General features: G+C 67.7%; 117 protein-coding genes, 1 pseudogene and 1 riboswitch (1 of these 119 cut by a window edge). Of the genes and pseudogenes, 49 read left to right on the forward strand and 69 right to left on the reverse strand.

The window, feature by feature from the left end:
* Positions 1-207 precede the first annotated feature (207 nt).
* The 6 genes and pseudogenes from hisIE (at position 208) to GGR11_RS08930 (ending at position 6,326) form a co-directional block, all read left to right on the forward strand.
* Positions 208-837: a bifunctional phosphoribosyl-AMP cyclohydrolase/phosphoribosyl-ATP diphosphatase HisIE gene (hisIE, locus tag GGR11_RS08905; protein ID WP_183196432.1), complete on the forward strand. Its 630-nt coding sequence runs from the start codon at positions 208-210 to the stop codon at positions 835-837.
* A 42-nt stretch (positions 838-879) separates the two neighbouring features.
* Entirely contained in the window at positions 880-2,337 is a 1,458-nt protein-coding gene (gene zwf / locus GGR11_RS08910; protein WP_183196433.1) for a glucose-6-phosphate dehydrogenase, read from the forward strand.
* A complete protein-coding gene (gene pgl, locus GGR11_RS08915) occupies positions 2,330-3,046 on the forward strand; it encodes a 6-phosphogluconolactonase (RefSeq protein ID WP_221205234.1) in 717 nt (238 codons plus the stop codon). Before zwf ends, pgl begins: the two co-directional genes overlap by 8 nt.
* A gap of 1 nt (position 3,047) precedes the next feature.
* Complete coding sequence (edd, locus tag GGR11_RS08920; protein WP_183196434.1) at positions 3,048-4,937, forward strand: phosphogluconate dehydratase; 1,890 nt, start codon at positions 3,048-3,050, stop codon at positions 4,935-4,937.
* A gap of 21 nt (positions 4,938-4,958) precedes the next feature.
* A pseudogene (gene glk / locus GGR11_RS08925) lies at positions 4,959-5,939 on the forward strand (glucokinase); the annotation flags it as partial.
* A gap of 81 nt (positions 5,940-6,020) precedes the next feature.
* Positions 6,021-6,326 carry a hypothetical protein gene (locus GGR11_RS08930; RefSeq protein ID WP_183196436.1) on the forward strand — a complete coding sequence of 102 codons (306 nt, stop codon included), beginning with the start codon at positions 6,021-6,023 and terminating at the stop codon, positions 6,324-6,326.
* A 49-nt stretch (positions 6,327-6,375) separates the two neighbouring features.
* Here the strand turns inward: GGR11_RS08930 and GGR11_RS08935 are convergent, their stop codons facing one another.
* The 6 genes from GGR11_RS08935 to folP all read right to left on the reverse strand — a co-directional run bounded on the left by GGR11_RS08935 (position 6,376) and on the right by folP (position 10,211).
* Positions 6,376-7,179 (reverse strand): DUF1295 domain-containing protein, encoded by an 804-nt coding sequence (locus tag GGR11_RS08935; RefSeq protein WP_183196437.1) that lies wholly within the window; start codon positions 7,177-7,179, stop codon positions 6,376-6,378.
* 37 nt (positions 7,180-7,216) lie between these two features.
* Complete coding sequence (locus GGR11_RS08940) at positions 7,217-7,798, reverse strand: nucleotidyltransferase family protein (protein WP_183196438.1); 582 nt, start codon at positions 7,796-7,798, stop codon at positions 7,217-7,219.
* A complete protein-coding gene (thiD, locus tag GGR11_RS08945) occupies positions 7,795-8,595 on the reverse strand; it encodes a bifunctional hydroxymethylpyrimidine kinase/phosphomethylpyrimidine kinase (protein ID WP_183196439.1) in 801 nt (266 codons plus the stop codon). Before thiD ends, GGR11_RS08940 begins: the two co-directional genes overlap by 4 nt.
* A complete protein-coding gene (locus tag GGR11_RS08950; protein WP_183196440.1) occupies positions 8,592-8,936 on the reverse strand; it encodes a DMT family transporter in 345 nt (114 codons plus the stop codon). Before GGR11_RS08950 ends, thiD begins: the two co-directional genes overlap by 4 nt.
* 43 nt (positions 8,937-8,979) lie before the next feature.
* Positions 8,980-9,336 (reverse strand): DMT family protein, encoded by a 357-nt coding sequence (locus tag GGR11_RS08955; RefSeq protein ID WP_183196441.1) that lies wholly within the window; start codon positions 9,334-9,336, stop codon positions 8,980-8,982.
* Positions 9,337-9,401: 65 nt separating this feature from the next.
* Positions 9,402-10,211, reverse strand: coding sequence for a dihydropteroate synthase (gene folP, locus GGR11_RS08960; RefSeq protein ID WP_246331746.1), 810 nt, complete (start codon positions 10,209-10,211; stop codon positions 9,402-9,404).
* A gap of 234 nt (positions 10,212-10,445) precedes the next feature.
* Here folP and GGR11_RS08965 point away from each other — a divergent pair, with 234 nt between their 5' ends.
* Complete coding sequence (locus GGR11_RS08965) at positions 10,446-10,871, forward strand: GreA/GreB family elongation factor (RefSeq protein WP_183196443.1); 426 nt, start codon at positions 10,446-10,448, stop codon at positions 10,869-10,871.
* Here GGR11_RS08965 and GGR11_RS08970 read toward each other — a convergent pair.
* The 10 genes from GGR11_RS08970 to tolB form a co-directional block, all read right to left on the reverse strand.
* A complete protein-coding gene (locus GGR11_RS08970) occupies positions 10,868-11,164 on the reverse strand; it encodes a winged helix-turn-helix domain-containing protein (protein ID WP_008259231.1) in 297 nt (98 codons plus the stop codon). The two genes, GGR11_RS08965 and GGR11_RS08970, sit on opposite strands and share 4 nt — an antisense overlap.
* A gap of 3 nt (positions 11,165-11,167) precedes the next feature.
* Positions 11,168-11,821: a hypothetical protein gene (locus GGR11_RS08975; RefSeq protein ID WP_183196444.1), complete on the reverse strand. Its 654-nt coding sequence runs from the start codon at positions 11,819-11,821 to the stop codon at positions 11,168-11,170.
* A 60-nt stretch (positions 11,822-11,881) separates the two neighbouring features.
* Positions 11,882-13,096: an acyltransferase family protein gene (locus GGR11_RS08980; RefSeq protein ID WP_183196445.1), complete on the reverse strand. Its 1,215-nt coding sequence runs from the start codon at positions 13,094-13,096 to the stop codon at positions 11,882-11,884.
* Positions 13,097-13,243: 147 nt separating this feature from the next.
* Positions 13,244-13,774 carry a hypothetical protein gene (locus tag GGR11_RS08985; RefSeq protein ID WP_183196446.1) on the reverse strand — a complete coding sequence of 177 codons (531 nt, stop codon included), beginning with the start codon at positions 13,772-13,774 and terminating at the stop codon, positions 13,244-13,246.
* Positions 13,775-13,973: 199 nt separating this feature from the next.
* Positions 13,974-15,938, reverse strand: coding sequence for an ATP-dependent zinc metalloprotease FtsH (gene ftsH, locus GGR11_RS08990; protein WP_183196447.1), 1,965 nt, complete (start codon positions 15,936-15,938; stop codon positions 13,974-13,976).
* Complete coding sequence (gene tilS / locus GGR11_RS08995) at positions 15,935-17,284, reverse strand: tRNA lysidine(34) synthetase TilS (RefSeq protein WP_183196448.1); 1,350 nt, start codon at positions 17,282-17,284, stop codon at positions 15,935-15,937. Before tilS ends, ftsH begins: the two co-directional genes overlap by 4 nt.
* Positions 17,275-18,123 (reverse strand): tetratricopeptide repeat protein, encoded by an 849-nt coding sequence (locus tag GGR11_RS09000; protein WP_183196449.1) that lies wholly within the window; start codon positions 18,121-18,123, stop codon positions 17,275-17,277. The genes tilS and GGR11_RS09000 overlap by 10 nt, the downstream gene beginning before the upstream one ends.
* 43 nt (positions 18,124-18,166) lie before the next feature.
* Positions 18,167-19,303, reverse strand: coding sequence for a DUF3667 domain-containing protein (locus GGR11_RS09005; RefSeq protein ID WP_183196450.1), 1,137 nt, complete (start codon positions 19,301-19,303; stop codon positions 18,167-18,169).
* Positions 19,304-19,412: 109 nt separating this feature from the next.
* Positions 19,413-19,967 (reverse strand): peptidoglycan-associated lipoprotein Pal, encoded by a 555-nt coding sequence (gene pal, locus GGR11_RS09010; protein ID WP_183196451.1) that lies wholly within the window; start codon positions 19,965-19,967, stop codon positions 19,413-19,415.
* 116 nt (positions 19,968-20,083) lie between these two features.
* The gene (gene tolB / locus GGR11_RS09015; RefSeq protein WP_183196452.1) at positions 20,084-21,457 is read right to left on the reverse strand and encodes a Tol-Pal system beta propeller repeat protein TolB; all 1,374 of its coding nucleotides are present in this window, start codon (positions 21,455-21,457) and stop codon (positions 20,084-20,086) included.
* Positions 21,458-21,599: 142 nt separating this feature from the next.
* On the opposite strand from tolB, the gene GGR11_RS09020 reads away from it, so the two are divergent.
* A complete protein-coding gene (locus GGR11_RS09020; protein WP_183196453.1) occupies positions 21,600-21,827 on the forward strand; it encodes a CopG family transcriptional regulator in 228 nt (75 codons plus the stop codon).
* A complete protein-coding gene (locus GGR11_RS09025) occupies positions 21,824-22,261 on the forward strand; it encodes a TA system VapC family ribonuclease toxin (RefSeq protein ID WP_183196454.1) in 438 nt (145 codons plus the stop codon). Before GGR11_RS09020 ends, GGR11_RS09025 begins: the two co-directional genes overlap by 4 nt.
* Positions 22,262-22,264: 3 nt before the next feature.
* On the opposite strand, the gene GGR11_RS09030 is transcribed toward GGR11_RS09025, so the two are convergent.
* The 16 genes from GGR11_RS09030 to GGR11_RS09105 all read right to left on the reverse strand — a co-directional run bounded on the left by GGR11_RS09030 (position 22,265) and on the right by GGR11_RS09105 (position 35,862).
* The gene (locus GGR11_RS09030) at positions 22,265-23,095 is read right to left on the reverse strand and encodes a cell envelope integrity TolA family protein (RefSeq protein WP_183196455.1); all 831 of its coding nucleotides are present in this window, start codon (positions 23,093-23,095) and stop codon (positions 22,265-22,267) included.
* A gap of 4 nt (positions 23,096-23,099) precedes the next feature.
* Positions 23,100-23,552, reverse strand: coding sequence for a protein TolR (gene tolR / locus GGR11_RS09035; protein ID WP_183196456.1), 453 nt, complete (start codon positions 23,550-23,552; stop codon positions 23,100-23,102).
* Positions 23,553-23,555: 3 nt separating this feature from the next.
* Positions 23,556-24,308, reverse strand: a complete 753-nt coding sequence (tolQ, locus tag GGR11_RS09040) for a protein TolQ (RefSeq protein ID WP_183196457.1) — start codon at positions 24,306-24,308, stop codon at positions 23,556-23,558.
* Between the two features lie 141 nt (positions 24,309-24,449).
* Positions 24,450-24,875, reverse strand: a complete 426-nt coding sequence (locus GGR11_RS09045) for a hypothetical protein (protein WP_183196458.1) — start codon at positions 24,873-24,875, stop codon at positions 24,450-24,452.
* Between the two features lie 27 nt (positions 24,876-24,902).
* Positions 24,903-25,361: a tol-pal system-associated acyl-CoA thioesterase gene (ybgC, locus tag GGR11_RS09050; RefSeq protein ID WP_183196459.1), complete on the reverse strand. Its 459-nt coding sequence runs from the start codon at positions 25,359-25,361 to the stop codon at positions 24,903-24,905.
* Positions 25,362-25,370: 9 nt separating this feature from the next.
* Entirely contained in the window at positions 25,371-25,742 is a 372-nt protein-coding gene (locus GGR11_RS09055; protein ID WP_183196460.1) for a hypothetical protein, read from the reverse strand.
* Complete coding sequence (locus GGR11_RS09060; protein WP_183196461.1) at positions 25,739-27,205, reverse strand: alpha/beta hydrolase; 1,467 nt, start codon at positions 27,203-27,205, stop codon at positions 25,739-25,741. Before GGR11_RS09060 ends, GGR11_RS09055 begins: the two co-directional genes overlap by 4 nt.
* A gap of 203 nt (positions 27,206-27,408) precedes the next feature.
* Entirely contained in the window at positions 27,409-28,446 is a 1,038-nt protein-coding gene (ruvB, locus tag GGR11_RS09065) for a Holliday junction branch migration DNA helicase RuvB (RefSeq protein ID WP_183196462.1), read from the reverse strand.
* A 202-nt stretch (positions 28,447-28,648) separates the two neighbouring features.
* Positions 28,649-29,266 carry a Holliday junction branch migration protein RuvA gene (gene ruvA, locus GGR11_RS09070; protein ID WP_183196463.1) on the reverse strand — a complete coding sequence of 206 codons (618 nt, stop codon included), beginning with the start codon at positions 29,264-29,266 and terminating at the stop codon, positions 28,649-28,651.
* Positions 29,263-29,781 carry a crossover junction endodeoxyribonuclease RuvC gene (ruvC, locus tag GGR11_RS09075; RefSeq protein ID WP_183196464.1) on the reverse strand — a complete coding sequence of 173 codons (519 nt, stop codon included), beginning with the start codon at positions 29,779-29,781 and terminating at the stop codon, positions 29,263-29,265. The genes ruvA and ruvC overlap by 4 nt, the downstream gene beginning before the upstream one ends.
* A 79-nt stretch (positions 29,782-29,860) precedes the next feature.
* Positions 29,861-30,379 carry a hemerythrin domain-containing protein gene (locus GGR11_RS09080; protein ID WP_183196465.1) on the reverse strand — a complete coding sequence of 173 codons (519 nt, stop codon included), beginning with the start codon at positions 30,377-30,379 and terminating at the stop codon, positions 29,861-29,863.
* 140 nt (positions 30,380-30,519) lie between these two features.
* On the reverse strand, positions 30,520-31,863 hold the full coding sequence (locus tag GGR11_RS09085) for a hypothetical protein (protein ID WP_183196466.1): 1,344 nt from the start codon (positions 31,861-31,863) through the stop codon (positions 30,520-30,522).
* Positions 31,864-32,018: 155 nt separating this feature from the next.
* Positions 32,019-32,792: a YebC/PmpR family DNA-binding transcriptional regulator gene (locus GGR11_RS09090; protein WP_183196467.1), complete on the reverse strand. Its 774-nt coding sequence runs from the start codon at positions 32,790-32,792 to the stop codon at positions 32,019-32,021.
* 164 nt (positions 32,793-32,956) lie between these two features.
* Entirely contained in the window at positions 32,957-34,906 is a 1,950-nt protein-coding gene (locus GGR11_RS09095; protein ID WP_246331748.1) for a cellulase family glycosylhydrolase, read from the reverse strand.
* Positions 34,907-35,013: 107 nt separating this feature from the next.
* On the reverse strand, positions 35,014-35,325 hold the full coding sequence (locus GGR11_RS09100; RefSeq protein ID WP_183196468.1) for a hypothetical protein: 312 nt from the start codon (positions 35,323-35,325) through the stop codon (positions 35,014-35,016).
* Positions 35,326-35,427: 102 nt separating this feature from the next.
* Complete coding sequence (locus GGR11_RS09105; RefSeq protein ID WP_183196469.1) at positions 35,428-35,862, reverse strand: acyl-CoA thioesterase; 435 nt, start codon at positions 35,860-35,862, stop codon at positions 35,428-35,430.
* A 112-nt stretch (positions 35,863-35,974) separates the two neighbouring features.
* Between GGR11_RS09105 and GGR11_RS09110 the strand changes: the two genes are divergently transcribed.
* Positions 35,975-37,105, forward strand: a complete 1,131-nt coding sequence (locus GGR11_RS09110) for a zinc-dependent alcohol dehydrogenase family protein (RefSeq protein ID WP_183196470.1) — start codon at positions 35,975-35,977, stop codon at positions 37,103-37,105.
* 79 nt (positions 37,106-37,184) lie between these two features.
* Positions 37,185-37,781, forward strand: coding sequence for a hypothetical protein (locus GGR11_RS09115; RefSeq protein WP_183196471.1), 597 nt, complete (start codon positions 37,185-37,187; stop codon positions 37,779-37,781).
* A gap of 4 nt (positions 37,782-37,785) precedes the next feature.
* Here the strand turns inward: GGR11_RS09115 and GGR11_RS09120 are convergent, their stop codons facing one another.
* The gene (locus GGR11_RS09120) at positions 37,786-40,257 is read right to left on the reverse strand and encodes an alpha/beta hydrolase family protein (RefSeq protein WP_246331750.1); all 2,472 of its coding nucleotides are present in this window, start codon (positions 40,255-40,257) and stop codon (positions 37,786-37,788) included.
* Between the two features lie 180 nt (positions 40,258-40,437).
* Here GGR11_RS09120 and GGR11_RS09125 point away from each other — a divergent pair, with 180 nt between their 5' ends.
* Both GGR11_RS09125 and GGR11_RS09130 read left to right on the forward strand, forming a co-directional pair.
* The gene (locus tag GGR11_RS09125; RefSeq protein WP_183196472.1) at positions 40,438-41,478 is read left to right on the forward strand and encodes a cupin domain-containing protein; all 1,041 of its coding nucleotides are present in this window, start codon (positions 40,438-40,440) and stop codon (positions 41,476-41,478) included.
* Positions 41,475-42,116 carry a YoaK family protein gene (locus GGR11_RS09130; protein WP_183196473.1) on the forward strand — a complete coding sequence of 214 codons (642 nt, stop codon included), beginning with the start codon at positions 41,475-41,477 and terminating at the stop codon, positions 42,114-42,116. The genes GGR11_RS09125 and GGR11_RS09130 overlap by 4 nt, the downstream gene beginning before the upstream one ends.
* A 73-nt stretch (positions 42,117-42,189) precedes the next feature.
* Here the strand turns inward: GGR11_RS09130 and GGR11_RS09135 are convergent, their stop codons facing one another.
* The 3 genes from GGR11_RS09135 to GGR11_RS09145 all read right to left on the reverse strand — a co-directional run bounded on the left by GGR11_RS09135 (position 42,190) and on the right by GGR11_RS09145 (position 47,463).
* Positions 42,190-45,543 carry an autotransporter domain-containing protein gene (locus GGR11_RS09135; RefSeq protein ID WP_183196474.1) on the reverse strand — a complete coding sequence of 1,118 codons (3,354 nt, stop codon included), beginning with the start codon at positions 45,541-45,543 and terminating at the stop codon, positions 42,190-42,192.
* A 136-nt stretch (positions 45,544-45,679) separates the two neighbouring features.
* Positions 45,680-46,531, reverse strand: coding sequence for a ribokinase (locus GGR11_RS09140; RefSeq protein WP_246331752.1), 852 nt, complete (start codon positions 46,529-46,531; stop codon positions 45,680-45,682).
* Positions 46,528-47,463 (reverse strand): nucleoside hydrolase, encoded by a 936-nt coding sequence (locus GGR11_RS09145; protein WP_183196475.1) that lies wholly within the window; start codon positions 47,461-47,463, stop codon positions 46,528-46,530. Before GGR11_RS09145 ends, GGR11_RS09140 begins: the two co-directional genes overlap by 4 nt.
* 128 nt (positions 47,464-47,591) lie before the next feature.
* Positions 47,592-47,700, forward strand: a riboswitch (TPP riboswitch).
* A gap of 56 nt (positions 47,701-47,756) precedes the next feature.
* Here GGR11_RS09145 and thiC point away from each other — a divergent pair.
* From thiC to GGR11_RS09165, 4 genes are all read left to right on the forward strand, one after another.
* Positions 47,757-49,667, forward strand: a complete 1,911-nt coding sequence (gene thiC / locus GGR11_RS09150; protein WP_425485671.1) for a phosphomethylpyrimidine synthase ThiC — start codon at positions 47,757-47,759, stop codon at positions 49,665-49,667.
* Positions 49,668-49,737: 70 nt separating this feature from the next.
* A complete protein-coding gene (locus tag GGR11_RS09155; RefSeq protein WP_183196476.1) occupies positions 49,738-51,165 on the forward strand; it encodes a hypothetical protein in 1,428 nt (475 codons plus the stop codon).
* A 1-nt stretch (position 51,166) separates the two neighbouring features.
* Positions 51,167-52,030 (forward strand): DNA adenine methylase, encoded by an 864-nt coding sequence (locus GGR11_RS09160; RefSeq protein ID WP_281380166.1) that lies wholly within the window; start codon positions 51,167-51,169, stop codon positions 52,028-52,030.
* Between the two features lie 260 nt (positions 52,031-52,290).
* Positions 52,291-53,181, forward strand: a complete 891-nt coding sequence (locus GGR11_RS09165; RefSeq protein ID WP_183196478.1) for a hypothetical protein — start codon at positions 52,291-52,293, stop codon at positions 53,179-53,181.
* 120 nt (positions 53,182-53,301) lie between these two features.
* On the opposite strand, the gene GGR11_RS09170 is transcribed toward GGR11_RS09165, so the two are convergent.
* The 5 genes from GGR11_RS09170 to GGR11_RS09190 form a co-directional block, all read right to left on the reverse strand.
* Positions 53,302-53,973, reverse strand: coding sequence for a DsbA family oxidoreductase (locus GGR11_RS09170; RefSeq protein WP_221205235.1), 672 nt, complete (start codon positions 53,971-53,973; stop codon positions 53,302-53,304).
* 219 nt (positions 53,974-54,192) lie between these two features.
* Positions 54,193-55,104: a DUF1206 domain-containing protein gene (locus GGR11_RS09175; protein ID WP_221205236.1), complete on the reverse strand. Its 912-nt coding sequence runs from the start codon at positions 55,102-55,104 to the stop codon at positions 54,193-54,195.
* Between the two features lie 54 nt (positions 55,105-55,158).
* The gene (locus tag GGR11_RS09180; RefSeq protein WP_183196479.1) at positions 55,159-56,598 is read right to left on the reverse strand and encodes a sensor histidine kinase; all 1,440 of its coding nucleotides are present in this window, start codon (positions 56,596-56,598) and stop codon (positions 55,159-55,161) included.
* 10 nt (positions 56,599-56,608) lie between these two features.
* Positions 56,609-57,289, reverse strand: a complete 681-nt coding sequence (locus GGR11_RS09185; protein ID WP_008263586.1) for a response regulator transcription factor — start codon at positions 57,287-57,289, stop codon at positions 56,609-56,611.
* Between the two features lie 2 nt (positions 57,290-57,291).
* Positions 57,292-57,618, reverse strand: a complete 327-nt coding sequence (locus GGR11_RS09190; RefSeq protein WP_008259736.1) for a hypothetical protein — start codon at positions 57,616-57,618, stop codon at positions 57,292-57,294.
* A gap of 241 nt (positions 57,619-57,859) precedes the next feature.
* On the opposite strand from GGR11_RS09190, the gene GGR11_RS09195 reads away from it, so the two are divergent.
* Positions 57,860-58,243, forward strand: a complete 384-nt coding sequence (locus GGR11_RS09195) for a hypothetical protein (protein WP_183196480.1) — start codon at positions 57,860-57,862, stop codon at positions 58,241-58,243.
* A 61-nt stretch (positions 58,244-58,304) separates the two neighbouring features.
* Here GGR11_RS09195 and GGR11_RS09200 read toward each other — a convergent pair whose 3' ends face one another.
* The 3 genes from GGR11_RS09200 to ftsY form a co-directional block, all read right to left on the reverse strand.
* Positions 58,305-58,919, reverse strand: a complete 615-nt coding sequence (locus GGR11_RS09200) for a MarR family winged helix-turn-helix transcriptional regulator (RefSeq protein ID WP_183196481.1) — start codon at positions 58,917-58,919, stop codon at positions 58,305-58,307.
* A 125-nt stretch (positions 58,920-59,044) separates the two neighbouring features.
* Entirely contained in the window at positions 59,045-59,701 is a 657-nt protein-coding gene (locus GGR11_RS09205) for an inner membrane-spanning protein YciB (protein WP_008264172.1), read from the reverse strand.
* Position 59,702: 1 nt separating this feature from the next.
* Positions 59,703-60,638 carry a signal recognition particle-docking protein FtsY gene (gene ftsY, locus GGR11_RS09210; RefSeq protein ID WP_183196482.1) on the reverse strand — a complete coding sequence of 312 codons (936 nt, stop codon included), beginning with the start codon at positions 60,636-60,638 and terminating at the stop codon, positions 59,703-59,705.
* A gap of 374 nt (positions 60,639-61,012) precedes the next feature.
* Here ftsY and GGR11_RS09215 point away from each other — a divergent pair, with 374 nt between their 5' ends.
* From GGR11_RS09215 to GGR11_RS09240, 6 genes are all read left to right on the forward strand, one after another.
* Positions 61,013-61,243 (forward strand): ParD-like family protein, encoded by a 231-nt coding sequence (locus tag GGR11_RS09215; protein WP_183196483.1) that lies wholly within the window; start codon positions 61,013-61,015, stop codon positions 61,241-61,243.
* On the forward strand, positions 61,240-62,007 hold the full coding sequence (map, locus tag GGR11_RS09220; RefSeq protein WP_183196484.1) for a type I methionyl aminopeptidase: 768 nt from the start codon (positions 61,240-61,242) through the stop codon (positions 62,005-62,007). The genes GGR11_RS09215 and map overlap by 4 nt, the downstream gene beginning before the upstream one ends.
* Before the next feature lie 132 nt (positions 62,008-62,139).
* Entirely contained in the window at positions 62,140-63,192 is a 1,053-nt protein-coding gene (locus GGR11_RS09225; RefSeq protein WP_183196485.1) for a sensor histidine kinase, read from the forward strand.
* 103 nt (positions 63,193-63,295) lie between these two features.
* Positions 63,296-65,338, forward strand: coding sequence for an NAD(+) synthase (locus GGR11_RS09230; protein WP_183196486.1), 2,043 nt, complete (start codon positions 63,296-63,298; stop codon positions 65,336-65,338).
* A 93-nt stretch (positions 65,339-65,431) separates the two neighbouring features.
* A complete protein-coding gene (locus GGR11_RS09235; RefSeq protein ID WP_008263608.1) occupies positions 65,432-65,656 on the forward strand; it encodes an alkylphosphonate utilization protein in 225 nt (74 codons plus the stop codon).
* A gap of 60 nt (positions 65,657-65,716) precedes the next feature.
* Positions 65,717-66,850 (forward strand): CobW family GTP-binding protein, encoded by a 1,134-nt coding sequence (locus GGR11_RS09240; RefSeq protein WP_183196487.1) that lies wholly within the window; start codon positions 65,717-65,719, stop codon positions 66,848-66,850.
* A 310-nt stretch (positions 66,851-67,160) separates the two neighbouring features.
* Here GGR11_RS09240 and GGR11_RS09245 read toward each other — a convergent pair whose 3' ends face one another.
* The 3 genes from GGR11_RS09245 to GGR11_RS09255 all read right to left on the reverse strand — a co-directional run bounded on the left by GGR11_RS09245 (position 67,161) and on the right by GGR11_RS09255 (position 69,857).
* Positions 67,161-68,216, reverse strand: a complete 1,056-nt coding sequence (locus GGR11_RS09245; protein WP_183196488.1) for a 1,9-bis(guanidino)-5-aza-nonane synthase — start codon at positions 68,214-68,216, stop codon at positions 67,161-67,163.
* Between the two features lie 79 nt (positions 68,217-68,295).
* Positions 68,296-68,592: a hypothetical protein gene (locus GGR11_RS09250; RefSeq protein WP_183196489.1), complete on the reverse strand. Its 297-nt coding sequence runs from the start codon at positions 68,590-68,592 to the stop codon at positions 68,296-68,298.
* Complete coding sequence (locus tag GGR11_RS09255; protein WP_035307304.1) at positions 68,592-69,857, reverse strand: type III PLP-dependent enzyme; 1,266 nt, start codon at positions 69,855-69,857, stop codon at positions 68,592-68,594. Before GGR11_RS09255 ends, GGR11_RS09250 begins: the two co-directional genes overlap by 1 nt.
* A gap of 233 nt (positions 69,858-70,090) precedes the next feature.
* Between GGR11_RS09255 and GGR11_RS09260 the strand changes: the two genes are divergently transcribed.
* The 8 genes from GGR11_RS09260 to GGR11_RS09295 all read left to right on the forward strand — a co-directional run bounded on the left by GGR11_RS09260 (position 70,091) and on the right by GGR11_RS09295 (position 78,389).
* On the forward strand, positions 70,091-71,320 hold the full coding sequence (locus GGR11_RS09260) for a DUF2254 domain-containing protein (RefSeq protein ID WP_183196490.1): 1,230 nt from the start codon (positions 70,091-70,093) through the stop codon (positions 71,318-71,320).
* Between the two features lie 106 nt (positions 71,321-71,426).
* Positions 71,427-72,236, forward strand: a complete 810-nt coding sequence (gene phnC, locus GGR11_RS09265; RefSeq protein ID WP_183196491.1) for a phosphonate ABC transporter ATP-binding protein — start codon at positions 71,427-71,429, stop codon at positions 72,234-72,236.
* Positions 72,233-73,261 carry a phosphate/phosphite/phosphonate ABC transporter substrate-binding protein gene (phnD, locus tag GGR11_RS09270; protein WP_183196492.1) on the forward strand — a complete coding sequence of 343 codons (1,029 nt, stop codon included), beginning with the start codon at positions 72,233-72,235 and terminating at the stop codon, positions 73,259-73,261. The genes phnC and phnD overlap by 4 nt, the downstream gene beginning before the upstream one ends.
* Positions 73,258-74,148, forward strand: coding sequence for a phosphonate ABC transporter, permease protein PhnE (gene phnE / locus GGR11_RS09275; RefSeq protein WP_008258633.1), 891 nt, complete (start codon positions 73,258-73,260; stop codon positions 74,146-74,148). The genes phnD and phnE overlap by 4 nt, the downstream gene beginning before the upstream one ends.
* Positions 74,149-74,245: 97 nt before the next feature.
* A complete protein-coding gene (locus tag GGR11_RS09280) occupies positions 74,246-75,313 on the forward strand; it encodes a substrate-binding domain-containing protein (RefSeq protein WP_183196493.1) in 1,068 nt (355 codons plus the stop codon).
* 82 nt (positions 75,314-75,395) lie between these two features.
* Positions 75,396-76,274 (forward strand): UTP--glucose-1-phosphate uridylyltransferase GalU, encoded by an 879-nt coding sequence (gene galU, locus GGR11_RS09285; protein WP_183196494.1) that lies wholly within the window; start codon positions 75,396-75,398, stop codon positions 76,272-76,274.
* 125 nt (positions 76,275-76,399) lie between these two features.
* Positions 76,400-77,194, forward strand: a complete 795-nt coding sequence (locus GGR11_RS09290; RefSeq protein ID WP_183197797.1) for an enoyl-ACP reductase FabI — start codon at positions 76,400-76,402, stop codon at positions 77,192-77,194.
* A 40-nt stretch (positions 77,195-77,234) separates the two neighbouring features.
* On the forward strand, positions 77,235-78,389 hold the full coding sequence (locus GGR11_RS09295; protein ID WP_183197798.1) for a benzoate/H(+) symporter BenE family transporter: 1,155 nt from the start codon (positions 77,235-77,237) through the stop codon (positions 78,387-78,389).
* 27 nt (positions 78,390-78,416) lie between these two features.
* Here GGR11_RS09295 and GGR11_RS09300 read toward each other — a convergent pair whose 3' ends face one another.
* Both GGR11_RS09300 and GGR11_RS09305 read right to left on the reverse strand, forming a co-directional pair.
* Positions 78,417-78,812 carry a DUF3597 domain-containing protein gene (locus tag GGR11_RS09300; protein ID WP_183196495.1) on the reverse strand — a complete coding sequence of 132 codons (396 nt, stop codon included), beginning with the start codon at positions 78,810-78,812 and terminating at the stop codon, positions 78,417-78,419.
* 51 nt (positions 78,813-78,863) lie between these two features.
* Complete coding sequence (locus tag GGR11_RS09305) at positions 78,864-79,565, reverse strand: glutathione binding-like protein (RefSeq protein ID WP_183197800.1); 702 nt, start codon at positions 79,563-79,565, stop codon at positions 78,864-78,866.
* A 163-nt stretch (positions 79,566-79,728) separates the two neighbouring features.
* On the opposite strand from GGR11_RS09305, the gene GGR11_RS09310 reads away from it, so the two are divergent.
* Positions 79,729-79,905: a YegP family protein gene (locus GGR11_RS09310; protein ID WP_183196496.1), complete on the forward strand. Its 177-nt coding sequence runs from the start codon at positions 79,729-79,731 to the stop codon at positions 79,903-79,905.
* On the opposite strand, the gene rimM is transcribed toward GGR11_RS09310, so the two are convergent.
* From rimM to GGR11_RS09365, 11 genes are all read right to left on the reverse strand, one after another.
* Positions 79,902-80,429 carry a ribosome maturation factor RimM gene (rimM, locus tag GGR11_RS09315; RefSeq protein ID WP_183196497.1) on the reverse strand — a complete coding sequence of 176 codons (528 nt, stop codon included), beginning with the start codon at positions 80,427-80,429 and terminating at the stop codon, positions 79,902-79,904. The two genes, GGR11_RS09310 and rimM, sit on opposite strands and share 4 nt — an antisense overlap.
* Positions 80,430-80,498: 69 nt before the next feature.
* Complete coding sequence (rpsP, locus tag GGR11_RS09320) at positions 80,499-81,053, reverse strand: 30S ribosomal protein S16 (protein WP_183196498.1); 555 nt, start codon at positions 81,051-81,053, stop codon at positions 80,499-80,501.
* Positions 81,054-81,077: 24 nt separating this feature from the next.
* On the reverse strand, positions 81,078-82,625 hold the full coding sequence (ffh, locus tag GGR11_RS09325) for a signal recognition particle protein (RefSeq protein ID WP_183196499.1): 1,548 nt from the start codon (positions 82,623-82,625) through the stop codon (positions 81,078-81,080).
* Positions 82,626-82,936: 311 nt separating this feature from the next.
* Entirely contained in the window at positions 82,937-83,155 is a 219-nt protein-coding gene (locus GGR11_RS09330) for a hypothetical protein (RefSeq protein WP_008262658.1), read from the reverse strand.
* A 221-nt stretch (positions 83,156-83,376) separates the two neighbouring features.
* Positions 83,377-84,750, reverse strand: a complete 1,374-nt coding sequence (locus tag GGR11_RS09335; RefSeq protein WP_183196500.1) for a S41 family peptidase — start codon at positions 84,748-84,750, stop codon at positions 83,377-83,379.
* A 205-nt stretch (positions 84,751-84,955) separates the two neighbouring features.
* Positions 84,956-86,035 (reverse strand): murein hydrolase activator EnvC family protein, encoded by a 1,080-nt coding sequence (locus GGR11_RS09340; protein ID WP_183196501.1) that lies wholly within the window; start codon positions 86,033-86,035, stop codon positions 84,956-84,958.
* A 1-nt stretch (position 86,036) separates the two neighbouring features.
* The gene (rlmH, locus tag GGR11_RS09345) at positions 86,037-86,501 is read right to left on the reverse strand and encodes a 23S rRNA (pseudouridine(1915)-N(3))-methyltransferase RlmH (protein WP_183196502.1); all 465 of its coding nucleotides are present in this window, start codon (positions 86,499-86,501) and stop codon (positions 86,037-86,039) included.
* Positions 86,502-86,505: 4 nt separating this feature from the next.
* Positions 86,506-86,940, reverse strand: a complete 435-nt coding sequence (gene rsfS, locus GGR11_RS09350; protein WP_008264216.1) for a ribosome silencing factor — start codon at positions 86,938-86,940, stop codon at positions 86,506-86,508.
* A gap of 133 nt (positions 86,941-87,073) precedes the next feature.
* Positions 87,074-87,670 (reverse strand): nicotinate-nucleotide adenylyltransferase, encoded by a 597-nt coding sequence (locus GGR11_RS09355; RefSeq protein ID WP_008264147.1) that lies wholly within the window; start codon positions 87,668-87,670, stop codon positions 87,074-87,076.
* A 149-nt stretch (positions 87,671-87,819) separates the two neighbouring features.
* The gene (locus GGR11_RS09360) at positions 87,820-88,695 is read right to left on the reverse strand and encodes an alpha/beta fold hydrolase (RefSeq protein ID WP_246331753.1); all 876 of its coding nucleotides are present in this window, start codon (positions 88,693-88,695) and stop codon (positions 87,820-87,822) included.
* A 17-nt stretch (positions 88,696-88,712) separates the two neighbouring features.
* Positions 88,713-89,207 carry a Fur family transcriptional regulator gene (locus GGR11_RS09365; RefSeq protein ID WP_008262920.1) on the reverse strand — a complete coding sequence of 165 codons (495 nt, stop codon included), beginning with the start codon at positions 89,205-89,207 and terminating at the stop codon, positions 88,713-88,715.
* A 129-nt stretch (positions 89,208-89,336) separates the two neighbouring features.
* On the opposite strand from GGR11_RS09365, the gene GGR11_RS09370 reads away from it, so the two are divergent.
* Positions 89,337-90,113, forward strand: a complete 777-nt coding sequence (locus GGR11_RS09370) for a SapC family protein (RefSeq protein ID WP_183196504.1) — start codon at positions 89,337-89,339, stop codon at positions 90,111-90,113.
* A 59-nt stretch (positions 90,114-90,172) separates the two neighbouring features.
* Here GGR11_RS09370 and GGR11_RS09375 read toward each other — a convergent pair whose 3' ends face one another.
* On the reverse strand, positions 90,173-90,580 hold the full coding sequence (locus GGR11_RS09375; protein WP_183196505.1) for a hotdog family protein: 408 nt from the start codon (positions 90,578-90,580) through the stop codon (positions 90,173-90,175).
* Between the two features lie 8 nt (positions 90,581-90,588).
* Entirely contained in the window at positions 90,589-91,617 is a 1,029-nt protein-coding gene (locus tag GGR11_RS09380; RefSeq protein ID WP_183196506.1) for an NADP-dependent oxidoreductase, read from the reverse strand.
* 339 nt (positions 91,618-91,956) lie between these two features.
* Here GGR11_RS09380 and GGR11_RS09385 point away from each other — a divergent pair, with 339 nt between their 5' ends.
* Positions 91,957-92,307, forward strand: coding sequence for a hypothetical protein (locus tag GGR11_RS09385; RefSeq protein ID WP_183196507.1), 351 nt, complete (start codon positions 91,957-91,959; stop codon positions 92,305-92,307).
* 66 nt (positions 92,308-92,373) lie between these two features.
* On the opposite strand, the gene phyR is transcribed toward GGR11_RS09385, so the two are convergent.
* The gene (gene phyR, locus GGR11_RS09390) at positions 92,374-93,168 is read right to left on the reverse strand and encodes an anti-anti sigma factor/receiver protein PhyR (RefSeq protein WP_183196508.1); all 795 of its coding nucleotides are present in this window, start codon (positions 93,166-93,168) and stop codon (positions 92,374-92,376) included.
* A gap of 204 nt (positions 93,169-93,372) precedes the next feature.
* Between phyR and nepR the strand changes: the two genes are divergently transcribed.
* From nepR to GGR11_RS09415, 5 genes are all read left to right on the forward strand, one after another.
* The gene (gene nepR, locus GGR11_RS09395; RefSeq protein WP_183197802.1) at positions 93,373-93,576 is read left to right on the forward strand and encodes an anti-sigma T factor NepR; all 204 of its coding nucleotides are present in this window, start codon (positions 93,373-93,375) and stop codon (positions 93,574-93,576) included.
* Positions 93,573-94,184 (forward strand): sigma-70 family RNA polymerase sigma factor, encoded by a 612-nt coding sequence (locus GGR11_RS09400; protein WP_008259301.1) that lies wholly within the window; start codon positions 93,573-93,575, stop codon positions 94,182-94,184. The genes nepR and GGR11_RS09400 overlap by 4 nt, the downstream gene beginning before the upstream one ends.
* 105 nt (positions 94,185-94,289) lie before the next feature.
* Positions 94,290-95,999: a sensor histidine kinase PhyK gene (gene phyK / locus GGR11_RS09405; RefSeq protein ID WP_183197804.1), complete on the forward strand. Its 1,710-nt coding sequence runs from the start codon at positions 94,290-94,292 to the stop codon at positions 95,997-95,999.
* Between the two features lie 48 nt (positions 96,000-96,047).
* A complete protein-coding gene (locus GGR11_RS09410; protein WP_008264300.1) occupies positions 96,048-96,185 on the forward strand; it encodes an entericidin A/B family lipoprotein in 138 nt (45 codons plus the stop codon).
* A 93-nt stretch (positions 96,186-96,278) separates the two neighbouring features.
* Positions 96,279-97,733: an aldehyde dehydrogenase family protein gene (locus GGR11_RS09415; protein ID WP_183196509.1), complete on the forward strand. Its 1,455-nt coding sequence runs from the start codon at positions 96,279-96,281 to the stop codon at positions 97,731-97,733.
* A gap of 4 nt (positions 97,734-97,737) precedes the next feature.
* On the opposite strand, the gene GGR11_RS09420 is transcribed toward GGR11_RS09415, so the two are convergent.
* On the reverse strand, positions 97,738-98,232 hold the full coding sequence (locus GGR11_RS09420; RefSeq protein ID WP_183196510.1) for a hypothetical protein: 495 nt from the start codon (positions 98,230-98,232) through the stop codon (positions 97,738-97,740).
* A gap of 45 nt (positions 98,233-98,277) precedes the next feature.
* Positions 98,278-98,754 (reverse strand): Lrp/AsnC family transcriptional regulator, encoded by a 477-nt coding sequence (locus tag GGR11_RS09425; protein ID WP_183196511.1) that lies wholly within the window; start codon positions 98,752-98,754, stop codon positions 98,278-98,280.
* Positions 98,755-98,901: 147 nt separating this feature from the next.
* Here GGR11_RS09425 and ald point away from each other — a divergent pair, with 147 nt between their 5' ends.
* Complete coding sequence (gene ald, locus GGR11_RS09430; protein ID WP_008262361.1) at positions 98,902-100,020, forward strand: alanine dehydrogenase; 1,119 nt, start codon at positions 98,902-98,904, stop codon at positions 100,018-100,020.
* Position 100,021: 1 nt separating this feature from the next.
* Here ald and GGR11_RS09435 read toward each other — a convergent pair whose 3' ends face one another.
* Entirely contained in the window at positions 100,022-100,855 is an 834-nt protein-coding gene (locus tag GGR11_RS09435; protein WP_183196512.1) for a hypothetical protein, read from the reverse strand.
* A 93-nt stretch (positions 100,856-100,948) separates the two neighbouring features.
* Between GGR11_RS09435 and GGR11_RS09440 the strand changes: the two genes are divergently transcribed.
* The 4 genes from GGR11_RS09440 (at position 100,949) to bioB (ending at position 104,478) form a co-directional block, all read left to right on the forward strand.
* Positions 100,949-101,260, forward strand: coding sequence for a hypothetical protein (locus GGR11_RS09440; protein ID WP_183196513.1), 312 nt, complete (start codon positions 100,949-100,951; stop codon positions 101,258-101,260).
* 50 nt (positions 101,261-101,310) lie between these two features.
* Positions 101,311-102,357 carry a GTPase ObgE gene (gene obgE, locus GGR11_RS09445; RefSeq protein WP_183196514.1) on the forward strand — a complete coding sequence of 349 codons (1,047 nt, stop codon included), beginning with the start codon at positions 101,311-101,313 and terminating at the stop codon, positions 102,355-102,357.
* A gap of 142 nt (positions 102,358-102,499) precedes the next feature.
* Positions 102,500-103,405 (forward strand): hypothetical protein, encoded by a 906-nt coding sequence (locus GGR11_RS09450; protein WP_183196515.1) that lies wholly within the window; start codon positions 102,500-102,502, stop codon positions 103,403-103,405.
* A 71-nt stretch (positions 103,406-103,476) separates the two neighbouring features.
* Positions 103,477-104,478, forward strand: a complete 1,002-nt coding sequence (gene bioB / locus GGR11_RS09455) for a biotin synthase BioB (protein ID WP_183196516.1) — start codon at positions 103,477-103,479, stop codon at positions 104,476-104,478.
* Positions 104,479-104,490: 12 nt separating this feature from the next.
* Here the strand turns inward: bioB and GGR11_RS09460 are convergent, their stop codons facing one another.
* Entirely contained in the window at positions 104,491-105,651 is a 1,161-nt protein-coding gene (locus GGR11_RS09460) for a kynureninase/PvdN C-terminal domain-containing protein (RefSeq protein ID WP_183196517.1), read from the reverse strand.
* A gap of 37 nt (positions 105,652-105,688) precedes the next feature.
* Positions 105,689-107,347: a GNAT family N-acetyltransferase gene (locus GGR11_RS09465; RefSeq protein ID WP_183196518.1), complete on the reverse strand. Its 1,659-nt coding sequence runs from the start codon at positions 107,345-107,347 to the stop codon at positions 105,689-105,691.
* A gap of 155 nt (positions 107,348-107,502) precedes the next feature.
* Between GGR11_RS09465 and GGR11_RS09470 the strand changes: the two genes are divergently transcribed.
* Both GGR11_RS09470 and GGR11_RS09475 read left to right on the forward strand, forming a co-directional pair.
* Positions 107,503-108,048, forward strand: a complete 546-nt coding sequence (locus tag GGR11_RS09470) for a hypothetical protein (RefSeq protein WP_183196519.1) — start codon at positions 107,503-107,505, stop codon at positions 108,046-108,048.
* Positions 108,049-108,150: 102 nt separating this feature from the next.
* Positions 108,151-108,579, forward strand: coding sequence for a hypothetical protein (locus GGR11_RS09475; RefSeq protein WP_183196520.1), 429 nt, complete (start codon positions 108,151-108,153; stop codon positions 108,577-108,579).
* Positions 108,580-108,651: 72 nt separating this feature from the next.
* Here the strand turns inward: GGR11_RS09475 and GGR11_RS09480 are convergent, their stop codons facing one another.
* On the reverse strand, positions 108,652-108,894 hold the full coding sequence (locus GGR11_RS09480) for a GlsB/YeaQ/YmgE family stress response membrane protein (RefSeq protein WP_008258823.1): 243 nt from the start codon (positions 108,892-108,894) through the stop codon (positions 108,652-108,654).
* 191 nt (positions 108,895-109,085) lie between these two features.
* Between GGR11_RS09480 and GGR11_RS09485 the strand changes: the two genes are divergently transcribed.
* On the forward strand, positions 109,086-109,478 hold the full coding sequence (locus GGR11_RS09485) for a helix-turn-helix transcriptional regulator (RefSeq protein ID WP_035309925.1): 393 nt from the start codon (positions 109,086-109,088) through the stop codon (positions 109,476-109,478).
* Between the two features lie 65 nt (positions 109,479-109,543).
* Positions 109,544-109,714, forward strand: partial view of a histidinol-phosphatase gene (hisN, locus tag GGR11_RS09490; RefSeq protein ID WP_183196521.1) — the start only. 615 nt of this gene lie beyond the right edge of the window; only the first 171 of its 786 coding nucleotides appear in the window; the start codon lies at positions 109,544-109,546; the stop codon falls past the right edge of the window.

Raw genomic sequence — 109,714 nt, forward strand, 5'->3', positions numbered from 1 at the left:
CCCCCCCCCCCCCCCCCCCCCCCCCCCCCCCCCCCCCCCCCCCCCCCCCCCCCCCCCCCCCCCCCCCCCCCCCCCCCCCCCCCCCCCCCCCCCCCGGCCCGCGCACCGCCGCCCGACCTCCAACACCCCGCACGCCCTTACCCCCTCCACCACCCTTCGGGCGGTCCCCCTCCCCCAGAGGGGGAGGATTTTTGAGGAGACGATCCCATGATCGACCCCAACACCATCGACTTCGCCAAGGGCGACGGCCTGGTCCCCGTGGTGGTGCAGGACGCCGCCACGCTCCAGGTCCTGACCCTGGCCTATATGGACCGCGCCGCCCTGGACGAGACGATCCAGTCCGGCGAGGCCACGTTCTTTTCCCGCTCGCGCGGCGGACGCTGGCGCAAGGGCGAGACCTCGGGCGACCGGCTGCACGTCGTCGGCATCACGGCCGACTGCGACAGCGACGCCCTGGTGCTGTCGGTCAACCCGGTCGGCGACGCCTGCCACCTGCACCGCACCAGCTGTTTCGGCGCGGCCGACGCGCCGGGCCTGGGCCGCATCGCCCGGCTGGAACGCACCATCGCCGAACGCGCCGCCGCCGATCCGTCCGAAAGCTGGACCGCCAAACTGATCGCCGAGGGGCCCAAACGCATCGCCCAGAAGGTCGGAGAAGAAGGCGTGGAAACCGCCTTGGCCGGCGTCGCGGGCCCAGATGAGGAACTCGCCAGCGAGGCGGCGGATTTGATCTATCACCTCTTGGTGCTTCTCCACGCCCGTAACATGGTGTTTCAGGACGTGCTGGACGTGTTGGCCTCCAGAGCGGAAGCGGGCAAAGCGACGCCCAGACCTTAAAGGCGACTGATCCCGGATAATGGGATCGATCAGGGGACAAGTATGGCGGCTCTCATTCTGTTCGGCGGCGGCGGCGATCTGGCGATGCGCATGCTGCTGCCTTCGCTCTATTTCCTGGAGCATGACGGGCTTCTGCCGGACGATCTCAAGATCATCGGCGCCGCCCGTTCCGAAGAAACGCCCGACGAATATGTGGCCAAGGTCCATGACTCCGTGAAGGCCAAGGCCGAGGCGGACAAGGCCTGGGACGACCATTCCTGGGCCAAGATGAAGGCCCGGCTCGACTATCTGGCCGTGGACGCCACGGATTCCGCCAGTCTGAAGGGCCTGAAGGACCGCGTCGGCGACGGCGAGGTCACGTCTTTCCTCGCCGTCTCGCCCTCGCTGTACGGCCGCATCGTCACGGCGATGAAGGCGGCGGGTCTGGCCGAGCGCAACTGCCGCATCGTGCTGGAGAAGCCGGTCGGCCGCGACCTGAAATCCTTCCGCGAGATCGACGACGCCGTGTCCCACGCCTTCAGTGAGGACCAGGTGTTCCGCATCGACCACTATCTGGGCAAGGAGACGGTCCAGAACCTGACGGCGCTGCGCTTCGGCAACACCATCTTCGAGCCGCTGTGGAACAATCTGACGATCGACCACGTCCAGATCACCATCGGCGAGACGGTGGGCGTGGGCGACCGCTGGCCCTATTACGACGAGTACGGAGCATTGCGCGACATGCTCCAGAACCACATGCTCCAGCTGCTGTGCCTGGTGGCCATGGAGCCGCCGTCGGACCTGGATCCGGAATCGCTGCGCAACGAAAAGGTCAAGGTGCTGCGGTCCCTGCGCCCCATCACCCCCGAAGAAGCCGAACGCGTCACCGTGCGCGGCCAGTATGTGGCGGGCGTGTCCGAGGGCAAGCCGGTCAAGGGCTATGACGAGGAGCGCGGCGCGGATTCCGACACCGAGACCTTCGTCGCCATCCGCGCCGACATCGACAACTGGCGCTGGGCCGGCGTGCCCTTCTTCATGCGGACCGGCAAGCGCCTGCCCGAGAAGCGCACCGAGATCGTCATCCAGTTCAAGCCCGTCCCCCACTCCATCTTCGACAATGAAGAGGGCGAGGCGCCGGCCAACCGCATGATCATCGAGCTTCAGCCCGAGGAAGACATCTCCCTGACGGTGATGAACAAGCGTCCCGGCCTGGACAAGCGGATGCAGCTCCAGCCCATCACCATGAGCCTGTCCTGGGGCGTCGACGGCAAGTCGGCCGCCCCGCCGCGCCGCCGCATCGCCTATGAGCGGCTGCTGCTCGACGCCATGCACGGCGACTCGACCCTGTTCGTCCGTCGCGACGAGGCGGAACAGGCCTGGAAATGGGTGGACGAGGTCGCCGAGGCCTGGGCCGAGTCCGGCCAGAAGCCAGACGAATATGTCGCAGGCACCTGGGGCCCCGACAGCGCCGACATGCTGATGATGCGCACCGGCCGCGACTGGAACACCACCGATGTCTGAGGCGCCCGTGATCGAAACCTTCCCCACTGTCGACGCCTGGGCCGAGGCAATCGCCGCCCGCCTGTCCGAGACCCTGGGCGCCGCCGTCCGCGACAAGGGCTCCGCCGTCTTCGCCGGCCCCGGCGGCACGACCCCCGCCCCCGTCTATCGCCGCCTCGCCGCGACCGATCTGGACTGGGCCAGGATCGCCGTCACCCTGGTGGACGAACGCTACGTCCCCGACACCTCGCCTGAGTCCAACGCCCGGCTGATCCGCGACGTCCTGCTGCAGGACAAGGCCGCCACCGGCCGCTTCATACCCCTCTATACGCCCGAGGTCACGGTCGATCGCGCCGCCATTGTCGCGGCCCATGCCCTGGCCGACGCGGGCGGGCGTTTCGACGCGGTCCTTCTCGGCATGGGGGAGGATGGCCATATCTGCTCCATGTTCCCCAACAGCCCCACCCTGAAGACCCTGCTGACCCCGACGCTGAAGCCGACGGTCCTGGGCGTGCCCCACGGCCGCGACGGCGCGGCGCCGACGCTCGAGCGCCTGTCGATCAACCTGGCCTATCTGATGTCCGCCGGCCGGGTGATCCTGGGCCTGAAGGGCGACGCCAAGCGCCGCGTCTTCGAGCAGGAGGCCCAGGGCGATCCCAGGATCCAGCCCATCGCCGCCCTGATCGCCGCCGGCGTCCCCCTTGAAGTTCTGTATACGGAAGCCAGCTGACATGACCCTGCACCCCACGGTGGCCGCGGTCACCGCCCGGATCGTCGAGAAGAGCCGCGCCACCCGCGCCGACTATCTGCGCCGCATGGACGCCGCCCGCGACAGCGGGACGGGCCGCGCCAAACTGTCCTGCGCCAACTGGGCCCACGCCTTCGCCGGCCAGACCATCGCCGACAAACTGACCGCCATGGACGGGTCCAAGCCCAATCTGGGCATCGTCACCGCCTATAATGACATGCTCTCGGCCCACCAGCCGTTCGAGCGCTTCCCCGGCGTGGTCCGCGAGGCCGTGCGTCAGGTCGGCGCCACGGCCCAGGTCGCCGGCGGCACCCCCGCCATGTGCGACGGCGTCACCCAGGGTCGTCCGGGCATGGAGCTGTCGCTGTTCAGCCGCGACGTCATCGCCATGTCCACCGGCGTGGCCTTGACCCACGACGCCTTCGACGCCGCCCTGATGCTGGGCGTCTGCGACAAGATCGTGCCCGGCCTGTTCATGGGGGCCCTGGCCTTCGGCCATCTGCCGGTCGTCTTCGCCCCCGCCGGCCCCATGCCCTCGGGCATTCCGAACGCCGAAAAGGCCCGCGTCCGCGCCGAGTACGCCCAGAACAAGGTCGATCGCCAGACCCTGCTGGAAAGTGAGATCGGCTCCTATCACTCGCCCGGCACCTGCACCTTCTACGGTACGGCCAACTCCAACCAGATGATGATGGAGCTGGCGGGCCTGCACATGCCCTCGACCGCCTTCGTCCATCCGGACACCGGCCTGCGCGACGCCCTGACCGCCGCCGCCGCCCAGCGCGCCGTCGAACTGGCCCGCAGCGGCGAGTGCCGCATGGCCGACGTCATCGACGAGAAGTCCATCGTCAACGCCATCGTCGCCCTGCTGGCCACCGGCGGCTCGACCAACCACGCCATCCACCTGGTCGCCATGGCGCGGGCGGCGGGCGTGCTGATCGACTGGACCGACATGGACGAGCTGTCGTCCGTCACCCCCCTGCTGGCGCGGGTCTATCCCAACGGCTCGGCCGATGTGAACGCCTTCCAGGCCGCCGGCGGCGTCGCCTTCGTCGCCCGCGAACTGGCCCAGGCCGGCCATATCCACTCGGACGTGACCACCATCATGGGCAAGGGAATCGAGCCCTATTTCCAGGAGCCGTCGATGGTGGACGGCCAGCTGGTCTGGCGCGACGGGGTCAAGGAAAGCTTGGACCTCGACATCCTGCGCCCCGCCTCCAACCCCTTCGACAAGGAGGGCGGTCTGCGCCTGGTCAAGGGCGACCTGGGCCGCGCGGTCATCAAGATCTCGGCGGTCAAGCCCGAGAACCGCATCGTCGAGGCCCCCGCCGCCGTCTTCGAAACCCAGGAAGACGCGCTCCAGGCCTTCAAGGACGGCAAACTGTTCCGCGACGTCGTCGTGGTCCTACGCTTCCAGGGGCCCAAGGCCAACGGCATGCCCGAACTGCACAGCCTGTCGCCGGCCCTGTCCGTCATCCAGGACAAGGGGTTCAAGGTCGCCTTCGTCACCGACGGCCGCATGTCGGGCGCCAGCGGCAAGACCCCCGCCGCCATCCACGTCTCGCCCGAGGCCCTGGCCGGTGGCCCCCTGGCCCATGTGAAGGACGGGGATATCATCCGTCTGGACGCCGAGGCCGGGGTTCTGACCACGGTGGGCGTCGGCGACCTGTCGGCCCGTCCCGCCGCCGCCCGATCCGCCGCCAACGCCGAGGGCTCGTCCTGGGGCTATGGCCGCGAACTGTTCGGCGCCTTCCGCCACGTCGTCACCACGGCCGAACAGGGGGCGACCGTCTGTTTCGCCGTCCCGACCGGCTCTCGCGGCCATGACGACACGCCGCCCAACCCCAACTTCGTCGACCGGACCGTGGACGCCTGATCCACCAAACCGAGCGCAGGAAACGCCTCAATGAATGACAAGACCCTCCTCGTCGGTGATGTCGGCGGCACAAACGCCCGCTTCGCCGTGGCCCGCATGGTCGATGGCAAGCCCGTGCTGGACCACCACGAAAGCTTCCCGGCCGAGACCTATCCGACCTTCCTGGAAGGCGTCGCCGCCTTCATCGAGGGCTGCGAGGTCAAGCCGACCGGCGGCGTCATCGCCGTCGCCGGCCCCGTCACCGACGGCGAGATCGACCTGACCAACTCGCCCTGGCGCGTGTCCGAAGCCGAGCTTCAGACCCTGGGCCTGAAGCCGGTCAAACTGATCAACGACTTCGAGGCCCTGGCCTGGGGCGCCCCCGTGGTGCCGGAAGACCAGTTGGAAAGCCTGGGCGGTCCTGTCGACGGCGATCCCCATTCGACCGTGGCCGTGCTCGGCCCCGGCACCGGCTTCGGCGTCTCAGCCCTGATCCGCGACGCCCATGGCAAGGAAATGGCCATGCCGTCGGAAGGCGGCCACGCCTGTTTCCCCCCCGGCGATCCGGTCGAGGACGAGATCCTGCGCATCCTGCGCCGCCGCTATGACCGCGTCTCCATCGAACGCCTGATCTGCGGCCCCGGCCTGCTGAACATGCACCGCGCCCTGGCCGAGATCGACGGTCGCGAGACCCATATCGACGACCCGGCCCAGATCACCCAGACGGCGATGAGCGATCCCAACAGCCCGTGCGGCGCCACCCTGGCCCGTTTCTGCGCCATCCTGGGCGCGGTCGCCGGCGACATCGCCCTGACCACCGGTTCGCGCGGCGGCGTCTATATCGCCGGCGGCATCGTTCCGCGCATCCTGCCCTTCATCAAGGCCAGCCCCTTCCGCCAGCGCTTCGAGCGCAAGGGCCGGTTCAAGGACTATATGTCCGAGATTCCGACCAAGGTGATCATGCACAAACACGCCGCGCTTCTGGGCGCCGCGCGGGTCGCCTTCGCCGAATCCGAAGGCTGATCGTCTCGAAAATTATCACGGCGGCGTGAACCCAACCGCCGCCGTGACGTTTCCTCCGCTCCAGAAACGGAAGGAAACCTCATGAAAAAGTTCGCCATCGCCGCCGCCTCGCTGTTCGTGCTTTCGGGCGTCGCCGCCTGCGGTGAAAGCGCCGCCGACAAGGCCGCCGAAAGCCGCGCCGACGCCGTCGAGGCCACGGGCGAGGCCCGCGCCGACCAGCTGGAAGCCCAGGCCGACGCCGCCCCGACCAACGCCCAGGAAGACGCCCTGAACCGCCAGGCCGACCAGGTCGAGGACAACGCCGACCGTCGCGCCGACCAGATCGAACAACAGGGCGGCAACGCCGACGGCGGCATGACCACCAACAACACCCCGACCACCAACTAAGGTCGGCGACTCCTGGCCCCCGTCGTTCGCGGCGGGGGCTTTTTGCGCCTTAACCCACCTTCGGCGGCCACGGCACAAACGCACTCGTCCGCTTCACATAGTCCGCATAGCCCGGCCGCGACTTGTTGATCGCCTTCTCGGTAATCCCGATTCCCGACCAGCGCGTCAGTGTGAAGGTCAGGAAGATCGGCCCCGCGATCGACCACAGGCCGACGCCGGTCTCCGCCGCGATCAGCCACAGCCCCCACCAGACGCAGGCATCGCCGAAATAGTTCGGATGCCGCGTATAGCGCCACAGGCCGGTGTCCAGCACCTTGCCCTTATTGGCCGGATCGCGCTTGAACGCCGCCAACTGGGCGTCGCCGACGCTTTCGAACACGATCCCGACCACCGCCAGCACAACGCCGACCCCAGCGATCACGCCCAGCCCCGGCTGAGCCGCGACCTGCCCCATCTGCACCGGCAGCGACGTCAGCCAGGCCAGCACGGCCTGGGGCAGAAACACGAACAACAGCGCCGTCTTGGCGAACGACCAGCCCTTGTTCCGTTCCTGATCCTCGACGATCTGCACATACCGCCCGTCCGCCCCGCTGGCCCGCCAGCGCCGGAACAGGTGCAGGCCCAGCCGCAGCGCCCAGACCGCGCACAGCCCGACCAGCAGCGCCTTGCGCGCCGGATCGCCGTCGGCGCGCGGCAGGGTCGCCACCGCCAGCAACAACATGCCCAACGGCCAGACCGCATCGATGAAGCTGACGTCCTTCAGCTTCAGGGCGACCAGCCACAGGCCGAGCATCACGGCCACGATCAGAGCCAGGTTCAGTCCCAGCAGAATGAGGATGTCGGTCAGGGTCATGGGCCTGATACGGCGGCGGCAGGACTGTGGATGGCGCCTACGCCGGTTCGACCACGCTCAACTCCGGCCACCGCCCCCGCGCATTCTCAATCGTCTTCGCCCAGCCCTTGGCCAGCGGCCGGTTCGGGTTCGGCCGGACGACCATGGCGAACACATCCTCCAGCCCGAAGGGCGCCGCCACGGTGATCGTGTCGTCCGCCTCCAGCCGCACCCCGACGGCGAAGGTCGGGGCCACGAACCGGCCCAGGGCTTCGTCGGTCGAGTGCAACGGCTCATAGGGCTCGCCGAACCGGTTCTGGAACCACAGGTGCACCCGCGCCTGATTGCGCACCTCGACCTGGCTGCGGAACGGCTCGTCAAAGGCGGCGGCGACCCGTTTGATCACCACGTCCTCGGCCTCATACGACAGGTCCGAACCGTCGAAATAGGCCAGGTCATAGTCCTTGATCCCGTATCCCGCCGGTCGTCCCGTCCTGGCGTTCCACACCGCCTGATAGACGGCCCCCGACACCAGCCGCCAGTCGGGCACGTCCAGCGCCCTCACCGTCCGCAAGACGTGCATCAGGCCGGGATCGGCGCGGACGACAGCGATCAATTCCTCGGTCAGGGCGTCGTTCACCCCCGCACCGGCCAACCGTGATCCAGCGGCCCGTGTCCGCCGCCCAGACCCGGCGCGCGCCGGATGGCCTCGCCGACATAGGCCCAGGCTTCGGCCACCGCGACCTCCAGCGGCCGTCCCAGGGCCAGGCCCGCCGCGCACGCACTCGCCAGCGTACAGCCCGTGCCGTGGGTGTGGCGGGTGTCGATCCGTTCGGCCTCCAGCACCGTCTCCCCGTCGGCCGTCATCAGCAAGTCGATCACCGTCGGCCCGTCCACATGACCGCCCTTCATCAGCACCGCCCGCGCGCCCAGTTTCAGCAGGGCCTCGCCCGCCCGCCGCTGACCGTCGATGTCGCGCACCACCAGCCCGGTCAGGGCCTCGGCCTCGGGCGCATTAGGGGTCAGCAGGGCCGCGCGCGGGATCATCAGCCGCTTCACCGCCTCCACCGCCGCGTCCGGCAGCAGCGGATGCCCGCCCTTGGCCACCATGACCGGATCGACCACCGCCGGGGCGTCCGCCTCGTCCAGCAGGGCCGCCACCGTCTCGACCACCTCGACCGAGCCCAGCATGCCGGTCTTGAAGGCGTCGGTCCCGATATCCCCCAGCACCGCCCGCGCCTGGGCCGCGATCAACTCCAGCGGCAGCGGATGGACGCCGTGAACCCCCAGGGTGTTCTGCACCGTGATCGCCGTGATCGCCGTGGCGGCGAATCCGCCCATCATCGTCACCGCCTTGATGTCGGCCTGGATCCCGGCGCCCCCGCCACTGTCCGACCCGGCCAGGATCAGCACCCGTCCTTGATAGAGCCCGCTCATGCGTGCGCCCCCGAGAACAGCTTCAGGCCCACGATGCCCGACACGATCAGCAGGATGCACACCGCCCGCACCGCCGTCGCCGGCTCGCCATAGACGACGATCCCGACCAGGGCCGCGCCCACCGCCCCGATCCCGGTCCAGATCGCATAGGCCGTGCCGATCGGCAGCTTCTGCGTCGCCACCCACAGCAGGACCATGCTGGCCGCCAGCGCGACCAGCACGCCCAGCGACGTCAGCGGCCTTTGCAGGCTGACGTTCTTCAGGCCGGACGCCCACAGCACTTCCAGCAGACCGGCGACGACCAGCGTCACCCACGGATTGATCGACATGATCCAAGACATGGCGACCAGATGGCCCAGCCGGTCCGCCGGGGCAAGCGTCGGCTTACCCGCCCAGCGGCCCCTTGAAGATGAAGAAGGCCCCCAGGCCGATGAAGCCGAACCCGACCAGATGGTTCACCGTCAGCTTCTCGCCCAGGTACAGCACCGAGAAGCCGGCGAAGACCAGCAGGGTGATCACCTCCTGCATCGTCTTCAGCTCCGCCGCCGAATAGACCTGATGGCCGATCCGGTTGGCCGGCACCGCCAGCCAGTATTCGAAGAAGGCGATCCCCCAGCTGGCCATGACCAGCAGCCACAGCGGCTTGTGATCGAACTTCAGATGTCCGTACCAGGCGAAGGTCATGAAGACGTTCGACAGGGCCAGCATGACGATGGGGGCGATATAGGGGGTCAGGGGCATGGGCTTTGATCAGGACGACGGTTCGCTTCGCCCCTACACCGGCCGCGACCTCGCGTCGCGGGTCTTCAGCCCGCCGCCGCCACCGCAGCCTGCAGCTTCAGCGCCTGGACCGTCTCGCGCACGTCATGGACCCGCACCATCCGCGCCCCGCGCCGCGCCCCCTCCAGCGCCAGGGCCAGCGAGCCGCCCAACCGATCCGTTGCCTCGACCGCCGTGGGATCGATGGCCTGGATCGTCCGCTTGCGGCTGGCCGCATACAGAACTGGGAACCCCAGCGCGACCAGTTCGCCCAGCCGCGCCGTCAGCGCCATATTGTGCTCCAGCGTCTTGCCGAACCCGATGCCCGGGTCCAGCCAGATCCGGTCCCGCGCCACCCCCGCCGCCATCGCCGCCTCGGCCCGGCCGCGCAGATAGTCCCGCACCTCCGCCACGACATCGCCATAGCGGGGGTCGGCCTGCATGGTCCGGGGCTCCCCCTTCATGTGCATCAACACCACCTCGCAGCCCAGCTCGGCCGCGACCGCCAGACTGTCGGGCGCCTGGCTCAGGGCCGTCACATCGTTCCACATCGTCGCCCCGGCCGCCACGGCGGCGCGGGCCACGGCGGGCTTCATCGTATCGACGCTGATCTCACCGTCCCACCGCGCGCGGACGCCTGCGATCACCGGCGCAACCCGCTCGATCTCCTCGGCCTCGCCCACCGGCTCCGCCCCCGGCCGTGTGCTCTCGCCCCCGATATCCAGCACCGCCGCCCCCTGCGCGACCAGCCGCATGGCCTGGTCGACGGCGGCTTGCGTCGAGGCCCACCGTCCGCCGTCCGAGAAACTGTCGGGCGTGACGTTCACGATCCCCATGACCTGCGACAAGACGGACATCGGCGAGGTTTGACTTTCACGCTTCATGAGATCAGCCTCTAGACGTGATCATCCCGCTCGTCAGCCAGGCTCGACGCCTTTCTTACGCAGGACGCCTCGTCGCAGGCCACTGACCCGGAACGGCCGCGCGCCTTTCGCCCCGTTCCGGGCGACGATCTGAAACCCGATTATCCTCAGCCTTCATGTGACGCGCGAACGCGCGCCTGCAGGCGTCTGCGATCAAAGAGCCGAACCATGACCCAATCCACCGCCCGAACCGCGTCCCCCTCGCGCCCCGACATCTTTCTCAGCGCCAGGGATCACCAGACCCTGTCGCGCCTGGTGGGCGACATGCCTGCTGAAGGCGTCGCCGGCCTGTTGCAGGAGGAGCTGGAACGCGCCGTCATCTGCGAGCCCGGCGATCGGCCCAAGGGGGCGGCGCCGCTTCACCGCTGGCTGCACTATGTCGATGGCCGCTCGCCCCAGCCGCGCCGTATCCAGATCGTCCTGCCGAACGAGGCGGACATCGACGCCGGCAAGGTGTCCGTCCTGTCCTACGTCGGCGCCGGCCTGATCGGCCTTGTGGAGGGCCACACCATCGCCTGGACAGATCCATCGGGCGCGGACCGCCGCCTGACCCCGGTCATGATCGAGGATCCGGAAACCCCCGGCGGCGACTAACGCCCGATCAGCCCGCCCAGCGCCTCCAGATAGCCGGCGAAGGCCTTGCGGCCCTCGGGGGTGATCGACACCCGCGTCAGGGGCTTGTTGTTGACGAAACTCTTGGCCACGGCGACGTAGCCGGCTTCCTCCAGCTTCTTGATGTGGACCGACAGATTGCCCTGGGTCGCCTCCAGCACCGTCTTCAGCTCGGTGAAGTCGGCCGCCTCGGCGTCGGCCAGATAGACCATGATCCCCAGCCGCATGCGGCCGTGGATGACCTCGTCGATCCGCCCCAGGTCGTTCAGCCCCATGGATCAGCCGGCGTCCGCAGCGACGGCGCGCGCGCGCAAGGCGTCGCGCGTCATGATCCAGCCCGGCCCGGCGAACAGGGCGAACAGGGCGGCGGTGCAGACATACAGATAAAGGATCGGGTCTCGCACCAGCAGACCCAACGCCACCGCCGTCGCCCAACCGCCCAGCGAGGCAGCCAGCATCCAGACCTTCTTCTTCAGGGTCCAGGCCACAAACCAGGCCGCCGACTGGAGGGCGAAGATCATCGCCGGATAATACAGCCAGATGGCGAAGTCCTCGTCCCGCGCCGCGCCGAAGCCGAACACGATGACGATGGCCAGATTGGCCATGCCCGCGCCGCTGAAGGCCGCGTTCAGGGTCCGGGTCACGATAGGCCCCGCCGTCCCGATCTTGCGGTCCTCGCGCACCGCCCACATCAGCACGATCAGAAAGGCGACCGTGATCCCGGCCACAAAGGCCAGATTGGCCAGGCCCGGCCAACGGATCCAGCCCACGGCCTGGCCGATGTGGAACAGGCACTGCAGGCCGTACAACAGGCCGCCCGCCAGATAGGCCACACCCAGGGTCAGGGTCGCCTTGGGATTATTCCCGCCCTGAACGATGGCCTTCAGAAAGGCCAGGTCGGCCTCGGGCGTGCTGCGGGACGTGTCGATCATCGATGATTCCTCTGCGGCGGGCGCGTTCCTCGGATGGACGCAGCCGTGGGGGTTGGCAAGCTATTCGGCGGGAGAGAAGGCGTTCGGAACGGGCTTGCGCCACGGCACGCGCCGCCCGTTCAGCCAGCGCCCCATGAAACTGTGACGGATCAGAAGTTCGTAGCTGGCCAAGGCCGCCGCCAGCACGCCCCCGACCACGACAGTCAGCTTGACCGGCCACGGCATGGCCCAGTCCTGCACCAGCACCTGGGCCGCCATCACCAGCGGCAGATGGACGATGTAGATCCAGTAGGAGGCGTCGGCGACGTACCGCCTCGCCGCGCTGCGCCCCCCGAATATCCTCAACGCCAGGGCCATGGCCGCAAAGGCCGAGGCGTAGGTCGCCACCCCGAACGCCGCCGCCGTCATCGCCTTGGTCGCCGGATCGGCCACGGGGACCAGATGGGGGTCCGGCCCGCCCGCCAGCATCAGGGCCGTGGCGCCGGCGCCGATCGCCAGGCCCAGATAGACCGCCCACCAAGCCTGTATGCGGGCCAACAGGTCGCGCCGGCGGTCCAGCAGGGCGCCGAAACCGAAGGCCAGGCCGAACCCGACCAGGGCCGGGGTATTGGGGATCAGTCCCGCGTCCGGCGTCGGCACGCCGAAGAAGGCGATCCAGTTCGGCTGGAGCCACAGGGCCAGCGCGAGCGGCGCACCCAGAACGAACGGGCCCCACGGCCCGATCAGTCCGGCGGTCACGCGATCGATCACCCGCCCCCAGGCGCCGGTCCGGTCCAGAAGGACAAACGGCGCCCTTAGAATCAGCAGGGCGACATAGAAGATCAGCAGCACCCACAGGAACCACAGATGGGTCAATGGGATGTTGGTCCAGTCATATTGAGGCGTCGGCGGCGCATCGGCGGCCGTCATGCCCTGCAGGCCCGCGTTCCAGATCAGCACCACGACGATGGCTGTCAGCACCGGCCCCCAGAAGACGGCAAGCGGCGCAGCGATCCGGGCCAGGCGGTTCTTCACGAACCCCCACACGCCCGCTCGCCCCAGCATCATGTGCGCGAACAGACCGGCGATCAGGAAGAAGGTCGTCATCCGGAACAGGTGGATGACGAAGAACAGCCCGCTGGCCCACACCGACCGCTGATCGTCGCCGACAATCCAGATCTGCGTCGGAAAGAAGGACATCAAGCCGTGGAGCACCACGCCCAAGAGCAAGGCCCCGCCTCTCAGCGCGTCGAGCCCGTGCAGGCGCTCGGAGCGATCGATTTCGGATACCAACATGAGACCCTCCCCTCGTGGATAAGGCAATATCTCATAGACTGGTCTATTTTACAAACTAGTTCATTTTCGCATCCCGAAGCGGCGAAGCTGTTGAGTGTGAAGACTGACGCTTTGGCGACACAACTGACCGCTGACCGACATAGGGGATTAGACGCCCCTCTTGCGCCACCAGTGTCGGGGATCGGCGCGCGACAGCATCTTGCGCCACATCGAACGGGTCAGTTGGTTCATGGCCGAATGATAGAGCATGATCTGCTCGTCCAACTCTTTGGCGATATCCAACAGGTCAGACACAAAGCTGGGAGCGGAAACCGACGATCCTGACGCCGCCGTCAGGACGCGTTCCGTCCGCGCCAGCAACAAGTTGGTGGTGGCCAGCGAATCGATGGCGATAGAATCAGGCAGGTCCACAGCCCGAACATGGACAAGAACGCTTCTAATCACGTCGATACCACGATCCTGAGTGTAGGCCTGGGCGATAGGCTGGGTCCAGTTGGGCGACGCGGAAGCAGTGTTGGCTAGGTTGACGCAGACCTTCTTCAGCGCACCAGCGGCGAACAGCGCCGCCTCAACGCTACGCTCGGAGCGCTTGTCATTGCGCTCGGCGGCCAAGTAGCCGGTGGCGAAGCCGACGGCGATCGGCGCGGCGATCCGCGCTACATCCACGATCCACTGCAAGTTGCTTACCCCTCAATACTTGCAGGCATCCAGACCGAAACGCCAAGATTTGTCGAGGGCCGAACGGCATGACGCGCGGGTCATCAGCTTTTCTCGCTCAACCAGCGACCTCCTCGGAGCGCGTCGTGACGCCGACAAAGAAAAACCCGCCGGGAGATCGCTCTCCCGGCGGGCTTCTGCATTCAGACCTTGCCTCGGCTCAGTGCACGGTCGGCACGCTGGTCGCGGCCGGGGCGGCGACCGGAATCTCGACCGTGGTTCCGTCCGAGACTGGCGTCACCGGCACCGAGACGGAAGGCCCGGCGTTGGGGAAGTTGTTCTCGTCGCGGTTCGGGGCGACGCCCTTCTCCAGCAGGTCCTTGATCTCTTCGCCGGACAGGGTCTCGTACTCCAGCAGGGCCTGCGACAGCTTCTCGTGGTGATCGGCTTTGTCGGTCAGGATCTTGCGGGCCTCGTCCCAGCCCGAGGCGACCAGACGACGGACCTCCTCGTCGATGGTGCGGGCGGTCTCTTCCGAGACGTTCTGGCTGCGGGCGACCGAGTGGCCCAGGAAGACCTCTTCCTGGTTGTCGCCGTAAGCCACCGTGCCCAGCTTCTCGGAGAAGCCCCAGCGCGTGACCATGGCCCGGGCCAGCTTGGTCGCCTGTTCGATGTCCGACGAGGCGCCCGAGGTGATGTTCTCCTTGCCGAAGATCAGTTCCTCGGCCACCCGGCCGCCGGCCATGATGGCGATCCGGTCGATCATCTGCTGGTACTTCATCGAATAGCGGTCGCCTTCCGGCAACTGCATCACCATGCCCAGCGCGCGGCCGCGCGGTACGATGGTCGCCTTGTGGACCGGGTCGGCCATCTTGACGTTCATGGCGACGATGGCGTGACCGGCCTCGTGATAGGCGGTCAGGCGCTTTTCTTCCTCGTTCATCGCCATCGAGCGACGCTCGGAGCCCATCAGCACCTTGTCCTTGGCGTCTTCGAAGTCGCGGTGCGTGACCATGCGACGGTCCTTGCGGGCCGCCGTCAGGGCCGCCTCATTGACCAGATTGGCCAGGTCGGCGCCCGAGAAGCCGGGCGTGCCGCGCGCGATGGTCTTGACGTTGACGTCGGCGGCCAGGGGCACGTCCTTCATGTGGACGCGCAGGATGCGTTCGCGGCCCGAGACGTCGGGGTTGGGCACCACCACCTGGCGGTCGAAACGGCCGGGGCGGAGCAGGGCCGGGTCCAGCACGTCGGGACGGTTGGTGGCGGCGATCAGGATGATGCCTTCGTTGGCCTCGAACCCGTCCATCTCGACCAGCAGCTGGTTCAGCGTCTGTTCGCGTTCGTCGTTGCCGCCGCCCAGGCCGGCGCCGCGATGGCGGCCGACGGCGTCGATCTCATCGATGAAGATGATGCAGGGCGCATTCTTCTTGGCCTGTTCGAACATGTCGCGCACGCGGCTGGCGCCGACGCCGACGAACATCTCGACGAAGTCCGAACCCGAGATCGAGAAGAAGGGCACGCCGGCTTCACCCGCCACGGCGCGGGCCAGCAGCGTCTTGCCGGTGCCGGGAGGGCCGACCAGCAGTGCGCCCTTGGGAATCTTGCCGCCCAGTTTCTGAAACTTGCCCGGATCCTTCAGGAAGTCGACGACCTCCTGCAGTTCGTCCTTGGCTTCGTCCACCCCGGCGACGTCGTCGAAGGTCTTGCGGCCCTTGTGCTCGGTCAGCAGCTTGGCCTTGGACTTGCCGAAGCCCATGGCGCCGCGCGCCCCGCCCTGCATCTGGCGCATGAAGAAAATCCACACCCCGACCAGCAGCGCGATCGGCAGGATCCCCATCAGCAGGCTCATCCAGATCGACTGGCGCGTCGTCTTGGCGTCGACGTTGACGTTGGCGGCCAGCATGGAATTGACCAGCTGCTCGTTCGGATAGGGGGTGGTGGCGGTGAAGCGGCCGTTGTTCTTGTAGACGCCGTTCACCTGGTCGCCGCGAATGGTGGCTTCCTTGACGTCGCCGGCCTCGACCCGCTGCACCAGCTGGGAATAGGTGATTTGTTCGGGGCGGCCGGCGCCCTGAGCGCCCTGGGCGCCCATGCCGGTCACGGCTCCGCCTTGCGACACGGCGGCGTAGGCCGCGAGCAGGGCCAGGATGATAACGCCCGTAATCGCCAGATTTCGCAGGTTCATTGAGGTCCTCGGTCGTCCGCCGGCCCGGATTGAGCCCACGGTCTGGATTGTCTGTCACCGAAAATAGGCGCTTCGGCTGCGTTACGCCATGGCGGCGCAATCAGATCGTCTTCATGCGTCGTTTCGTCCAGCGCCAGCCTGAGCCGTTCCGCGACAAGCTCGCACCGTTCGACCCCCGCGCCTGCAAGAACCGGCCCGGCCTGGCCGTCCCGGATCAGGACGGGCGCCGCGCCGCGCGCCGCCGCCGGCGCCCGGTTCGCCGCCGCCCGATCCGCCGCCGACAGGGCCGACAGCCGCCCCCGCGCCGGCGCGACCGACCAGCCGGCCTCCGACGCCCGAAAAGCGAACCGGCCGTCCCACACCGCCTCGACGCCGGGATGCAGCAACAGCGGCGGCGGCGCGCGGCGCGCCAGTTCCCCGGCCTCGCGCATCAGCAGCACCGTTTCGCCGTCCGCCTCGATCCGCGCCCCGCACAGGGCGGCGGCGAAATCCTCGCCCGCCCGCAGCCTTTGCATCAGCCGGTCCAGCCGATCCCCGCGCGGCGGCGTCGCCCCGCCGCCGACACAGACCAGGGCCGCCGCCAGCCCCCTGGCCCGCACGTCGCGCGCGATCCACACCGTCCCGTCGTGGTTCGCCGTGATCCCTTCGGACGACGGGCGGTCCCGCCCCGCCGCCGCCCCGTCCGGAACCGTCCCCGCCAGCGCCCGCCGCGCGCGGCTGCGGCCGAAGCGGGGGTCGGCGTTGGCCGGATCCTCGATCCAGTCCGCCCCCTGGCCGGCCAGCCAGGTCCGCAGGGTCTCGCGGCGTTCATCCAACAGGGGCCGCAACAGCATCAGGCCCCGCCCCTCGGGCCAGACAGGCGACGGCGACCATTCGCGCGCCCGCCCCAGGGTCGAGCCCTCGGCCCGCATCAGATCCGCCTCGGCGATGTCGTCGGCCGTATGGGCGAACAGCACGACCCGCGCGCCGACCGCCCGCGCCGCCTCGGCGATCAGCCGATGACGCGCCGTCCGCGCCGCCGCCGTCAGTCCGGTCGCTGGCTTGTCCCCGTCCCAGACCAGGCCGCGCCAGTCCGCGCCCGCCGCCCGCGCCGCCTCGCCCGCAAACCGGGTCCAGTCGGCGCTGGCGGGGTTCAGGCGATGATCGACGCTGAAGGCCGTCAGCGGCCGCCCCCGCGCCCTGGCCCAGGCCGCGGCCAGTCGCAACAGGGCGACGGAATCCCCCCCGCCCGACAAGGCCAGGGCGACCGGCCGGGGATCGTCAAGGCTCAGCCGACTATCCAGCCGCGCGAAGAGACGGGCGACCAGACCCGAATCGGTTCCGTCGATCCCGGGCCTCAGCTGCACCCGTTGGCGGTCTTCATCTGGGTCGCGCGGGCCTTCAGCGTGTCCGAGGCGGCGGGCGCATAGCGGCGCGTGAACTCGCCCAGGGCCGCGCAGCCCTGGGTCTTGCCGTTGGTGGCGAACAGGGCGTCGGCCAGTTTCAGCGTCGTGTCGGCGGCCCAGCCGATGCGCGGCCAGTCCTTCAGGGCGGCGGCGTAGAAGGGCACGGCGCCCGCCTTGTCGTTCGACGATGCGCGGATGTCGCCCAGGCGCGAGTTGGCCTCGCGCGCCTGGGGCGTGTCGGGCCAAGCGGCGACCACGGTTTCAAGCGCCCGCGCGCCGCGCGCCCGGTCACTGCTCATCAACTGCACCGCCGCCGCCAGATCCTGGGCCGCGTCGCCGGTCGGGGAATGGGCTTCGATGGGGGCGTTCAACTCGGCCGCCGTCTCCAGTTTCTCGATCCGGGCCTCGGCGTCCAGAAGCCGGGCGCGCAGGGCGGCGGTGTCGCGCTGGGCCTCGTCCAGCTGGAAGGTCAGCCGCTCGTTGTCGCCGTTGATGCGGCGCACCGTGGTCTCCAGATCGCCGAGACGCTGGTTCAGCAGACCGAACTGTCCCTGCAGGGTGACGACCTCCGGGTCGGGCTCGACCAGCACCGGCTGGCCGGCGGCGTTTCGCTGGGTCAGGGCCCGTTCCAGCCGACGGACGTTGCGGTCCAGCTGTTCCAGCCGACGATTGTCCCACTGGGTCGGCTGCATGATGTTCGGCGCCGCCTGCTGGGCGACGGCGCCCCCGGCGATCAGGACCAGGCCGACGGCCGTGGCGGCGAAGGCGCGACTGCGCATGAAGGAGAGCTTGAAGGTCATGGGTCGCTAGGTTCCACCGATTTGGGGCCGCCGCAAGGCGCGGTCAGTGCCCCAGGCCCAGATAGACGATGGCCGTAATGAACAGGGCCACCACGATGTTGCAGAAGAACAGCAGCAGAACCGTCCGCCACAGGGCCGAGAAGATCGGCAGACTATAGGCCCCCTTCAGCTGGGCGAACACATGGATGGGAATGGCGGCGAGCCCGACCATGGCGACAAACCCACCCAGGGCGCCGTTGATCGTCCCCGCCAGCACCATGACCATCAGCAGCAGGGCCATGAAGGTCAGGGAGTACAGGACGAACACCCCATGGTCATACAGGGTGAAACCCCGTCGCCACAGGAACAGAAGCGCCAGGAAGGGGATCGAGAACGGCACCAGCAGGAAGGCGAACTTGTACATGGTCTGCTGCAGCTTGTAGACCGCCAGGTCTGGATTCTGCAGTTTTTTCAGCACCGTAGCGCCGAATCCGTGACCGTTCTTGTCGGCATCATGGCCCATGACCTTCAGCTTGGTCGTGCCGCCCGAGACATCGTCGCCCGAGGCGATATCCTTGATGCTGGCCTGCCAGCTGCCCGGCTTCAGCCCGTCGGCCCGCCCGTCGCGCTGTTCGGTCTCCAACCGCGTCAGCGCCGCCTGCTTCTGAGCCACCAGGGCCTCGCCCGCCTTGATCCCTACGCTGGCCATGCCGGACGGGTCTGTGGCCGCCTCGGCTCGCACTTCGGCCAGACTGTTTTCCGCCTCGACCAGTTCCTGACGCTGCGTCTGAATGTCCTCGGCCAGCACCACGGGCGCCGACGGCTGGGGCATGAAGCTCAGCGCGAAGAACATGACGAACAGGGTGAACAGGAAGATCGCCAGCGGCGATACATAGCGGGTGCGCCTGCCCTCCACCCATTCCCGCGTCAGCCGGCCGGGATTGAAGGCCAGCAGCGGCAGGGTCCGCCAGACGCGGGCGTCGAAATGCATGACCCCGTGCAACAGCTCTTCGCCCAGGTGCAGCAGGGTGCGGTGCACATGGGTCGCCTGGCCGCAGTTGGCGCAGAAATTCCCGCCGGTCGCCGCGCCGCAGTCGGAACAGACGCCATGCCCCGCCTCGCCCGCATGCCCCGTCGGCTTCTCGACGGCCCCCGCGATCAATCCCCCGGTGATCGCGCCACCGGCCCCTTCGATATCCAAACGCCAATCCCCCGATCGAATCCGCCGCCACCTTGATCACCCGGCAGGCAAAAAGAAAGAGGCGCCGGCCTTGGCCGACGCCTCCATCCGTCTCAGCCTGTCGGTCGTCTCAGCGCGGGGCGCCCGAGACGATGGCGGTATGGGCGTTGCGGTTGCGCGCCCAGCTGTCCTCGCTGGAGCCTTCGGCGATCGGACGCTCCTTGCCGTAGCTGATGGTGTCGATCCGGCCGGCCGGGACGCCGCGGTTGATCAGATAGGTGCGAACGGCCTCGGCGCGGCGGGCGCCCAGGGCCAGGTTGTACTCGCGGGTGCCGCGTTCGTCGGCGTTGCCTTCGATACGGACAGTGACCTGCGGATAACGCTGCAGCCACTGAGCCTGGGCGTCCAGGCGCGGCATGGCTTCCGAACGGACGTCATAGGAGTCCAGGTCGAAATAGATGCGGTCGCCGACGTTGACGACGAAGTCCTGTTCCGTGCCCGGCGCGGCGGCGCCCATATTGCCGCCCGACACCGGACCGGTCGGGGCGGTCGGATAGGCCGGGCCCGTCGGCGCGGTTTCCGGAGCGGTGGGCACGGCGCCTTCGACCGGCTTGCGGGCGCAGGCGGCCATGGCGGCGACGGCGCAGCCGACCATGGCCAGGGTGATGATGCGGGAAGTCTTCATGGGGTCGTCTCCTGACACTTTGAAATTAGGACGGCGGCCTAAAGCTTGGCCATACAGTTTGCCCGGGCCCGATTTCGAGCGCCAGACTGAATAACACACTGTTGAGCCGAACGGGCTCAGCTCGGGCAGCTGTCGGCCCCCTGGCCATAGCCCAGGTTCGACGGCGGCGTGTCCAGCAGGGGCGACCAGGCCGGGTCGGTGCCCCGGCCGTTATAGCCCGCCTGGGCCACAACCCGCCCCGACAGGTCCACGGTCCACAGCCGCGTGTCCCCGCCCCGCGTCTGGCGCGCGAACATCACATAACGGCCGTTGGGGGCCCAGTTCGGGCCTTCCTCGAAATAGCTGGACGACAGGATGCGTTCACCCGAACCGTCGGCGTTCATCACCCCGGTCGAGAACCGGCCGCCGCCGCTCTTGGTGAAGGCGATCAGATTGCCCGTCGGGCTCCAGGCCGGCGCCGTATAGGTTCCGCCGCCGCGCGAGATCGGCCGCTGGCCCGAGCCGTCGGCCCGCATCACATACAGGCGCGCCTGGCCCGAACGGTCCGAGTTGAACACGATCTGGCTGCCGTCCGGGCTGAACGACGGCGAGGTGTCGATGCCCGGATCCGACGTCAGGCGCGACAGCTGCCGGCTGCGCAGGTCCATCACATAGATGTCGGTATTGCCGCCCCGGATGATCGAGAAGGCGATCTTGTTGCCGTCGTTCGAGAAGCGCGGCGCCAGCACCTGGCCGTCGAACTCGCCCAGGCTTTCGGTGCGGCCCGTGGTCAGGTTGCGCAGATAGATGCGGCTATAGTCCTTGCCCAGCGCCACATAGGTGATCTCGTCCGGCTGCGAGGTCGAGAAGCGCGGCGACATGATGATCTCGTCGCCCTGGGTCAGATAGGTGGGATTGAACCCGTCCTGGTCGGCGATGGTCAGGCGGTTGATCCGGTTCAACTGCGTCCCCTCTTCCGAGACGAAGACGACGCGGGAATCGAAGAAGCCGGTCTCGCCGGTCATCCGCTGATAGATGACGTCCGAGATCTTGTGCGCGATCCGGCGCCATTGTTCCTGGGTGGCCGTGAACTGATAGCTGACCAGTTGGCACTGACGGTAGGGATCATAGAGGCGGAAACCGACGTCCAGCCGATTGTCCGCCCGCGGCGTCACCGCCCCGTACAGCACCGCCTGGGCCCCGATCTGGGTCCACTGCGGGAAATTGGGCGCATTGGCCAGGGTCAGGCCGGTCTCGATGAAGCCGGCGGGGTTCAGCGGCTCGAAGAAGCCCGACCGCCGCAGATTGCCGCTGACCACATTGGAAATGTCCGCCCCATGATCGCCGGTGAAGGGCACGATGGCGATCTGCAGGGGTTTCAGCACGCCCTGATCGATCTCGACCTCGACCGGCTGGCCCGCCTGCGCCGGAGCGGTCTGGCCCTGGGCCTGGGCCGAGGACACGCTCATCGCCACGACGGCGGCCGAGGCCAGAAGAAGGTTCAGACGCATGGAATGCTCCCGTAAATATCGAAGGATCGCCGCCCCTTATCGCCGGGTCGTGTGACATTCGCCAGCTTCAAGCCGAATGGGGCGACTTTCAGGACGGCCTAATCACATTGATGCGTGATGCGTGATGCACTATCTTCCACCCATGCGCACCACCCTCGCCATCGACGACGACGTGCTGAACGCCGCACGAGCTATCGCGGTCCATCAAGACCGCACGATTGGCGAAGTCGTGTCCGAGCTCGCGCGACAGGCGCTGCAAAAGCGGGAGACGATCGTCCGCTTTCGCAATGGCGTTCCTCTTCTGCCAGATCGACCGGGACCAATGGTCACGCTAGAGGACGTTAACGCGCTCCGCGACGAACTGCCTTGACCTATCTGCTAGACGTCAATGTGCTGATCGCCCTCGTCGATCCGCGTCACGTCTTTCACGATACGGCGAACGGTTGGTTTCAGCGCGAGGCCGCCAGGTCATGGGCCACCTGTCCGATAACCGAAAACGGCCTGGTCCGGATTGTCGGCAACAGTCGCTATCGCAACCCGGTCGGACCTCCGTCCGAGGTCGTTCGGATTCTCGAACTGTTACGGGACATGGCGGGTCACGTCTTCTGGCCGGACGCTATCAGCCTGGCTGACGACCGGTTGTTCGATCCATCGGCCCTGACGACGCCCGAACAGATCACCGACGCCTATCTGCTGGCTCTGGCCGTCTCGAACGGCGGTCGGCTGGCGACGCTGGATCGCCGCCTGTCGCCGGACGCGGTCAGGGACGGGCGAGCGGCCCTTCACCTGATCACCGACGCCTGACCTTCACCGGTTGCGGCAGGCCCGTTCCGTGTTGAACGTGGGCCGATAGGCCCCGCCGGGGAAGCCCTGGGGCACGTCGAACGGCGCGGTCTGGCGCAGGGCGCGCAGGGCGCCGTCGGCGGCGGCGCGATAGACCGACGACGACTGCGGATTGATCAGCGACGGTCCGCGCGTGATCCGCCCGTCCGCCGACAGGGTCAGCTCCACCTGGATCCGCAGCTGGTCGGCGCCGGGGATGTCGCAGGGCAGGACCCAGTTCGGATAGACCTGGTTGAAGATAGCCGTCACCTGCGGCCCGGTCGCCTGTGAGGCGCTTCCCGCCCCCTGCTGACCCGTCGCCGGACGGCCGCGATTATTGGTCGGCCGCGTCGGTCCCGCCAGGGCGTCCAGATCCAGACTGGGCTCGTCGCGTTTCGGCGCGGGCCGGGCGGGCGTCGGCGGGGTAGGTCGCGGCGGCGTCGGGCGCGCCTTCTCGGGCGTCGGCGGCGCGGGCCGGGGGGGCGTGGGTCGCGGCGGCGTCGGCGTCGGGCGCGGGGTCGGACGCGGCGGCGCGGGCGTCGGGGTCGGCGGCGGCGGGGTCGGTTGCGGAACCGGCGGCGTGGGCGTCTCCGGCGCGCTGACCGGGGCGGTCGCCGCGTCGTCGGGCGAGGGTTCCGGCTGCGGATTATCGGCCGCCGCCGCCTCGATCACCGTCTCCGACACGATGGTCACCGGCACCGAATTCACCAGCGGCTTGGGCTCGTCCGTCTTGTGTGAAAACGAAACAAAGGCGAGCGCGACCACACCCGCGTGCAGGGCGATGGATCCCAGAATGGCAGGGCTGGGCCGACGCAAGCGATCAGGCCTCCGGCGCCGTGTCGGTGATCAGGTTCAGCTTGGTGAAGCCCGAGGCCGACAGCCGCGCCATCACCCGCGCCACCGCCTGATAGGGCGCCCGGCCGTCAGCGCGCACGAACACCGGCCGCTCGGACGCCTGGTCCGATCCGCCGGCCTCGGTCAACAGGCGCACGGCCAGATCGTCGAACGCGGTCTCGCTGTCGCCGATGAAGATGGCGCCCTGCTGGTCGATGCTGACCGACAGGGGTTCATTGTCCGTCTCGACCGCGCTGGCCTCGGTCTTGGGCAGCTCCACCGGTACGCCCACGGTCAGCAGGGGCGCCGAGATCATGAAGATGATCAGCAGCACCAGCATCACATCCACCAGGGGCGTGACGTTGATCTCGGTCAGGGGGCCTCGGCGTCCCCGCCGACCACGCCGTCCGCCGCCGCTCGCACCGCCGCCCAGCGCCATGGCTCAGACGCTCCGGTTCAGATTGATGCCCGACGACGGCGCGGCCGGGGCCGGCGGCGCGGACGGGCTGCCCAAGCGGCGCGCGACCGCGGCCTGCAGGTCGTCGGCGAAGGCGTCCAGACGCCCGGCGAACTTGCCCGCGTCGATCGAGAACTTGTTGTAGGCGATATAGGCCGGTATGGCCGCCGCCAGGCCGATGGCCGTGGCGAACAGGGCCTCGGCGATGGCCGGCGCCACCGTCGTCAGATTGGTGTTGCCCGCCGCCGCGATGCGACCGAAGGCGTTCATGATGCCCCAGACCGTGCCGAACAGGCCGATGAAGGGCGAGGCCGTCGCCACCACCGACAGCACGCCCAGGCCGTTCTCGATCCGCTGGCTCTCGCGCGAGATCAGGCTGTTCAGCGCCCGGTCGATCCGGGTCATCAGCAGGTCGCCCTGGTGATCGTTCAGCGCCCCGCGCTGACGCGCCTCGCGCCAGTCGGACAGGGCGATGACCAGCATACGCGGCAGGGCGTGTTCCGGCGCCGGCCCAGCCTGGGTCGCCACGTCCTCCAGCGACCGGCCCGACTGGACCGCCTTTTCGAAGTCGTCGGCCTGTTTGTTCAGGGCCGTGAAGCGGAAGGCCTTGTCGATGATGATGGTCCAGGACCACAGCGACGCCGCCGCCAGGCCGATCATCACCGTCTTCACCACCCAGTCGGCGGTCAGGAACAGTTCGACAGGATTCATCATCGAGGCGTCGACGGGCGTAGTCATTCAGGCGCTCCGGGCGGGGTCGGCTGCGGATTGGAGATTGGCGACACCCCTCTTCGACCGAGCGGGCGTGACCATTGTGTGGCGAGGGCGGCTTCTAGCGGTCCAGAGGACGCCCGTCACCTGACAGGCGCGTCATCCGGATCACTCCGGCGCCACCCGCCGGGTCGGATCGACCGCCACCGACACGGGCGCGCCGACGCTGATGATCACGCCCTCATGGCCTTCCTTGGCGATGGAATAGGTGGCGGCGTCGCGCACCAGCTGTTCCTCGCAGGCCCGGTCGCCGGGGCGGCCCAGGGCTTCGCAGCCGCGCTTGGCCGCATCGGTCCAGCCCAGCACCCGGCGCGTCGCCGCCTCGGCCCGCTTGATGGCCGCCTCGTCCTCGGCCGCCGCCTGGGCGATCAGGGCCTGGCGCGCGCCCTGCTGATATTGCAGCTCGGCCTGGCCCGCCATCTTGCGTTCCCAGACCTTGTAATAGGGGCAGCCGACCAGTCCCCCGCCGATCACCAGGACCAGCAGCAGAAAGGACACGATCACGGCGCTGGCGGTGATTCCCTGGTTTTGCATGTTCGCCCCTCCCCGGTTCGCCTGAGTCTAGTCGCCGTCGCCGCCGCTTGCCAGCCAGGGCGTGACCTTTTCGACCAGCGCCCTGGTGGGCCGGCGCGGCCGTCCGTCCAGATGTATGCAGACCGCCGTCACCTCGGCCCGGCACAGCACCTCGCCCGCCCGCTCCACCGTCTGGCGGATGATCAGCCGCACGCCCTTCACCGCTTCGTACAGGGTCCGCACCACCAGGGCGTCGTCGATCCGCGCCGGCTTCAGATATTTGATATTCAGTTCGGCGACGACGAAGGCCAGGGGCGGGTCCGCCTCCAGCAGGTCCGAATGGCCCACGCCGATGGCCCGCAGGAAGTCCGACCGCCCCCGCTCGAAATAGCGGACATAGTTGGCGTGATAGACCAGACCGGTGAAATCCGTGTCCTCGTAATAGACGCGCACCGGCAGCAGATGATCGCGTCCGTCAAAGCGCCCGGCGGTGGGAAGATCGGTCATGGCCCCAGTCTAGCCCGTCGGCGGCCGGGTCAGGAAGCCGGGACAATAGCGTTCGCGCATGTCGCGGAACTCGGTCGGCAGCGGATCGTCGCTGAACAGGATGCGGCTGGTCAGGGACACGAAGCCCACCGCCTGCCCGCCCCGCGTCCGCCCCACATAGCCGCACACCGCCCGTCTCTGGCCGACCTCGGAATAGCGCAGCTCGGCGTCGCGCCCCAGTTGTTCGCGGATCTGCCGCACCGCGCGCTGGGACGCAGGCTCGGGCGGCGCGACCCGCGTCCCGTGCGTCATGGCCCACACGCCCACGGCGGCGGCGATCAGGGCGACCGCCGCCGCAACGACAAACCAGGTCTCGTGGGTCTGGATTCGGCGTCGCATCATCCGGCCGGAGCGTCGTCCTCAATGAAATCCAGCGGCGTATTCGCCGCCGGCAGGCAGGTGCGATCCACCTGCGCGGACGGATCGCGCAGGAAGTCGCGCGCCATGCAGCGGGTGCAGGCGCTGGCGTTGATCACGCCATGGGTGGCGTTCGTGACGATCACCACCTGGCTGTTTGCATAGCCCTTGGCGGCGGCCTCGGTCAGGGCAGGCGGGCAGCCCGGATCGATCTCGGCGGCGACGAACAGGGTCGGGATGTCGGTCTTGACCGGCAGGTTCTCCACCGGATCGGCCGCCCCCACGTCCACGGCCGCGCAGACGTCGAAAAGGCGCGACAGCGACGGGACCAGCACCTCCGCCACCGGATCGCCGGCGGCGCCCGCCGCCAGCCGCGCCCTGGACTCGAACGGCAGCTCCTCCTTGCACAGGTGGGCCATGTGCTGGCCTTCGAAATAATAGTCGCGGTTCTCCGCGATCTCGGCCACAGGGGTCAGATCGTCGGCGATGATCTTCTCCAGATCGGCGGGCAGACGCCGCACGCCTCGGCCGCTGTAGGTCGTGTCCATCAGGAAGGCCGACAGGTCGTCGACCGTAAAGGTCTGTCCGTCCTTGCCCGTCACCGGTCCCGCCAGCCAACGCCGCGCCGCGGTCTCGAACCGCGCCTGAAGGTCCGGATGCCGCGCAGCGCACTCAGCCTGGGCGGCGCACTTGGCCAGGATCAGCCGCACCGCCGTCGACACCTGTTCCGGCGTCCCCACGGCCCAGTTGCCTTCGGGCGGCCAGGGACTGTCCATCACCGCAGCGCGGACGATCTGCGGCTGATGGGTGATGACGGCGGCCTCGATGCGTGGGCCGTAGGAGCCGCCCCACAGGTCGATCTTGCTCAACCCCAGCGCCTGGGTCATGTCGCGCACGTCGTCCGCGATGGCGGCGGCGTTGTACCAGCGCAGATCGACCCCCTTGGCCTGATAGGATTTCAGACAGGCGATCAGCCCGTCGCGATCCGCATCGGACGGCGGCCCCGCGTCGGTCAGTTCGACGCCGGGACAATCCATCGACGGATCGCTCTCGCCGCCCCCGCGCTGATCGAACAGGATCACGTCCTGATCGACCGCCATCAGGTCCGGACGCCGCGACAGGGCGCGCAGGATGTTTCCCGCCCCCGACGTCAGCGCCCCGCCGGGTCCGCCGTGGAACATCACCATGGGCGGCAGGGCCTGGCCCAAGGCGTCCTTGTAGGGCGTGCTGGCCTTGAGGATCACCACCGCCACCCCGATCCGGCGGTCGGTCGAGCCGTCGCGCGCCTCTTCCACGCTCAGGGTCCCGCACCGCACCTCGCGCACGCCGGTGGGCCAGTCGGTCGGACAGGGGGCATCCGTGAACACGGGCGCCGCAGCCTTTGCTGGCGGGGCCAGGGCCGTCAGGCCTGAGACGGCCGCCAGGACAGCCAGGGTGCGCAGGATCATGTGACGGCTCCGGTTCACCGACAGCAAACCTCCGCCCGCCCTTCTTGGCAACCGCCTATTGGAGATCAGGCCCCGTTCAAGCGGCGTGCTTCTTGCGCGCCGCTTCCGTCAGCGCATCGACCATGCGCTCGCGTCACTCCGCGCCCTCTTCCGCGAAGGCGCGAATGATTCGCTCGCATCCTTGCCCGGATCGAACGCAATCTTCATTCAAACAGGTCGCCCGGCACAGGTCCGGCGGCGGGGGGCGGCGGTGCGCTCAGGCCCAGGTGCGCATAGGCCTTGGCGCAGGCCATGCGGCCGCGCGGCGTGCGCATGATGAAACCCTGTTGCAGCAGATAGGGTTCGATCACGTCCTCGACCGCATCACGCGCCTCGGCGATCGCGGCGGCAAGGGTGTCCATCCCCACCGGCCCGCCGCCGTAGTTCTCGATCAGGGCCTTCAGGAAGCGCCGGTCCAGACTGTCCAGCCCGGCCTCGTCGACCTCCAGCCGCGCCAGGGCCTTGGCCGCAACCAGTTTCGAGATGGTCTCGGCGCCGTCCGCCGAGGCGAAGTCGCGCACCCGGCGCAACAGACGCCCGGCGATCCGGGGCGTGCCCCGCGCTCGCGACGCGATCTCGCGCGCGCCGCCCTCATCGATGGCCGCGCCCATCTTGCGCGCCGTGCCCCGCACCACCGCCGTCAGTTCGTCGGCGGTGTAGAACTCCAGCCGCAACGGAATCCCGAACCGGTCCCGCAGCGGCGTGGCCAGCAGCCCCGCCCGCGTCGTCGCCCCGACCAGGGTGAAGGGCGCCAGGTCGATCCGCACCGAGCGCGCCGACGGCCCCTCGCCGATGATCAGGTCCAGCACATGGTCCTCCATGGCCGGATACAGGATCTCCTCGACGTTCGGGCTCAGTCGATGGATCTCGTCGATGAACAACACATCGCGCGGCTCCAGATTGGTCAGGATCGCCGCCAGATCCCCCGCCTTGGCCAGGATCGGGCCCGAGGTCGCCCGGAACCCAACCCCCAACTCGCGCGCCACGATCTGCGCCAGCGTGGTCTTGCCCAGTCCCGGCGGCCCGAACAGCAGCACATGATCCAGCGCCTCGGACCGGCCGCGCGCGGCGTCGATGAAGACCTTCAGATTGCCCTTGGCCTGAGACTGACCGACGAACTCGGATAGGGTCTGGGGACGCAGCGCACGGTCATAGGCTTCGCCGGGGGCGGCGTCGGCGGCGACCAGTCTGTCATCGCTCATTGAACCGCCCCCCGACGCGACAGGCTTACAGCCCCTTCAAGACGACATAGCCGATCACCATCGCGACAAGGCCGACGACGAAGACCAGTACGGTTTGCAATTTCTTGTTCATTATCAAATCCATTTCGACATTCAGGCGCACGAACGACCGCGGCCGCCCGGCCTCGCCCTGAAGTCACGATCCCTGAGAAGAGTTCCCCCCTCACCGCCCCAACTCCTGCAGGGCCGCGCGGATCACCGCCGGCAGTTCGGCCTCCTCGCCCAGCCGGATCAGGGCCTGATCCACCGCCCGGCGCGCATTGACCTCGGCCACGCCCAGCCCCAGCAGGGCCGACACCGCCTCGCCGGTCAGGGACGGCGGGGGCGGCGCAATCTCGACATGAACGCCCGGCGCCGTCGGCGCGAAGCTGACGTCGCCCAGAGGCTTGCCCTTCAGCTCGGTGACGATCCGCAGCGCCAGCTTGGGGCCCACCCCATTGGCCCGCGCCACCGCCGCCTTGTCCTCGCGCGCCACCGCGCCCGCCAGTTCGCCCGGCGGCAGCACGTCCAGCACCGCCAAGGCCGCCTTGGGCCCCACGCCCTGAATGGCCAACAGGGTGGTGAAGGCCCGCCGTTCGTCGCGCGTCAGAAATCCATACAGACGCGGCCCCGCGTCCTCGCTCCACTGCGAATGAACATGCACCGTGGCCTCGTCGCCCGGCGCCGGCAGCCGTCCCAGGGTCCGCGCCCCGCACGACACGACATAGCCCACCCCGGCGCAGTCGATCAGGCAGTCCGCCTCCCCGACCTCGGCCAGCACCCCTCTCAGACGCCCGATCATGCCGCGCCCCGGTGCATGGCTTCAAGCAAGGACCGTTTTCTCAGCTGTGCATGGGTGACCGCCACGGCCAGGGCGTCCGCCGCATCCGCCTTCACGTCGCCCGCCGTCGGCAGCAGCCGTTTGATCATGAAGGCGATCTGGCTCTTGTCCGCATGGCCCGCCCCGACCACGGCCTTCTTGATCAGGTTCGGCGAATATTCCGCCACCGTCAGCCCCAGCTTGGCCGGCGCCAACATCACCGCCGCCCGCGCATGGCCCAGCTTCAGGGTCGAGGACGGGTTCACATTGACGAACACCTCTTCCACCGCCGCCTCTTCGCAGCCGTGGTCGGCGCAGATCGTCCCCAGGGCCTCGAACAGGAACAGCAGGCGTTCGGAAAAGGGCGCGGCCTCCGGCGGGGCCACCACCCCGTGCGCCACCCACCTCAGACGTGCGCCGTCCGAGACGATCACCCCCCAGCCGGTGCGTCGCAGACCCGGGTCCAGCCCGATGATTCTGACAGGTTCGTTCGCCATCCGTTCCCCTCATGCCGCAAAGAGGGTTATCGGGCAATGAACAGCTTGACCTCTCAGGTCGAAACCCGACGATCAGGCCTTAGCCGTGCGCCTCGACATAGGCTTCCGGGTCCTTGTTCACCGGCTTGACCCCGGTGATGTGCTCGGCCTCGAAGGCCGCGAACCGCACCGCCAGAGCGTGCCGCGTCGCCACGTCGGCGTTCAGGCGAAAGTCGGTCAGGCCCTGCCGCTCCTCCTCGCCCATATGTTTGGAGTTGACCACATTGGCCTCGCCCACCGCCGCGAACCAGGCGGGGCTGCCGACGGCGTGCGCCTCCACGGCCTTGACCGCGTCGCGCAGCTTGTTGTGATCCTCGATGGCGTCCTCGGTCTCGCCCTCGACCGTGCCCTCATCGGCGTCGTTGGCGCCCTCGCCCAGCTTCATCAGGTCGGGATAGAAGAACCGTTCCTCGGCCTCGGCGTGGACGTCCAGAAAGGCCGACAGCCTCAGCCAGACCGCGCTCAGGGCATCGACGTCCTTCGGCTCGATCTGTTCGATGATCGAGAACAGCCGGCGTTGTTCGGCGTGGTCGTCGAGGATCAGCTGGGTGATGTCCATGGGCGGTCGTCGTCTCTGCGACCCGGACGCCATCCGCCCCGGCTGGCGGGGCGGCCGCCGGGATCGGCGGGTCTCGCGGTCCCCGCCTTAATCCCGTTCACCGGCGCAGGTTCCGCGCCGGGACCGTCAGCCGACCCGTATCAGCCTACGATGGCCTGCAGCTGGGCGGCGGCGTCCGCGATGGTCGCCCGGCCGCCACGGCCGCGACGGGCGGCGTCCAGGGCGGCGGCCGACATGGCCCCCTCGGCGCGGGCGCTTTCCAGATCTTCGCGCAGGGCGCTGATCTGCTGGCTCAGGGTCTGGACCCGGGCCTCGTGCTCGTCCTGGGCGGCGGCCAGCTTGGACTGCAGCTTCACCATCCGCTCCTCGGCGCGGGCGATGGCCTTGTCGTGGGCCATGGCCGCCTTGGTCAGGGCCTCGGCGCGATCGACGGCGGCGACGCGGGCGACCTCCATGGCCGCCTGACGCTGACGCGCGTCCTCGGTTTCGGTTTCCAGCGTGCGCACCCGTTCGACCGCCCGGTCCAGGGCGACCTGCAGCGTGTCGGCGCGCCGTTCGACGGCGTGGCCGCCGGTCTGCAACTCGTTCAGGCGCGAGGCCTGTTCGCTGTTCAGCACCTCCAGCCCGTTGGCGCGCGCCGTGGCGGTGTCCAGTCGGGCGGTCAGGGCGGCGATCTCGGCGCGGGCCGATTCGACCTGGCTTTCCAGCGAGCGGATCGAACGGGCGGCTTCGGCCTGTTCTGAGGCGGCGCGGGCGCGTTCGGTGGCCAGCTGGCCTTCGCCGGCGGCTGCGGCGCGGGCCAGACCCGCCACCTCGGTCCCGACCTCGTCCACGCGACGGCGCAGGGCGGTGTTCTCTTCCAGCACCAGGGCCAGATCGCGTTGGACCTGACCGCGCGTGGTGTCGGACTCCGAACGGGCGACCTCGGCCTGTTTCAACTGGTTGCGCAGCGACTCCTGGTCCTGCTCCAGTTCGCGAATCCGCTGGGCGGAGGCGCGCTCGACCGTCTCAAGACCTTCCAGCCGCGTCGACGCCTGGGCCAGTTCATTGCGCAGCCGGCCCAGCTCGACCCGGGCCTCCTGCAGATTGACCGTGGTCTCGCCGCCGCGCGCCGCCAGGTCGTCGGCCTTGGCCTCGGACTCGGCCAGGGCGTCCGACAGCTTGCGGACCTCGGTGGTCAGCAGGCTGGCCTGTTTCATCGCCGCGCTGTTGGCGTTGCGCAGATTGACCAGTTCGACGTGGTTGTCGCGGCGCGAGCGGAACTCGGCTTCCAGCGGATCCCGCAGTTGCCCCAGCAGGGTCTCGAAGGTGCCGAACCGCTGCGCCATCTCCGACAGCTGGTCCAGACTGTCCTGGATGGTCTCGAACCGCTCGCCGATCAGGCCTGCGACGTCCTGCTCGGACCGCCCGGGCACGACCGCTTCGTCCTTGGCCTGTTCAGGCTTGCCGCGTGACAGCACGCGATCGATTCTGGTCAGCTTCATGGTCGCGCCCCGCGTCGTATGCCCGCATCGCGGTGGGCGACCTCGATCCCTGCCCTCCAGAGGCGAATCGAACCGCTCACCGTCCTTGAACAAGAGGTTAATCGCGCGTTACGGAAGTGTCGAGACCTCCGTTCGTCGATCAGCGCGTCTACGTATTATCCGGCGTACTTGGCCGCATCCTCGTCCGAGACGTCCTCGTTCGAATAGACGTTCTGCACATCGTCCTCGGCGTCCAGGGCGTCCAGCAGCTTGAACAGGGTGCCGACAGCCTCGCCCGTCACGGTCACTTCCGACTGGGGCTTCCAGACGATGGCGGTCGACTTGGGATCCCCCAGCACCTTGGACATGGCCTCGGCCACCTCGTTCAGGTCCTCGAAGGCGGTCCAGATCGTGTGGCCCGGCGCGTCCTCGTAGATGTCGGGCTTGACCAGATCGCTCTCGACGTCCTGGGCGCCGGCCTCGATGGCGGCTTCCATGACCTCGTCCTCGGTCCCGGCCTCGGCCTTGTAGATGATCTGGCCGACCTTATCCCACATGAAGGCGACCGAGTTCATCTCGCTCAGCGCGCCGCCATTCTTCTTGAAGGCCGCGCCGATGTTGGACGCCGCGCGATTGCGGTTGTCGGTCAGGGCCTCGACGATGATGCCGACGCCGCCGGGGCCCCGGCCCTCGTAGCGGACCTCTTCCATCGTATCGACGTCACCGCCCGAGGCCTTGTTGATGGCCCGCTGGATCACGTCCTTGGGCAGGCTTTCGGCCTTTGCGTTGTTGACCGCCAGGCGCAGGCGCGGGTTGGCCGCCGGATCGGGCAGGCCCGACTTGGCCGCCACCGTGATGTCGCGCGACAATTTGGAGAACAGCTTGGAACGCACCGCATCGGCGCGCCCCTTGCGGTGCATGATGTTCTTGAATTTCGAGTGGCCGGCCATGGGATCGTCTTCGAGAGTCTGAAACCTGAGCCGCGCCTCCTAGCCGATGCGCGGCGGGCTGTCACGATGTACGGGCGTGATGAGCTTCTGGGGTGGAACCTCGACCGTTTGGGCGTATTGATCCGGGACGCTGCTATGGAGCCCCCGATGAACACCGCCGACATCTATGAGGCCGAGGGCCGCGCCGACGACGACCTGCACGAGGCCGACATCGTCGAATGGTACGAGACCCGCCCCGTCACCGTCTCCACCGCCGTCGCCACCGGCTCGATCCTCACCGCCTTCGCCCTGGGCGCCCTGACGGCTGTGGGCGTGCTGTTCCTGACGGGCCGGCTGGAGGATTGATCGGTTATCAGATACCGCTCATCCCCGCGAAAGCGGGGATGAGCGACCCGCATTTCCATCACCCGACATGCTGGGCAATCCTCGGCCTTCAGCACCAGAGTGTTGACGCCCTCCATAAAGGGCAGAGCGCCTGTCACGGCCTCGCCCCATTTCTCGCCCGTCGGCAGATCGACCGAAACCGCCGCCCCGCCGTTAAGCGTCACCGACACCCGGCCGCCCGCGCCGACCACCGTCAGGACGCGGTTCCCCGCCGTCTCCGCCGTCAGGGTGTAGCGCAGCCACTCCCCCGTCTCGAACTCGACGACGAGCGGCTCCCCCTCGACCACAGCGATGTCCACCCCGTCGTTGCGCCAGGTCCGGCCGGTGTTCCACCAGGGCACGCGCTCGCCCGGCCCGTCGGTGTCGGCCTCATAGACGTCCGACCAGGCCACGCCCGACCGACCCAGGTCATAGTCGGCCGCCCGGATCACGCCGCCTTCTTCACCGACCCGATGCGCGACGAACGGGACCGCCGCGTCCGAATGGGGCTGGCGCAGCATGGCGTCGATCACGTCGCGATGTTCGATCGTGTTCTCGAACCGGATGTCGTGGATCGCCAGCCGCATCAGCGTCTCTTGCGCCTCCGCCGCTGACGGGCGCGGCCCCTTGCCCGTCAGATAGGCGACCAGCCGCGCCCAGCCGGGATTGGGTGTGATCTCCAGCGGCTGGTTGAAGCCGATCTTCTTCAGCGGCCAGAAGGCCCAGCCGATCCCCTCGCCCTCGACCAGGGCGATGGTCTCGGTGAACCAGGTGTTGGAGTTCTCGCCGGATTCGCCCAGCCACACGGGCGCGTTGGTCTCGTCCCTCAGCCGCAGGATGTCGGCGATCGAGGCCCGGTCCGTCGCGTTCCAGTATTTATGGAAGCTGATCGCGGTATTGTCGTCCCACAGGGGCGTGACGCCGCGATAGTTGTTGCCCCAGCAATTGCCCTCAATGATGATCATGTGCCGCGGATCGACCTCGCGGATCGCCGCCGTGATCTCCATCATCAGCGACCGCAGCGGAGCGTTGGTCGTCTCTTCGCAGCCGTGGCCGCCGCCGGGCTTTTCGAAGTCCCAGTTGGGTTCGTTGATCAGGTCATAGGCGCCGATGGCCGGCTCGTCGGCATAACGTTCGGCCAGTCTGCGCCACAGGGCCACGGTCTTGCGACGATTCTCCGCGCTGTCCCACAGCGAGGGCTTGGACGGATCGCGGTCCGAGATGGCCAGGTCGCTGCCCTGCCCGCCCGGCGCGGCGTGCAAGTCCAGGATCAGATACATCCCATTGGCCTTGACCCAGGCCAGCAAGGCGTCGATCTCGGCGAAGCCGTCTTCCTTCCAGGTGTCCTGGCCCTGAACCGGCTCCTGATCGACCGGCAGGGTCAGCCGGTCGTAGTGCATCGGCAGCCGCACCGAGTTGAAGCCCCACCGCCCCATGGCGTCGATGTCGGCCTTGGTCGTGTGATTGGCGCGCCAGGCGGCGTAGAAGCCTTCAGTTTTCTCCTCGCCGATCAGGTCAACGATCCGCGCCCGGATCACATGCTGCGGACCGAGCGCGCCCAACTGCAGCATATAGCCTTCCTGCAGCACCCAGCCGCCCAGCCCCATGCCGCGCAGGATGACCGGCTCGCCCGCCTCATCGACGATCCGCGTCCCCTCGGCTCGCAGGAAGCCGCCCGTCTGCGCCTCGGCCCCACAGGGCGCGCACAGCGCCGCTGTAACGGCCAGGGCCGCGATCCATCCCGTCTTCATGGCGTTCCTCCACGCTCCTTTTTGGGAACGTTCTCACAGGGAGCGCACGATGGCTAGGGTGAGCGATGCCGCCTTGAGGAGACGCCAGGAATGTCTGCGAGGGGTGGTTAGCGGACATTCCAGAACGGCTTGTCCGTTCCCTTTGCCCAGGCTGACGCAAAGTCCTCGCCTGATACAACTTCGAGATCGACGCCTTCGAAGCCATCAGCCAGAGAAGTGTCAATGAGGGAAGGGCAAGGCTGGCCATTCCGCTCCTCGATTTCGATGCTGTTTCTGGTCGCTGTGCCGTCGGCAAAAAGGTCGACAGTGCGGGTGACCGCATCTGCCACATCATCGATCTCATAGAGCAGCCATATGGGCTCGCCTTGGTGGGCCTCAGGCTCCGGCCAAGGCGCTCGGACATATCGAAGTGCGTTCATCCGTAAAGTCTACGCTCCACCGTAATGTCCGCAATGGGTCGAAGGCGGTCATCGACACTTGCGCCGAAAGCCGCTCCCCGCCCCAGGACACCGCCCCTTCCCTCACCCCGCCTTCAGGTTCTCCACCACCGCCCTCAGCTTGGCCGGCAGGGGCTTGGGCCGGCGCGTCTCGGCGTCGACATAGACGTGGACGAAATGGCCGACGGCGGCGGGCACGTCGGCGCTGCGCTTGAACACGGCGAAGCCATAGCTGACGCTGGAGGTGCCGATCCGGTCCACCTTGATCCCGACCTCGATCACATCGGGAAATTTCAGCGCCGAGGTGTATTTGCAGCCGCTGTCCACCACCAGGCCGATGGATTCGTCCAGCGCATTGGCGATCATCAGATGGGCGTTCACCGCAGAGTCCACGAACTCGTAGAATTTGGCGTTGTTGATATGGCCGTACTGGTCGTTGTCGGCCCAGCGCGTCGAGACCATGTGAAACGCCTTGTAGGTCGCGCGTTCGGCCAAGGGGCCCAGTTCCGTCTTCGGCATTGTGGTCTTCCTCCTGGGCGACATTCGGCGTCGCTCTCGATGCGACGCTCGGACTTGGACGCCCCTGCGTCAAGCGCCTATCGATAGCGCATCGATGACGAAGGCTTGACCCATGAGCATCACCACCCGCGCCGCCGTCCTTTCCGCCATGGGCGCCGCGCACCCCTACCGCGACAGCAGGCCCCTCTCCGTCGAGACGGTCACATTGGACCCGCCCGGCCCCGGCGAGGTTCTGGTCGCCATCAAGGCCGCCGGCCTGTGCCACTCGGACCTCAGCGTCATCAACGGCGACCGTCCCCGCCCCCTGCCCATGGCCCTGGGGCATGAGGCCGCAGGCGTGGTCGAGGCCCTGGGCGACGGCGTCACGGACCTCAGCATCGGCGACCACGTCGTGATGGTCTTCATGCCGTCATGCGGCCATTGCGACCCGTGCGCCGGCGGCCGCCCCGCCCTGTGCGAGCCGGGCGCCGCCGCCAACGGCAGGGGCGAGCTGCTGTCCGGCGCCCGTCGCCTCTTCCGCGAAGGCGGCCCCATCAACCACCACCTCGGCTGCTCGGCCTTCGCCGAGCGCGCCGTCGTCTCGCGCCGCTCCCTGGTCAGGATCGACCCCGAGCTGTCGTTCGAGGAGGCGGCCCTGTTCGGCTGCGCCGTCCTGACCGGCGTCGGCGCCGTGGTGAACACCGCCCAGGTGAAGGCGGGCCAGAGTGTCGTGGTCATCGGCCTGGGCGGCGTCGGCCTGTCCAGCGTCCTGGGCGCCCTCGCCTCCGGCGCCTCGCCGGTCGTCGCCGTCGATCTGTCGGAGGACAAACTGGCCCTGGCCCGCACCCTCGGCCCGGTCCAGACCGTCAACGGCGCCGATCCCGATGCGGTCGATCAGGTCCGCGCCCTGACCAAGGGCGGCGCCGACTTCGCTTTTGAGATCGCCGGCTCGGCCCGCGCCCTCGACGCCGCCTGGCGGATGACCCGGCGCGGCGGAACCACCGTCACCGCCGGCCTGCCCCCGCCCGAGGCGGCGCTCGCCGTCAACATCGTCTCCCTGGTCGGCGAGGAGCGCACCCTGAAGGGCTCCTACATCGGAACCTGCGTGCCCAGCCGCGACATCCCCCGCTACGTCGGCCTCTACCGCCAGGGCCGGCTGCCGGTGGACCGACTGATGAGCGGCGTCATCCCGCTGGACGACATCAACGCCGGCTTCGACCGCCTGCACGCCGGCGAGGTGGTGCGGCTGATCGTCAGACCCTGACAGCACCTTAATCAAATCGCCCGGATTCGGCCCCAAACACTCTCATCAATATCCGCTCAAGTTTCAGCGGAGATTCTTCATGCGTCTGTCCTGCGCCGCCGCCGTCACGGCCATCGTCCTGTCCGTCGGCACGCCGGTCTTCGCCCAGCAGGCGCCGGTTAAGGACAATGCCGAAATGGCGGCCATCTTCGCCGCCGACCAGGCCGTACGCCAGAACCTGACCCCGGACTTCTTCAAGGACCGCGCCCTCGTCACCGAGATGATCAATGGCGACGCCGCGCGGCGTGTCCAGACCCGCGCCCTGCTGGACGCCGGCGCCCTTCAGACGGGCGAGGACTATCGCGCCGCCGCCTTCGTCTTCCAGCACGGCTCTACGCCCGAAGACTATCTGCTGGCCCATAGCCTGGCCGTCGCCGCCGTCTCCAAAGGCTCGCCCGAAGGCGCCTGGATCGCCGCCGCCACCCTGGACCGCTATCTGCAGATGACTGACAAGCCCCAGATCTACGGCACCCAGACCCGAAAGACCCGCGACGCCCCGGCCACCCTCGAGCCCTACGACCGCGCCCTGGTCCCCGACAGCCTGCGCACCGTCTTCGGCGTCCCGCCCCAGTCCGAGCAGGACGCCCGCCTCGCCGCCGTCAACGCCGCGGCCGAGGCGGCTGCGGCGAAACCCTGAGCCCTTAGTTCGCCGCCGACTTGGGCGGTGCGTTCGTCACATACTGGTCCATCCAGCGGGTCATCTCCCAAAGCGTATGGCCCACCGATTCCCGTGCGCGATAGCCGTGCGCCTCCATCGGCAGGGTGACGTAGCGCGCCGTCGCCCCCAGCCCCTTCAGCGCGGCATAGAAGCGCTCGGACTGGACCGGGAAGGTGCCCGAGTTGTCGTCCGCCTCGCCGTGGATCAGCAGGATCGGCTCGTTCAGCCTGTTCGCATAGGTGAAGGGCGACATCTCGGTATAGATCTCCGTCGCCTCCCAATAGTTGCGCTGCTCCGACTGGAAGCCGAACGGGGTCAGGGTGCGGTTATAGGCGCCGGACCGCGCGATCCCGGTGCGGAACAGGTCGCTGTGCGCCAGCAGGTTGGCGGTCATGAAGGCGCCGTAGCTGTGGCCCCCGACAGCGATCCGGTCGCGATCCGCCACCCCCATGCCGACCACCGCGTCGACCGCGGCTTTCGCGTCGGCGACCAGTTGTTCGACATAGGTGTCGTTCGGCTCGGCCCCGTCCTTGCCGATGATGGGCATGGAGGGATTGTCGAAGATCGCATACCCTTGCGTCAGCAGGAACAGGTGGCTGGACCCGCCCGGCCGTACGAACCGGTTCTGCACATCCACCGTCTGGCCCGCCACCGCCGCATCGGTGAACTCGGCCGGATAGGCCCACATCAGCATCGGCAACGGCCCGTCGCGGTCCTTGTCGTAGCCGGCCGGCAGATACAGGGTCCCCGACAGCTTGACCCCGTCGGCCCGTTCATAGGTCACCAGCTGCCGCGTCGCCCCGGCCAGCTGCGGCGCCGGATCGGGGAACTGGGTCAGTTGCGTCGTCTGGCCCGTCGTCAGGTCGCGGATCTGCAGGTTCGGCGGATCCAGCCGCGTCTCGCGCTGCGTCACCACCCGCTTGCCGTCCGCATCCAGGAAGCCGACCACCGCCTCGTAATCCGTATCGGCCGAGGTCCACAGCCGCTCGCTGCGCCCCGTCGCCGGGTCCATGGCGGCCAGGAAGGGGAACTCGCCCTGCGGCGTCGCCCCGGCGCCCGACATCAGGATCCGCCCCTGCGGATCGAACCGGATCACCGACCGGCCCGCCGCATTCGGCTGGGTCACCGGCTGGCCCGGATTGTCGTAGCGGGCCTGATAGTTCCGCTCCAGCAGCACCCGACCCTCGCCGGGGTTCGACGGATCGACCACGAACCGCGTCTCGTGCCGGGTGTTGAACCAGCGGCTGTTCACGACAGCCAGGTCGTCCCTGCCCCACACGATCCCGCCGAACCGTTCCTTCAGGTCGATCAGCTTGACCGGCTCGTCCGTGAACGGCGCCGCCTGCATGAAGACCCGGTCCCTGAACTCGGCCTCGCGCTTGAGGTCGCCGCCGTCCAGAGCCTCGACCCAGGTCAGGGTCGCCGGCGCATCAGCCCGCCAGCCCACCGAACGCGGCCCCGGCGCCACGGCGTCGAAGGCGGTCGGCACGTCGTCGCGCAGCGGCAGGTCGGCGACGGTGCGCACCACCCGCCCATTCAGATCCGTCACCACGATCTCGGTCGGGAACAGGTCGTCCGGCACCACATAGGAATAGGGCCGCTTGGCGATCTCATGCAGGATGTATTTCCCATCCGGCGACACCGCGCTGTCCAGATAGATCGCCGGCGCCCCGATCGTCCGTGCACGGCCGTTCAGCGGAACCAGGGTCAGCTGCGAGGTGAAATAATGGTCGAACAGGGCCTCGTCGCCGGGGTTCGACAGCAGGTCCTGATAGGTCCGCACCGGCGCCACCCGCCCGGCCGTCTCCTCGATGTTCGGCCCCGTCGGCGCCGCCGTCACATCGGGCGCCGGCCCCCGTCCGGCCGGCACCGCCTCGACCAGCAGACCCGAACTATCGGGCAGCCATTCATAGCCGGATCCGCCCGTCATATTGACCACCGGCTCGGTCAGTTTGCGCGCCCGCGCCGTCGCCACATCCACGATCCACAGCTCCAGCCCCGTCGGCCGGTCCAGCACCAGGGCCAGGGATTTCGCATCCGGCGAGAACCGCGGCGCTGTAAACCGCGCCTCGGCCGGCAGGGCCACGACCCGCGCCGGTCCCCCGTCCACCGCCTGAAGGCTCAGCCCCGTCAGCCAGGACACCCGGCTTTCCGCCATCCCATTGTTGCGCGGATTGATCCGCGCGCCCGCCAGCCGCAGCATCGGCTCGGCCAGGGCCTTGATGCTGGGCAGGTTCGACCGGTCCAGCAGCACCAGGGTCTTGCGATCCGGGCTCAACATCGGCGACGGCGTCGGCTTGGCGTCCAGTATGTCCGCGATGGGGGCCGGCGGCTGCTGATAAACCGAGACCGCCGGCGCCGCTGTTTGGGCGACGGCCGCCATCGGCAGGGCCATCGCCGTCGTGGCGAGCAGGACAGCGGCGAACGACGACCGAATGCGGTGCGAAGACATCATTTTGGAACCCCACGGAAAGACAGCCGACACCCTAGGGCGCCCTGGCCGCCCGACGCCAGCCTCGAGCCTCCGAGCAGAACCGATCAAATTCCAACGGTCGTTCCGTCCACGATCCCCCCTCTCGTCCGGGCCTAGGGTCAGGGCGTCGCCGCTCCATGGCGCAGATCGTCGAGCCGTCCCATGTCCCAGCCCCACGCCTCCCGCCACGTCCGCTCCCTGCTGACCGCCCCCGTGGTCCACGACAGCGACCTGGGTCAGATCCGCCGCCTGAACGGCGACGATTTTCCCCTGCTGAAAGGCCTGTCGATCAAGCGGCTGCAGCTCGCGCCGGGCGCCATTCGTGAACCCCACTGGCACGTCAACGCCAACGAACTGGGCTATTGCGTCGCCGGCAAGTTGCTGCTGACCGTGGTCGACAACGGCCATGTCGTGTCGCGCTTCACCGCCACGCCGGGCCAGATGTTCTTCATCGACAACGGCGCGCTGCACGCCATCGAAAACGTCGGCGACACGGACGCCGAACTGATCATCGCCTTCAGCCACGAACGCCCCGAGGATTTCTCCTTCCATGCCTCCATGGGGGCCATGACCGACGCGGTCCTGGGCAATACCTACGACCGGCCCGCCGCCGCCTTCGCCCAGCGCGACCGCGACCTGGGCTCGCCCTATCTGATCCGCCGCCCCGGCCCCGCCTATGTCCCGCGCGACGCCGCCTTCGCCGATCCCCACCGGTTCGACATCGAGGCCGAAAGCCCGCCGATCAACTTCCCCTACGGCCAGGCCCGCGTCTCGCGCACCCAGTTCTGGCCGACGCTCAAGAACATCTCGATGTACTCGATCAAGGTGCCCGACGACGGCATGCGCGAGCCTCACTGGCACCCCACCACGGCCGAGATGGGCTATGTGGCCGAGGGTCGCGCCCGCATGTCCATTCTCGACCCCGACGGCTCGCTGGACACCTATCTGCTCCAGGCCGGCGACGTCTATTTCATCCCCCGCGCCTATCCGCACCAGATCGAGGTGCTGAGCGACAAGATCCACTTCCTGATCTTCTTCGACCAGCCGACGCCCGGCGACATCGGCTATCGCCTGGCCGCCTCGGCCCTGCTGCCCGACACCCTGGCCGCCACATTGGGTCGGGCCGAGGCGCCGGACATTCCCCTGACCACGGTCGATCCGCTGATCGTGCGCCGGATCAATCCGCTGGACCCGGTCGTTTGAGCCGGACCGGCCATCCCCTGCCCGGCCTCCTGGTCGCCCTGTCCTTCGCGGCCGGGGCGACCGACGCCTTCGCCTTCCTGGCCCTGAACGGCGTCTTCACGGCCAATATGACCGGCAATCTGATCCTGGTCGGCCTGTTCCAGCGCGTCCATTTCGCCGCCACCCTGATCGGCGCCGGCGGGGCTGTTCTGGTCTTCGCCCTGGCCCTCTATGTCGGCTTTCGTCTGACCCGCGTCCCATCGGACGCCCGCGCCGGCTTCGGCCCGCTCGTCGGCGCAGCGGGGTTTCAGGCCCTGACCGCCGCCCTGTGGCTGGCGTCGCGCCAGACCAAGACCCTGCCGATCATCCTGGTTCTGATCGCCCTGTCCTGCATCGCCATGGCGCTCCAGACCGTCGCCGCCAAACGCATGGGCGCCGACCGCAGCATCTCCACCACCTTCGCCACCGGCGCCATGACCGGCCTGATGCAGGACCTCGCCGACGGCGTCCCCGGCGAGCGCGGGCTCCGCCTGCTCATCGTTATCGCCCTCCCCGCCGGCGCCCTGCTCGGCGCCGCCCTGATGTACGCCGCCCCCGCCCTGGCCCCTGTCGCCCCGACGCTGATCCTGGTCGGCTGCGTCCTCGGCGCGCGGCGTTAGGCGTGGGCGGGCGCAGCATGAAAAACGGCGGCCCCATGCGGAGCCGCCGTTTCCCCTTTCCAACCCGTCCGGATCAGAACTTCATCGTCACCGTGGCGCTGTAGGTCTGGTAGTCCAGATCCTCGCGATCCACCATCGAGGCGGCCTTCAGCGTCACCCCGAACCGGTCGCCCTCGATGGCGACGGAACCGCCGATCTCGGCCCATTCGCTGTCGTTGCTGGCGCCGGCGAAGACCCCGCCGAAGGCGTCGGCCGCGACGAAGGCGGCCTCGACATTACGGTCGTCGCCCGCCAGCTCATGCACCCAGCGCACGTCCAGCGCCGGCTTGATGGTCCAGTGGCCGCGACTTGTCTCGCCGCCGACCCGCAGCCCGACATGGTGCTGCAGCGAATCGAACGACTGGTCGGCGACGCTCAGGGCCGCGACCCCGCCCGTCTCCTGATAGGCGTCCAGATCGACCGAATAGGCGTTCAGCCCGATGTTCGGCTGCAGCTTCAACCCGCCGCGCGTCAGGTTGAAGCCCAGTTCGGCCCCGCCGCTGACCACCTTGCCGTCCGTCTCCCCGTCGGCGCGGAAACTTGCGCCGCCGATGGCGAAGGCCCGTTCGGTGTCCAGATCCGCCGCGCCATAGCCGACCTTGGCCCCCAGATAGGCGCCGTACGCCAGGTCCACCGCCCCATAGAGGGTCGCCTGAACCTGACGGCTGTCGGCCGTGCTGATCCCCTCGGCGAAGTCGGACTCGCCCTCGGCATAGGCCAGACTGGCCCCCACGGTCAGGGCGTCAATGGTCCGCTCAAGTCCGCCGACGACATACCAGGCGCTCTGGTCGTCGCTGCGGCTGTCCGCCAGGGTTCCGCGCAACTGGCCCGCCTCGCCCTCGATGGCGCCGGCGCCGAAATAGGCCGAAACCCCCTGTTTCCATCCGCCCCAGCGCGCCCGTTCCTGGGCCTGGCGGGTCGCCATGCCGGCGGCTGCGGCCGTCGCCGCCGGATCCAGCGACGCGACCTCCACGCCCGACCCGATCAGGGTCAGGCCTTCGCTCGCCCCGCCCGAGCGATCCCGCGCGATCCGTCCGTCCACCACGCCGCGCAGAGCCTCGGTCTGGGCCGAGAGCATCGTCACGCCCGAATGGGCGGCGAAGGGCGACAGGCTTTCCAGCCCGACCTCCAGGGCCTCGCCTTCCAGCAGGTCCGTCTGGGCGTAGATGTCGCCCAGGGCCGCATAATCCGTGGCCCGCGCCGCATCCAGCATCCCACCGACGGTGCGTTGGGCGCGCGAATTCGGATTGATGAAGTCCAGATAGGACGCGGCCTCGATCTCCACCTCCACGCTGGTCGTGGTGTAATCCAGCACTGGGTACAGCACACCCGAGATGTCGGTCACGGCGTCGAACTCGCCGTCGATGCCGCCCTGGGCCGTCAGCACCGTATAGGTCTGGCCGAACCGCGGCGCGCTGACGAAGTTGATCCCCAGCAGCCCGCCCAGCGAGGCAATGCCGGCCGTGCCTTCGAAGCTGTCGGCCAGCACGGTCAGACGGTCGGATTGATCACCGCCGATGTCGATGAACAGGCGCGAGCCCGACGCCAGCACCAGATCGCTCAACAGGGTCAGTTCGCCGATCTCGCCCTGCCCGCCCGGGGCGATCGAGCCCATGGCCGAGGTCAGCACCGTGGAGTCGACTACGCCCGAACCGCTCAGAACACCGCCCGCCAGCAGCATTTCAAAGGTCAGCAGGGCGCCGTCCACGTTCAGTTGACCGGCCCAGACGCCGACGTCGTTCTGGGCGAACAACAGGCCGTCCGCGCCGATGTTCAGCACCGCGCCGCTGGTCCCGATGGTCAACCGGTCGATGACGGCGGGGGCGTTCAGCGTCGTCGTTCCCGCCGACATCAGGTTGACGTCGTAGAACAGCGGCTTCTCGCCGGCCAGCACATCGCCCTGGACGTTGTAAGGCACGAAATTGGTGGACCCCGGCCCGCCCGGAACGATCTCGAACGGCAGGGTCGCGCCCGGCGCCGTGCCCACCGCCGAGGCTTCGTGCCGCACCGCCAGTCCGGAGGCGGTCTGACCGCGTGAACTGCCGACCGCCCCGCCGGCCCCGCCCGCGACGATCCCGCCCATATCGACGATCGTCCGGCCGCCGGTCACCTCGGCCTTGACCGGCTGAGCGCCGCCGCTCAAGCCGTCCTCGCGGTCATGGTTGTAGTCGGCCAATTCCCCCGCATCGACGCAATCGCCGAAGAAGCAGATGCTGCCCCATTCGCCGCCGCGCGAATCCACGCCCTCGGCCGGCGTGGCGGGCAGGCCCGTGACCAGATTGCCGTTGGCGTCGATGATCTTGTAGTTCGGATCCATCATCTGGACCCAGTGGGTCGGATCGAACCAGTCGCCGTTTCCGCCGGTCGTGGTGACGTATTTGTAGGGGTTGTTGGCGACGATCCAGTCGGTGAACAGATACAGGGGCTGATAGCCCGCCGTCGTGCCGTAGCTGGCCGATCCCTGGCCGTTGAAATAGCGCGAACCCAGCGACAGCACCCCGACGACGACGGGCGTGTCGAAGGCGCGGTCCAGGATCAACGGACCGCCGGAATCGCCGCCCGCCGTCATGCCCTCGTTCTCCAGCGCCACGTCGTCGCCGAAGATGTTGAAGTCGAAGGTCGCCGTACCCGCCGGATCGTCGAAATCGACCATATAGAGGTTCTGGCTCAGCCCGCCCTGGGCGCCGTCGCCGAACAGGAACAGGTCGATGTCGTCCAGCGACGTCAAGGCGCCGATCATGTTCTCGGCGGCCCGACGGCGGAAATCGATGCCCTGCACCGCCCCCAGCGACCCGGTGCCGCTGGCGCCGTAGCCGCCGGTGATCACGTGCCGGTCTTCGTCGCCGGTCAGCGGCGAGAACAGCATGGCCCAGGTCGGCACGCCCTTGGCCGGCGAATCCAGCACGCCGATGGCGACATCGCCTTCATAGAAGCCGCCGCCCTGGGCGTCCTCCAGCGAGCGGGGATCATAGAAGACCCGGCTCATGTTGTAATGCTGGTCGATATAGCTGGTGGCGTAGTCGCCGCTGGTGATCCAGTTCAGGATGCCATCGAAGGCGTCGCCCTTGAACCCGATGCTGATCGGCCTCCCGAGGCCCTGGGATCCGTAGGCGAAGTCGGGGAGGTCGTTGACGCAGTGGGCGGCGAACAGCACCGTGCGCGGATTGATCAGACTGCCGGTGCAGACCCCCACCGAGCCGCCGCCGGTGTCGACGATGATGTTGCCGATGCCGTTGATCGCATCGGGGTCGGCCAGGACCGGCGGCGCGTTTGGGCTAAAGTTGTCATTCGGCACCTCGGCCGCCGCCGTTCCCGCCGCCGCGATCAGCCCGATCACCGACGCCGTGGCCAACCAGCGCCGTCGTCCCATCCCGCTGCGTTCAATCATGCCGTGTACTCCCTCAAAAATCCTGGGAGCCACCGTGCCGCATTATTTCCCGACTGCAATAGACCTAAGACCGGCTTGGACCGATTTGTGTCAATAACGTTACACCCAGTACAGCACAGCTTGAGCGCGATTACGCCTACTGACCCGCCAGCAACGCCTCGACCTCATGCCGCTCCGGCGCCGACGGCTGGGCTCCGGGCCGTGTCGCCGCAAAGGCCCCGGCCGCGCAGGCGAAGCGCAGGGCCTGCGTCGGCTCCAGACCTTCCAGCAGGGCCACAGTGATGGCCGCGACGAAGGCGTCGCCGGCGCCGGTGGCGTCGACCGCCTCGACTGACGGCGGGGTCGCCCAGGCCATTTCGACGCCGCGCTGGTACATGGCTGCGCCCTTCGCGCCCTTGGTCACCACCACCCGGCCGCCGCCGCGGTGCAGGCCGTCGCCGTAGAAGGCGGCCTCGGTCTCGTTGACGACGATCAGGTCGGCGCGGCGCAGCAGCATCTCCGACACTGGCGCGGCGGGGGCCAGGTTGGCGCAGACGAAGCCTGTGGCCCTGCCCACCGCCGCCTCCACCGTCTCGACCGGCAGCTCCAGCTGGACGATCAGTGCGCCCTCGATCCGCTGGGGCAACTGCTCCGGTGTAACGAGGTGATTGGCGCCGGCCGCGACCACGATCTGGTTCTCGCCCGTCGGATCGACGGCGATCAGGGCGACGCCGGTCGGCGCCGCCACATCCGTCTCGACACCCGCCAGATCGACGCCCAGGTCCGACATCAGGGCCAGGGCCTCGCCGGCCAGGGAGTCGTTCCCGACCCGCCCGATCAGGCTGACCTCGGCGCCCAGTTTCTCGGCGGCGTAGGCCTGGTTGGCGCCCTTGCCGCCCGGATAGCGGGCCAGGCTGGCCCCAGTCACCGTCTCGCCCGGCGCCGGAAGCCGGGGCGCCGTCGCCACCAGGTCCAGGTTGATCGAGCCGACGACGGTGATCCGCATCATTTCGCCTTCAGCGTCTCGGTCAGCAGGTCGAACACCCCCTGCCCGTCCGCCGCCACAGCCCAGCGGTGCCGCGCCGTGGCGGGGTCGACGCGGAACTCCACCGCCGTATGGCCGCGCGTCAGTTCGGACGCCGTCTCGACCTCGATCCGGCAGGGTTTCAGCGTGAACAGGTCCGGCTTCATCAGCCAGGCGATGGGACAGGGGTCGTGCAGGGGCGGGGCGTCTGCTCCGGTCGCCTGCCGCTCGACCCGCTGCGAGAAGCGCAGCAGGGCGGCGACGGTGCGCGCCGGGTCGGTGCGGATCGTCTCGACGGCGCGGATCCGCGCCTCGGTCGCCCGCACCTGATGGGTCGCGTCCAGGCCGAAGGCGATCACCTCGCAGCCCGAGCCGAACACCACCGCCGCCGCATCCGGGTCGGCCCAGATGTTGAACTCGGCCGAGGCGGTGATATTGCCGCCCTCTGACCGCGCCCCGCCCATGACCACGACCGGCCCCAGATGCTCGGCCAGCCGCCGTTCGCGCTTCATCGCCAGGGCCAGGTTGGTCATCGGCCCCAGAACGGCGACGACGACCGATCCGGCCGGGCGTTTCATCACCAGGTCGACGATAGCGTTGACCGCCGGTCCGTCGCCGATGATGCCGGTCGGCTCGAACACCGCCAGGTCGCCCAGCCCCTCCGCCCCGTGGAAGTCGCCCGCCCCGGCCGGCGGCCGTTTCAGCGGCCGTTCGGCGCCGCCGAACACCGGCACGTCCTCGCGGCCGGCGATCTGGCGCACGATCCGCGCATTGCGCTGGGTCAGGGGCGCAGGGACGTTGCCGCCCACGGTGGTGACGGCCAGCAGCGCCGGCTCGGCCGCCGCAAAAGCCAGGAACAGCGCCACGGCGTCATCCACGCCGGGGTCGCAATCGATGATCAGGGACTGAATAGACACGCCCCTCGTTTGACGCTCCGGACGCCGGCGGGCAAGTCCGTTTCACCGCTTATCCCACGCAAATCCGACGCCTTTTCCAGCCACGCTTGCGCCCGCTTGACGTCCGCCTCCCCCGGCGTCACCCTGAGCCTCGTTCTCCGGGGGGTCGCAATCGAGCGGCTGAGATTGGCGTAGCCGCCTGACCCGTCGAACCTGATCCGGGTCATGCCGGCGAAGGGATGGGAAACGCTTTTGGTCCTCAAGACAGGACCGTCTCGCCCGACGTCGGCGGACCTCAACCGTTTGAGGCCGCCATGAACATCCAAGTCACCCCGCCCGCCCTGCCCGAGGAACCCAACGTCGAGTTGGCCTTGAAAGACGCCCGCGAGCAGGTGATGCGAGAAACCGGCGCCATCCCCACCGGCGAGCGCGCCGGGTCGCGCAAGGTCTATGTCGCCGGCGAGCTGTACCCCGACATCCGCGTCCCCTTCCGCGAGGTCGCCGTCCATCCGTCGGCCAATGAGCCGCCGGTGACCATCTATGACAGCTCCGGCCCCTACACCGACCCGACCGTGACCATCGACATCAAGCGCGGCCTGCCGCCGGTGAAGTCGTCCTGGCAGCTGGATCGCGGCGACATCGCCCCGGTCGCGAACCCGCGCGAGGTCAAGCCGGAAGACAACGGCCACGCCAGCGGCAAGAACCTGGCCCCCCGGTTCGACACCTCGCACCACCGCGTCTTCAAGGGCGTGGAGGGCCGCCCGGTGACGCAGTACGAATACGCCCAGGCCGGCATCATCACGCCCGAGATGGAATATGTCGCCATCCGCGAGAACCTGCGCCGCGAGCAGTCCGCCCCCTGCATCCGCGACGGCGAAGACTTCGGCGCATCCATCCCCGACTTCGTGACGCCCGAGTTCGTCCGCCAGGAGATCGCCCGCGGCCGCGCCATCATCCCGCACAACATCAACCACCCCGAGGTCGAGCCGATGATCATCGGCCGCAACTTCCTGGTGAAGATCAACGCCAACATCGGCAACTCCGCCGTCCTGTCGTCGGTGGACGACGAGGTCGACAAACTGGTCTGGGCCACCCGCTGGGGCGCGGACAATGTCATGGACCTGTCGACCGGCCGCAACATCCACAACATCCGCGACTGGATCATCCGCAACTCGTCCGTCCCCATCGGCACCGTCCCCATCTATCAGGCGCTGGAGAAGGTGAACGGCATAGCCGAGGACCTGACCTGGGAGGTGTTCCGCGACACCCTGATCGAACAGGCGGAACAGGGCGTCGACTATTTCACCATCCACGCCGGGGTGCGCCTGCCCTTCGTGCCGATGACGGCGAAACGCGTCACCGGCATCGTCTCACGCGGCGGCTCCATCATGGCGAAGTGGTGCCTGGCCCACCACAAGGAGAGCTTCCTCTACGAGCATTTCGAGGACATCTGCGACATCATGCGGGCCTATGACGTCAGCTTCAGCCTGGGCGACGGCCTGCGCCCCGGCTCGATCGCCGACGCCAATGACGAGGCCCAGTTTGCTGAGCTGCGGACCCTCGGCGAACTCACCAAGATCGCCTGGGCCAAGGGCTGCCAGGTCATGATCGAAGGCCCCGGCCATGTGCCGATGCACAAGATCAAGGCGAACATGGATGAGCAGCTGAAACACTGCCACGAGGCGCCCTTCTATACGCTTGGCCCGCTGACCACCGACATCGCCCCCGGCTATGACCACATCACCAGCGCCATCGGGGCGGCCATGATCGGCTGGTTCGGCACGGCCATGCTCTGCTACGTCACGCCCAAGGAGCATCTGGGCCTGCCGGACCGTCAGGACGTCAAGGACGGCGTCATCACCTACAAGATCGCCGCCCACGCCGCCGACCTGGCCAAGGGCCACCCCGCCGCCCGGCTACATGATGATGCGCTGTCGCGCGCCCGGTTCGAGTTCCGCTGGGAGGACCAGTTCAACCTGGGCCTCGACCCCGAAACCGCCCGCAAATACCACGACGCCACCCTGCCCAAGGAAGCCCACAAGACCGCCCACTTCTGCTCCATGTGCGGCCCGAAATTCTGCAGCATGAAGATCAGCCAGGACATCCGGAGGGATGCCATGGCGCAGAATGATGCGGGGGCGAGCTTGGTGGATGCGGAGGCCGGGATGGCGGAGATGAGCGCGAAGTTCAGGGCCGGGGGCGGGGTGGTGGAGGTGAAGGTGTGAGTGGCGCTCTTCCTTGACGAGACATTAGCATTCAACTCTAAGGTTGTGCTCGGGGCGAGGGAGACTTGTTTTGGATTTTTCGGCTTGGGACCGAGCGGAAATTAATCCGCTGGCTGTTCTTCTCGATGAACGGAACCCGCGTATAGAAGCAGACGGGATGTCACAGGATGACATCCGCCTTATGCTATTGGAGCACGAGGACGTTATGCGCCTCGCGCACAGCATCGTTCGGTCAGATGGCGTCTTTCCGCACGACCTGCTGATCGTTGGCGACATCGATGGCTCACTGACTGTTCTGGAGGGAAATCGACGTGTCGCAGCAATGCAGATGCTGCTCGACCCCTCGCTAATACCCGAGCCCTTCACGTCGCGATTCCCCCGCGCGGCTGACGAGTTGCGTGAGCAACTTGGGAGCATTGAGGCCGTCGTGGCACCTGATCGCCATGCTGCGGATCACCTGATTGCACAAATTCACGCTTTCAGCGCGCGCAAAGGATGGTCCCCACTCGCCAAATACCGGTACGCTTTTACCCGGTACGCTACGGGTCAGACCATCACAGATATCGCTGTCGATCTCGGGTCAGAACCGAGCGAAGTTCGGAAATTCATTCGACGGTACAACATCTACAAGCAGATGCTTAGTCTGACTTGGACCCCAGAAGAGCGGCAGATTCTAAGCGGAGAAGAACTGGCAGTCACACCCTTCTTGTACCCTTTCGAACGGACAGCTGTGAAGGAACTGGTTGGCGACGTCTTTGACAGTGAAGGTCGTCGAAATCCCAAATACAATGCCGGTATCGTCGATCGATTTTTGAAGAAGCTTGCGCGAGACGCACTCATTCCTCAGGCGATCACTGGCAAGCCACAACTCACAACACGCGGTACCGCTAGCGAATCGATCTTAGAGTATTTCCAGAAAGAGCACGCCGAGCTAATCGCTGAGAGAGAGCGGATCGAAAAAGCCACTTTGCCGCCGCCGTTGCCGCCATCTCCACCGTCACCTCCATCTCCTCCATCGCCACCACCCTCACCGCCACCGCCACCGCCAAAGCCCCCTCAAAAACCAGACGAGTTTTTCGAGAGTTTCACGGTTCCCTCGGGCCTTGATCAGAAGATCATCGCCTTGGCTTTCGAAATAGCCAAGATAAACTACAAGCTGTTTCCAATCGCAGCAGGGATGCTCCTCAGATCGCTACTTGAGGAAGTTCTCCGCGAACATCTCAAGCGGTGCGGAAAGTTCAATGAATACAAACGATCCGCAGGGCAGAAGGAGGGGCTCAAGTCGATGATAATTTTTGCGTCCACTACCTCCAATGCTGTCTTTAAAGACAAAAAGACAGCCGAACAGCTCGCACGGTTTCAGAATTCCGCAGTTAAGGACGACCTCGACAACATCGTTCACAACAGATTCGGTGTAATGAACAAGGAGGGTCTGATCCAAGTTAAACCATGGATCAGGCCTATAATAGAAACGATCGTGAAAGACGAGTGGGCGTAAAATGCGTGGCGAAGGACCTCTAAGATATCCCGGAGCGAAATCGAACTTGGCAGCCTATGTGGCAGAGTTTATTGAAACGAACTGCTTGGTAGGTATTGCGTTTTGCGAGCCTTTTGCAGGCTCTGCTGCGGTTTCTCGCCATTTGCTTAGCAAAAATCTCGTTGACCACGCCTATCTATATGAGATCGATCCTGGACTATATAGCTTTTGGAAATCTGCTTTTGACAACACCGACGAGCTCATAGATCGTGTCTACTCCACCAAAGCGACCTTAGATGAATTCGACCGACAGACAGCTGTTCTATCCGACAGAGGGGAATCGAATTTCCGCACGCTGGATAAAGGTTTCGCCTTTCTTTTTTTAAACAGAACAAGTTACTCGGGCATTGTCGGCGCTGGCCCTATTGGTGGACGATCTCAAGCGTCAGATTACCCAATCGATTGCCGCTATAATGCTCGGGCCCTCGCAAGTCAGATCCGTGCGCTAAGCCTGATCGGTCCTAGAGTGACCGTCTCAAACTCGGACGGCATCGCGGCAATATCGGAAGCGGGTCCGAATATTTTTATCTACGCAGATCCGCCTTATTTTTCGAATGGCAAGAAATTTTATCGGGACTATTTCAAAGTATTTGACCATTACAGGCTACGAAAAGGATTGATTAATTCTCGAGCGCACTGGCTTCTTAGCTATGACTACGACCACAAGGTTGAATACCTTTACAGAAATATTCCGTCGTCGATAATCTCGCTTTATCATAGCGCCCGGGCAGCAGGAGCCAAAAAGGAACTTCTTGTTTCACCGTTGGGCTTCAACAGGCGCGTAGCCGAAACTGTTATGGATTTGCCACTTGTCAGCTTGGCTTAGTGGCCATCCTCGCCGTCATCGCACATTAGTCCTCCTCGTCGGACCGAACGCGCCAGCAGCGGCCCGGAGGATAACGAAAGGAAGGGAGGCGGCCGGGGGCGGCAAAAGCGGGATCACCCCTCAGCGCTCCTAATTCCGTCGTTCCGACCTCTGAATATATTCAGCTTTTCCGGCTCGCGCGCCAATCAACCCAGCACGGTTTCCCGCCGCCGTATAATCCCCCGGTCCCGTTCCGGGGCGGATCGGCCCGGGAGGGGCGTATGGATGGGATCGAGGGACGCCGGCCCTATGGGGACGAGGGCGAGGGCGGGGGCTATGGCGAGAGCGACGGCGGGGGCGACTATTTCGACCGGCGCCTGACCAACGAGGACTTCGTCGATCCGCCGCGCCGACCCTCCTGGGATGGGGCGTCCCAGGACGAGGCGCCGCGGGATGAGGCGTCGCACGAGACGCGGCCGCTGTATGACGGGCGGCCCGTGCGCGATCCCTATGACCGGGGCGGCGGCTATCGCCGGGCCTCGGACGAGGCGTGGGCGGCGGCGCGCGACGACTATCTGGCCGGCGACACGGCCGAGACGGTCAGCGCCCGCTACGGCATGGGGGTCAGCACCTTCCGCCTGCGCGCCCGGGACAAGGGCTGGCGGCGCATGGACCAGGTCGATCCCCCCTATGATCCGCTGGACCTCAACGAGGCGGCGGACGGCCCGGCCGACTATGGCCGGATGGCGGAGATGGCCCGGATGCGGCTGAACCGCGCGCTGGAGGCCGGCCGCGCCGTCGAGGCGGCGCGCTGGATGCGCCTGCACCTGGGTCTGACGGCCCTGGCCCGGGATGTGTCGCCGGCCCCGCCGCCTGCGCCCCCCACGCCGGAAGCGCCGCCGGAAGCGCCGCCGCCCGCCCCGAAGGAACCCGACCTCGCCGCGCGCGCCGAAGCCCTCGCCCAGCAGATCTGCGTCATCGCCCAGGAAGCCGCCGCCCTGAAGCCCGGCGACTACGCCGGCCGCGACGCCCTGATGGCCCGGATCGACGCGCTGGACGACCTGGAGCCGGCGGTGATTTCAGACAGAATAGACAATTCAGACGGTGTTTTTTCGGCCGCGGAGTCTGAAACCCCTCTTCCTTCTCCCCCTGCGGGAGAAGGTGGCCCTTAGGGTCGGATGAGGGGTCGGTTCGGCCTCGAAATCTCGGCCATCCGGTGACGGCCTAACCCCTCATCCGACCTAGCTTCGCTCGCCCACCTTCTCCCGCAAGGGGAGAAGGATCACCCGCGCCTAGACCTCCGACGCGATCTTCCTCAGCGCCTCTTCGAACACCTGGGCCGGCTGGCCGCCGCTGATCAGATATTTGCCCTCGACCACCACGGCGGGGACCGAGCTGATGCCGCGCGACCGCCACAGGTCCTCGGCCGCGCGCACGGCCTGGGCGTAGCGGCCCGAGGCCAGGACCTCGCCCGCCTCGGCCCGGTCCAGGCCGGCGGCCTCGGCGGCGGTGGTCAGGACGCCGGCGTCGGTCAGGTTGCGGTTGTCGGTGAAGTGGGCCGTGAACAGGGCCTGTTTCAGCGCCTTCTGCTTCTCCGGCGCGGTCTCGTGGGCCCAGTGCAGCAGGCGGTGGGCGTCGAAGGTGTTCCAGATGCGGCTGTCGTCGGTCATGCGCATGTCGAAGCCGACCTCGGCGGCGCGGTCGCGGATCATGGCGCGGTTGGCGGCCGACTGTTCCGGGGTGGCGCCGTATTTGCGGCCGATATGCTCGACGATGTTCTCGCCCTCGGGCGCGATCTGGGGGTTCAGTTCGAAGGGCTGAAACGCAATATCGGCGCCGATCCCCTCGCCCTCCAGCCTGGCCAGCGCCGTCTCCAGCCCGCCCAGGCCGACCACGCACCAGGGGCAGACCACGTCGGAGACGAAGTCGATCTTCAGGGTCTTCATCGGCACGGCTTGGGTCATGGCGGGGGCCTTCTGGAACAGCGGGTGTTGCCAGAATATGGGAAGCAGCCCCCCGAACGCCAGACTGTCTCCTCCCCATGAAATGGGGAGGGGGACCCCGAAGGGGTGGAGGGGCTCTGGACGCCGCACAGGCGCCGGGGATGCGGTAAAGACCCCCTCCGTCACGGCGCGAAGGGCGCCGCGCCACCTCCCCGCTGCGCAGGGAGGAGACAGCGGGCCTCAGCCGACCTTCAGATCCCGCGGCGACCGGATCCGGCGCCAGCGCGCCTCCACGAAGGCGAAGGCGCCGAAGGCCATCAGCCCCGCCGCCGTCAGGCCCAGGATCCACGAGCCGCCGGGCTGGGCCTCCAGCGCGTCCAGCGCCGCCGCCGTCGTCGTCACCTCGCCCGAGCGCGCGTGCAGCCCCGCCAGAACCACGAACACCCCCAGCGGCAGATAGGCGAAGCCCCGCGCCCCATACCCCGCCCGCGCCAGGGCCGTCGCCGGCCGGCGCACCGCCTCGGGACAGGCCAGGGCCGCGTCGAAGTCGTCCCGGAAGGCCCTGACGATATTGCCGACGCCGACCGCCAGCACCACCAGCCCCGCCGCGATCAGCAGCAGGCCGCCGAACGGCAGGTCCAGGATCCAGGCCGCCTTCTCCTGGTTTTCGGCGATGCTCTCGGCCCGTTCCGCCGCCTGGCTGGTCGCCTCGCCCGCCTCGTCCAGATACTCGAACACCCCCGCCGCCAGCAGGCCGTAGAACAGGCCGCTGGCCGCCTGGCCCGCCCGCGTGGCCCAGCCCTTCAGGTCGGTTCCCTCATGGTCCGCATCGAACACGGCCTGCAACAGCCGCCAGCCGACGAAGGCCCACAGGCCCAGGCCCAGCAGCACCAGCCAGACCCGCCCGAACGGCTGCTCCGCCAGCCAGCCCGCCGCCCCGCCCGTGCCGACCGCGTCGCCGATCCTGTCGGTCGCCGCCAGCAGGGTCAACGCCCCCGCCGACAGATAGACGAAGCCCCGGGCCCCATAGCCGACCCGCGCCGCCCCCTCGATCAGGGTCGTCAGCTTGGGGATGCGGCGCGTGGCGGGGATACGGCTGCGAATGGTCCGGCCGAAGCCGGCGGCGGCGTGACGAAGACGGGGGGCGGACATGACGGCTCCAGCGCGGCGGAGCGGTTCAACGCGCCCGCCCACCGATAGCTCCCTTTAGGCCGCCTGCGCCGCCGGCAGCTCCAGCACGACCTTCAACCCGCCCATCTCGCTGTCGCCCAGGGTCAGCCGCCCGCCATAGGCCCGCGTCAGGTCCTCGACGATCGACAGACCCAGGCCCGAGCCGGGCGCGCTCTCGTCCAGCCGGGCGCCGCGCTTCATCACCGTCTCGCGCTGGTCGGCAGGCAGGCCGGGGCCGTCGTCCTCGACCACCACAATCATCTGGCCCAGGCCGCTGGCCCCGGCCGAGACCCGCACCCGCCGCATGGCGAACTTGGCCGCGTTCTCGATCAGATTGCCCAGGATCTCCTGCAGGTCCTGACGTTCGCCCAGGAAGGCCAGGTCGTCGGGCGCGCGCCAGTCGATCTCGGCGCCCTTGTCGCGGAAGACCTGCTCGATCATGACCGCCAGCTCGTCCAGCACCTCGGGCACGGGCGTGGTCTCGCCCAGGCCGTGGGCGGCGCGGGCGGCGGCGCGGGCGCGGCGCAGATGGTGGTCGACCTGGCCCTGCATGACCCGGGTCTGGCGCCGCACCAGTTCGGGCAGCGGGCCTTCCGCAGTCCCCGCCTCGGCCAGCATGACCGAGATCGGGGTCTTCAGCGCATGGGCCAGGTTGCCGACATGGGTGCGCTGGCGCTCGACCACCTCCTGGTTATGGTCCAGCAGCCGGTTGACCTGCTCGGCCAGGGGCTGGATCTCCAGCGGATAGGACCGTTCGATCCGCGCCGCCTGGCCGTGGCGCACGGCCGCGATCTCGTTACGTAGATCGTACAGGGGCCGCAAGCCCACCTGAACCTGAATGAAGACCGCCGACACCAGGATGAAGCCCAGGATCAGCAGGGCGACCCAGGTCAGGGTGGCGAACTGGCGGGTGTCCACGTCGACGTTGGACCGGTCGATGGCGGCGAAGAAGACCACCGGCGTGGTCCGTCCCGGCAGGGACTTCATGCTGGCCGCCACCCGCAGCGGCTCGCCCGCCGGGCCTGTGGCGTTATAGGTGATGGTCTGGCCATAGGCGTCGTCCAGCCGCCCCGGCAGGTCCGTCGGCACTGTCAGGTCCTCGCCGTACAGCGAGTCCGAGCGGGTGATGATCCGTAGCCCCCCGGCCGGGGTCGGCTCGGCCGTCATCCAGTATTTGCCGGAAAACACCCGCAGGGTGGGGGCGTCCATGATCTGGGGCGTCAGAACCTTGCCGCTCGCCGTCACCGTGCGCACCACCAGCTCGTCGGTGGTCTCGCTCAGCACGTTTCCCAGGCGGCGCAGGGCCGATTCCTGGAACTGGTTGGTCAGGACGAAACCGGTCGCCACCAGGGCCAGCAGAATCCAGCCGGCGGCCAGCCAGATCAGCCGCCGCGTCAGCGACTTGCCGGGCCGCCCGAACCAGCGGCCCCAGCCGCCAGGCGGCGTCCGCCGCGCCCCAGCCCCCGCTTCGGTCATTGCGGCGTGATCACGCCGCCTCGGATTCGCCCGTCAGGGGCGCCAGGCGATAGCCCAGGCCGCGGACGGTCTCGATCCGGTCGGATCCGATCTTCTTGCGCAGCCGGCCGATAAAGACCTCGATGGTGTTGGAATCCCGATCGAAATCCTGATCGTACAGATGTTCGACCAACTCCGTGCGGCTGATGACCCGGCCCTGGTGCATCATCATATAGTGCAGCAGCCGGTACTCCAGCGAGGTCAGGCGCAGGGGCTCGCCGTTGACATTGGCGCGGGCCGCGCGCGGATCCAGCCGCAGGCCGCCGCACGACAGGGTGGCGGAGGCGATGCCGGCCGACCGGCGCAGCAGGGCCCGCAGGCGCGCCAGCAGTTCCTCGGTATGGAAGGGTTTGGTCAGATAGTCGTCGGCCCCGGCGTCAAAGCCCGACACCTTGTCCGACCATGCGCCGCGCGCCGTCAGGATCAGGACCGGGGTCGCCTTGCCCTCGCGCCGCCAGCGCTCCAGCACGGAGACCCCGTCGATCTTGGGCAGGCCCAGGTCCAGCACGATCACGTCATAGGGTTCGGTGTCGCCCAGGAACCAGGCCTCTTCGCCGTCGGCGGCGTGATCCACCGCATAGCCGGCGTCGGCCAGGGCGCCCTTCAGCTGACGCGACAGGTCGGCGTCGTCTTCAACCAGCAGGACACGCATCTTCAGTCTTCTCCCACCACGCGGCCCGAACGGGCGTCCACGCGAATATCAGCGACCCGCCCGCCGGGGTATTCCCAGCGCACCACCACCGTGTCGCCGCGCGGGCTGACGCCCAGCATGCGTCCGTCGCGGCCGGCCCCGACCCGACGCACCACGGCGCCCAGATCGGCGCGCGGCCCGTCGGCCGAGGGTCGGTCCCGCGAGGGGGCGTCGCGGCGCTGATCCTGCTGCGGACGCTCTCGGTCCTGGTCGCGCGACTGCGCCAGGGCCTGGGTCGCGGGGACCAGGGCCATCAGGGCGGCGATCAGGAGGGCGCGGGTGCGGTTCATGAAGTCGCTTCTACGGGGCCGGCTCTGAACAGCCGCTGAACGGGGTGTTTGGAAACGGGCGATACGGCCGAAAAGCCGCACATCCGTCGCATCTATAACAGAGATCGCGCGAACGGGCCTTCCTGTGCCGAAAAGATGAACGCTGACTGAAACGCGGCGTTCAGATCGGGCTCAGGCGGGAGGTGGCTTTCTGGGGACATCGCAGCCCAGCCGGGTTGCCCGCACCAGAAGGAACGATCCGATGCTGAACAAGAAGGCCTTCCTGCCCGCCCTCATCCTCGCCGCCGCCGCGTCGGCCGCCCTGCCCGTCGCCGCCCAGTCCTATGGGCCGTCCCATCACGCCCGACCGCCTGTCCATCATGCGGGTTACGGAAACTGGCAATCGATCAACGCCCGCCAGGCCAATCTGGACCGCCGCATCGACCAGGGCGTCCGCTCGGGCCAGCTCAGCCGCCGCGAGGCCACCCGCCTGCGCGGAGAGTTCAACGGTCTGTTGCGGCTTGAGGCCAACTATCGTCGCGGCGGCCTGACCGCCTGGGAACGCACCGACCTGGACCGTCGCTTCGACCGTCTCTCGGCCCAGATCCGCAACGAACGCCACGATTGGGACCACCGTCGCGGCTGATCCTCCGCGGGCATCCTCGGGCTTGACCCGAGGATGCCCGCGGGGGTGACGGGCGGGGAAGTCAGGCGACCTCGACCACCTTCAGCTTGGGCTTCTTGAGCTTGGAGGTCTTGGCCGGGCGGACCGCCTTCTTGGCGGCCTTTTCGGCCTTCTTGGCTTCCTTCTCGGCCAGTTTCGCAGCCTTCTTGGCGGCCTTGGCCTCGGCCTTGGCGGCGTCGGGGGCGGCGTCGGCGGCGGCGGCCAGTTCGGCCAGCTGGGCCAGGAAGGTCTCGCGCTGGCCCTTGGGCAGCAGGGCCATGATCCGCTTGTCGGCGGCCTCGACCAGCGGCCGGGCGGCCTCGAGCCGGGCGGCGCCCTCCGTGGACAGACGGACCGCCTTGGCGCGGGCGTCCAGGGTCGAGCGTTCGCGCTCCAGCAGGCCCTTGGCGGTCATGCGGGTGACCAGGTCGGCCAGGGTCGAGCGGTCGATGCCGGTCATCCGCACCAGTTCCGTCTGGGTCAGGCCGGCCTTCAGCGAAGCGGCCTCAAGCACGGCGAACTGGCGCTGGGTCAGGCCGTCGGCGCCCATTTCCTCGGAATAGATGTCCAGCGCAAGTTGCAGCGCGCGGTGCATCAGATGGCTGGGCGAGGTGGCCAGAGGCCCGACCTTGCGCAACGCCTTGCCAGACTTGACCATATCGACCGTCCCCCGAGTGTCTTTCATCCGCATGCGTACCAGCAGCGTTTTAAGATTTGACGCGAGACGTATGTCACTTTCGCGACATTCCGTCTGTAGGCTCCCGTGGTTCCGTCGGACGCGCGCTACATTCCCGTGTCGGGAGAAATGGGGCCGGGCTCTTCGTCCTTGGTCATGTTCTTCATGATGAGCGGCACCTGGGACAGGCCGAAGATCGAGGCGGCGATCCACAGGACCCCGCGGAAACTGGTCCAGACGTCGTTCGGATTTGGGGTGTCGCGGCCCAGGGCATGCCAGAGGGCGGTCACGGCGGCGGGGCTGCGGAAGATCTCGTTCAGGATCGCCACCGCCAGGAAATACAGGCCGTAGCGCAGGGTCAGGGTGCGCCAGGCGGCGTCATTGACCTTGATGGCCGAGCCCAGCAGGGCCTTGAACGGATATTTCTTCAGCGGGATCGACCCCAGCAGGATCACCGCCAGCAGGCCGTTCTGCACCGTCAGCTTCAGCTTCACATAGAGGTCGTCATGGGTGAGGACGGTCAGCAGGCCGAACACCAGGGCGAACAGGCCGGTGATCAGCGGCAGGGGGGCGAACCGCCGCTCCACCGCATAACCGATGATCAGGGCCAGGCCCGAGGCGCCGACCAGGACCCAGGTCGCCAGGATCATGTCCCGGCTGACGAAATAGCTGATCATGAAGGCGGCCAGGGCGCCGAAATCGACGAGCTGGCGGATCCACTGGCGGTTCTTCTTCGGTTCGGGAGAAGCGGTCGTGTCGGTCATGTCAGTCTTCCAGTCCCACCAGCGAGCGGGAGAAGGCGCGGGCGTCGAAAGGTTGCAGGTCGTCGATCCCCTCGCCCACGCCGATCAGCATAAGCGGGGCGTCGGACGCCTGGGCCACGGGCACCAGCACCCCGCCGCGCGCCGTGCCGTCCAGCTTGGTCATGACGATGCCGGTGACGAAGGCGGTGCGGCCGAAGATCTGTTCCTGGGCCAGGGCGTTGCGGCCGACCGTGGCGTCCAGCACCAGCAGGGTGTCGTGGGGGGCCGCCGGATCGATCTTCTTCAGCACGCGCACGATCTTGAGCAGTTCGTCCATCAGGGCCGACTTGTTCTGCAGCCGGCCGGCCGTATCGACCAGGACGACGTCGAACCCCTCGGCCCGGGCCTTGGCGTAGGCGTCGAAGACCAGGCCGGCGGCGTCGGCGCCGTCGCGGCGGCTCTCGAACTCGGCGCCGGCCCGGTCGGCCCAGACCTTCAGCTGTTCGCGGGCGGCGGCGCGGAAGGTGTCGCCGGCGACGATCATCACCTTGGCGCCCTTGGCCGTCAGGTCGGCGGCGATCTTGCCCAGGGTCGTGGTCTTGCCCGAGCCGTTCACCCCGACGAACAGGACGACATAGGGTTTGGGCCCGCTCAGCGGGTCGAAGGTCGCCTGGCGCGGCGAAAGCTCGGCGGCGACGGCCTCGGCCAGGGCCTCCTTGACCTCATGTTCCTGGGCGTCCTTGCCGAACTTCAGCGCCCGGAAGCGTTCGACGATCCGGGCCGAGGCGGCGGGGCCGATATCGCTCTCCAGCAGATGCTCTTCCAGCTGTTCCAGCGCCGCCTCGGACAAGGGTTCCTTGACGAAGCTGGCGACGACCTGATCGGTCATCTGTTTGGAGGAGCGCGAGAGCCCCGCGGACAGGCGCTGGAACCAGCCCTTTTTCGGCGTATCGGTCATCGGATGGCTTTAGCGGCGGCGGAGGCCGACGTCATCCGCATTCGCATGCAGACGGCGGCCTGCGTCATCGGGCGCCGGGGCGGGGATTTCAGACTCTAGGGCGAAAAAACAGAGTCCAAATAGTATGAATCGTCTGAAATCCGCCCTCTCCGCTGCGCTCGCTCCTCGACCAGAGACTATGGGGCCGACGGGCGCCCAGGCTGGGAAAAGACCCCGAGAATTCGACAAGACCTTGAATCCATTGGCCGAGGACCAGCGCCATTGTGACAGTTGGCGGATGGGGCGCGGCGCCGACACGGCAGAAACGGCCGCTTGCAGCGCCAGAACGACACACATACATTACATATACGAATCATATAGTCCGGAGTCAGGCCTTGGGCATCGTCAATATCGAGGACGCGCTGCACGAACAACTGCGTCGCGCCAGCAAGGCCTCCTATCGGTCCATCAACGCCCAGGCGGCCTTCTGGATAAGGATCGGCCTGTTGTGCGAGACCAATCCGGGCCTGACCTTTCAGGACCTGGTGGCGCGTGAGCTGAAGGCGGCGGGCGTGGACGCGACGGCCCTGATGGACGCCCCGGCCCTGACCGGCGCGGCTGCATGACCAAGACCCCCGCCGAGGTCGAGTTGATGGCCGAGGCCGGGCGCCGGCTGGCCTCGGTCTTCACCCATCTGGACGGGCTGGCGCTGGCCGGCATGACCACGATGGAGATCAATGACCGCGTCGAGGCCTTCATCGTCGATGACCTTCAGGCCCGGCCCGCCAGCAAGGGCCAGTACGGCTATGGGTTCGTGCTGAACAGTTCGCGCAATGAGGTCGTCTGCCATGGCGTACCGTCGACGGACGAGGTGCTGAAAAGCGGCGATATCGTCAATCTGGACATCACCCTGGAGAAGGACGGCTTCATCGCCGATTCCAGCAAGACCTATCTGATCGGGACCGTGGGGCCCCAGGCGCGGCGGCTGGTCCGCACCACCTATGAGGCGATGTGGAAGGGTATTCAGGCCGTGCGGCCGGGGGCGAAGCTGGGCGACATCGGCTTCGCCATCGAGCGGCACGCCAAGAAGGCCGGCTATTCGGTCGTGCGCGAATACTGCGGCCACGGCATCGGCCGCGAAATGCACGAAGACCCCCAGGTGCTGCATTTCGGCAGGGCGGGCACGGGCGTGACCCTGCGCGAGGGCATGGTCTTCACCATCGAGCCCATGCTGAATCAGGGTCGCCGGACGGTGCGGACCGAGGACGACGGCTGGACCGTGGTGACGGCGGACGGGATGCTGTCGGCCCAGTTCGAACATACGGTGGCGGTGACGGGCGACGGGGTGCGGGTGCTGACATTGCGGCCCGAGGAGAAGCGGGCGGCCTAGCGCGAAGTCGTCACTTTCGATGCTCAGTTGCGCCCCCGCATGCTAGAGTGGGGTGAAAGACGCTCAGACGCGTCTGAACCCGAGGCTTGATGCTCACACTGGGCGTCGCGACGGGATCGGAAAGGGAGGCCCATGGCTCCCGCATCTCAAGATACAGACATCGGTTCCGCCCTGGCTCTGGCGGTCATTTCGGTGTCCAGCGCCCCGCTGCTGCTGATGGACGAAGCGTTCGACATCGTCGCGGCCAGCCAATCCTTCCTGATGGAATTCGGGCTGGACGGCGATGCGGTGGTCGGGCGGTCGATCTTCGACCTGGGCGGCGGGGAATGGAACCTGCCCCGGCTGCGCTCCCTGCTAGGCGCGGTCGGTTCCGGCGGGGCGGAAGTGCCCGACTATCAGTTGGACATGCCGTTCCGGACCGCCGCGACCCGCAGCCTGAAACTGAACGCCAAGCGCCTGGTCTTTTCCGACACCCAGCCCGTGCGCCTTTTGCTGACCATCGTGGACGTCACGGCGGACAAGGCGGCCCAGAGGAAGATGGACGACCTGGTGCGGCAAAAGGAGGTTCTGCTTCAGGAGGTTCAGCACCGCGTCGCCAACAGTCTGCAGATCATCGCCAGCGTGCTGCTGCAGACCGCGCGGAAGACGGAATCGATCGAAAGCCGCGCCCATCTGACCGAGGCGCACAACCGCGTCATGTCGGTGGCCGAGGTCCAGCGCCAGCTGTCCTTGAATCAGGTCGATAAGGTCGCGCTGAAACCCTATCTGGCGCAGTTGTGCGGCAGTATCGGCGCCTCGATGATCGCCGACCATGATCTGGTGCGGATCGAGGTCAGCGGCGACGCCAGCGCCCTGGACGCCGAGGTCTCGGTCAGTCTTGGCCTGATCGTCACCGAACTGGTGATCAACGCCCTGAAACACGCCTTCCCCAACGGGCGGAAGGGCGTTGTCAGCGTGGATTTCCAGTCGCTGTCCAAGGATTGGGATCTGACGATTTCCGACGACGGCGTCGGCATGCCGAAGAACCCGGACGATTCAGAAGCCGGCCTGGGAACCGCCATCGTCAAGGCCCTGGCCAGCCAGCTCGACGCCACGATCACCGTCAAGGACCTGGACCCCGGCACGGAGGTCTCGGTGCTGCATCGCAAGACCGACGAAGAGACGGCGGCCGCGCCGACGGTCTAGGCGCGTCGGCAGGCGACGTCGGACGGGGGGATTCTCTCCCGTCGTCATTCCGGCCTATATGAAGGCTGACGACCGGCGCGCGCCGGGATGAACGGACGACCCCATGGCCGAGCCCCTGCCCTTCCATTCCCCCAAGACCCACGGCTTCGTGCGGGTGGCTGCGGCCACGCCCGTCAGCCATGTCGGCGATCCGAAGGCCAACGCCGAGGAGCACCTGGCCCTGATCCGTCAGGCGGCCGACCAGGGCGTGGACCTGATGGTGTTTCCGGAGCTGTCGCTGTCGGCCTACGCCATCGACGACCTGCATATGCAGGCGGCCCTGCTGGACGAGGTGGAGCGCCAGATCGCGGTCATCGCCCAGGCGACGGGCGAGCATGATCTGGTCGCCGTGGTCGGGGCGCCGATCCGCAACGGCGACGCCCTGTACAACTGCGCCGTGGTCATGGGGGCGGGCGAAGTCTTAGGCGTCGTGCCCAAGACCTATCTGCCCAACTACCGGGAATATTACGAGAAACGCTGGTTCGCCCCGGCCACGGCCCGCGCCGAGGACGTGATCCGGCTGAACGGCGAGACGGTGGACTTCGCACCCGGCCTGGTGTTCGAGGCGGTCAACCGGCCGGGCTTCGTCTTCGCGGTCGAAATCTGCGAGGACTACTGGGCGCCCCTGCCCCCCTCGACCCGGGCGGCCCTGGCGGGCGCGCGCATCCTGCTGAACTTGTCGGCCTCCAACATCGTCATCGGCAAGGCTGACGAGCGCGCCATGCTCAGCGCCAGCCATTCGGCCCGCACCCTGTCGGCCTATGTCTTCACCGCCTCGGGCTGGGGTGAGAGCACCACCGACTTGGCCTGGGACGGCCAGGCGACCATCCACGAACTGGGGTCGAAGCTGGCCGAGGGCGAACGCTTCGCTCTGGAGAACCATCTGACCCTCGCCGACGTGGACGTGGACCGGATCGGCCTGGATCGCCTGAGAAACGGCACCTTCGCCGAATGCGCCCGCGTCGAGGGCGAACCTGCAACCGTCGTGCCCTTCATGGCCCGCGAGGACGCGGTCGAGAGCGAGCTGATCCGCCCGCTGGACCGTTTCCCCTTCGTGCCCGATGACGCCGGACGGCTGGATCAGGACTGCTACGAGGCCTTCAACATCCAGGTTCAGGGCCTGATGCGTCGGATGACGGCGACGAAGGCCGAACGGCTGGTGATCGGTGTCTCGGGCGGGCTGGATTCGACCCAGGCCCTGCTGGTCGCCTGCCGCGCCTTCGACCGGCTGAACCTGCCGCGGACCCAGATCCTGGCCTATACGATGCCGGGCTTCGCGACCTCGGACGGGACCAAGTCCAACGCCTGGGCCCTGATGAAGGCCCTGGGCGTGACCGGGGCCGAGATCGACATCCGCCCCGCCGCCGAACAGATGTTCAAGGACATCGGCCACCCCTATGCCGCGGGCGAGCCGGTCCATGACATCACCTTCGAGAATGTGCAGGCGGGGCTGCGGACCGACTATCTGTTCCGGCTGGCCAACCAGAACCGGGCCTTCGTCCTGGGCACGGGCGACCTGTCGGAACTGGCCCTGGGCTGGGCCACCTATGGCGTCGGCGACCATATGAGCCACTACAACGTCAACGGCGGGGTGGCGAAGACCCTGATCCGCCATCTGATTCGCTGGGTGGCCGACCGCGAACTGGTCGGCGCCGAGGCGACCCCGACCCTGCGCGCCATCCTGGACACCGAGATCTCGCCCGAACTGGTCCCGGCCAGGGACGGCGTGATCCAGTCCACCGAGGGAACGGTCGGCCCCTATGCGCTGAACGACTTCTTCCTGTTCTACATCAGCCGCTTCGGCCTGAAGCCGTCCAAGGTCGCCTTCCTGGCGCACCAGGCCTGGAGCGACGCCGGCGCCGGACATTGGCCCGCGAACACGCCCGACGACGAAAAGGTCGAATACGACCTGGCGACCATCAAGGCCTGGCTGCGGAAATTCCTGATCCGCTTCTTCCAAACCGCCCAGTTCAAACGCTCGGCCCTGCCGAACGGGCCGAAGGTGGTGACCGGCGGCTCCCTGTCCCCGCGCGGCGACTGGCGCGCGCCTTCGGACGGCAATGCGCGGGTCTGGCTGGACGAACTGGACGCCAACGTCCCGGATTGAATGTCTCCTCCTCGCTTGGCGGGGAGGAGACCACGCAAAAATCCCGCATCTCGAGTGTGGATATTTGTCGGCCCGCTCGCTAGAAGCTTCGCCATGACCGAAGACGTGACCAAAGACTCGAACGGCAACATCCTGGCCGACGGCGACAGCGTGACCCTGATCAAGGATCTGAAGGTCAAGGGCTCGGGCGGCGTGACGCTGAAGCGCGGGACCCTGGTCAAGAACATCCGTCTGACCGGCGACACCGACGAGATCGAGGCCAATGTCGACAAGGTGCGCGGCCTGGTCCTGCGCGTCGAGTTCGTGAAGAAGGCCTAAAGCCACTCTTCCCAATTGGCCCTCTTCCCAATTGGGACGTCAGCCGCCATCTAGCGGCCTATGACCGACACCCTCGCCGCCCCCGTTTCGACCGCCGCAACCGGCAAGATCCCCGTCACCGTCCTGACCGGCTATCTCGGCGCGGGCAAGACCACGCTGCTGAACCGCATCCTGACCGAGGATCACGGCAAGCGGTACGCCGTAATCGTCAACGAGTTCGGCGAGATCGGCATCGACAACGACCTGGTGGTCGGCGCCGACGAGGACGTGTTCGAGATGAACAACGGCTGCGTCTGCTGCACGGTGCGGGGCGACCTGATCCGCGTCGTCGCCGGCCTGATGAAGCGCCAGCGTCCCGGCAAGCCGGCCTTCGACGCCATCATCGTGGAAACGACGGGCCTGGCCGATCCCGGCCCGGTGGCCCAGACCTTCTTCGTCGACGAGGACGTCAAGGCCAAGACCCAGCTGGACAGCGTCACCACCCTGGTCGACGCCAAGCACGTGATGGCGCGGCTGGACGACTCCAAGGAGGCCCGCGAACAGGTGGCCTTCGCCGACCGCATCATCCTGAACAAGGTCGATCTGGCGACGGCGGAAGAGCTGGACGCGGTCGAGGCCCGTCTGCGGGCGCTGAACCCGCTGGCGCCCATCGTCCGCGCCGAACGGTCGAACGTGCCGCTGGATCAGGTGCTGGGCCTGGGCGCCTTCGACCTGGAGCGGATTCTGGAGGTCCAACCGGACTTCGCCAACCCGCCGCACGGCGCGGACGGCCATGTGCACGACGAGCACTGCGGCCACGACCACCACCATCATGACCACGACCACGGGCATGATCATTCGCACGGCGACCATTCCCATGACGCCCATTCCCATGGCGCGAGGGGTCACGCCCACCAGGACGACATCAAGGGGATTTCCCTGTCGCTGGACCGTCCGCTGGACGGCGCCAAATTCACCGCCTGGCTGGACCGGCTGCTGGGCGAACAGGGTCAGAATATCCTGCGCGCCAAGGGCATCATAGACGTCCAGGGCGAGAACCGCCGCCTGGTCTTCCAGGCCGTCCACATGATCCTGGAGGGCGATCTGCAACGCGAATGGGGCGAGAGCGAACGCCGCTGGAGCCGCGCCGTCTTCATCGGCCGCGAACTGGACGAGGCCGCGCTGCGGGCCGGGTTCGAGGGTTGCGCGGCGTAATCAAGCCTTCTGCAAGGTTGACCCACAGAATCAGATGATTCAAACAAGGCAAGGGCCGCATCAAAAGACGCGGCCCCGCCCCTAGTCTGCCGACCCTTTGCCGACTGCTGACCGGATCGACGGGCATGTCAATCCGGTCACCCCCGGGCAACGAATCGCCCGCCGTGGTGCTAATTCGGCAGGATTCAAGCGATCCGGCAATAAACTATCGCTCAAATCCGCACAGAACCCTCGGATAAAACTCCGAATGTTCTTGGAACGTTCAAGGCGCACACGGGCGCAACAAGCCCGACCTTAGCGTCGCTTCGGCTCAGCCCTTCTCGAACAGCTTGTTCCAGCGGCGCTTGTCGCGGGCCTTCCAGGCGCCGCGGTGGTAGGCGTCGGAGCCGATCAAGGGGACGACGGTGGTGGCTTCGGCGAAGACCATCTGTTCGTGGGTGGTCTGGACCTTGCCCCAGGAGGCGGCCTCTTTCAGCGTCGAGGAGGAACAGGCGCCGTCGCGGACATCGGCGACGGTGATCTGGACCGCATAACGGTGCATCTCCGCCTCGACGCCCAGGATCTCGGCGCAGACCACGGTGTCCTGGGCGAAGTTCTTGGGCACGCCGCCGCCGACCATGAACAGGCCGGTGACGCCGGCGGCGATCTTGATGTCGGTCAGTTCGCGGAAGTCGGCGATGGCGTCCAGCATCAGATAGGCTTGGCCGGCGGCCGCGCGTTCCTTCTGGTGCTTGACCAAACCAAAGCCGGCCGAGCTGTCGACGAAGGCCGGGCAGAAGATCGGCACGCCTTCTTCATAGGCGGTCTGGATCAGCGAGCCGGGCTTCTTGGCGTTGCCCTCGCTCAGCCACTTGCCCATCTCCCAGATGAACTCACGGCTGGAATAGCCGCGCGGCTCCAGCCGGTTGGCGATCTCCAGGATGGTGTGGTCGCAGGCCTGAAGCTCTTCCTCGTCGATATAGGTGTCGTAGATCCGATCGACGTAGTTCTCGCGCAGGACGTTGTCGTCCACCTCGCCGGCCGCCTGATAGTGTTTGAAGCCCAGGGCCTCGAAGAAATCCATGTCCACGATCGAGGCGCCGGTGGCGACGACCGCGTCCACCATGCCGAACTTCACCATGTCGCGGTACACATGCATGCAGCCGCCGGCCGAGGTCGAGCCGGCCAGGATCAGCCACGGCGAGCAGTCCTTGTCCTCGATGGCCATGGAGAAGATGTCGGCGGCGCGGGCGGTGTCGCGGCTCGAGAACGACATCTTGCGCATCGAGTCGATGATCGGGCGCGCGTCGAAGCTGGTGATGTCGACATGCTCGACGACGTTCTGCAGCAGCTGGGCCTTCGTATTGGCTTGAACGGGAGCGTTCATTTCGGAGGTTTCCCTTTGATTTGAGCGCCCGTCATTCAACTGACCGCATGTCGGGACGGCGCGACCGACGCGAGGCTACTTAATCTCCACTGAACCGTTTGAGTTCAGCTTTGATGACATCAATCTCGCCAACGGCCTCATCGACACCGTCCAGCGCCCATTGCTGGATACGGTTGTACCCAGCATGGACCTTACGAATATACTCCGAACACGCCTCAAGCCGAGCCTTGTCGGAGTGTGCAGCATCGATCACAGCCTGAGCGTCGTTCAATGCCCGCATGTTGGACATGAGGTGCTTCATCACATCTTCAAGCACATCCATCCGACCGAGATAATGATCAGAGCGGGCCTTAGCCGATCGCGGCCCTTCTTCCACTATCTGCGGCTCTTCTTGCGCTGACCGGCCTTACCTTTCGGACGTGACAGACGCACGACCTTGCGGGCGTTCTCCTCGGCCGTGGTGCGCACGGTGGGGATGGAGCGCGGCGCCAGGCCGTAGAGCGAGGCCATCGGGGCGTCTTCGACGATGGCGATGTCGTGTTCGCCATAGCCGTTGAAGCCGGTCGACATGGCGACGCCATAGGCGCCGAGCATGCCGATTTCGATGAAATCGCCTTCGCGGATGTCGGCCGGAAGCCAGAACGGACCCGGCATGTGGTCGATCGAGTCGCAGGTCGGACCATAGAACTGGAACGCCTTCAGCTCGGACGCAGCCTCGCCGTCCCGGACCAGTTTGGTCGGGAAGGGCCAGCGCGAGTGGGTCGCGTCGAACAGCGAGCCGTAGGAGCCGTCGTTCAGATACAGGGCGTCGCCCTTGCGCAGGTCCACACGGGCCAGGATCGACGAGGATTCGGCGACGATGGCCCGGCCGGGCTCGCACCACAGCTCGGTCGTTTCCGACACCGGCATCTCGTTGAAACCGCGATGGATGGCGTCGGCGTATTCGCTCATGTCCGGCGGCACCATGCCGGGATAGACCGAGGGGAAGCCGCCGCCGACATCGACGATGTCCACGATGACGCCCGCGCGGCTGATCGAACGGCCGACCTGGGCCATGGCCGCCTGATAGGCGGTGGGGCGCATGCACTGGCTGCCGACATGGAAGCTGACGCCCATCAACCCGTCCTTGACCGCCTGACGCGTGGCCAGCAGCAGGGCCGGGGCCTGGTCGGCGGGAACGCCGAACTTGCCCGACAGGGTATAGGCGGCGCCGTCGGCCGAAACCGCCATGCGCACGATCAGATTCAGGTCGTCCGCGCCGCCGGTGGCGTCGAGGATCTTGTTCAGCTCATCGACGCAGTCGAGCGAGAAGGTCCGCACGCCGTGTTCGAAATAGGCCTTGGTGATCGCAGACCGGCTCTTGACCGGGTGCATGAAGGCCAGGCGAACGTCATGGCTGACCGAACGCACCAGTTCGATCTCGGCGATGGACGCCACGTCGAAGCCGCGAACCCCGGCCTCGATCAGGGTCTCGATGACCCAACGCGACGGATTCGCCTTCACGGCATAGAAGACGTCGGCTTTTAGATTATCCTGGAACCAAAGCGCCGCTACGGATACCGAACGCGGTCGCACGAGGGCGACGGGACGTTCAGGGGACCGCTCACGGACCAGGTCCAGGGGAAGCTGATACGTGCGCAATTCACGTAACCCCCTGCTAATTGTGAAACCCAGACCGGCGTTAGCAGCGCTTAACGGTTAGACCACGGGGTCCGCCGGAAGCCGCGATATGGGGGCATCGGACTGTCATGTAAAGGGGTTTTTTCGTGGCGGGGCCTGGGTTTGGACTGTCACAAATCCCCCGCGACAGTGTCACAGCCCCCCCAGGGGCGCAACCTTGGCCTTTTCACGCCGTTGATGAACGGGAGGCGTGAATGAATCGATGGCTGTTCCTGTGGCGCAAGACGCGGCGCCAACTGTGGGTGCGGGCGACCGCCTACGCCGTCTTCGGCTTGGCGGCCTCGCTGCTGGCGGCGGCCCTGTCGCCCTGGGTGCCCCAAGACATGGCCGAGCGCCTGGGCGGAGAATCGGTCGAATCCATTCTGACCATACTGGCGTCCAGCCTGCTGGGCGTCGCGACCTTTTCGGTCGGGGCCATGGTGACGGCCTATACGTCGGTGTCGTCCGCCGCCAGCCCCAGGGTCGCGGCCCTGGTGACCAGCGACGAGGAAACCCAGAAGTCGCTGGCGACCTTCGTCGGCGCCTTCCTGTACGCCGTCGTGTCGGTGACGGCGATCAACGCCCATTATTACGGCCAGAACGGCCGGGCGATCCTGTTCCTGTTCAGCCTGGCCATGGTCGGGCTGGTGGCGTTTCGCCTGCTGGCCTGGATCAACCGCCTGTCCCGCCTGGCGCGGGTCGGGCACATGATCGAGCTGGTCGAGTCCTATGCGCGGGATGCGCTGGAACAGCGCCGTGACCTTCCGCGACTGGGCGGCCGGGCGGGCGGCCTGGAAAACGGCGCCGTCGTCGTCGCCCCCGCCACCGGCTATGTCCAGAACGTCGATCCCGACCGGCTTCAGACCCTGGCCGAGGCGCGCGACTGTCAGGTCGAGGTCGTGGCTGCGCCGGGCGCCTTCGTGCGGCGCGGCGGGGTGCTGGCGCGCATCAGCCTGACCGCCTGCGACGACACGGCGCAGGCCGACTTCTGCTCGGCCTTCGCCTTGGGCGATTCCCGGTCCTATGATCAGGATCCGCGTTTCGGCCTGATCGTGCTGGGGGAGATCGCCGCCAAGGCCCTGTCTCCCGGCGTCAACGATCCCGGAACGGCGATCCAGATCATCGGCGCGGGCGTCCGCCTGCTGGACGTCTGGACGGGCGACGCCTGTCCGGAAAAACAGCCCCCGCATCGCGACCGGCTGTTCGTGCCGGGAATCGCCGAAGCGGATCTGCTGGACGATGTTTTCGGACCGGTGGCCCGTTACGGGGCCGGAGACGTCGCCGTCGCCGTGCGGCTTCAGAAGGGCCTGAAGGCTCTGGCGACGACGCCGGCCCTGGCCGGGGCGGTGGAGGTTCTGGCCCGCGAGGCGCTGGACAGATCGCGCGTCGCCCTGCCGATCGCCGCCGATGTCGCACGGGTCGAGGCGGCGGCCGAGGCCGGCTGAACGGGTCGGGTCTGGACGAGATTGCGCCTGCCGTGCGATTAAGACTTGCCCAGAAGCCTTTGTCGCGTCATGCGGCGCCCGTTCGCCACAGCCTCCCAGCGAGTTCATGACCTCATCCGCAGCCGCCGTCGCCCCCGGGCTTGTTCTGGCGCGTGACGTGTCGAAGACTTTCGGATCGCGAAAGGCGCTGGACGGCGTCTCGATCTCCGTGGCCTCGGGCGAGATGGTCGCCCTGATCGGTCCGTCGGGATCGGGCAAGTCCACCCTCCTGCGCTCCATCACCGGCCTGCAGTCGATCGATCCCGGCAAGGGGACGATCAGCGTCTTTGGTGAAACCGTCCAGAAGGACGGGCGCGTCACCGGCGCCGTGCGCCAGGCGCGCGGCAAGCTGGGCATGATCTTCCAGCAGTTCAATCTGGTCGGGCGTCTGAGCCTGTTCTCCAATGTCATGCTGGGCGCCCTGGGGCGTCTGCCGGCCTGGCAGGGTCTGCTGGGCCTATGGCCCCAGGCCGACAAGGATCGCGCCATGGCGGCCCTGCACCGGGTCGGCGTCAGCGACTACGCCGGGCAGCGCGCCAACACCCTGTCGGGCGGCCAGCAGCAGCGTGGCGCCATCGCCCGCGCCATTGTTCAGGGCGCCAAGGCCATCCTGGCCGACGAACCCGTCGCCTCGCTGGACCCGGTATCCGCCCGCAAGGTGATGGAACTGATGGTCGAGTTGAACCGCCGCGACGGCATGGGGGTGATCGTCACCCTGCACCAGGTCGACTACGCCATCCGCTACTGCGACCGCGTCATCGCCCTGCAGGGCGGCAAGATCGTCTATGACGGCCCCGCTACAGGCCTGGATCAACAGCGCCTGATCGATATCTACGGTCCTGAATTCGAGGACGCGTTCTGGGAGACCAAGGCATGAGCCAGTTTCAAGCGTCCTTGACGCGCCGCTTCATGTCCAAGGCCGGGGCCGCCGCAATGGGCGCCGCGATGATCCTGGGTCTCGCCTCGTGCGGCGGGGGCGACGAGAAGACGGCCGTCGGCGCCATGCCGGCGGAACTGACCTTCTCCATCCTGTCGGCCGAGGGCCAGGCCTCTTCGGGCCCGCTGTGGCAGCCGCTGCTGGACGATATGTCCAAGGCCGTCGGCGTGCCGGTGAAACCCTTCTTCGCAGGCAACTACAATGTCCTGATCGAGGCCATGCGGTTCAACCAGACCCAGGTGGCCTGGTTCTCGGCCAAGCCGGCCCTGGAAGCCGTGGACCGCGCCCAGGGCGAGGTCATCGCCCGCATCGTCGATCCCGAGGGTCGCGACAGCTACACCTCGACCCTGATCGTGCGCAAAGGCTCGGGCGTCACGCTGGACAAGGTGCTGGCCTGCGGCAAGCAGTATGACTTCGGCATCGGCGACGCCCAGTCCACCTCGGGCACGCTGGCCCCGCTGACCTTCCTGTTCAATCCGCGCGGCATCGTGCCGGCCCAGTGCTTCAAGACCGTGCGCTCGGCCAGCCACCAGGCCAACGCCTTTGCTGTCGCCACCGGCGTGGTTGACGTGGCCACCTCCAACTCGGTCAACACCGTCTTCATGCGCCGCGAGAACCCGCAGCTGGCCTCGCAGATCGAGGACATCTGGGTGTCGCCGCCGATCCCGGAATCCGGCATCGTCATCCGCGAGGATCTGGATCCGGCGCTGAAGGAGAAGCTGCGCAGCTTCTTCCTGACCTACGGCCAGGGCCAGGGCCCCGAGGCCGAGCGCCAGCGTCAGGTGCTGGCGGGCCTGAACTATTCGATGTTCCGCGCCGCCGACGATTCCTATCTGGACCCGGTGCGCGAGATGGTCGCCGACCAGAAGCTGACCGAAGCCAAGGCCAAGAACGACCCGGCCGGCGTCGCCGCCGCCGAGCGCGACCTGGCCGCCCTGCGCGCCAAGCGTGAGGTCCAGCCTTGACCGAAGCCAGCCTCGACATGGCGGCCAAGGGCGGCGTCGCCCCGACCGCCATTCCCTCGGCGCCGACCAAGTCGCTGTCGGCCACCCTGTTCGACCTGATGCTGTGGGGCGGTCTGGCGATCATCCTGATCGCCAGTTTCGGCAAGGTGGACATGCAGAATTTCGGCCGGCTGTTCTCAGGCTCGTCGAACATCTCCACCTATGGCGCCGACCTGCTGCGGCCCGACTGGGGCGCCATCTTCCCGCCCGGAGACTTCTGGACCTCGTTCACCCATGTCTTCACCCAGCCGACGACCAGTCTGGCGGGCCAGATGTGGCTGACGGTGCAGATCGCCCTGTGGGGCACCTTCCTGGCCGTCTTCATCGCCCTGCCCCTCAGCCTGATGGCGTCGCGCAACATCGCGCCCGGCTGGATGGTCTTCATCGTGCGCCGGTTCATGGACCTGCTGCGTTCGATCCCCGACCTGGTCATCGCCACCCTGTTCATCGTCGCCGTGGGCCTGGGCCCGTTGGCCGGCGTGCTGGCCCTGGCGCTGAACACCGGCGGGGTCCTGGCCAAGCTGTTCTCCGAAGCGGTCGAGTCGATCGACAAGGGACCGGTCGAGGGCGTGCGCGCCACGGGCGCCGGCAAGCTGCACGAGATCGTCTGGGGCGTCTTCCCCCAGGTGGCGCCGCTGTGGACCTCGTTCGCCCTGTATCGGTTCGAATCCAACAGCCGCGCGGCCACCGTGCTGGGCCTGATCGGCGCCGGCGGCATCGGCCAGACCCTGTTCGAAAGCATCCAGGCCTTCGACTATAGCCGCGTCGCCGCCATCGCCATCGTCATCGTGGTCGCCGTGACCCTGATCGACACCCTTTCCCAGGTCATGCGCAAACGCCTGCTGTAACGGCCGGCGATGCGGGCGCCGTGTCCGGGACGCAGGAAAAACAGTCACACTCGTCTGGTCTAACCGTCGTGAAATCGATGCTCAGGGAGATCTTCCAATGATCCGCACACTGAAACTGGCGACGGCGGCCGCCGCCCTTCTGGCCCTGGCGGCCTGCGGCGACGGCTCCGGCGGCGGGAGCTCGGGCGCCCGTTCGGGCATCTGGTCGGCCGGTTCGTCGACCGTCTTCCCCTTCGCTACCCGCGTGGCCGAGAATTTCGCCCGCACCGCCGGCGGCGCCGCGCCCCGCGTCGAATCCCTGGGCACCGGCGGCGGCATCCAGGCCTTCTGCCAGGGCGTCGGCCCGAACACCCCGGACATCGCCAACGCCTCGCGTCCGATGAAGGCGTCGGAATTCGACCTGTGCCAGAAGAACGGCGTCACCGACATCGTCGAGATCAAGATCGGCTTTGACGGCATCGTCGTCGCCACCGCCCGCAACGGCAACGGCTTCAACTTCGAACTGAACGACCTGTACGAGGGCCTGGCCAAGGAAGTGCCCGGCCCCGACGGCCAGTTCATCGCCAACCCGGCCAAGACCTGGAACGAGGTCAACAAGGGCCTGCCGAACCAGCGGATCCAGGTCTATGGCCCGCCGCCCACCTCGGGCACGCGCGACGCCTTCCTGGAGCTGGGCATGACGCCGGGCGCCAAGCTGGTGCCCGCCGCCGCCGCCGTGGAAAAGGCCGACAAGGACCGGTTCGAGGCCCTGGCCCACACCCTGCGCGAAGACGGCGCCTGGATCGACTCGGGCGAGAACGACAACGCCATCGTCCAGACCCTGACCCGCACCCCCGGCTCGCTGGGCGTGTTCGGCTATTCCTTCCTGGAACAGAACCTGGACACGGTGAAGGCCGAGACCATCGACGGCGTCACCCCCAACGCCGACACCATCGCCAGCGGCGAATACCCGCTGTCGCGCAGCCTCTTCATCTATGTGAAGAAGGCCCATATCGGCGTGATCCCCGGCCTGCAGCAGTATATTCAGGAGTTCCTGTCGGAAGGCGCCGCAGGCAAGGGCGGCTATCTGGCCGACCGCGGCCTGATCCCGCTGCCCGAAGACCAACTGGTCGCCCAGCGCGCGACCGCATCGGCCATGACCCCGATGCAGCGGCCTGCCAAGTAAGGCGGAACCGACGGCCGTCCTGCCCCTTCTTTCGCCGGTCCGCACCGGCTAAGAGGGGCGGGATAGCTGTCAGGATTCATTGATGACCACCAAGCACGCGCGTCTGCGCAAGGCCGTTCTGCCCGTCGCGGGCCTCGGCACCCGCGTTCTTCCCGGCACCAAGACCACGCCCAAGGAACTGCTGAACGTCGTCGATCGGCCGATTCTGTCCTATATCGTGGAAGAAGCCCGCGAAGCCGGGATCGAACACATCGTCTTCGTCACCGGCCGCTCCAAGGGCGCCATCGAGGACTATTTCGATCACCAGATCGAGCTTGAGGCCCAACTGCTGGCCAAGGGCAAGATCGAGATCCTCGAAATGATGAACGCCGAGCTCGCCTCGGCCGGCGAGATGAGCTTCACCCGCCAGATGCAGCCCAAGGGGCTGGGCCACGCCGTCTGGTGCGCCCGCGACATCATCGGCGACGAACCCTTCGCCGTCATCCTGCCCGACGTCATCGTCGATTCGCAGCCAGGCGCCCTGAAACAGCTGGCCGAGGTCTATGCCGAGACCGGCGGCAACATCATCGGCGTGGAATCTGTCGACGTCGAACAGGCCCACAAATACGGCATCGTCGATCCGGTCCGCCGTCAGGGCAACCGGATCGAGATGAAGGGGATGGTCGAGAAGCCCGCCCCCGGCACGGCGCCGTCCAATCTGTCGATCTCGGGCCGCTACATACTTCAGCCGGAAATCTTCGATCTGCTGGAAACCCAGGAGAAGGGCGCCGGGGGCGAGATCCAGCTGACCGACGCCATGGCCCGCCTGATGGAGCGCCAGGCCTTCACCGCCGTCGAATACGCGGGCGTCACCCACGACTGCGGCGACAAGATCGGCCTGCTGCGCGCCAATGTGGCCCTGGCCCTGAAACGCCCCGACCTGGGCGAGGCGGCGCGGGCGGCGATTTCGGCCCTGCTGTAAGAACAGACCGACGATCTCCCTCCCCCTGCGGGGGTGGGAGAAAAGTTGAGCCTGCCGCCGCCGCCTGCTAACCCTCCGCGCAAATCATCAGGAGACGTATCATGGCCGCTTCCGAAGGCTGGAACATGCCGACCGGCGAACTCATGAAGGGCAAGAAGGGCCTGATCATGGGGGTGGCGAACGCCAATTCGATCGCCTGGGGCATCGCCTCGCAACTGGCGGCCCAAGGCGCCGAACTGGCCTTCACCTATATGGGCGAAGGGCTGGAGCGTCGCGTGCGCCCCTTGGCCGAGAGCGTGGGCGCCAGGCTGCTGATCCAGGCCGACGTCACCGACGACGCCTCGATGGACGCCGCCTTCGCCGAGCTGGAAAAAGAGTTCGGCACGATCGACTTCGTCGTCCACTCGGTCGCCTTCGCCAACAAGGACGAGTTGAAGGGGTCGTTCGTCGAGAACACCAGCCGCGACAGCTTCCTACTGGCCATGAACATCTCGGCCTTCAGCTTCGTGGACGTGGCCAAGCGCGCGTCGAAACTGATGCCGAACGGCGGGTCGATGATCACCATGACCTACCTCGGCTCGGAACGGGCGATCCCCAACTACAACACCATGGGCGTGGCCAAGGCGGCGCTGGAGGCGGCGACCCGCTATATCGCCCGCGACCTGGGGCCCAAGGGCATCCGCGTCAACGCCATCTCGGCCGGCGCCATGCGCACCCTGTCGCTGGCCGGCATCTCGGGCGGCCGCGGCATGATCAGCCAGGGCCGCGCCATGTCGGCCATGAAGGAAGACACCTCGATGGAAGGCGTCGCCGGGGCCGCCCTGTGGCTGTGCTCTGACCTGGGTCTGTCGACCACGGGCGAAGTCGTTCACGTCGACGCCGGCTTCCACATGATGGGTCTGGCCGGCGACGAAGAATAAGGGGCGTCCCCTGTCCACTTCCGAACCGTCCGTCCCCCTGCTGACGCCGTCCGCCGTTTCGGCGGCGGCAGTGGCGACCGTCGTCGGCTTCGGCGGCACGGTGGCCCTGGTGGTGCAGGCGGGTCAGGCGCTGGGCGCCCACCCCGCCCAGATCGTGTCGATGGTCACCGCCCTGTGCCTGGGCATAGGCGTGCCGGGCATGGTGCTGAGCTGGCGACTGCGGATGCCGGTCGTCCTGGCCTGGTCGACGCCGGGGGCGGCCCTGCTGGCGGCCTCCACTCTGGGGCTGGGCTGGGCCAACGCCATCGGCGCCTTCGTCGTGGCGGGCGTGTTGATGCTGCTGACCGGCCTGTTGCCCGTACTGGGACGGCTGGCCCAGAAGATCCCCGCCTCGGTCGCCTCGGCCATGCTGGCGGGCGTGCTGTCGCCCTTCGTACTGAGACTGTTCAAGGTGGCGCCCGACGAGCTGACCTTGGCGGCCGGCCTGCTGGCCGTCTTCATCGTCGTGCGCCGCCTGTGGCCCGCCTGGGCCCTGCCCGCCGTCCTGGGCGCGGCTTTCGTCGTGCTGATGCTCAGGAACCAGATCGGCCTGCCGCCGGGGACCGGCCTGTTCGGGACGCTGTCGCCCGTCATCCCCGCCTTTGACTGGAAGGTCGCCGCCAGTCTGGGCCTGCCGTTGTTCCTGGTGACGCTGGCGTCGCAGAACCTGCCGGGCCTGGTGGTGTTGCGGGCCGCCGGATATGCGCCGCCGGCGAACCTCCTGATCCTGGCGACGGGCCTGACCAGCGTGATCGCCGCGCCGTTCGGGGCGCACGGAGTCAATCTGGCCGCCATAACCGCCGCCCTCTGCACCGGGCCGGACGCCCACCCGGATCCGGCGCGACGCTGGATCGTCGGGGTGATCTATGGCGGTTTCTATATCCTGGTGGCGCTGTTCGCGGCGCCTCTGGCGGGGCTGTTCATCGCCATGCCGCCGGCGGTGCTGGCCATCATCACGGGCCTGGCCTTGATCGCCGCCCTGACGGGCGCGCTGGTCGCCATGCTGGCCAAGGCCGACGAGCGCGAAGCCGCCGTCCTGACCTTCGCCGCCACCGGATCGGGGATCGCCCTGTTCGGCATAGGCTCGGCCTTCTGGGGCCTGGTCGTCGGCTTCGCGGCCCTGGGCGCGCTGCGCTGGATCAGACCGAAAGCCTGATCCAGCGGCCCGGCACGCCGGGTCGCCTCAGTCCCGCAGCGACGCCGGGACCTGACCGCCGTTTTCCGCCAGCTTGTTCCAGACCGCCTTGGACAGGGCGGTGTTCTGCTCGGCCGAGCCGTGTTCGCCGGCGTGGACGTTCAGCTCCTCGGCCAGCTCCTTGCGGGCGGCCAGGCTGGAATCCAGATCCAGCAGCTTCAGCAGATCGACGATGGAGGTGCGCCAGTTGCCGCCGCCGCCTCGGGATTCGGCCAGATCGCTGAGCACCGCCTCGACGTCGACCGGGGGCAGGACCGGCGCCGCCGTCGCAATGGGCGCAGCGCCGGGCGTGGGGGGCGCGCCGCCGACGGTCGGCGACGGCGCGGGGGCCGTCTTCGGTTTGTGGCCGGTGATCTTGTTCCAGATCGAAGAGAAGATGCCCATCGGTCGCGCTCCTGTTGGTGTGGCGAGACAACGCGACCGACAGGCGAGGGTTCAGCCGCGCGCCGGAATCTCCAGCCCGCGCTGCACCGCCGGACGAGCCAGACCGCGCTCCAGCCAGGCCGCGACGTTCGGGAAGTCCTTGAAGCCGACGATCTCGCCCGCCTCGTAGAAGCCGATCAGGTTGCGGACCCAGCCCAAGGTGGCGACATCGGCGATGGAATAGTCGCCCACGATCCAGTCGCGGCCCTCTAGCCGCGTCTCCAGCACACCCAGCAGGCGGCGGCTTTCGGCGACGTAGCGGTCGCGCGGACGCTTGTCCTCATAGTCCTTGCCGGCGAACTTGTGGAAGAAGCCCAGCTGGCCGAACATCGGGCCGATCGCGCCCATCTGGAACATCAGCCACTGGATCGTCTCGTAGCGGGTCGCCGGGTCGGTCGAGAGCAGTTTGCCGGTCTTTTCCGCCAGATAGATCAGGATGGCGCCGGACTCGAACAGGGCCAGCGGCTGTCCGCCGGGGCCGTCCGGGTCGAGAATGGCGGGGATCTTGCCGTTGGGGTTCAGCGAGAGGAATTCCGGCCCCCAGGTCTCGTTGGCCATGATGTCGATGAAGTGCGGCTCATAGGCTAGGCCGACCTCCTCCAGCATGATCGACACCTTCACGCCGTTGGGCGTGGGCAGGGAATAGAGCTGGAGCCGGTCGGGATGCTGGGCCGGCCAGCGGCCGGTGATCGGAAAGGCGGACAGGTCGGTCATGGGTTCGGCCTCGGCGTGGTGATGAACACCCATGTCGGCGCCCTGCGCGAGGTTCGCAACTGTCATCGGCACGATTTGGTCGCGGGCTTGTGTCTGGAAACGCACCGAGGACGGCGCCAGCTTGGCCGTGGCCGATCACAGGTCGCAGGAAGGGAGACGTTCGATGGCGCACAAGTTCGAAATCTACAAGGACAAGGCCGGTGAGTTCCGGGTCCGGTTCAAGTATAATTCCGAGACCCTGTTCTCGACCGAGGGCTACAGTTCCAAGGCCTCGGCTCAGAACGCCATCGACTCCATCAAGAAGAACGGCCCGACCGCCGAGGTCGAGGACAACAGCTAATCCGGCTCGCGCTCGCCCACCTCGGTCGGCGGCACGGCCAGCAGCCAGCCGTCGGCCAGGTGAAGCTCGGGCGTCGCTGCCTTGGTGAACGGCAGGTACCAGGTCGGGCCGCCCGCAGCGGGGGCGATCTCCAGCATGTCGTCGGCGCCGAAATTCTGGACCGACTTGACCGTGCCCATGACGGCGCCCGCCGTGTCGCGGACCTCGACCCCCAGCAGGTCGGCGAGATAGAATTCGTCCTCGTCCGGTTCGGGGAAGCGGTCGCGGGGAACATAGAGTTTCAGGCCGCGCAGGGCGTCGGCCTGTTCCTTGGTGGCGATCTCCTTGGCCCGGCCGACCACGCCGTTCTTGTCCGGGCGGGTCGAGGACAGGGTCAGGGCGACCGTGCCGTCGGCGCGCAGCAGCGGGCCATAGGCGGTCAGGGCCAGGGGATCGGCGGTGAAGGCGGTCACCCGCACCTCGCCCCGCACCCCGAAACCGCCGCCGATCTGGCCGACGAGGATAAGTCTGCTGTCCTGGGTCATGGTCGTCCTTAGCGCATGAAAAAGGCGGCGTCGAAGGACGCCGCCTTGATCGTGTCGAGACCGAAAGCCTTAGGCTTCGGTCTTTTCTTCGGTTGCTTCTTCAGCAGCGGCTTCAGCTGCGGGGGCCTCTTCAGCAGCGGCTTCAGCGGCGGGCGCTTCTTCAGCCGGAGCTTCTTCGACAGCCGGAGCAGCAGCAGCGGCGGCGGCTTCTTCCTTGGCGCGGGCGGCGGCTTCAGCGGCCTCGACCTTGGCGGCGGCTTCGGCTTCCAGGCGGTCGGCTTCGCGCTGGGCGCGTTCGGCGGCGCGCTCTTGCGCCTTCTTGCCGGGCTGGGCCTTGTTCGGGTTGTTGGACTGGGTCCACTTCACCTTGGCGCCCAGGGTCTCGTCCTGCGACAGGAAGCGAGCGACGCGGTCGGTCGGCTGAGCGCCCTTGCCGAGCCATTCGGCGATACGCTCGACCTTCAGGGCGACGCGCGGGGTGGCGCCGTCCTTGGGCAGCATCGGGTTGTAGCTGCCGACCTTCTCGATGAACTTGCCGTCGCGGGGCGAGTGCGAGTCAGCGATGACGATGTGGTAGTAGGGGCGCTTCTTGGCGCCGCCGCGGGCCAGACGAATCTTCAGCATTTTCAGTCTCTTTCTAGGAAGTCGTTATTTCTTGGGAGGGAAGCCCGGCAGGCCCGGCAGGCCTCCCGGAAGTTGTCCGCCGCCCAGGCCCGCGAGGCGGTCCTGGATGGCTTTCAGGTCGTCGGCGCTGGGTTCCGGCGTCTTGCCGCCGCCCAGGGCCTTCAATCGGTTCAGATCGGGGCCGCCGCCCATGCCCGGCATGCCGGGGATGCCGCCGCCGCCGCCGAGGCCGCCCAGCATGGCGGCCATCTGCTGCATCTTCTTGGGGCCGCCGCGCGCCATCTGTTTGACCACGTCGGCCATCTGGCGGTGCTGTTTCAGAACCCGGTTCACGTCCTGCACATCCACGCCGGCGCCGGCGGCGATCCGCTTCTTGCGGCTGGCGTTCAGCAGGTCGGGCTTCTTGCGCTCGGCCTTGGTCATCGAGGAGATGATGGCTTCCTGGCGCAGGATCATGCGGTCGTCGACGCCGCTCTCGGCCATCTGGGACTTCATCTTGGCCACGCCGGGCAGCATGCCCATGATGCCCTGAAGCCCGCCCATCCGCTTCATCTGCTGCAGCTGGCCGGCCAGGTCGTCCAGGTCGAACTGGCCCTTGGCCAGTTTGCGGGCCATCTTCTCGGCCTTGGCCTGGTCCAGGTCCTGGCTGGCCTTTTCGACCAGGGCGACGATATCGCCCTGACCCAGGATGCGGCCGGCGACGCGGCGGGCGTCGAACACGTCCAGGGCGTCGACCTTTTCGCCGGCGCCCAGATATTTGATCGGCAGGCCGGTGACCGCCCGCATCGACAGCATGGCGCCGCCGCGACCGTCGCCGTCGGCGCGGGTCAGGACCAGGCCCGTCAGCGGCAGGCGGGCGTGGAAGGCGGCCGCGGTGCGGACCGCGTCCTGGCCGGTCAGGCTGTCGGCGACCAGCAGGGTCTCGACGGGCTTGGAGATCTCGGCGACCTCGGCCACCTCGTTCATCAGCCCTTCGTCCAGGGTGATGCGGCCGGCGGTGTCGAGGATCAGGACGTCGAAGCCCTGAAGCTTGGCCGATTGCAGCGCGCGGCGCGTGATCTGGACGGCGCTTTCGCCCGCCACGATGGGCAGGACGGCGACGTCGATCTGTTTGCCCAGCTGGGCCAGCTGTTCCATCGCGGCCGGACGACGGGTGTCCAGCGAGGCCATCATGACCTTCTTGCGATCGAACTTCGTCAGGCGCAGCGCCAGCTTGGCCGAGGTCGTGGTCTTGCCCGAGCCCTGAAGGCCGGCCATCAGCACCACGGCGGGCGGAGTGGCGTTGGTGTTGAGCGGGACCGGCTCTTCGCCGCCCAGCATTTCGATCAGGCCGTCATAGACGATCTTGACCACCTGGTCGGCCGGTTTGACCGAACGGATGACCTCTTCGCCGGTCGCGCGCTCGGTGGCGAAGGCGATGAATTCCTTGACGACCGGCAGGGCGACGTCGGCCTCGAGCAGGGCCACGCGCACTTCGCGCATCGCCTCGGCGACATCCTTTTCGGACAGGGCGCCGCGGCCGGTGATCCGGTCGAAGACGCCTGTCAGCCGCTCGTTCAGAGCCTCGAACATTCACTACCTCGTGGCGACGGGTGAAACGGCTCCATACGACAACGGCCCCCGGCGACGATCACGTCGGCGGAGGGTTCTCGCCCACCTCGTTCTCTTTTTTGGGCTATCGGCCTTGCGGCCTACTTGAGCCCGAATGGGCTGTGCTCAAGCAGCGCGGAGCGCGGTAGCACGACAAAAGAGCTGTCGTGTGGGTGGAGACGCGAGGTTCACTTGCGTCGGAAGCGGCGGCTTATGAAGGAAAACAAGGGGAATGTCGAATCCCAACGCCACAGATTCTCTCGCCGTGCGCACGGCGGAGGCCCAATCCCGGTTCAGACGGAGATGTTCAGCAGCACGGCCTGCGTCTTGCCCTGGGCGGCCGCGTCCTTGACCTTGGCCTCCAGCGCCTCCTGCAGCTTCTGTGCGACCAGCTTGGCGATCTCGTCCTCGATCGTGGCGCGGGCTTCCTTCGGCAGGGCGGCGACGTCGCGCTCGCTCATATTCTTGTCTGACAGGACCTGCTCGCGGAGCCGCGCCTTAAGCTTCTCCATCTGCTGCTCATGCGCCCAGGCGCTGAGCCCCTTCTCACGAATCTGGTCAAGATCGTTCTGAAGGACCGAAGTGGGCTTATTTTGCCCGGCGGATGCGCTCTGGCCGACCGAGCCCACACTGCCAAGGAAGCTGCTAACCGACGAAATCGACAAGACATTCTCCTTTCCGAAATAGTCGCCGACGCGACTGTTGCAGAAAGGCTTGCAACCCGCGTGCCGGGTTACGGCTCCTCGGGCGTCTCGGCCGGCGTCTCGTCCTTCTTCGGTTCGGAGCCCGGCTCCGTCACGACGATGGTCTCGGGCGGGGCGGAGAGTTTGGACAGGTCGCCGCCGGCGCGCAGGACGTCCAGAGCGCGTTGCAACTGGTAGTCCTTCTCCTTGTCGAAGCCCTCGCCGGGCGCTTCGCGCGGCGTGTGCGGCCCCTTGCGTTCCGCGCCGATGGAGGAGTCCAGGGCGGTGGCGTAGGCGGCTTCGGAATAGATGAAGCTGGAGCGCGAGACGATGCGGGCCTCGGCCTCGGACCGGGCGACCTCCAGGTCCGGCTCGATGCCGATCTTCTGGATGGAGGCGCCGGACGGGGTGTAGTAGCGGGCCGTGGTGATCGACAGGGCGCCGTCCTGGCCCTGGCGCAGCGGGATCACCGTCTGGACCGACCCCTTGCCGAAGCTGGTCAGGCCGACAATGGTCGCCCGCTCATGGTCCTTCAGGGCGCCGGCGACGATTTCCGAGGCCGAGGCCGAGCCGTAGTTGACCAGGACCACCACCGGCAGGCCGCCGGTCAGATCGCCGGGCTTGGCGGAATAGCGCTGGATCTGCTCGGGCTTGCGGCCGCGCTGGCTGACGATCTCGCCGCGCTCCAGGAAGGCGTCCGACACGTCGATGGCGGCGTTCAGCAGGCCACCGCCGTTGTTGCGCAGGTCCAGGACATAGCCCTTCACGCCCGGTTTCTCGGCCTTGATCTTGGCGATGGCCTCGGTCAGTTCGCGGCCGGTGTTCTCGTTGAAGGTCGAGACGCGCAGATAGCCGAAATCGCCTTCGACCCGGCCCGTGACCGACTGAACCTTGATGATCTCGCGGGTCAGGACGACCTCGAGCGGGTCCTCGCCGTCGCGCAGGAAGGTGACGCGCACGCTGGTGCCGACGGATCCGCGCAGTTTCTCGGACACCTGACTGACGGTCAGGCCGGAAGCGTTCTGGCCCTCGATGGATGAGATGACGTCGCCGGCCTGAACCCCGGCCTTGGCGGCGGGACTTTCGTCCATCGGCGAGATGACCTTCACCAGGCCGCCCTCGGAGGTGATGGTCAGGCCGACGCCCGAATACTGCCCCTCGGTCCGCTCGCGCAGCTCGTCATAGTTGGACGGCGGCAGATAGTTGGAATGGGGGTCCAGCGCCGTCATCATACCGGCCAGGGCGGCTTCGATCAGCTTTTTGTTGTCGACCGGGACGACATAGGCCTGCTCGACGATGCCGACCACGTCGCCGAACAGCTCCAGCATCCGGAAGGTTTCGTTGCGGGGCGTCTGGCTGGTGGCGACGGCGGCCGAGCCGCCGAGAACCAGGGCGGCGCAGCCGACGAGGAGCAGTTTACGCATTCGGTCTCTTTCGGTCGGGCCGATCATCAAAGGCGCCCGTTGCAAGGGTAAGGCCCCGCAGACACGACGAAATCGTGGCGGCGCGGCGTCACGCCGATAAAATCAGCGTCAGGTTGGAAAGCAAGGCCTTATCGCATCTCAGCCATTTCACAGCCTCCCAACTCGCCGTCAGAGGCAAGAGGCCGAAAATGGCGCCTGTTGGAGCCTATTTCAGCCAGGGACCGGGATCGATGGGCCGTTCCTCGCGCCGCAGTTCGAAATAGACGTCGCCGTCGGGGCCGCTGCGTCCCAGGGCCTGGCCGTCGGAAACGCGAGCGTCGGCCGCCACGTCCACGCTTTCCAGACCGGCGATCACCGCCCGCCAGCCGGGGCCGAGATCCAGGATCACCACCTGGCCCCAGCCGGTCAGGGGGCCGGCATAGGCCACCTTGGCGTCGGCGGGGGCGGTCACGGCCGCGCGGTCGGCCCGCCAGCGCCACCCCGAGGTTCCTGCCCCCCAGGTCTGGCTGGGCGCGCCCTGGACGGGCGAGCTGAGGCGGTTGCGGCCGGCGGGCAGGCGCGTGGGCGCCGCCTCGGCCGTTTCGGCGGCGGGGACCGCGCCGCCCAGGTCGCGGATACGGTTCTCCAGCACGCGGGCCGCGCGTTCGGCGGTGCGGGCCTCGGCGTTCAGAACGGCGGTCAGGGCGGTCTTGCGCGCCGTCAGCCCCTCGATCTCGGCGCGGCGGTCGCCCTGGGCGCTTTCCGTGGTCAGCAGCCGTTCGGACGACAGGACCGCCAGGCGGCGGATGCGCATGATCTCGGCCTGACGCGCGGCCAGGGCCTGGGCGCGCCTTTCCAGGTCGGGCGTCATGGCCCGCAGCAGGATGGAGGCGCGCACCGTGTCCACCGCCTTGTCCGCCGGGATCAGCAGGGGCGGCGGGGGACGGCGGCTCATCATCTGCAGGGCGCTGAGCAGCCGGCCCTGGGCCCCGCGCTCGCGGGCCAGGTTCGTGACCAGTTCAGCCTCGCGTTCGCTGAGCTGGCGCAGGCGGGCGCGCTGGTCGTCGATCTGGCGGTCGTCGGTCCGTTCGTCGGCCCGCAGGGCCGCCAGACGACGCTCAAGCTGGGCCAGTTCGGATTTGGCCACGTCGGCGTCGGCGCGAAGTCGGCGCGCCCGCACGGCCTCGTCGCGATATTCGGCCTGGGTCCGGGCCAGCTCGCTTTCCGGCGCCTGCCGGCCCACGGCGGGCGCGGCGAGCACGAGACCCGTCAGCAGGGCGAGAGAAAGTGTGGCGGCGCGACCCATGTCAGTCGCGATGATAGGGCGATCCGGCCAGGATGGTCACGGCCCGATACAGTTGTTCGGCCAGCATGGCGCGGGCCAGGGCGTGGGGCCAGGTCTGAGGACCGAAGGCCAGGGTCGAGGCGGCGGCGGCGCGCACGCTCTCGTCCAGTCCGTCCGCCCCGCCGATGGCGAAGACCAGGCGGCGTTCGCCCTGATCGCGCAGTTTGGCGACATGGTCGGCGAAGGCGCGCGACGAATAGGTCTTTCCCCGTTCGTCGCAGGCGATCAGGTGCGACCCTTCCGCGGCGGCCAGGATCAGCTCGGCCTCCGGCGCCTTGCCCGGCTTCTTGGCTTCCAGGTCGATCAGTTCGAGGGGGCCGAGGCCAAGCGCGCGTCCCGACAGGGTGGCGCGCTTGGCGTAGTCGTCGGCGAGGGTCGCCTCTGGCCCCCGGCCCGGTCGGCCGATGGCGACGATCCCCAGCCTCATGGTCTCAGTCGCGGACCATGCGGTGGGCGGAATCGACGGCCCAGATCTTCTCGATATTGTAGAAGGTGCGCACTTCCGGGCGGAACAGGTGCACGATCACGTCGCCGGCGTCGATCAGGACCCAGTCGCAATGCGGCAGGCCCTCGACCTTGGCCTTGCCCAGGCCCTGTTCCTTCAGCGTGCGCAGCAGGTGGTCGGCGATGGCGCCGACGTGGCGGTGCGACCGGCCGGACGCCACGATCATGGTGTCGGCCATGGCGCTTTTGCCCTTGAGGTCGATCAGGACCATCTCCTGGGCCTTGTCCTCGTCGAGGCGGCTCAGAATGGCTTCTTCAAGCGGGGTCGAGCCGATCGGGCGGGGCGCGGAATCGCCGAAGGCGCTGGGCGCGCCGTCGGATTCAAAGCCGTCTTCGGAATGCAGAGGTTCTATGGCATCCATCTCGTGCGCCGTGTTCGAAACGGCGGCGTCTTGCGTATCATACGCGGGCGAGGGGGTCAGCGGAGGGCTCCAGGAGCATTGACTAAAGAAGCCCTCTAGCACGGATGGGCCGGTCCGTGAACCGGCGCCCCGATCACGAGGCCGCGCGTCGTCCGGTTCCGGTGCGGATCGCGGTCGAGGACAGGGGGTTCAGCGGCGCCGTCAGATAGGTCCAGGCGGGCGCCGACAGGGTCGGCAACAGACCCGCCTGCTCGGCCGGAACGCGGAAGGTCGCGAACCGCGCGGCCGCCGGGGCGGTGCGGCTGTCCAGCAGGGAGCCCGGCCGGGCGATCACCGCCACCGGCATCAGCCGCATGATGTCGGTCCAGCCGCGCCAGCGATGGAAGCTGGCCAGATTGTCCGACCCCATCAGCCAGACGAAATGCACGCCGGGATGCCGCGCGACCAGCAGGCGCAGGGTGTCGACGGTCCAGGCCACGCCGGTGCGGGTCTCGAAATCCGAAATGATCATCGACGGGCCGCGGGCGTGTTCGCGCGCCGAAGCCATGCGTTCAGAGAGGGGGGCGCTGTGACGGGCGTCCTTCAGCGGGTTCTGCGGCGAGACCAGCCAGACGACCCGATCCAGGCCCAGGCGGCGCATCGCCGTCTCGGCCACATGGGCGTGACCGTCGTGGGCCGGATTGAAGGAGCCGCCGAACAGGCCGACCTTCATCCCCGGCGTCAGGATCAAACCGTCCCGCAACCCCCCGGATCGGGGGCCGGCGCCTTTGGGCGCGGGACCGGCGTGAAAGAAGGACAAGCGGGGCGTCTCGGGGAGTTATGCTCAGCGGCGCCCTTATCATGGGGCTCGGCGCCTGTCCCCCGATTAATCGTCCGCGCTCAGACGGCCGCCTCGAACAGGGCGTCGCGTGCGACGTCGGCATGGGTCATGGGGAACAGATGGCCGCCCCCGGCGACCACCTCGACCGTCACGTTAGGCAGGCCGCGCGGCGCGACCGGCACATGGGTCAGGGCGCCGTGCTCGGCCTTCAGAATATGGATCGGCGCCGGATAGCGGCGCAGGGCCCGCCAGGGATCATGCGCCTGGGCGGCGTAGTTGGCGGCCTCCCAGACCGGGGTGGCGGTCAGCGTCAGACCGTCCGGGGTCTCGACCAGACCCTCGGACAGATAGTCGGCCAGCACCCGGTCGGGCCAGCCCTTGAAGGCGCCGCGTCCGCGATAGGCGGCCATGGCCTGTTCGCGGCTGTCGAACACCGGGCGACGGCGTCGGGTGGCCCTGGCGATGGGGATGTCCTTCATCAGCCGGTGGGCGAAGGGCAGGTTGAAGGCGAAGACCGCCGCGCGGCGCCAGATCACCGGATCGAACAGGACAAGGCTCGAAACCCGATCCGGCCGTTCGGCCGCCGCCAGCAGCGAGGCGGTTCCGCCCATCGAATGCCCGGCCAGGACCACCGGCGGCCCGTCTATGGCCTCGATCAGGGCCAGGATGTCGTCGCGGTGATCCAGCCAGCTGGACTTGGGTCGGGCGAACACCGGCAGGTCCGACCCGCCGTGACCGCGCAGGTCGGGCGCCCAGATGCGCAGACTGGCCGACAGGGGCGACAGCAGGCTGCGATAGGTGGCGGCGTTGAAGCCGTTGGCGTGAGAGAAGATCAGGTCAACCGGCCGCTTCGGATCGCCGAAGTCCATCACGGACATCCGGCCCGCGCCCCAATGATTGTTGATCGGCACGCTGAGTCGACGGGGCGGGGACATCAGCGCAGCGTCCATGATCATGCGGCCTGGCGGCAGGCGGCGCAGAGTCCGTGCGCCTCTATGGTGGTGCGGGCGATGGCGTAGCCGGCGGCGGCGGCGGCGGCGTCCATGGCCCCCTGGTCCGGGCCGTTGATCTCGCGCGTCGCCCCGCAGCAGTCGCAGATCAGGAAGGCCGCTGCATGGGGCGCCGTGTTTTCTTCATGTCCAGCGCAGGCGACATAGGCGCTGATGGAGGCGATGCGGTGGGCCATGCCCTGGCGTTCCAGAAACTCCAGGGCGCGATAGACGGTGGGCGGCTTGGCGGCCTGGCCGTCCTCGCCGAAGCGGGCGATCAGGTCATAGGCCTTCACCGGCTCGCCGGTCTCGAGCAGAAGGGACAGCACCCGCCGACGCGGCGGCGTCATCCGCTCGCCCGCCGCCGTCATGCGCGCTTCCGCCCCCTCCAGCGCGCGGATCAGGGCCGCCCCGTGCAGGCCCGCATGATCGTGATCGTGGTCGCAGGTGGAGGTCATGCGCCACAGCTAATGGCTGAGCGGCCTGGCCGCAACATGAGACGCCGCCAAGCGTCGCCCTGTTTGCCGCTGGGACGCGCTTGGGCTAGAAGGCCCGCCTCGTTTCCATTCCAGAGCGCCTGGCTTCTCATGACCGACACGACCAACTCGCCGCTCGAGGGCAATGTCCTCTTCTACAAGAACCCCGAGCCGCTGGATCCGGGCCTGCACGGGGCGCTGGGCGTCAATCCGGCCGACAAGCCCTACGCCTTCGTCGGCCAGACCAATGTCGTGCCGCTGACGGTGACCGAGTTCGCCGCCGCCGCCCTATCCTATCCGGTGATCTTCACCGGCGACAACCGACAGCCGATCGCGGTGATGGGCCTGCGCCAGGGCGAGAACCTGTTCGTGGCGGCCGACGGCGAGTTCCGTCCCGACGCCTACATCCCGGCCTATGTCCGTCGCTATCCGTTCGTCTTCGCCGACGACAAGCAGAACCAACGTCTGATCCTGTGCATCGACCGCGGCGCTGAGATCGTCGCCGAGGGCGGCCAGAATCCGCTGTTCGTCAACGGCCAGGCCAGCGACTACACCACCATGGCGATGGAGTTCTGCAACAACTTCGAGCAGGAGCGTCAGCGCACCGAGGCCTTCGTCAAACTGGTCAATGACCTGGATCTGCTTGAGGTGCGCGAAGCCGTCTTCACCCCGCGCAACCCGGACGGCACGCCCGGCGCGCCGCAGAAGCTGGCGGAATACTACGCCGTGTCGGAAGACAAGCTGAAGGCCCTGCCGGCCGAGAAGCTGGCCGAACTGCGCGACAACGGGGCCCTGGGCCAGATTTACGCCCACCTGGTGTCGCTGCTGGGCTGGGACCGCCTGATCGCCCTGGCCTTCCTTCGCCAGGCCCCGGGCGCCGTCAACTAAGACGCCCGACCTGATCCGAGGTCGAGGGCCCGCCGGTTCGCCGGCGGGCCCTCTAGGTTTCAGCGGCGTGAAAAGACGGCGCGGGTCAGGCAGGAGAAGACCAGTCGACCGCCTTCATCCAGCAGGTCGTGCGAGGCGATGAGGATGCCCTTCTCGTCCCCGACCGGATCCTTGCCCATCACCGTCATCCGCCCGCGCAGCAGTTCGCCCGGCGGCGGATTGCGCATATAGCGCAGGCCGTCCACGGCCAGGACCTTGGTCTGGGCCCAGCCGCCCGCCTTCTCGGCCGCCAGCCGGCTCCACAGGGCGTAGACCATGGCGTCCGGCGCCCCATAGGCGGCGTCCCAACCGGGCGAGAACCGCTCGACGAAGACGTCCAGCGCGGCCGGATCGACCGCGCAGGCGCCCAGGGGCACGACCTGTCCCGTCTCAAGATCCTCGTAATGGACGAGCAGGGGGTCGCTCATGGATATCCTCAGGCCGGTTCTTCGGAGACGCGAACCAGCAGCTTGCCGTCGTGATCGCCGGTGAACAAGCGATTCAGCGATTCCACCGCCCCTTCCAACCCGTCGTCGACGTGGACCTTCCACTTCACCTTCCCTTCGGCCAGCCACGGCCCCATCTCGGCGACCATTTCGCGGGCGCGCGGGGCGTAGTCCAGCACCAGGAAGCCCTGGACGTTCAGACGATGGGTGATGATGCGGGCGAAGTTCGGCGACGGCGGCGCCTTGGTGGCGTTGTAGGACGACACCAGGCCGCACACCGCCATCCGACCGTGCACCTTCAGCCGGTTGAAGACGGCGATCATGATGTCGCCGCCGACGTTCTCGAAGTTAAGATCGATGCCGTCCGGCGCCAGCCGGTCCAGGGCCGCGCCGACATCCTCGTTCTTGTAATCGACGGCGGCGTCGAAGCCGAGCTCATCGGTCAGCCAGGCGCATTTCTCGGGTCCCCCGGCGATGCCGATGACCCGGCAGCCGCGCTGTTTGGCGATCTGGCCCGCTATGGAGCCCACGGCGCCGGCGGCGGCCGAGATCACGATCGTCTCGCCGGCCTTGGCCTTCAGCACGTCGGTGATCCCGAAATAGGCGGTCAGACCGGTCATGCCCAGGACCGACATATTGGCCGTCAACGGCAGGCCCGCGGCGCGGTGGACCGGACGCAGACCGCCCTCGGGCACGACGGCGTAATCGGCCCAGCCGCCCGAGGCGGGCATGACCACGTCCCCGACCTTGAACCGGTCGGACCGGCTGTGTTCGACCACGCCCAGAGTCAGGCCACGCATGACCTCGCCCAGACCTACGGGCGGCAGATAGCCCTCGGAATCGTTCATCCAGGTGCGATTGGTCGGGTCCAGCGACAGATAGACGGTGCGGACCAGCACCTCGCTCTCCTTCAGATCCGGGATCGGGCTTTCGACCAGTTCCAGGTCGTCCGGTTGAATCAGACCCTTCGGCCGCTGGCGCAGCACCCACTGGCGGTTCGTCTTGCCGTTCAAAGCCATGCGTCTCTCTCCTAGGATTGTGTTTTGAGGCCATCCTGACCGCGCCGCCCCCGGCGGTCGAGAGCGAAAAGAAAAAGGCGACCCCTGCGGGCCGCCTTCAAGTGGCATCATCGAGAATGAGGCGCGGAGGCGACAGATTGGCTTGCGCCAATCTCAAGTCGGGGGGGCGTCGCCGCCTCCGCAAGCCCATAACGGCAGGCGCCGAGACTGGTTCCAGACGGTGAGCGTAATTTTTTCGTCCTCGCACGAACAAGGTTCTCTCGTCTTGCCGACCACCGGAACGTCGCCTGAGCCAGGGCGTTGAGGCGCGACCAGAAAAACAAACAAGGGAGGCCGAGCATGAGCCACCAAGACCCCCAGACGAAGATCACCGACGCGGATCGACCCAACCGACCGGTCGACGCCCAGTCCACCCGCCAGGGCCGGTCCGGCGTGCGCATCCTGTGGCTGCTGATCATCTCCGGCGGCGCGGCGGCGATACTTCTGCTGGCCATCTGGGCCTTCAGCCAGGGCGGCATGTCGAGCACCAACGCCAACGACGGCGATCAGGCTGTGGACGCCGGCGCCTTCCAGGGCGACGCCCAGACCCCGCCGGCCGCCGACGCCCCCACCGGCCCCGCAGGCGAGGCTCAGCCCGCCCCGACGGGCGAGACGCCGAACGTCAACGCCCCGACCGCGCCGTCGAACTAGCGGACAGACAAAGGCCCCGGCGCGCAAGCGACCGGGGCCCAGACGGCGTTCAGTGCGAAAGAGCGGTTAAGCCGCTTCCTTGTGACGCGAAGGATGGAAGAACAGGGCCTGGCTGATCGCCGCCTTCACCGTTTCCGGCTGGAAGGGCTTGGTGATCAGGAAGGTAGGCTCGGGCCGCTCGCCGGTCAGCAGACGCTCCGGGAAGGCGGTGATGAAGATCACCGGCACGTCCATGTTCTTCAGGATTTCCTTGACCGCATCGATGCCCGAAGAACCGTCGGCCAGCTGGATATCGGCCAGGACCAGACCCGGCTTGTGGCGGGCCACGGCCTCGATGGCTTCGTCATGGGTGGTGGCCGCGCCGGTGACGCGGTGCCCAAGTTCCTTCACCAGGCTCTGGATGTCGGCCGAGATGATGGCCTCGTCCTCAATCACCAGGACATCGGTCGCCAATTCAGCGTCGATGTCGGACTGGGCCTCTGCGATCAGGCGTTCGACGTCGCGGGCGTCGGCCGACAGGATCTGCGCCGCTTCCGACGGCGTGAAACCTTCGAGCGCGGTCAGGAGGAAGGCTTGCCGTGAGCGCGGCGCAATGCGCAGCAGACGGCTGGAGGCGTCGTTGCGGCCATCGACGCCGCTGACATCTTCCAACTGCGCCCCGGTCGAGGACCAGATGGCGTGGAAGACGTGATAAAGGGCGACACGCGGCGTCATGTCGGGCGAAAGCTGTTGCTCGCCGGCCGCCAGGGCCTCGAGCGCGACACGCACATAGTTGTCGCCCGTCGCCTGATCCCCCGTCAGCGCCCGTGCATAACGACGGACATAGGGCAGATGCGGCGCAAGTCTGGCCAGAAGGCTCATTCTAGATAGTCCCCGACAAAAATCGCTGTCTCGCCCGAACAGGGCGCAGCGCTACAGCGGGTTGAAACGTATCAAATGCACCACGGTTCCGCGCCAAGCCGCAAGCTTGAGCATTTATTCTTGAAGTGGGAGGAACCCGGCGGCAGGGGCGACGTTATCCAGTCCGCATTTCTGCACTGCAGTTGGGTGGGCGGTGTTCTGTCTATGATAAATTATTCCGATTCCTCGCGGCGTAAGGACGTCGAAAATGCGGGGGAGGCGGGGCTCGAGGAAGCTCGACTTCGCCAACAGGCCATCGGCGTCAAGCTGCGCCACATGTTCGACGAGGTGGTCAACGAGCCTGTGCCTGACGAATTCCTGGAAATTCTGAAGCGCGCCGACGCCAAGGCGTCGGGCGGTGGCGCATGAGCACGTCTCGCCTGGGAGCCGCTCCGAAACCCGCTTCCGCCGACGACGACGGCTTCAAGCGGGAACTGGTTCAGCTGATCCCTCATCTTCGCGCCTTCGCGCGGACCCTGACGGGTGATCCGACCGCCGCCGACGACCTGGCGCAGGACGCCATGATGAAGGCGTGGGACGCGCGGGCCAGCTATCAGATGGGCACCAACATGAAGGCCTGGACCTTCATGATCCTGCGCAACCAATTCTACTCCGAGAAGCGCCGGTCCTGGCGCCAGTCCCAACTGGATCAGGAAGCCGCCGAGCGGACCCTGGTGGCGGTTGACGACCCCGAGGCCCCGGTCGCCCTGGACGAACTGCGCCAGGCGCTGAAGACCCTGCCCGAAGAACAGCGTGAAGCCCTGATCCTGGTGGGCGCGGGCGGCTTCGCCTACGAAGAGGCGGCCGAGATTTGCGGCTGCGCGGTGGGTACGGTGAAGAGCCGCGTCAGCCGGGCGCGCCGCGCCCTGGCGGCCACGCTTGAAAAAGGCGGCTACGGCCGCGACGGCAAGGCGGCGGGCGACGCGATGCGGTCCATTCTCGGCGAGGCCGACAGGCTGGCCGGCGCCCGGTCCTGATTCCCGGTGGCGGAAGAGACCAGACCCGGCGACGCGGACGCGCAGCCTCGCCTCGGTCGGAGATTGAACACCGCCCGGTTCCAGGGCATCCGCTTTCGCCTCGGCATGGCCATGGCGCTGGCCCTGCTGCCGATCTTCATCCTGATCCTGATCCAGACCCAGGCAGACTTCAGCCAGCAGGCCGAAGACCGCAAGGTCGATCTGCAACTGGCCGCCGAGCGCAGCGCCGGCAGCGCCAAGGCGCGGCTGGACGGCGCGCAGGTCCTGCTGCGCGCGCTGAGCCCCGACGCGCTCGGTCCCTATTGCGCGCCGCGTCTGACGGCGCTGGTGGATCGGCTGGAGGGCTATGAGGGCCTGTACCGCCTGAGCCCCACAGGCGACGCGGTCTGTGCGTCGGGACGGCCGGACGGGGTTCGATCCGGCCTCGCCCCCGCCGCCGGCGCCGACTGGTTCCAAAGACTGCGGCGCGGCGAGGACCTGGTCGTGGTTCGCGCGCCGGCCAACGCCGGCTATCCGGCGGCCCTGATCGTCGCCGTCCGTTCAGAACGTCCCATGGGCCGGTTCGACGGCGCCATGGCCGCTGTAATCCCCCTGTCCGCGCTTCAGCCGGACATCGAGGACCCCGCCCTGCCCTCCGCCTCCGAAGCCGCACTGACCGACGGCGCCGGCCGGATCCTGGTCGCCAGCGATCCCGCGGCCTTCCGCCTGGCGGACGGCGGCGACGTTTCGGGCTGGGTCGCCCGGGCGCGCGACGAGGGGACGGCTGTGTTCGCGGCCAAGGACAGCCGCAACCAGCGTCGTGACTACGCCGGCGCCGTGCTGGCGGGCGGCGACCTGTACGCCCTGCTGTCGGCCCCGGCTCCCGGCCTGCTGTCCTGGGCGCGGCTCAATCCGATCGGCAGTCTGCTGTTGCCGCTGGGGGCCTGGCTGACGGCCTTTGCGGCGGTCATGCTGCTGTCGGAACGCATCTTCATTCGTTGGCTGGATTATCTGGAGCGGATCGCCGCCCTCTACGCCAAGGGCCGGTTCTCGGTGCGGCCGCTGCAGGCGATGAACGCCCCGGCCGAGATCCGCACCATGGCCCGCACCCTGGACGAGATGGCCGAGGCCATCACGGTGCGCGACCGCGAGCTGATGAATTCGATCGCCGAGAAAGACGCGCTGATGCGCGAGATCCATCACCGGGTGAAGAACAATCTGCAGATCATCTCGTCCTTGCTGTCGATGCAGCAGCGGGCCCTGACCGACGCCCCGGCCAAGGCCGCTCTGGGCGATACGCGCCAGCGGATATCGGCCTTGGCCCTGATCTATCGCACCCTGTATCAAAGCGACGACATCCGTCATGCTGACGCGCACGACTTCCTGACGGAACTGGTCGGCCAGTTGGTCGCCAGCGAGGCGGGGCGCGGACCGGTCGTCGTCAGTTCGGTGGAGGCGGATTCGTTGCTGGTCGATCCGGACAAGCTGGCGCCCCTCGCCCTGTGGCTGGTGGAGGCGGTGACCAACGCCCAGAAACACGCCTTCGCCGGACGGGGCGGCGCGCTGAAGGTCCGGTTCCGGGTCCTTGGCGACATCTCGACGCTGGAAGTCGAGGACGACGGTCCCGGCGCCTCGGTCGGGGCGGAGGTCGGGGTCGGACGCACCCTGATGGGCGCCTTCGCCAAACAGCTGCGCGGCGAGGCCGAGTTCATCGAGTCGCCCGGCGGCGGGGCGATCGCCCGCATGACCTTCGCCACGCCGGAAGCCCTGTCGCCGACCGACCCCGCCGACAAGTCGGGCGGTCAGGACGGAACCGGGACAGTGCGGTCGCGTTGATAGGCCAAGACCGACAGACTCCCATGTCGGCTCAACCGGAGCTTTCTCATGCGCAAGATTTTCGTACTGGTCGCCGCCGCCGCCGCCCTGACCACCGCCGCCTGCAACACCGTCGAAGGCGTGGGTCGTGACACCCAGGCCGCCGGTTCGGCCGTTTCGGGCGCCGCCCAAGACGCCAAGAACTAGTCTTTCGGCGGCGAACGTCGCATTGAAGATGCTTGCAAGGCCCCGCTTCGTCGGGGCCTTGTTCGTTTCGGGACTGCACCAGGAGAGATTGCCGTGAACCAGACCGCCCTGAACGCCGGCCTCGCCCTGATTCGCCAGCACGCCTTGATCGCCGGAGAGCCCGTGCCGGCCAACGGTGGGGGGATCGCGGTCGATGATCCGGCGACGGGAGAGGTTATCGGCCATGTTCCAGATCTGGGAGCCGCCGAGACCGAGCGCGCCATCCAGGCCGCCGCCGACGCCTTTGCCGACTGGTCCCGGTCCGATCCGCACAAGCGCGCCGCCTTTCTGCGCAAATGGGCCGAGCTGATCGACGAGAACGTCGAAGGGCTGGGCGCCCTGATGGCGCTGGAGAACGGCAAGCCGTTCGAAGAGGCCAAGGGCGAAGTGGTCTACGCCAACGGCTTCATCAAATGGTTCGCGGGCGAGGCGGAACGGCTGATCGGCGAAACCCAGGACAGCCCGCTGGGCCATCTGATCCTGACCTATCGCGCGGCGGTCGGCCCCTGCGCCCTGATCACCCCATGGAACTTCCCGGCCGCCATGCTGACCCGCAAACTGGGCCCGGCCTTCGCCGCCGGCTGCACCGCTGTGGTCAAGCCGGCCAGCCAGACCCCCTTCACCGCCATCGCCCTGGCCGAACTGGCCTATCAGGCCGGCCTGCCCAAGGGCGCCCTGTCCATTGTGACCGGCGAGGCCGCCGTGATCGGCAAGGTGCTGACTGACAGCCCCCTGATCCGCAAACTGTCCTTCACCGGTTCGACCGGCGTGGGTCGCAAGCTGGCCGAACAGTGCGCCCCGACCCTGAAGCGGGTGTCGATGGAGCTGGGCGGCGCCGCCCCCCTGATCGTCTTCGCCGACGCGGATCTGGATCTGGCGGTGGCCGAGACCATCAAGGGCAAGTTCCGCAACTCGGGCCAGACCTGCGTCTGCCCCAACCGCGTCTATGTGGAACGATCGGTGTCTGAGGCCTATGCCGAGAAGCTCGCGGCGGAAGTGGCGAAGATCAAGGTCGGGAACGCCTTCGACGACGGCGTCAAGGTCGGTCCGTTGATCGAGGACAAGGCCATCGGCAAGGTCGAGAAGCACGTGGCGGCGGTCAAGGCCGACGGCGGCCGGGTGCTGACGGGCGGATTCCGCCATGAACTGGGCGGCCGCTTCTTCCAGCCGACCGTGACCCTGGGCGGGGATGATCGTCTGTTCCGCGAGGAAGAGACCTTCGGCCCCATGATCCCGGTCTTCGCTTTCGACAGCGAGGACGAGGTGCTGGAGAAGGCCAACGCCAGCGATTACGGCCTAGCCTCCTATCTGTTCACCCGCGACCTCGACCGGGCCATGCGCGTCAGCCGCCGGATCGAGGCGGGGATGTGCGGGGTCAACACCGGCCTGATCTCCACCGCCGTCGCCCCGTTCGGCGGGGTCAAACAGTCCGGCTACGGCCGCGAAGGCTCGATCCACGGCATCGACGAGTATGTTGAGGTTAAGACGGTGACCCTGGCGTTGAGGTAAGGGGTCAGGCGAAGGCCCAACCGGCCGCCGGGTCGTCATCCGGCGCCGGCGGGCGACGTCGGGCCGCAGGACGCGCGACCCGTGGCATGCGATTGGCGATCCGACGCCGGACTGCGGCCCGCCACTGATCCGCCTTCGCACCGATCAGCCCTCGTATGACCCGGACGCGGGCGTTCGCCGCGATCAGTCCGACAGCCGCCAGCACCTCGACATAGGCCAGGACGTCGCCGGCCATGAACAGCGCCATTTCAAGCGGCAGAAGCTGAATCAGCATCACGGCGCCCAGCACAATGACGGCGGTCCTTAAGGCGCCGCGCGACAGCAGGCGTAGGGTCGCGCTCACGACCAGACGGCGACTGCCCGAATGGAGAGTACAGGCCAGGCCGAGGCAGACGAGAAACAGCGGCAGCAGCGGCAGTCCGCCCGCCAGCACCCCTGGCATGGCGACCAAGGCGGCGGTGATCGCCAGGCCGAACCAGATCAAACCGTCGCGATCCATATATCCCCCAGACCAGATGTCCCCATTCGATCTGGGAACCACCGGTCACACCGGCAAGGCCCCGCGCTTGACCACCGAGCGCATCGCGACGCTGGACGACACGCGGTGCACCCCCGGAAGCCGGGTCAGAGTCTTGGCGTGGACCCGTTCCAGATCGTCGACGTCGCGCACCACCAGCCGCAGCAGATAGTCGGCGCCCCCGGTCATCAGATAGCATTCCATCACCTCGGGGGCGGCGGCCACGGCCTGTTCGAAGGCGGTCAGAACCGCCTCGGACTGGGACGACAGGGTGACGGTGACGAAGACGCTGATCGGCAGGCCCACGGCCCGTTCACTGATCACCGCCGCATAGTGATCGATCACCCCCGCCGCCTCCAGGGCCCGCAAACGACGCAGGCAGGCGCTTTCGGACAAGGCCACCTGGCGCGCCAGATCGGCATTGGTCATCCGTCCGTCCTGTTGCAGCAGGCGGAGCATCTTCCTGTCGGTTCCATCCAGTTCGACGGCGGAAACAGTCTTCATTTCGTCAATCCATCGCAGATACTGCGCATGTACGGCGATCAGATCGCAAAATGAACAGGATTCTGCGAGCCGCTCGGCGCTATATGTGACGCAATGGCGATCCGCCCGCAGAGACGGACGTTCCCCTTATTTCCGGAGAGGTTCCCCATGCGCGTCGGCGTTCCCAGCGAAATCAAGAAGAATGAACACCGTGTCGGCCTGACGCCGACGGCGGTGCGCGAATATGTGGCCCATGGCCATGCGGTCTCGGTCCAGACCGGCGCCGGCCTGGGCGCCGGTTTCACCGACGCCGACTACGAAAAGGCGGGCGCGACCCTGGTCGCCGACGCGGCGACCATCTTTGCGAACAACGACATGATCGTGAAGGTCAAGGAGCCGCAGAAGGTCGAGTGGGAGATGCTGCGCGAGGACCAGATCCTCTACACCTATCTGCACCTGGCCCCCGACCCGGAACAGACCAAGGGCCTCTTGGCGTCGAAATGCGCCGCCATCGCCTATGAGACCGTGACCGATGCGCGCGGCGGCCTGCCGCTGCTGGCGCCCATGTCGGAAGTGGCGGGGCGGATCGCGGTCTTCTCGGCCGCAGAGACCCTGCTGAAGCACAACGGCGGCATGGGCCTGCTGTTCTGCGGCGTTCCGGGCGTGGCGCCGGCGCGGGTGCTGGTGCTGGGCGGCGGCGTCGTCGGCCTGAACGCGGCGCGGATGGCCATGGGCCTGGGCGCCGAGGTGGTGGTGCTGGAACGCTCGATCCCGCGCATGGCCTATATCGACGAAATCACCGGCGGCCGGGTCATCACCCGCTATTCGTCGATCGGCGCCATCGAAGAAGAACTGATCAAGGCCGATGTGGTGATCGGCGCCGTCCTGGTGCCGGGCGCATCGGCCCCCAAACTGGTCAAGCGCGAACATCTGAAGACGATGAAGCCGGGATCGGTCCTGATCGACGTGGCCATCGACCAGGGCGGCTGTTTCGAGACCTCGCACGCCACGACCCACGAGGACCCGACCTATGTCATCGACGGCGTGGTCCATTATTGCGTCGCCAACATGCCGGGCGCCGCGCCCCGCACCAGCTCCGAAGCCCTGAACAACGCCACCCTGCCCTTCGGCCTGGCCCTGGCCGACAAGGGTCTGGACGCCCTGAAGGCCGATCCCCACCTGGCGCGTGGCCTGAACGTGCTGAAGGGCGAGATCACCTATCCGGCCGTGGCCCAGGCCCTTGGCCTGGAATGGAGCGATCCGTTCGGCGTCTGGGCGCGCGGCTGATCTAGACCGTCAGGGAGACCCCGGCCGCGCCCAGATCGCGGCCGGCGCTCTCAATCGCCCGAACGGCCTCGGTTGCAGCCTGCTCCGCTTGGTCGGCGTGCTGGCGCAGGGCGGGGTCGGTCTCGGCCTGGTGCTGCGCCCGCTTCGCCATGCTCTTGATCTGGCTCGCCAGATTGCGGGCGTCGGACAGGAAGTCGCGATCCTCCTGCTGCGCCGCCCCGCGTCGTGACTGCTCAGCGACGCGCGCTTGGGCTTCCGCCGCCATGCGCCGATACGGATTGTCTTCAGACTTGGTGGTTTCGGGATTTTTCTCGCCCTCGCCCTCACCCTTGGGCGCCGCAGCATCCTCATTCGCGGGCGGGGCGGGAGGCTCCGCCGCGATGGGCGTCTCCGTCGACGCGGTCTCGGTCGCGCCCACGCTGGGGTCCGCCCCCGCCGCCGGCGCCGCATTGGAGGCCGCCGAAGAACCGACGTCGGCGCCGCCGATCTCCGCCGACGCGCCGCCCGATCCGCCGTACATTTTGACCGCGGACTTCAGTTCCTTCGCCAACTGGGCCAGCAGTTTGGGATCGGCCGAGCCGCTCATCTGCAACATGCGGATGCGGGCCTTGATCTGTTCGATCTTCTGCTTGGCGGCTGCCTTGCGCTGTTCCTGGCCGTCCTTAGCGGCGGCGGTGTTGCGCTGTTTCAACGTTTCCACAGCGGAGCGCGCATCGCGCAGCCTGGCCTCGGCGCGCTCCTGCGCCTGTTTTTCGCGCTGGACCCGGCCCTCGGCCAGGACGCTGGTCATGGATGTCGCGCTGGACACGTTCATGACCGAGAATCTCGTCTGCAACGCTTAACGCTCCATGAACACCACAGCTCGGTCAGGAAGCAGACAGTAAAATCGGGGGTTGCGACGACAGGCGTGGTCATCTAGCTCTGAAGCATGATCCTGTTCGCTCTCCTGGCCGCCCTGACAACCGCCCAGGCCACGGCTTCAGCGCCGCCCGTGGTTTGGGAAACTCCGCCCCGCATTGAAATGCCCGCCAAGGCGCTGGAGACGGGCGTGAAATCCGGCGTCGTGGTTCTCCGGTGCGACTTCACGGCCAATGGTATCCCCACGAGTTGCCTGATCGTGTCCGAGACGCCGGTCGGCCAGGGTTTCGGCCGCGAAGCCCTGCGCGGGGTCAGGACTGGCCGGGCTCAATCCGGTCAGGCAGGGATGCGCGAAATCACCCTGACGTTCGAGACACGCTGAACCGAAGGTCACGCCTGTAATTCGCCGTCGTCTTGCGGCATAAGCCCGCGATGAAGTTCCTCGACCAGGCCAAGATATATATCCGCTCCGGCAACGGCGGCGCGGGCTCCGTGTCGTTTCGACGCGAGAAATTCATTCCCAACGGCGGCCCCGACGGCGGCGACGGCGGCAAGGGCGGCGACGTCTGGATCGAGTCGGTCGAGGGGCTGAACACCCTGATCGACTATCGCTACCAGCAGCATTTCAAGGCCCAGACCGGCCACCACGGCCAGGGCCGCCAGATGCACGGCGGCAAGGGCGAGGACGTGCATCTGAAGGTGCCGGTCGGCACCCAGGTGCTGGACGAGGACAAGGAGACCGTGCTCCTCGACATGGACAAGCCCGGCAAGATCGAGCTGCTGCTGAAGGGCGGCAACGGCGGGTGGGGCAATGTGCGTTTCAAGGGACCGACCAACCAGGCGCCGACCTACGCCAACCCCGGCCAGGACGGGCAGGAACGCTGGATCTGGCTGCGGCTGAAGCTGATCGCCGACATCGGCCTGGCAGGCCTGCCCAACGCGGGCAAGTCCACCTTCCTCTCGGCCGCCAGCGCCGCCAAGCCCAAGATCGCCGACTATCCCTTCACCACCCTGGCGCCCAATCTGGGCATGGTGGACCTGTCGCCGTCCGAACGGTTCGTCATCGCCGACATCCCCGGCCTGATCGAGGGCGCCAGCGAGGGCGCGGGCCTGGGCACGCGCTTCCTGGGCCATGTCGAGCGCTCGGCCAGCCTGATCCACCTGATCGACGGCACCCAGGACGATGTGGCCGGGGCTTACCGGATCATCCGGGGCGAGCTGGAAGCCTATGGCGAAGGTCTGGCCGAAAAGGCCGAGATCCTGGCCCTGAACAAGATCGACGCCCTGACGCCCGAGGCGCGCGAGGAGAAGGCGGCCGAGCTGGAGGCCGTCGCCGGTCGTCGGCCCATGCTGGTCTCCGGCGTGTCGGGCGAAGGCGTGGCGGCCCTGCTGCGCGCCGCCTGGGCCGAGGTGAAGAAGACCCGGGGCGCCCTGGCCGGCGACAGCGACGTCGACCAGACCTCGGGCTGGCAGCCTTAGGGGGCCTCCGGTGAGCGGGTGTGGCGTGCGAGCGTCACTTGGGTGACTTCGCCGGAAAACCCGTTGTGCAAATGAGCGGACAACGGTTTTCGATGCTATGCGTTAAGCCGTGCCAACGGTGAAGCTGGAGCACTCCTCCCCCATGCGTCGATTCCTCATATGGTCCGCCCTGGCCGCCTTGATCGGCCTGATCCTGGCGGGGGTCGGCTATTGGGCCTACTGGAACTTCTATTCGCGGTTCCAGCCGGTCGCGATCAGCCGTAACCAGGCCCAGATCCAGCAACTGCTCGACGAGGCCTCGTGGGTGTCGGGCGGCGGCGGGGGCGAACCCCTCTATATCGTCGGCTATCGCGACAGCGCGTCGGCCCAGCGGTATGAGCAGGAGGAAGTCGCCAAGCTGCAGGCCGCAGGGGTCGAGCCGCGCGTCATCCTGTTCGCCCGCGCCGACCGCGAGGGTCTAGCCCAGTCCACCGCCGCCGAACGAGCCACGATCGCGGAACTGTGGCTGACCCGCGACTGGTCCCTGTACCAACGCTGGACGGCGACGCCCGCGCGGAACTGGACCGCCGCCGGCATCCCCCAGGCGGACGGCAATCTGGCCCGCTCGGCCGTGGTGGACGCCAGCCGCCAGTTTGACGAACGCCTGACCGCCCTGCTCAGCGACGCCGGGGTGCACATCACCTATCCGTTGATCCTGTGGCGTGACCGCGACGGCTTCCTGAAGGCCTGCGGTTGCGCCGACAGTCGGTCCTGGGCCTTCATCCGCGACGACCTGAACGCGCCCGACCGCGTGGGTCAGGCGACGCCGGTCGACGACCTCCCGGCGGCGGAAGCCTATCCGGGCGACGGAAGTCCGGCCGAAGCGGGCCAGACCCCGGCCATGCCCTATCCGGCCCTGCCTGCGATCCCGCCTGCGAACGGCCAGACGCCCGGCGGACAGTCGCCGAACACGCCGCCCCGCACCGCGACGCCGCGCCAAACGCCGCCGGCGACGACGCCGCGCGCCGCGCCCCAGCCCAAGAAACAGGACGACACAACCTTCTTCTGACAGACGGCGGCGGCTATTTCCGCCCTTGCGTACAGCCTTGCATTGATCGGGCGAAGTGATAGCGAGGCGATATGGCTGATGATCTTTCCCACTCGGTCGTCGCGCATCGCGACGCCGCCTTGCCTCGTTACGATTGGACCCTGAAGGAGGTCGAGGCGCTGTTCGCCCGCCCCTTCATGGAACTGGTCTACGAGGCGGCCACGGTCCATCGCCGCTGGTTCGACCCCAATCAGGTCCAGAAGTCGCAGCTGCTGTCGATCAAGACCGGCGGCTGTGCCGAGAATTGCGGCTACTGCTCTCAGTCGGCCAGTTTCCAGACCGGCCTAAAGGCCGAGAAGCTGATGGAGCCGAGCGCCGTCATCGCTGAGGCCATGGCGGCCAAGGCCGGCGGGGCCAGCCGCTTCTGCATGGGTGCGGCCTGGAGGGAGCTGAAGGACCGCGACACGCCGAAGTTGGCGAGCATGATCGCCGGCGTGAAAGCCCTAGGCCTGGAGACCTGCGCCACTCTGGGCATGCTCACGGCCGACCAGGCGCGTCAGCTGAAAGAGGCCGGCCTCGATTACTACAACCACAACCTGGATACCGGCCCGGACTATTACGCCGAGGTCGTCACCACTCGCAGCTATCGCGACCGGCTGGAGACACTGGCGCATGCTCGGGAGGCGGGGATGAATACCTGCTGCGGCGGGATCGTCGGCATGGGCGAGGCGCGGCGGGACCGGGCCGGTTTGCTGCACGCACTGGCCACCCTGCCCGCCCACCCCGACAGCCTGCCGGTCAACGCCCTGGTTCCTGTCACGGGGACGCCTCTGGGGGAGCGGGTGCTGAAACTGGGTGAGATCGATCCGATCGAATTCGTCCGCACCGTCGCCGTTGCACGTCTGGTCTGCCCGCGGGCCATGGTCCGGCTATCGGCAGGGCGCGAGACCATGAGCCCGGAGATGCAGGCCCTGTGTTTCCTGGCCGGCGCCAACTCGATCTTCGTCGGCGGCAAGCTGCTGACCACCCCCAACCCGGAACAGGACGAAGACGCCCGCCTGTTCGCCCTGCTGGATCTGCAACCCATGGCCTGACCCGGTCGGGTTTCAGATCGTCCGGCAGGCCGCGATCAGCCGATCCACGTCGGCGGCGTCCTGATACAGGCCGAAGCCGAACCGGATCACGTCGTCGCGCACGTCCGTCACCACCCCGGCGGCCAGCAGGTTCGCCCGCCAGGCCTGGGCGTCGTCGTGGCGCAGGGCCAGGAAACGGGCGCGGGGCGCATCGCCCTGGACAGGATTGAGGATCTCCGCCGCGCTGATTACGCCGGCCTCTCCGGCCTGAAGCGCCGCCTGGAATTGCATCGCCAGCGCCCGACTGTGGTCCGCCACGTCCGCCGTGGTCAGCCCGGCGTCGCTCAGCATCCGGCGTGCGGCGTTGAAACGGTACAGGGCCGAACTGTCGAAGGTCGCGCCCCAGAACCGGCCGCCGTCCGAGCGGTACTGGACCCCGCCCGGCGGACCGGACAGATCCCCGAACTCGGCGAACCAGCCCGTGACCACCGGCCGGGGCGCGAACCCGTCGGGGGCGTGCAGGAAACAGGCCCCCTCGCCCGCCATGGCGTATTTATAGCCGCCGCCGACGTAGAAGACCCGGTCCGCCACGGCGGACAGATCCGTCGGGGTCGCCATGAAGCCATGGTAGCCGTCAATCAGGACCCAGGGACCCTCGGGCCGGGTCAGACCGGCCAGATCCTCGATTCCGTCGAAGAGGCCGCCGGTGCGGAAGAAGACCTGGCTGACAAGGATCCAGTCATACTCACCGGATCGGGCCGCCGCGACGAACCGTTCGGCGAAGGTGTCGAAGGGCGCCAGGGGCACGCGGGTGACCACGGCTTGACCCGCCTCTTCCCAGCGCTCGGCCTGACGCCGGAACGAGTGGAACTCGCCGTCCGTGGACAGGATGCGGACCGGCTGGGTTTCGAAGGCGGAAAAGACCCGCAGCAGCAGGTCGTGGGTGTTGGACGAAAAGATCACGCTGTCGGGCGAGGCCAGCTTCAGTTCAGCCGCCACCTCGGCCTGGGCCTGGGGGATGACCTCGTCGAAGATCAGGTCCCACTTGCGGTCAGCGTGCAGATTGGCGTCCAGCCAGGCCTGTTGCTGGGCGTCGAAACTGACATCAGGCCAAAGGTGATGGCTGTGGGCGGCGAAATGCAGACGCTCAGGCGCGAGGGCCAGGGCGCGGGAAAAGAGGGGCTTGAACGACATGGGCGCACCATGACCGCTTCGGCCCCGCCCGTCGATATCAGCGGCCCTTGCGCAAGCCCAACATGCCCAGCCACCCGCCGCTGGTCAGCAGGGCCACGTCCAGCAGGGCCAGGGGCAGGGGGGTGGATACGGGCGCAGCGATGAACCTGGCCTTCCAGTCCGGCGCGAACTTGGCCTTGTAGCTGCGCAGCCCCTGGAAGCCGTACAGGGCCCCGCCCTCTTCGAACACCAGGGCGCCGACGCGGGCGAAGACGGGGGCGACCCTACGGTCCTCCAGCCCGGCCAGGGGCGCCATGCCCAGGTCGAATGTGGCGATCCCCTCGGCCTTGGCCCACTGGACGCAGCGGATGAACAGATAGTCCATCACCCCATGCGGTGCGTCCGGCGTATAGCGCATCAGGTCCACCGCCGCCTCGCCCGGCGTGACCAGCAGATTGGCGAAGGCCACGATCCGCTCACCCTGGCGCACCACGGCCAACGGCGTCAGATTCAGATAGTCGATGTCGAACCGGCCCAGGGAGAAGGACTTCTCCGCCCCGTTGTGCAGGCTCATCCAGGCGTCCGAAATCGCCTTCAGCTCGGGCTCCAGCGCCCTGGCGGCGCCGGCGGGCAGGATGTCGAAACTGGCCCCCTCGCGTTCGGCCCGGTTCACGGCCGTGCGCAGGTTCTGCTTGCTCTTGCCCTCCAGGGCGAAGGCCTCGGTGCGGATCACCGCCGTCTCGCCGACCTTGCGCATGGCCAGGCCCATGGTCGCCAGTTCGCTGAGGATGTCGTCCCCGACCGAATAGAAGACCGCCGCACCGCCGTAGCTGTCGGCCAGTTCGGTGAAGGCCCACAACAGCTCCTGGCGTTCCGCTAGCGCCCCTGCCGGTTCGCCCATGGCGATCCAGCGCCGTCCCCGCACCCGATAGGCCAGGAAGCTGCGACCCGAGGGGCTGAACAACAGGGCCTTGTCGCCCAGCATGGCCAGCCAGGCCTCGGGCGTGGCCTCTTCCGCCGTCTCCAGGGCGATGCGGGCGCGTTCGATCTGGTCCTTCGAGGCCGGCCCGTGACTGTCCGCGCCCGGCGAGCTGAGCAGGGACCGCCCCGCCACCAGCAGGGTCAGCAGGGACAGGACAAGCCCCGCCCGCAGGAAGCCGGAAGCCTGGCGATCGACCAGGAACCGCCACCACAGCTCGTCGGAATAGGCCACGTCGCGATAGGCGAAGAAGCCCAACCACAGCATCGAGCCCACCACCGCGATCAGCAGCAGCAGCCAGCCCGGCCGCAGGGGCTCGCTGAGACGCGAGCGACGGTTGAAGGCCGTGCGGCACGGCGCCAGCAGGGCGGCGACGAGCGCCAGGTCGAAGGACTCTTCCCAGTCCAGCCCCTTCAGAACCGAAAACACCGCCCCGACGGCCAGAACCGCCAGGGCCGCCCAATAGGCGCCGCGCCGCCGTCGCCACAGACCGGCCGACAGCAGGATCAGCATGAAGCCGGCGATGCTGGCCACGAAATGGGACAGGTCGATCAGGATCGGCGACACGACGCCGGTGAGTTGCCGCAATCGGTCGTCGAACTCGGGCGTCACCGCCGAAATGAGCATCAGCGCCCCGGCGCAGAAGGCCACCACGGCGAAAACCTGAGGGGTCAGCTCATAGGCGAGCCCCAACAGCCTGCGCAGCAGGCCGGGGACATAGGCGTTCCGGCGATTCACGCGGCCTCCTGCCGATTCGACGCAATGCCTCACCTTAGACCAGGAATCGTCCAACCGGGGCAGGTTCAGGGTCATTTTGGGGCCGATGAAACAATCCGAAACATGGTGGGTTTGATGATTGCGGGCGCCGGGCCCGTGCAACCGGATGTTCTCCCATGAACTTCAAGACCGCCATTCTGAGCAGCGCCGCCGCCGCCTTCCTGATCGCCTCGCCCGCCCTGGCGCAGGAAATCGCTCCCGCGGCCCCCGCAACCCAAGACGCCCCCGCTCAGCCCAGCCTGTCGCTGACGCCCGGCACTTCGGTGCACGGTCCCGACGGCGAACTGGGCAAGCTGGAAGGCGTTCAGAACAACGCCTCGGGCGCCCAGGAACTGACAGTTCGCGGCGCCGACGGCCAGCTTCGCCCCGTGCCGCTGAACGGCATCCGCCAGGATGGCGCCAATGTGGTGGTGGCCTATACCAAGACCGAGTACGACGCCGCCGCCCCGATCCCTGGCGCGCCGCCGGCTCCGTCCGCTGCAACGGCGCCCGCCCCCGCTGCCGATCCTTCGGCCATGCCCGCCGAGCCTGCCGATCCGATGACGGCCGAACCGGCCCCGACTGGGCCGACCCCCACGGAACCCACCACGACCGAGCCTGCCGATCCGTCGGGCAGCAGCGACCCGATGGCCCCGCCGACCAGCGACCAGCCCCAGCGCTGATCCATGACCGCCGGGGCTCGAGCCTGAGCCACAGACGTCGAGAAGGCGGCCGGGACATCCCGGCCGCCTTTTCCATTGTCACCTGACAGGAAGGACCGTTCCATGATGCGTTTCGCAACCCTCGCGGCCCTGGCGGCCGCAGCCGTCCTGGCCCAAACCGAGTGGGCCCAAACCGCGTGGGCCCAAACCGCGTGGGCCCAAACCGCGTCGGCTCAAACTGCGTCGCCTCAGGCCGATGGTCAGGACAAAGCGCCGCCCTCGCGCCTTGCCGATACGCCTTCCGAAGCCCCTGCCCGCTCGGAAGACGCCCCCGCCGAGGTCGCCGTCGGCGCAACGGCGCGGGGATCGAGCGGAGAGGCCCTGGGCCAGGTCGTGGGCGTCAGTCGAGGGTCGGGCGGCCGTGTCGACGGCTATCTGATCCGTCTGCCCGACGGATCGACCCGCTTGCTGCCCGCCGACGCCGCCACGGTGCAGGGCGGCGTCCTGATCGCCGCGCAGGGCGACTTCCGACCCGCCCCGGTGGCGCAATAAGCCGGTCGAAACATACAAAAAGGGCGGCTCTCGCGAGCCGCCCTTTCGTTCATTCTCAGTCCAGAGGGACGATCAAGCGCGACGCTTGACCAGACCCAGAAGGAACAGAAGGATGATGGCGCCGATGGTGGCGACGATGGTCGAACCGATCCAGCCGCCCCAGGCGAAGCCCAGCGCATTGGCGACGAAGCCGCCGATCAGGGCGCCGATGACGCCGACGATCAGATTGGTGATCAGGCCGTGGTTGCGGCCCATGATCTGTTCCGCGAGCCAGCCCGCAACGATGCCGATGATGATCCAGGCGATAATGCCCATGGTGTAGGTTCCTTCCTGTGAAGCCAAGCTGGGGAGTAAATGCACGCGGCCGGATTGGGTTGCGATCACGACATGCAGAGTTCGATGAGCCGCGAAACTCGCCCCTGACGCGACCTGCGGCACGCGGATTGCGGCGTGACGAGCGAACCGTCCCGTGTCGGGACAGGTCTTCAGATAAGGCATTGAGGGTCATGGCCACCGACATCGATCTCCACCTGGGCCGCCGCCTGCGTCGCCGCCGCCGCCTGCTGGGCCTGACCCAGCAGCAGTTGGCCGTTCAGGTCGGCATCCGCTTCCAGCAGATCCAGAAATACGAATGCGGCGCCAACCGCATCTCGGCCGCCCGTCTGTGGCAACTGGCCGAGGCGCTGGAGACGCCGGTCAGCTATTTCTACGACGGCGTGACCGAGGCGCTGGAGCGCAAGGACGCGGCGCCGGGAACGTCCGCCGGAGGGGGCGAGATGTTCTCGCGCAAGGAGACGCTGGACCTGATCCAGGCCTACTACCAGTTGGGCGAACGCCCGCGCCGACGCCTGCTGGACCTGGCCAAGTCCCTGCACGACGTCAACGACGCGGTCGCCTGAACGAATAGGGCGCAGGCGTTGCGGCCGGGGTTCTCTGGACGGGGCGATCCGCGCTAAGAGCGCCCATGATCGAATTCGAATCCTTCGCGGTGGAGCTTGCGCACGAGGCCGCGCGCGTCACCCTGCCCTTCTTCCGCTCGGGCATCGGGCATGAGGACAAGGGCGGAGCGGCGGGCTTCGACCCTGTCACCGAGGGGGACAAACAGGCCGAGGCCGCGATCCGCCGCCTGATCGCC

It is taken from the genome of Brevundimonas mediterranea, assembly GCF_014196125.1.
GTDB classification, from domain to species: Bacteria; Pseudomonadota; Alphaproteobacteria; order Caulobacterales; family Caulobacteraceae; genus Brevundimonas; species Brevundimonas mediterranea.

Excerpts from the sequence above, each read along its gene's own strand:
- GGR11_RS09180 (WP_183196479.1), bottom strand. The coding sequence starts at position 56,598 with ATGACCGAAGCGGGGGCTGGGGCGCGGCGGACGCCGCCTGGCGGCTGG.
- nepR (WP_183197802.1), top strand. The coding sequence starts at position 93,373 with ATGATAAATTATTCCGATTCCTCGCGGCGTAAGGACGTCGAAAATGCG.
- GGR11_RS09425 (WP_183196511.1), bottom strand. The coding sequence starts at position 98,754 with ATGAAGACTGTTTCCGCCGTCGAACTGGATGGAACCGACAGGAAGATG.
- ftsH (WP_183196447.1), bottom strand. The coding sequence starts at position 15,938 with ATGAACCTGCGAAATCTGGCGATTACGGGCGTTATCATCCTGGCCCTG.
- GGR11_RS09170 (WP_221205235.1), bottom strand. The coding sequence starts at position 53,973 with ATGACCCAAGCCGTGCCGATGAAGACCCTGAAGATCGACTTCGTCTCC.
- GGR11_RS09475 (WP_183196520.1), top strand. The coding sequence starts at position 108,151 with ATGATGCGTTTCGCAACCCTCGCGGCCCTGGCGGCCGCAGCCGTCCTG.
- phnC (WP_183196491.1), top strand. The coding sequence starts at position 71,427 with ATGACCTCATCCGCAGCCGCCGTCGCCCCCGGGCTTGTTCTGGCGCGT.
- GGR11_RS08975 (WP_183196444.1), bottom strand. The coding sequence starts at position 11,821 with ATGATCGACACGTCCCGCAGCACGCCCGAGGCCGACCTGGCCTTTCTG.
- GGR11_RS09085 (WP_183196466.1), bottom strand. The coding sequence starts at position 31,863 with ATGAAGCTGACCAGAATCGATCGCGTGCTGTCACGCGGCAAGCCTGAA.
- GGR11_RS08955 (WP_183196441.1), bottom strand. The coding sequence starts at position 9,336 with ATGCCCCTGACCCCCTATATCGCCCCCATCGTCATGCTGGCCCTGTCG.
- ruvA (WP_183196463.1), bottom strand. The coding sequence starts at position 29,266 with ATGATCGGGCGTCTGAGAGGGGTGCTGGCCGAGGTCGGGGAGGCGGAC.
- GGR11_RS09100 (WP_183196468.1), bottom strand. The coding sequence starts at position 35,325 with ATGAACGCACTTCGATATGTCCGAGCGCCTTGGCCGGAGCCTGAGGCC.
- GGR11_RS09120 (WP_246331750.1), bottom strand. The coding sequence starts at position 40,257 with ATGATGTCTTCGCACCGCATTCGGTCGTCGTTCGCCGCTGTCCTGCTC.
- GGR11_RS09135 (WP_183196474.1), bottom strand. The coding sequence starts at position 45,543 with ATGATTGAACGCAGCGGGATGGGACGACGGCGCTGGTTGGCCACGGCG.
- GGR11_RS09340 (WP_183196501.1), bottom strand. The coding sequence starts at position 86,035 with ATGGGTCGCGCCGCCACACTTTCTCTCGCCCTGCTGACGGGTCTCGTG.
- phyK (WP_183197804.1), top strand. The coding sequence starts at position 94,290 with ATGGCCATGGCGCTGGCCCTGCTGCCGATCTTCATCCTGATCCTGATC.
- ffh (WP_183196499.1), bottom strand. The coding sequence starts at position 82,625 with ATGTTCGAGGCTCTGAACGAGCGGCTGACAGGCGTCTTCGACCGGATC.
- galU (WP_183196494.1), top strand. The coding sequence starts at position 75,396 with ATGACCACCAAGCACGCGCGTCTGCGCAAGGCCGTTCTGCCCGTCGCG.
- pal (WP_183196451.1), bottom strand. The coding sequence starts at position 19,967 with ATGAAGACTTCCCGCATCATCACCCTGGCCATGGTCGGCTGCGCCGTC.
- tolR (WP_183196456.1), bottom strand. The coding sequence starts at position 23,552 with ATGGCGCTGGGCGGCGGTGCGAGCGGCGGCGGACGGCGTGGTCGGCGG.
- GGR11_RS09235 (WP_008263608.1), top strand. The coding sequence starts at position 65,432 with ATGACCGAAGACGTGACCAAAGACTCGAACGGCAACATCCTGGCCGAC.
- GGR11_RS09080 (WP_183196465.1), bottom strand. The coding sequence starts at position 30,379 with ATGGACATCACCCAGCTGATCCTCGACGACCACGCCGAACAACGCCGG.
- GGR11_RS09190 (WP_008259736.1), bottom strand. The coding sequence starts at position 57,618 with ATGAACCGCACCCGCGCCCTCCTGATCGCCGCCCTGATGGCCCTGGTC.
- GGR11_RS09310 (WP_183196496.1), top strand. The coding sequence starts at position 79,729 with ATGGCGCACAAGTTCGAAATCTACAAGGACAAGGCCGGTGAGTTCCGG.
- rsfS (WP_008264216.1), bottom strand. The coding sequence starts at position 86,940 with ATGGATGCCATAGAACCTCTGCATTCCGAAGACGGCTTTGAATCCGAC.
- GGR11_RS08970 (WP_008259231.1), bottom strand. The coding sequence starts at position 11,164 with ATGGGGCTGAACGACCTGGGGCGGATCGACGAGGTCATCCACGGCCGC.
- thiD (WP_183196439.1), bottom strand. The coding sequence starts at position 8,595 with ATGAGCGGGCTCTATCAAGGACGGGTGCTGATCCTGGCCGGGTCGGAC.
- GGR11_RS09330 (WP_008262658.1), bottom strand. The coding sequence starts at position 83,155 with ATGGAGAAGCTTAAGGCGCGGCTCCGCGAGCAGGTCCTGTCAGACAAG.
- GGR11_RS09240 (WP_183196487.1), top strand. The coding sequence starts at position 65,717 with ATGACCGACACCCTCGCCGCCCCCGTTTCGACCGCCGCAACCGGCAAG.
- GGR11_RS09300 (WP_183196495.1), bottom strand. The coding sequence starts at position 78,812 with ATGGGCATCTTCTCTTCGATCTGGAACAAGATCACCGGCCACAAACCG.
- GGR11_RS09105 (WP_183196469.1), bottom strand. The coding sequence starts at position 35,862 with ATGCCGAAGACGGAACTGGGCCCCTTGGCCGAACGCGCGACCTACAAG.
- GGR11_RS08965 (WP_183196443.1), top strand. The coding sequence starts at position 10,446 with ATGACCCAATCCACCGCCCGAACCGCGTCCCCCTCGCGCCCCGACATC.
- GGR11_RS09440 (WP_183196513.1), top strand. The coding sequence starts at position 100,949 with ATGATCCTGTTCGCTCTCCTGGCCGCCCTGACAACCGCCCAGGCCACG.
- GGR11_RS09280 (WP_183196493.1), top strand. The coding sequence starts at position 74,246 with ATGATCCGCACACTGAAACTGGCGACGGCGGCCGCCGCCCTTCTGGCC.
- GGR11_RS09420 (WP_183196510.1), bottom strand. The coding sequence starts at position 98,232 with ATGGATCGCGACGGTTTGATCTGGTTCGGCCTGGCGATCACCGCCGCC.
- GGR11_RS09230 (WP_183196486.1), top strand. The coding sequence starts at position 63,296 with ATGGCCGAGCCCCTGCCCTTCCATTCCCCCAAGACCCACGGCTTCGTG.
- phnD (WP_183196492.1), top strand. The coding sequence starts at position 72,233 with ATGAGCCAGTTTCAAGCGTCCTTGACGCGCCGCTTCATGTCCAAGGCC.
- GGR11_RS09160 (WP_281380166.1), top strand. The coding sequence starts at position 51,167 with ATGCGTGGCGAAGGACCTCTAAGATATCCCGGAGCGAAATCGAACTTG.
- GGR11_RS09485 (WP_035309925.1), top strand. The coding sequence starts at position 109,086 with ATGGCCACCGACATCGATCTCCACCTGGGCCGCCGCCTGCGTCGCCGC.
- ruvB (WP_183196462.1), bottom strand. The coding sequence starts at position 28,446 with ATGAGCGATGACAGACTGGTCGCCGCCGACGCCGCCCCCGGCGAAGCC.
- zwf (WP_183196433.1), top strand. The coding sequence starts at position 880 with ATGGCGGCTCTCATTCTGTTCGGCGGCGGCGGCGATCTGGCGATGCGC.
- obgE (WP_183196514.1), top strand. The coding sequence starts at position 101,311 with ATGAAGTTCCTCGACCAGGCCAAGATATATATCCGCTCCGGCAACGGC.
- GGR11_RS09195 (WP_183196480.1), top strand. The coding sequence starts at position 57,860 with ATGCTGAACAAGAAGGCCTTCCTGCCCGCCCTCATCCTCGCCGCCGCC.
- tolQ (WP_183196457.1), bottom strand. The coding sequence starts at position 24,308 with ATGACTACGCCCGTCGACGCCTCGATGATGAATCCTGTCGAACTGTTC.
- GGR11_RS09110 (WP_183196470.1), top strand. The coding sequence starts at position 35,975 with ATGAGCATCACCACCCGCGCCGCCGTCCTTTCCGCCATGGGCGCCGCG.
- GGR11_RS09305 (WP_183197800.1), bottom strand. The coding sequence starts at position 79,565 with ATGACCGACCTGTCCGCCTTTCCGATCACCGGCCGCTGGCCGGCCCAG.
- GGR11_RS09335 (WP_183196500.1), bottom strand. The coding sequence starts at position 84,750 with ATGCGTAAACTGCTCCTCGTCGGCTGCGCCGCCCTGGTTCTCGGCGGC.
- GGR11_RS09055 (WP_183196460.1), bottom strand. The coding sequence starts at position 25,742 with ATGATGCGACGCCGAATCCAGACCCACGAGACCTGGTTTGTCGTTGCG.
- GGR11_RS09115 (WP_183196471.1), top strand. The coding sequence starts at position 37,185 with ATGCGTCTGTCCTGCGCCGCCGCCGTCACGGCCATCGTCCTGTCCGTC.
- ftsY (WP_183196482.1), bottom strand. The coding sequence starts at position 60,638 with ATGACCGATACGCCGAAAAAGGGCTGGTTCCAGCGCCTGTCCGCGGGG.
- hisIE (WP_183196432.1), top strand. The coding sequence starts at position 208 with ATGATCGACCCCAACACCATCGACTTCGCCAAGGGCGACGGCCTGGTC.
- ald (WP_008262361.1), top strand. The coding sequence starts at position 98,902 with ATGCGCGTCGGCGTTCCCAGCGAAATCAAGAAGAATGAACACCGTGTC.
- map (WP_183196484.1), top strand. The coding sequence starts at position 61,240 with ATGACCAAGACCCCCGCCGAGGTCGAGTTGATGGCCGAGGCCGGGCGC.
- GGR11_RS08935 (WP_183196437.1), bottom strand. The coding sequence starts at position 7,179 with ATGACCCTGACCGACATCCTCATTCTGCTGGGACTGAACCTGGCTCTG.
- GGR11_RS09410 (WP_008264300.1), top strand. The coding sequence starts at position 96,048 with ATGCGCAAGATTTTCGTACTGGTCGCCGCCGCCGCCGCCCTGACCACC.
- ybgC (WP_183196459.1), bottom strand. The coding sequence starts at position 25,361 with ATGACCGATCTTCCCACCGCCGGGCGCTTTGACGGACGCGATCATCTG.
- GGR11_RS09140 (WP_246331752.1), bottom strand. The coding sequence starts at position 46,531 with ATGATGCGGATCACCGTCGTCGGCTCGATCAACCTGGACCTGGTGGCG.
- GGR11_RS09460 (WP_183196517.1), bottom strand. The coding sequence starts at position 105,651 with ATGTCGTTCAAGCCCCTCTTTTCCCGCGCCCTGGCCCTCGCGCCTGAG.
- GGR11_RS09060 (WP_183196461.1), bottom strand. The coding sequence starts at position 27,205 with ATGATCCTGCGCACCCTGGCTGTCCTGGCGGCCGTCTCAGGCCTGACG.
- GGR11_RS09205 (WP_008264172.1), bottom strand. The coding sequence starts at position 59,701 with ATGACCGACACGACCGCTTCTCCCGAACCGAAGAAGAACCGCCAGTGG.
- bioB (WP_183196516.1), top strand. The coding sequence starts at position 103,477 with ATGGCTGATGATCTTTCCCACTCGGTCGTCGCGCATCGCGACGCCGCC.
- rlmH (WP_183196502.1), bottom strand. The coding sequence starts at position 86,501 with ATGAGGCTGGGGATCGTCGCCATCGGCCGACCGGGCCGGGGGCCAGAG.
- GGR11_RS09290 (WP_183197797.1), top strand. The coding sequence starts at position 76,400 with ATGCCGACCGGCGAACTCATGAAGGGCAAGAAGGGCCTGATCATGGGG.
- GGR11_RS09385 (WP_183196507.1), top strand. The coding sequence starts at position 91,957 with ATGAGCCACCAAGACCCCCAGACGAAGATCACCGACGCGGATCGACCC.
- GGR11_RS09095 (WP_246331748.1), bottom strand. The coding sequence starts at position 34,906 with ATGAAGACGGGATGGATCGCGGCCCTGGCCGTTACAGCGGCGCTGTGC.
- GGR11_RS09360 (WP_246331753.1), bottom strand. The coding sequence starts at position 88,695 with ATGTCCCCGCCCCGTCGACTCAGCGTGCCGATCAACAATCATTGGGGC.
- GGR11_RS09200 (WP_183196481.1), bottom strand. The coding sequence starts at position 58,919 with ATGGTCAAGTCTGGCAAGGCGTTGCGCAAGGTCGGGCCTCTGGCCACC.
- thiC (WP_425485671.1), top strand. The coding sequence starts at position 47,757 with ATGAACATCCAAGTCACCCCGCCCGCCCTGCCCGAGGAACCCAACGTC.
- GGR11_RS09185 (WP_008263586.1), bottom strand. The coding sequence starts at position 57,289 with ATGCGTGTCCTGCTGGTTGAAGACGACGCCGACCTGTCGCGTCAGCTG.
- GGR11_RS09175 (WP_221205236.1), bottom strand. The coding sequence starts at position 55,104 with ATGTCCGCCCCCCGTCTTCGTCACGCCGCCGCCGGCTTCGGCCGGACC.
- GGR11_RS09480 (WP_008258823.1), bottom strand. The coding sequence starts at position 108,894 with ATGGGCATTATCGCCTGGATCATCATCGGCATCGTTGCGGGCTGGCTC.
- GGR11_RS09260 (WP_183196490.1), top strand. The coding sequence starts at position 70,091 with ATGAATCGATGGCTGTTCCTGTGGCGCAAGACGCGGCGCCAACTGTGG.
- edd (WP_183196434.1), top strand. The coding sequence starts at position 3,048 with ATGACCCTGCACCCCACGGTGGCCGCGGTCACCGCCCGGATCGTCGAG.
- GGR11_RS09400 (WP_008259301.1), top strand. The coding sequence starts at position 93,573 with ATGAGCACGTCTCGCCTGGGAGCCGCTCCGAAACCCGCTTCCGCCGAC.
- rpsP (WP_183196498.1), bottom strand. The coding sequence starts at position 81,053 with ATGCTGAAGATTCGTCTGGCCCGCGGCGGCGCCAAGAAGCGCCCCTAC.
- GGR11_RS09365 (WP_008262920.1), bottom strand. The coding sequence starts at position 89,207 with ATGACCTCCACCTGCGACCACGATCACGATCATGCGGGCCTGCACGGG.
- GGR11_RS09125 (WP_183196472.1), top strand. The coding sequence starts at position 40,438 with ATGTCCCAGCCCCACGCCTCCCGCCACGTCCGCTCCCTGCTGACCGCC.
- ruvC (WP_183196464.1), bottom strand. The coding sequence starts at position 29,781 with ATGGCGAACGAACCTGTCAGAATCATCGGGCTGGACCCGGGTCTGCGA.
- rimM (WP_183196497.1), bottom strand. The coding sequence starts at position 80,429 with ATGACCCAGGACAGCAGACTTATCCTCGTCGGCCAGATCGGCGGCGGT.
- GGR11_RS08980 (WP_183196445.1), bottom strand. The coding sequence starts at position 13,096 with ATGTTGGTATCCGAAATCGATCGCTCCGAGCGCCTGCACGGGCTCGAC.
- GGR11_RS09245 (WP_183196488.1), bottom strand. The coding sequence starts at position 68,216 with ATGAACGCTCCCGTTCAAGCCAATACGAAGGCCCAGCTGCTGCAGAAC.
- GGR11_RS09380 (WP_183196506.1), bottom strand. The coding sequence starts at position 91,617 with ATGGCTTTGAACGGCAAGACGAACCGCCAGTGGGTGCTGCGCCAGCGG.
- GGR11_RS08930 (WP_183196436.1), top strand. The coding sequence starts at position 6,021 with ATGAAAAAGTTCGCCATCGCCGCCGCCTCGCTGTTCGTGCTTTCGGGC.
- GGR11_RS09165 (WP_183196478.1), top strand. The coding sequence starts at position 52,291 with ATGGATGGGATCGAGGGACGCCGGCCCTATGGGGACGAGGGCGAGGGC.
- phyR (WP_183196508.1), bottom strand. The coding sequence starts at position 93,168 with ATGAGCCTTCTGGCCAGACTTGCGCCGCATCTGCCCTATGTCCGTCGT.
- GGR11_RS09020 (WP_183196453.1), top strand. The coding sequence starts at position 21,600 with ATGCGCACCACCCTCGCCATCGACGACGACGTGCTGAACGCCGCACGA.
- GGR11_RS09370 (WP_183196504.1), top strand. The coding sequence starts at position 89,337 with ATGACCGACACGACCAACTCGCCGCTCGAGGGCAATGTCCTCTTCTAC.
- GGR11_RS09045 (WP_183196458.1), bottom strand. The coding sequence starts at position 24,875 with ATGCAAAACCAGGGAATCACCGCCAGCGCCGTGATCGTGTCCTTTCTG.
- GGR11_RS09470 (WP_183196519.1), top strand. The coding sequence starts at position 107,503 with ATGAACTTCAAGACCGCCATTCTGAGCAGCGCCGCCGCCGCCTTCCTG.
- folP (WP_246331746.1), bottom strand. The coding sequence starts at position 10,211 with ATGTCCGTCTTGTCGCAGGTCATGGGGATCGTGAACGTCACGCCCGAC.
- GGR11_RS09225 (WP_183196485.1), top strand. The coding sequence starts at position 62,140 with ATGGCTCCCGCATCTCAAGATACAGACATCGGTTCCGCCCTGGCTCTG.
- GGR11_RS09375 (WP_183196505.1), bottom strand. The coding sequence starts at position 90,580 with ATGAGCGACCCCCTGCTCGTCCATTACGAGGATCTTGAGACGGGACAG.
- GGR11_RS09090 (WP_183196467.1), bottom strand. The coding sequence starts at position 32,792 with ATGGCCGGCCACTCGAAATTCAAGAACATCATGCACCGCAAGGGGCGC.
- tolB (WP_183196452.1), bottom strand. The coding sequence starts at position 21,457 with ATGCGTCTGAACCTTCTTCTGGCCTCGGCCGCCGTCGTGGCGATGAGC.
- pgl (WP_221205234.1), top strand. The coding sequence starts at position 2,330 with ATGTCTGAGGCGCCCGTGATCGAAACCTTCCCCACTGTCGACGCCTGG.
- GGR11_RS09000 (WP_183196449.1), bottom strand. The coding sequence starts at position 18,123 with ATGACCTTCAAGCTCTCCTTCATGCGCAGTCGCGCCTTCGCCGCCACG.
- GGR11_RS09450 (WP_183196515.1), top strand. The coding sequence starts at position 102,500 with ATGCGTCGATTCCTCATATGGTCCGCCCTGGCCGCCTTGATCGGCCTG.
- GGR11_RS08950 (WP_183196440.1), bottom strand. The coding sequence starts at position 8,936 with ATGTCTTGGATCATGTCGATCAATCCGTGGGTGACGCTGGTCGTCGCC.